The sequence below is a fragment of the Ferrimicrobium acidiphilum DSM 19497 genome, from assembly GCF_000949255.1.
GTDB lineage: Bacteria > Actinomycetota > Acidimicrobiia > Acidimicrobiales > Acidimicrobiaceae > Ferrimicrobium > Ferrimicrobium acidiphilum.
This window is the reverse complement of the sequence record NZ_JXUW01000009.1, coordinates 1-94,914: the sequence shown is the minus strand read 5'-3', so window position 1 is coordinate 94,914 and position 94,914 is coordinate 1. Positions and strand designations below refer to the sequence as shown.

The following is a 94,914-nucleotide window of genomic DNA, read 5'->3' as shown; positions in this document are numbered from 1 at the left end:
ATAGCGGGCAAGATCGACCGTTGGTGCGACAACCTCTGGGACATCGTCTAAAGGCATAGGGGTTGACTCAAGCGAGGACCGTGCCGCAATCTCGACGAAGTCAGCCTTGAACGTATGCATGACAAGGGCTCGGCTGAGCCCAGCCGCGATAGCCGCTTTGGACAGTCTCCTCGCAAGTAAGAGCACGCCAACCATTTCGGAGATACCCTTGCTCTCTCCATAGAGCCGGGTAGCCCCAGCGAGGAACTCCTCGTGGTCCCTACTGAACGCTCCGCTCTTCTTTGCCTGGTCAAGGGGTACCGACCGAGGGAACGCTCCAGGCTTTCTGGTGAAGGCCTCAAGGTAATGATCCAGTACGAGAATAGAGTCTCCTCGATGAGTGAGACGTCCATGTGTCGCCACCTGCTTGTCTCGATAGGAGATGCTCACCTCATTAGCCGAGAGGGCTATCTGGACGCTTCTGCCAATGAGCGAGACCGGAACCGAGTAGAACGCCTGTCTCACACATACTCTGGACTTGGCATCGACCTTGGCAAAGAGGATCTTTGCTGAGCCAAAGGACTCTGCCATGAGTGGTTTTAGAGCCTTACGCTCCTCTAGGAACGCCGCCTCAACCGTCTCTTTGCGATAGGCGACATGTCTGCTGGCATCATCGGCGTCTACGCGCTGGTGGAGCTTGTCGTTGATCTCAGCCAAGGTTGCGCCCTTTGGCATGGGAACCATGTAGCGGCGCCTGGCCCGCTTAACCTCACCCTCAATGCCTCCCTTCTCATGGGCACCCTTGATGCCTGGGGTGCAATAGGAGGCGCCAAAGCCATAGTGGGAACGAAAGGCGGTGAAGCGCTCGTTCTCCATACGGTCTCTCCCGATGAGCACCTTGGTAACCGCGGAGGTGAGATTGTCATAGCGGATCTCTGTTGGTATCCCGCCAAAGGCCTCAAATGCCTTCTCGTGGCCGTCTAGGAAACACTCCTGGGACTCTCCCATGTAGATCTGATGGAAGGCCTTCGCCGACGCCGAGAGGCGCATAGCGAACATCTTGGCTCTGAGCTTCTCGCCACTTACAATCACCCAGACGTCACCGAAGTCCACCTCGGCGGTTCTGCCGGGTACGTGTACCTGGGGTATCATCGCGGTGGCTGCTGGCTCGATGATCTCAGCTTCTAAGTTCGCGCACCATCACCCGCACCGCAGACACCGAGACATCGGCACCGCACTCATCGACGAGCCGCTGCCAGATCCTCGTTGCGGTGTGTCGCTGCTTCTTTGGGACCTTTAGGTCCTCTGTTAACCACGCACGTATCGTCGACTCGTAGGGTCCAAGCTTTGGACGCATCTTGATAGTCGACTTGCGTTCTGGTGGGATAGCGCTGGCAAGTGCCCGGCGCACCTCTCGTCGATGGACTTTGAACTCCTTGGCCGTCGCCCGAATCGACAGACCCTCTTTACTAACGGCATTCTGCGATACTCTGATAGAGCTCCACTCTCAACATCCTTTTCTGACTTCTTGAAACAATTCTCATGCTTCAAGCCTACGAACCGTGGTGTTGAGGGTGGGGCCAGATTGGTCAAGCGTGGTGGGGCCAGATTAGTCAAGCGTTTCCAGCCCGACCCGAAAGTTGCAGATCGATGTGAAGTTGAACGCTGTGCACTTCACCAATGGATCACCAGGTTGACATCTGTTAGCTACCTAACTATAATTGTATGGTGGCTAACGGAATAACGGACCCTCAACACGAGTCAGCCGGGGCATGGGCGAAGAAGTATCACCTTGCGTCGCGAACGGTGATGGAATCCATTCTGCGCCCCCACGATCTCGGCCCAACGCAATGGTACGTGCTGTACCACCTGGCAATGGTGGGCGAGACCTCGCAGCGTGACCTGGCCGGCCCGCTCCAGGTCCAACGCGCAACTCTCACCGGCGTGGTCTCTGCCTTGGTCCGTAAAGGGCTGGTCGTGCAGGTGCCGAGCAGCACCGATCAGCGACAGAAGATGCTGAGGCTTACTCCGGCCGGCGCGGCGTTGTGGCGGGAGTTGCCCGACCCGATAGCCCTGATCCTGGACACCGCGTTCGACGGCATCGCAGCGTCTGACCTGGAAACCACCGCCCACGTGCTCCGCACCGCCACCGGCAAGCTCCAGGAACTCCTTTCGAAAGGGACACCATCATGACCATCCTCATCACTGGCGCTACCGGACTGGTCGGCAGCCGCCTCATTCCCCGCCTCGTTGACGAGGGGTACGACTGCCGCGCTCTCGTGCGACCCGGTAGGCCCCTCCCCGAAGGCGTCTCGACGGTCGCTGGCGACCTCCTGGATCCGTCCACACTGCCGGAGGCCGTGGCTGGGATCTCCGCCGTGATCCACCTCGCCGCCGTTCTACGGAACCCAGACCCGGAGCAGATTCGGCGAGCCAACGTCGACGGCACCAAGAACCTCATCGCGGCGGTCCAGGCTCATGCCCACAAGGCAAGAATCATCATGGCCAGTACCAACCTCGTCTACGACGAAGATCTGCCGTGGCCAGCACGCGAAGGCGATCCTGCCAAGCCGACCCGGCCCTACCCGGCCAGCAAGATCGCCGCCGAGCAGGAACTTCGCGACAGTGGCCTGAATTGGATCGTCCTGCGTTTCGCTTTCGTCTACGGCGACGGCGACGGCCATCTGCAATCAGCGCCCGGACTCCTGGGGTCATGGGGCTGGCATCCCGCCGCCACGATGAGTCTGATCCACCATCGCGACATCGCCACTGCCACGCAACTCGCTCTCACCGGAACACTGGATCGGCGGATCGTTAACCTCACGGACGATGCTCCCACCTCGGTCTACGAGATCGCTCGGATCGTCGGCACCGACTACCCCACATCAGCTCAGCCGCTCGAGAACCCCTGGAACGGGCACGTCGACGGAACCCTCGCCAGAAGCCTCGGCTTCACTCCCATGGTGCGCAGCATCTACCAAGCCGCCGACGAAGGGGCTCTCTAGAGCGGCTGATAACCCGAAGGTTGTTAGTTCAAATCCAACCCCCACCACCACGGTCCAGGCCGGTGCGAAAGCACCGGCCTTTTTGCTGCCCCCACGAGAATCCCAAAATCTGAACGAGTAGACAGTCGTCATAGCTTATGCGTGGGTTGAGGGGACTTCGGATTCCCTCGGACATATGATCGAGGAGCAACGTTACCAGACTGGGCAAGGGCTAGTCGACGGTCAGCGGCAGCGATGCGATGCGATGCGACGATGTCGAAGTTGTTGTTATCTGGAATGTAGGCCTTGGCAGAGTGCGATCGGGCACTCATCGTGAGCGCCAACTTAAAAGTAACGCACCGGCCTGGCGGTGAGCCGTCCACCGAGGACGGCAACGTTCACAAGGTTCGGATGCGCAGGTGCAGTCGTTGCACCGAACACTCGCCGGAGAGTCGAGGTATCGACCGCCAATGGACTACGCCATCAGCCGACATTCCGTATACCACTACCCGCGAGCCATTGTAAGGATCGGCAGTGATCGTCGAGGAGCTCGGCACCAGTTTGCCCGTGCTCCTCACCGCATCATGGATGAGTCGTCTGTTCGTGTTGACGGTGCCTGGCAGGCTCTAGTTGGAAGGTGCAGTGTTCGACATCGAAATGACCAGCTAGGCAGACGCCAAGATCATCCAAAACTTTCGCCGCTCCACCACCATCAAAAACGCTATCCTCGATCACTACATGAGCTGACAGCACTGGATTGCCGCTGGTGATCGTCCAAACGTGAAGATCGTGCACCGCCAACACTCCTGAGGTCGAACGAATATGATCCCGAACTTTTGCAACATCGATGTCCTTAGGCGTCGCCTCAAGAAGTACATCCACAGTATCGCGCAGTAGATTCAGAGTCCTCGGCAAAATCAGGGCTCCAATCAGCAATGAAGCGAGGGCGTCAGCTCGCTGGAAACCGGTCGCAGCGATTAGGACGGCAGCGATTAGGACGGCGATCGCACCTAGCAGATCAGAGAGCACCTCCAAGAAAGCCCCGCGTACGTTCAGACTGTCGCGATGAGCTGGCCGAAGAATCGCCAAACTAAGGCCATTTCCAATAAGTGCGACAACCCCGAACAATGCCATGATCCCCGCTGTCGCCATAGTTGGGTGAAACAGCTGGAAGATCGACTCGACGATAATGAAAACCCCTACCCCCAGCAAGAGAACCGCATTAACTACAGCTGCAAATATCTCTGCTCGCTGATACCCAAAGCTACGAGCATCACTCGATGGACGGCGAGCAAACCATATCCCGAGCAGCGACAGGCCTATGCCGGCTACATCGGTCGCGAGGTGGCCAGCATCGGCGAAGAGTGCGAGCGAGCGACCGAGCAGTCCACCAATGATCTCGGCGACCATGATGACAACCGTAATGCAGAGCACCAGCGTGAGCTTGCCGTGTTGGCGATCCCCGGCAGTTGTAAAAATATCGTGATGATCATGTGCCAAGAACTCACACTCCCATCAACAGTGAGCCGTTGAAAACTGGCGATTCGACCAGCGCGCTAGCCAGCAAGCCATCATTCAACGGCATGACTAAGCCTCGCCTTGATGGCAAACTCCTCTTCGCACCTACAATCCTGCCCACACTAAAACCGTCAACTGCCCCTATCCCACCAGTTTACCGAAGCAGTCACATCACCTGAGCTAGACTTCTCGCAGACCCCGGTTAATCGTGGCTGGATTAGTCGACATCTGACCCATCCATGTCTCGTGAAACCAACATTATCCGCAAAAAGGGCATTGGGAACTCCGGGATTCACCTATTTTGACCAACAGCGAGGAGGATCGTCAACGCGAACGTTGATGCCGATCACGTCTGTCTAACTGCATGATACCTGTTGCCAGCCCATCAATGGCCGCATACCATGTCGTGAAATTGCCATTATTCCTAGCTCGACTCAAGCGATGACAGTGTCATCGACGCAGATCGGGCGACTCCGCGAGTAGCCAGGCCTACATACCACCGACTACCAAGTCTCCGGCAGTTCTAGGCCATCGTTGCATACCACAAGGAAGTAGTGCCAGATACCTGAACAGCAAAGGTCATCAATTCGGGCGCCTCCGCTAACCTACCAAGACGGCAGTGACATCCTCCCCACCCTTACGGACGGGGCTTCCTAGGCTGCTCATGCAGCTTCGGCTGGTTGACGCTTCACTGGGTCTGGGTGCTTGTTAGCGTGCGATGTCCCTCCACGTCCTTAGATCACACCTAGAACAACGTAGGCTCGTGTATGTGGGGTTGATGGCGATGATTTCTACTGGGGTTATGGCATTGGGGTTATGGTATTGATAGCTTTGTCAGTGAGCCGTCTGTGGAACATACCCCAGCTCTGTTCGAGGATAGACCTGTTGAGTCCGGACTTCTGAGCAACGTTCTTGCATGGGTTCTTGAGCGTGTCCTTGGCCGAACGGATCATGTTCTTGACCCCCAAATCCTCTAGGGCAATCAGGTCGTGGTCCACTCGATCCAGTCTTTGCGTCGATCGGTCTCCTTTGCTGATAGCTAGCTATAGCTAGCTTTGTAGCATTACGACGGTTGGAGCCTTTGGTCTGTCTAGCTAGTTTGCGTTGTAGTCGCCTCTTAGGTTGGCGCTCTCGGTTGGTGAGTAGTTTCAGTTGAGAGTCTGACAGACTTGACTTTGGGATGTAATCGAGGTCGCTCTACCCCGCCCTTACAGACGGGGCTTCGCGCTCCGGTTTGGTCACAACAGATCCACCCAGAGAGCAAGCGTTGCTCACTACCCAGGCAGATGACGATAGCAAGAAGCTCGGAGCCCTACGAGAGTAGCTCGGTTACCTCTGACTGCTCGCCAAGGAGTTCATCCCTAGTAGTGTCGATGGCCGACTGCGCAGCTTGTGTGTGTACGAGGCCGGTAACAACCTCCCAAGAGCTCCCGGTCGACCGAATCGGGAAACCGAACTGCAGGCCCTCGGGCACGCCATACTCACCACGGGATACCACGCCGACTGAGGTCCAGTCGCCGGCCGGGGTTGGTGTCGCGATCGAGCGAACTGTGTCAATAACAGCATTAGCAGCGGAGGCGGCAGACGAGGCGCCACGAGCCTCGATAATCGCTGCTCCTCGTTTCTGTACGGTGGTGATGAACTCACCGTTGAGCCAGTCATGATCGTCGATCACCTTTGGAACCTCAACACCATCGATCTCAGCATGGTAGAAGTCCGGGAACTGGGTTGCTGAGTGGTTCCCCCAGATCGCCATCTTGGTAACTGAAGTCACCGGCCTATTCGCCTTACGTGCCAACTGTGTCATCGCACGATTTTGGTCGAGACGCATCATCGAAAACCAACGATCCGCAGGTACATCCTTGCCGTTCTCTCTAGCGATTAGGCAGTTGGTGTTGCAGGGATTACCGACCACCAAGACGCGGACATCATTGGCGGCAGCGGACGCAATGGCCTCGCCCTGTGGCTTAAAAATCCCGCCGTTAATGCCCAGTAGATCGCGACGCTCCATTCCCTGCTTACGCGGTACTGACCCTATCAGAAGTGCCCAATTGACGCCATCGAAACCAACCTTGAGGTCACTGGTCGTAACCACGTTGACCAAATTCGGAAAGGCACAATCATCTAGTTCCATCACCACGCCTTCAAGTGCCCGCATCGCTGGATCGATCTCTATCAACCGTAATTCGACGGGCACATCGGCCCCAAAAACATCACCTGCAGCTAGTCGAAACAATAACGAATAGCTAATCTGTCCTGCAGCACCAGTAACTGCCACCTTGACCGGAGTCGTCATCTATCTATTTCCTTTCTCATTGAACTCAATTCACTTCGCGCCGCCGACGGTTCTACTCACCACCGCCAGCACTCCACTGTCAACGGGAGCTATTGTGATAGCCACCCAGCTAAAGCAGCTAGATTCGCTCCGCGATCGCATGCCCGAACTCTGAACACGAGACCTCGGTCGCCCCCTCCATCAGGCGGGCAAAGTCATAGGTAACTATTTTGGCCGAGATTGTCTCCTCGAGCGCTCGAGTAATATCATCCGCTACATCTTGGAGCCCAAGATACTCGAACATCATCACCCCGGAAAGAATCACCGATCCCGGATTCACCTTGTCCTGTCCTGCGTACTTGGGTGCAGTGCCGTGGGTCGCCTCAAAGACGCCATGTCCAGTGACATAGTTGATATTGCCACCTGGCGCGATTCCGATACCACCAACTTGAGCTGCAAGTGCATCGGAGAGGTAATCACCATTGAGGTTCATAGTTGCGATGACGTCAAACTCATCCGCACGCGTGAGCACCTGCTGGAGCGCGTTATCGGCGATAGCATCCTTCACAAGCAGCCGATCACCAGGGTTGCCACCGCAGTCGTCCCAACTAACAGCTCGGTCAGCGAACTCCTCCTTTACGAGTTCATAACCCCATGCACGAAAGGCTCCTTCTGTGAACTTCTGGATATTACCCTTGTGCACCAAGGTGACACTGCGGCGATCGTGCTCGAGCGCGTAGTTAATTGCAGCACGAATTAGCCGTTGCGAACCAGTTTTAGAGATTGGCTTGATGCCAATTCCTGAGTCTTCCCGAATGTCCCAACCAAAGCTGTCGTGTAGGAATTCACGAAGCTTGGCGACCTCTGGCGTGCCCTCCGCCACCTCAAGGCCCGCATATACGTCCTCAGTATTCTCACGGAAAATAACCATATCAACCAGTTCAGGGTGACGAACCGGCGACGGTACTCCCTTGAACCAGCGAACCGGTCGCAAGCACACGTACAGATCCATGATCTGGCGAATCGCCACATTGAGCGATCGGATTCCACCGCCAACAGGCGTAGTAAGCGGGCCTTTGATACCTACGCGGTACTCGCGAAACGCCTCGATGGTCGCCTCTGGCAGCCACTCCCCAGTCTCCCGATACGCCTTCTCGCCAGCGAGCACCTCCATCCAGGAGACACGCTGGCCGTGCTTGGCAAGAGCGGTGTCAAAGACATGTTGTGCAGCCGGCCAGATATCCACTCCGGTACCATCACCCTCGATATAGGGCAACGCGACGTCAACAGGAACTACTAGTTTACCCTGATCATCGAGGGTCAGTTTTTCAGCCATGAGCCAAGTCTACTCACGAGTGCTCACGAGCTTCCAATCAGCCAAGCTGGCCATCGTGATCGGCTGTGCCCACAACAGCGAGTGCCTCGAAGAGTGATGGACAAAGGCTCTCGAACTGCTCGATAGCAGTTAAGCCAAGCGAGCCGCTGACACATGGACCACAATTACCATGAACGTCCGGCGACTAGATGAAGTGGCTAGCCATCTACCGATCGTCGCAGACGCCAAAGGTTGACATCATCGAGTTCATCGGCACTCGGAAAGAGCGATGGATCAGCCAGTGCGGCCACCAAGGCACTAATATCCTCAACTGAATCGCTGAGCTCGGCGGCAAAACGCTCCGCTCTCGCTCGCACCTCTGCCAAGGTGATCCCAAAGACCGAGGCCATCACAGAACGAGCTGGGTCTTCATCTAGATATTGGTTCATCCCCTCGATCCAGCTGGTGCTCCCAAATACCATGGGGCCGATCTGGGCCATCGCAAGCTCCACCAGCGCCTGCACCACCGCCATCGTCGTCTGCAGCTCAGCGACGTTCGCCACCTGTGCAGGACTGGTCGACTGCTGGAGCATGGCGGTGGGATCAAAATTGGTGAGGAAGTTAGGATCAGACATCGCTCCTTCAGCGAAACTCTCCATCATTCGGGTCGTGTCTGCCTTTAGGTCAAGTAGATACAGCCGTAGTTCAGTGTCGTACCGATCCTCAATCACTGGTTGGGCCATAACCCTCGCAACGATGAGTTCTCGCATACACCAATAGAGCGCAACCTCATCAAGAGGAATACTGATGGCAGCTGCGACCTTTTGTAGGTTGTTCACCACGACACCAAGCTCTCCGCGAGGTGAGAGTGGCAAGAGGAGGTCCTGGGTCCCAAGCGCAGACAGCGCATAATGTCCGACTAGCGATCCAACCTGGGCGTTCGAGAACATTGGACCGAGCGAGGCCGACAGCGAGGCTGCCAGCGAGGCAAAGTCGGTATCGGATCCAAGTGCCACATCCATAGCTCCTGGTTGCGACATCGGAGGAACACTACCTGAAAGCGCAGAGGCCAACAGATCGAGATAGGGTTTGAAGCCGTCCAAAAATCGCTCAGCGATGTCAACCGGTCTCTCGACAACGAGATGTTCGGTTGAAGCTGCCAAAGTCGAGATAAACCCTACCGTCTCTAGGTGTCGACTGGCGAGATCGAAGAGCGACTCTACTCTTGTGCGATCGGTCATGGCAGGAAGTTCGTTAGCCCCATCTGAGCCCAGGGCCAGCCCCATAAATTGCCGCCTCAAACCCTGTGGATCAATGTTCGCCGATCCGATCGCCTTCATGATGTCATCCATCATGAACTGAAACGGATTGATTGGCTCATCAGAATCAGCCACCACTACCTCCACAAAATTGACAGCATCGTCTCTAAGTGTAGCCGAGTAAGACGAGACGAGAAGTTTCTCCCAGAGGATCCACTCCCGTAATGAAGCTCTACAGCCTGCGAAACTGAACTACTCCTCTAATCAGCTGAGACCCAGCTTAAAACCTCTAGTGAATGCAGCCAGTTAGCACCGATTGTTCGAGCATGTGGCCTATCCTTTTAGTGATACAAGCAGCTGAAAAATAGGATTTGATTAGGAGGTGAAGAACAGATGGAGACCCCGAGCCCGTCACTGCCGTGGCAAGAGAAGACGACAAGTCGCTGGCTCGAGTTAACTGAGTCCCCGATCGTGTTCGACGCTGCCTATGATTTCCTTGGTCGCCAAGATGCGGGGGGTATCGTCGTGTTCTCCGGAACTGTCCGTACCTACTCCTATGAGATGGAGCATGTGTCTGCGATTCGCTACGAAGCCTATCTTGACCTAGTTGCTGAGCGATTCTCTGAGATAGCAACCACTATCGAGGAGACCTTCGAGGAGATTCGTTCTATCGTTCTCATTCATCGTGTCGGCGAAGTGCCAGTCGGTGCATCCAGTGTCCTGGTTGGCTGTAGCGCCGGACACAGGGACGCTGCCTTCGCCGCCAGCCGTTACGGCATCGACACCATCAAGGTAGCCGTCCCGATCTGGAAACAGGAGATCGGTACATCCGGTGCACAATGGTCTTCGACCGCCACTCCAATGCAAGATATTGCGTCCCCAATGAAAGGTTCCAATGACTGAGCTTTTATACGTATTGATCCCGATCGCCTTCGTGGTGATCGTTGGTATCCTTGGCTCGCTACACCGAGTCAAGCCGGTTTCGATCGATGACGGCGTTCGTTCCTTCGACAGCATGCGTCATGCCTTGGACAAGCGCTACAGGTCCGAATCTTCCTCTGGCACTCGGTCATCACACTCCTAGATGGCGCTCATCACTCTCGACATTGGAGCTGCCTTCACCCGCATTCAAGTCGCCTCCGAACCGATTCTGACCGTAGCATCCGAAGCCGCTTATGATCTAGATCATAAATCGGTAAAAGTGATTGGAGCAAAGGCACCCGAAGAGGTACTCCGAAGTGGATCAAAGACCAAACTAGTCAAGATCATGCGTCAGGGAGCTCCGGCAGACCCAGAGGCGGTCAGTGGGTTTTTAAAGCAGGCGTTGCGCTCCGTTGGCGTACGCTCGTTCGCTCGGAGTGAAGTGCTCTTTGCGGCCACTACTCACGCCTCGCAACTGGACACCGCATCGCTTAAGCGATGTATAGAGGGGCTCAACGCGAAACCAGTCATCCCACTCGAAACGCCGATAGCGGCAACGGCTGGCATCGATGAAGACGTGCTCGGCGAGGTAGGGACTATGACCGTCGTCCTAGGCGAGTCGTTGATAGAAGCCGGAATCGTCTCTTTTGGTAAGCTCGCAGCCCGAGCCACGAGTGCCACCGGAGTGAGCAGTTTTCGCAACGCAATCCGCGAATCCGTCAAAACAACATGTGATCTCGTCATCTCAGATGAGGTGGCAAACGATATTCTCACTCAGTTGATTGACTTCCAGCGGACCCATAGCGGAGCTCAAGCCAAGATCTGGGGTAGAAGCCTGGCTAATGGAGAGAGTGAGAGCGGCGTGATCGCCGAAGACACCATCTACGCCGCCATACTGCCGAGCCTCGACCTAGTCACCCAAACCGTTATCAACTGCATAGCTCAAGCGCCAAACCAACTCGTGACCGATGTGGCTGATCGCGGAGTCTGGCTCCTAGGCGGTGGCGCTCACTTGTCTGGCCTGGCAGGTGAACTCGAACGACGGCTCGGAGTCGAGGTGCACACCATACCGGATCCCGAGCTCGCAGTGATACGAGGACTCTCCGTCATCCACGCAAGCAATCCATCCAAAATCTACTGGTAAGGATCGCGTTCGAGATCGACGAAGAGCTGCCGGATCTGCGCATCACGGTCATCACGCAGCGCCTCAACGGCGGCATCGATCTCCTCGGATTCAAAGGCTACCGATATCACCAAAGCACGTCGTCGCAGATAGACATTCTTCGACGATAGGGCACTAAGAACCAATGGCACAGCTCTTGGGTCTCCGATTGCACCCAGACTGGCCAGCGCCGACTCGCGCACCAAAGGCTCATCGTGTCCCTCTGCCAGCTCGATCAACCTTGGCACGAGTGCTCGATCCTCCAGCTCTCCTGCAACGTAGGCACCGAACTCGACGACGAGCCAAGAGGAGTCGCTCATACATCGCTCGGCGAGTTCAGAGTTGCGTCGCTCGCTCGGGATCGCGGCCACTGCGGCTATACCCACCCGTAGATCGGGATCGGCGAGTGCGAGCTCCAACATATCCCCATCGGGGCCAAACCGACTCTGGTAGGCGCGATGACCTTGCGCAAGAAGCTCAGAGGGCATCTCCTTCAACAACGCCCGCAGCTCCTCACGGCTACCGCTGAGAAGTATGGAAAGCTCATTAAACACGCCGCGCACCAGCAATAGTAAACAGGGCGACTGCAGTCGCGGCACTAACGTTTAGCGACGCGACCGATGCTGCCATCGGTATCTTGGCTAGAAGATCGCATCGCTGACGAGTCAATCGGGCTAGTCCATCACCCTCAGCCCCAACGACCAATGCGATTGCCTCGGTGAGGAGGTTGCAATCCGCGAGCGCTACCTCTGCCTCAGCCGCGAGTCCCACCGTCCAAACCGACTGCCTCTGCAGCGTCGCCAGGGCGGCAGGAATGCCGGCTACGACAGCGAAGTCAAGGTACTCAAGTGCACCTGAGGCAACCTTAGTAACCGCCGGAGTAACTAGAGCACCTCGACGTTCAGGTAGGATAACGCCTCCGACACCGGCGGCGGCGGCGCTACGGAGTATCGCCCCAAGATTCTGTGGATCCTGAACTCGGTCAAGCACAAGCAGCACCACTTCAGGTGCTATGAGGTCCTCTAGCGAACGCGAACGTAGCGGCTCCGCAATCGCAAGCACTCCTTGAGGCTGAAACGAAGAGGAACGCTCTCGAAAAGCACTCTCGCTGACCCTGAGTAACCTAACCCCAGCAGCTGCAGCAGCTTCGTCGATCTCCTCATCCAAGGCGTCTCGCATGCACCAGACCTCATGTACCTCGCGTCGCCCAACCCGGAGCAGCTCGAGCACCGCCCGCCGACCCTCCACCTGGCCGCCACCAACACTACGTTCGCTCATATGATCGACGCCACCGCAAAGGTCGCGATTCCAAGGCCCGCCCCAAGTGATCCCAATCCCTCAGCTCGCTTGGCCTTTACAAGCACAGGCGCCTGCATATGAGTCTGTAGCGCACACCCGAGCCTGTCGAGCGATGAGCCAAGCCGAGGGTGCTCGGCGATAATCGTCGCGTCTACCGAGTGCACACGATAACCCCTCGCCCTCACTGCCTGGGCACACTCCGCAAGAAGAAGCATCGAGTCTGCGTCCTTCAACTCTGGATCTGTGTCTGGGAAAATATCTCCGATACCACCTATGCCGGCCGCACCCAAGATTGCATCAGCGACCGCATGAGCCAGGCAGTCTCCATCGGAGTGACCGATCAATCCGGGAGGCCCGAAATGCTCACCAGCCAACACTAAATCGCCACCGTCGTCGAGGCGAAACGGGTGAATGTCAAATCCTAGCCCTACACGCGGGAGGCGTAGACGTTCAAGATCAGCACGCCAGGTTACCTTGGAAGCGAGCTCTTCACCCGGGACGATCGTGACCGGATAGCCAAGTTGCTCAGCTATCGCCGCCTCATCGGTCGCCTCTTTCCTCGAGTTGATGATCTCAGCTAGCAGCTCGTACTGGAAACCTTGAGGGGTCTGCACGCGAACGATCTTGTTCCGATCCAGCGTCTCTCGCACCATGCGATCCTCAACAACCTTGAGGGTATCAACTGACTCAAGAGCGGGAATAACCGCAAGACATCCGCGTGCGAGTGCGGCCACCACGCGTTCAAAAAGCGCTTGGGACGCATACGGCCGCGCGGCATCGTGGACAAGCACGTAATCGAATCGGTCACCAAGTGCCCGGAAGGCGTTGGCTACAGACTCTGTTCTTGTGTCTCCACCAACGGTATAGGCGAGCTCTGAGTTCGAAGACGGAAGCTCGATCCCAGCTGGCAGGGCAACAACGATGCGATTCGAAATCGACTTCGCCCGCTCAATCGCAGCCTCCAAGAGGGTAATCCCACCAACTCGCTCAAATTGCTTTGGACCACCAAACCGCTGTCCGGATCCCGCAGCAACGATCAGGGTTCCAACAGCCAATCACTTCTCCGTTACGCGAGCGCCTTGTCGAGTCGCCCCTCAGCATCTTCAGGAGTGACCGACAGCGCAAAGGTGAGCTCAGACACCAAGATCTGCCGCGCCTTGGCTAGCATCCGCCGTTCACCAGCCGAGAGACCCTTGTCGTTGTCGCGAATCGTCAGGTTCCGAACCACCTCAGCAACCTGATAGATATCACCTGACTTCAACTTTTCAACATGATTCTTATACCGTCTCGACCAGTTGGTCGGCATCCGCGCGTCCTTTTTGCCAAGTACAGCGAAGACCTCTTCGACCTCCTCGTCGTTGATAACGTCACGTAGGCCAACCTCTTCGGCTAGGTCCACAGGCACTCGAACTGTCAAATCCCCGTAGGCAATCTTCAGGACGAAATACTCTTTCTCTTCACCAAAATCCTCCCGGCGCTCTCGATCTTCTATGATCGCAGCACCATGGTGGGGATAGACGACCTTGTCGCCGACTTCAAATGACAATGAAACCGCCTTCCAGGAAGGACACACAGTAAGGATTAACTGATCTTTTCTACTAGTATACCAGCTCGAGGACTGGGGGTGGATGTGCTCGTATGGGCCCAAGCAGGCGATGAGGAAAACGTACTCTCTCTCGTCCGACAACACCCGGTTTTTTCGCACTTCTCAGAGCAGTTCTGGACTCCCCACTTCATCAGACACAACCTGATGCTCTATCGACGTGGTGAACTCCTGTACGAGATCGACAAAGTTGCCGATGCATGCTACCTGATCTGCTCAGGACGCGTTGGCCTCCTCGCGGGAGGGACATGGGGACGGCCAACGATGTTCGCTATTAAGTCAAGGGGTAATGTTGTTGGAGATCTAAGCCTGTTCGATAACGCTCCACGCACCTCGACCGCACGAGCGTTGGAGCCATCCCTCGCCCTGACCCTACCCTACGACGTCGTGCGTGCCAACCTCACCGACAACCCAGCAATAGCATGTAGGATTCTGAGCGCCTATGCAACTCGAATACGCGCTAGCGACCAGCGACTCATCGAGGCACTCAACCTCGACCTCATCAACAGACTCGCGCGTCTGCTCCTGGAGATAGCGCAAGGGTTGACGGAGTTCGAGCTCGACGTCACCCAGGAGGAGATCGCTAGCCTCGTCGGAGCATCACGCGAGCGAACCAACAAGGCCTTGGCTACGCTTCAACGTTCCGGCGCCCTAACGATCCATCGCCATCGCGTATATCGCATCCTCGACGCAGAGAAACTAGCCAATTTAGCGCTCCAATGGAGCGACGATAGGGCTCCCACCGAGCGACTCTCTGATCAGTCGGGCCCAGTCGGGCCCGATCTCGTCCAGAGCAGCTAACTCCTGTTCAGATGCCAAGCGAATGGCAGCCACAGATCGGTATCGATCAAGAAGTGCAGCCACAGCAGGTGCAGGAATTCTAGAGATACTGCTAAGCAACCGAGACCCGCGCGATGACAAGGCGACCGATGACAGGTCGCCATGATCGACACTCACAGAGCGGAGCGGCTCACAGATCGCCTGTCGCGCTACCCAACTCGCAAACGTACGTAAGTCAGTCACATCGTCGGTCGATAGAGACCCCAGCGAATCGCGAACAGCCTCGATCTCGATGGGATCACTGTAGCCAAGAAAGTCGAAGATCAGCGAGTCAAAGCGCTCCTCAAAATCGAGCGAGATCTCCGCAGATTGCAGGGCGAGCAGCCGTCCATCGGTACCAAGTTCGAGCAGGTAGCCCTCTATCTCAGCACCGATTCGGCGAACCATCTCTCCGCGCTGCAGTGCAAAAAGAACGTCTCGAAAGGTGACTTGATCAGCGAGTTCTAGTGGGGCGAGACTCGAGAGTACCGACTCGAAGCGTTCTCGATACCGTTCCAAAGTAGAGAGCGCCTGACTAGCTCGCGAAAGGACCGCTGGGATCGGTTGTAGGGTCTGCTTGTTGTTGCGGTAATAGACCGAGATCACCGAGAGCTCCTCGGAGACCGCCACCACCACCGCATCCACGCTAGAGGCGACGCGCTCGGCAGTGCGATGGCGAGTACCCGTCTCTGTAGTCACCAGTCGAGGATCTGGAACCAGATGAACGTTCGCGCGAACTATCCTGGTGCCATTGGCTGAGAGGATAATTGCGCCATCCATCTTCGCGAGCTCAAAGAGCTTTTGTGGCGAGAATGCGGCTTCAATAAGGAATCCACCGGTACAGATCTCGAGAACCTCTGCGGCATCACCAAGTACAACCAATGCACCGGTCCGTGCTAGCAGTATGCGATCGAGGCCTGCACGCAACAGCGTCCCAGGGGCTACCTTCGCTAATGCCGTCTGTTGGAAATCAGTCGTCGACGCGCTCATCTGGCTACAAGCCTACCACCTGTAGGCGATCCGGCTTATAGAGTCCGAGCTCCTCAAGCACCTCACGGAGGTAGGGCCGGGTCCTCGGCGTGATGATCTCCTTGGCAGCCACTGGCAATGTCTGTGTGAGTGCGCGTATCGCCTCGTCCGGGATCAACTCCCCAAGGAGCCCGATCTCCGCACAGGCGACCAACGGACGCGTCAACGGAACTGAGCGTCGTGAACTCACTAAAGCAATGGCCAGTGCCAGATCAACTCGCGGATCAACGACCACGCCTCCACTCGGTACCGCCACTAAGACCTCCCGATCAGAGAGGTCAAGGTCACAGTGTTTGTCAATCACCGATAGCAGATAACGAACCCGGTCGGTCTCAATTCCTCGTGAAAGAAGTCGACCCTTCGACTTCGGCCCCACGAGCGCATTCACCTCCACAATCTGCGCGAGACGACCGACTCGTACGCCAGCCCAGGCACGTCCAACCTCGGGCGTGTCATCGAGGCGATTACTCTCCTCGATCATCCGGACGCCATGGGTCTCGAGCGCAAAGCGACGTACTCCATCACTAGGGCCAAACCGATTTTTCCGGACCATAACTCGCCTAATACCCGGTGCACCAGTGGTCTCGAGCATCAGTGAAGCGTCAACCATATGTTCCACATATCGCGGCCCCAAAAGATCGCCATCCTTTGTCACCTGTCCAATCACTACGACAACTATCTCGCGCAGCTTGGCGAGCCTGACCACCGCATCGACGAACTCCTTCATCGGTGTCACGCCTATGGCCAGGGCCTGAAGCGAATCGACTATTACAAACCTCGCCTCTGTCGCCTCGATAGCTGCAAGCGCCTCATCACTATCACGAGTAGCGAGCACAAGCAGGCGGTCGAAGGATCCTGCGAGCCTTTCCGCACGCTCTGCAAGCTGCAAGCTCGTCTCCTCTGCCGAGATATATAGACTCGGAGTCGACTCCATGATTCCGGCGGACATGCCGAGTATCAGTGAGGACTTACCCACACCGGGCTCACCAGAGACGAGCACAACAGAACCGAGAACGAAGCCGTCACCAAGGAGATCGTCAAAACCTCCGATGCCGGATGTGAGTCGTCGCTCGCGCCTGCGTTCAACCTTAAAGAGCGGAACTGGCTGCTGGTATGCAGAACCGCGTGATGACGTCTTAACCTCTTCTGCTATCAGACCCCACTGGCCACAGCTTGAACACTGTCCCATCCAGGTGAGATGCTGCTCGCCACAACCGGAGCATTGAAACTTCTGCTTCATCTACTCCGGTCTAGGACGAGGCTCTGACACTTACACACCGCAGCCTCAAACGCCTACTCAGTCGGCGCTTGAGGACTCCGCTAGCTCCATTGGAGTTGGATCGACACCCTCGATAACGCGGAACACCACGTCCTCTCCATCGAGATCGACAACCACCATCTCGCCAGCGTGAAACTCCTTGTTGAGCAGCCGCTCAGAGAGTGGATCCTCGATCAATCGCTGTAGAGTGCGACGCAAAGGGCGTGCCCCAAGTTCCCGATCGTAACCAACCTTAGCGAGATGAGCTCTCACCGACTCAGTCAGCTCAATGCCGATACCCTTCGTCTCCAGTTGCTTCTGAATTCGCTTAAACAACAGATCGACGATCTTCTCCACCTCTGGCTGCGTGAGCTCATGGAATACGATGACCTCATCGATGCGATTCAAAAACTCGGGCTTAAAGTGTGTCTTGAGCGCCTCATTCAACTTGATTCGCATCTTCTCATGGTTAACAGCATCCGTACTTCTAGAGAAACCAACCTGACTCTTATGAAGATCAGCACTCCCAAGGTTGGAGGTCATGATCAAGATCGTGTTCTTGAAGTCCACCGCCCTACCTTGCGCATCCGTAAGTCTGCCATCCTCAAGAATCTGGAGCAATGTATTGAAAATATCCGGATGTGCCTTCTCAATCTCATCAAAGAGGACGACAGAAAATGGCTTCCTGCGCACCGCCTCTGTTAGCTGACCACCCTCGTCGTATCCGACATACCCAGGAGGGGAGCCAACAAGACGCGCAACCGTGTGCTTCTCCATATACTCACTCATGTCGAGCTGAATGAGGGCATCTGGATCACCGAATAAAAACTCCGCCAGCGTCTTGGCTAACTCGGTCTTTCCGACTCCGGTCGGGCCTAGGAAGATAAACGACCCAGAGGGGCGTCGTGGATCCTTAAGGCCAGCATGTGTGCGGCGAATCGATCTCGAGAGCGCAGATATGGCCTCCTGTTGACCGACGATACGGCGATGGAGCTCATCCTCCATCCGCAGCAGTTTCGCCGTCTCCTCCTCGGTGAGTCGATTGACCGGAATGCCCGTCCACATCGCCAGAACCTCGGCTATGACCTCTTCATCTACGACACCGTAGCGCTCCTTGCCCTCCTCTTTCCAGGAGGCCTCCAACTCGCTCTTGCGCTGCGCGAGCTCACCTTCTCTGGTAGAGAGTCGCTTGGCTTCGTCAAAGTTCTGCCGCGCGAGCGCCGAATCTTTATCCTTACGCGTGCGCACGAGATCATCGTCGATCTTGCGCAGCTCCGGCGGTGAGGTGACGCGCTTGATTCGCAACCGACTACCAGCCTCATCGATAAGGTCAATGGCCTTGTCAGGGAGGAAACGATCAGAGATATATCGGTCCGCCATGTTTGCCGCCGCCACCAGGGCCTCATCCGTGATAGTCACGTTGTGGTGGGTCTCATAGCGCTCACGCAGACCCTTTAGGATCTCGAAAGTATCCTCGATCGAAGGCTCACCAACCGTGATCGGCTGGAACCGGCGCTCTAGAGCTGCATCCTTCTCGAAATGCTTACGATATTCATCAATCGTCGTGGCTCCGATCGTCTGCAACTCCCCACGAGCCAACATTGGCTTCAAAATGGAGGCGGCATCGATCGCACCTTCGGCAGCCCCAGCACCAACCAACGTATGAATCTCGTCGATAAAGAGGACGATATTCTCCTTGGTTCGCACCTCTTTAAGCACCTTCTTCAAGCGTTCCTCAAAGTCTCCGCGGTAGCGACTACCGGCGACGAGTGCCCCAAGATCAAGAGTGTAGATCTGCTTACCTCTTAGTGTGTCAGGAACGTCACCTTGGACGATCTTCTCGGCAAGCCCCTCAACAATGGCGGATTTGCCAACTCCAGGCTCACCAATCAACACTGGGTTGTTCTTCTGGCGCCGCGATAGTACCTGCATCATTCGTTCGATCTCACGATCGCGTCCGACCACCGGATCGAGCTTGTGCTCGCGGGCCATCTGCGTAAGGTTCCGCCCGAACTGGTCTAGTACCGCCGAGCCTCCGGATTGCTCTTGACCAGTAGATGGGCCAACTCCGGCGCCAGCAGGCTGCTTCCCTTCGTAGGTGGTAAGAATCTGCATGACCTGCGAACGGACTCTGGTCAGATCGATTCCGAGGTTCATGAGAACCTTCGATCCAGTCCCTTCGCCCTCTCGCACCAGACCGAGAAGCATGTGCTCGGTTCCGATGTAGTTATGCCCTAGCTGTAGCGCTTCGCGCAACGAGTACTCGAGCACCTTTTTCGCGCTAACCGTAAAGGCCGGTGAGTTAGGGGTCGGGCCAGACGAAGGCTCCGCAAGCTTCACAACCTCTTCACGCAATCCTTCTAGCGTGACGCCAAGCGACTCCAGCGCCTTGGCGGCGATTCCATCACCTTCGTGCACCAGACCAAGCAATATGTGCTCAGTCCCGATGTAGTTATGGTGGAGAAGCTTGGCCTCCTCTTGAGCGAGTACCAATACTCGGCGAGCACGATCCGTAAAACGTTCGAACAAGTTAACTGCCTCCTCATCGAGATTCCCTGCCGGAGTCACCCGGCAACACAACCTCGATCTATATTCCCATCAGTCTAGTCAACACCAATGACGAGCTTTCCATGCCCGCCAAGATCATGAAGGTTTCAGCAGTCTCCTTTGACTGACAGCTCATCGCCAACACTATCCAACCAACCTACCTCACCACAATCCCCTGACGATTTACGCCCCACAAGTTGACAGCACCGCCGCTCATCTCCTGTCTCGTGCACTCGCGCCCTATTTGTCACAGCTGCTTGTCTCATTCCTGACTGCTATCGTCTCCCTGAAGGGCAAACACAACCACGAATTTATCCAATCCTGAATTATGCCATTTACCAGCCCATCGGTCATCTATTGGCGACCGGCATTGTGCTTACATCCCCAGAGCCTCTAGGGTAGAGGTCGGTGGAATACGAAATCAGTCTAACAGAGTCCTGGATGAGCCGATCCTTAGTCCTTCTCGAGGAACAGCTACGCGAGGTCGCCACGACAGGCGACCCGATGATCAGCGAAGCGGCAACCCATCTAATAGCAGCGGGCGGGAAACGGGTTCGTCCGATGATCTCCTTCGCCGTTGCTCATGCCCTTGGATGGTCTCCCGAGAAGATAGCATCGTTCTCCGACTCCGCAATGGTGCAAGGCGCAGTAGCTGTAGAGCTAGTCCATCTCGCATCGTTATACCACGATGATGTCATGGACGAGGCGAGCGAACGCCGAGGCGTCCCGAGCGTCAACCTGAAGTTCGGCAACTTGATCGCCATCGTGACAGGAGACTTTCTACTCGCCAAGGCTGCTGGTATCTCAGCGCGACTGAGCCAAGAGATCGCGACGCTATTAGCTGATACCCTTGCTCGCATGTGCGAGGGCCAAATCCTTGAGGTGGCCGCCGCTCATCGACTCGATCGCAACCGAGCAGAATACCTCGCCGCCATCTCCGGTAAGACCGCATCCCTCATGGCTGCATCTGCTCGCATTCCAGCGCTGATTGCGGGCCTCGGCGACGACGAGGTGACCATGTTCACGGAGATAGGCGAATCGATCGGGATGGTTTTTCAAATTCGAGATGACATCATGGACATCTTTGCACCGAAGGAGGTTCTGAAAAAAGAGCCTGGCCAGGATCTCGTCGAGGGCATCTACACATTGCCAGTCATACTCCTCCTCGCGGACCCAACCGCTGGGAAGACGCTATCCCAACTGCTCCCGCACGCCAGTACATCGAGGAACCTTCGCCAGATCGCAGAGCTCCTCCGTAGCTCTGGAGCTCTGGGAGAGTCACTTGCTGCAATGGAACAGTACCGAGACCGGGTTACCAAGCTAGTTGCCCAACTCGATCACTACGATTTCAGCTGGGTGATCAATCTCCTCGCGCAGCTCATAGACTCCGCCCACGTGGCGGTCGGTCAAGGAACTGGATTTTTGCGGCTCGCCACCTGAGAGGCCATTAGTTCCATCTCTGGCCGGGTAGTAAGCTACAGCGACTCTGGCCGAAGCGCAGGAAACGCAATGACCTCCTTGATGTGAGGTGCATCTGTCAAGAGAATCACCAGACGGTCGACACCGATACCGAGTCCACCTGTGGGCGGCATACCATGCTCAAGTGCACGGAGAAAGTCCTCATCGAGCACCATCGCCTCCTCGTCACCCTGCAATCGTGCCTGCGCCTGCTGATAAAAGCGCCTTCGTTGTTCGTCGGGGTCGTTTAACTCCGAATACGCGGTGCCGATCTCCCGTCCGAGTATCACCAGGTCGAACTGCTCAACACGACCAGGCTTGGATGGATCACGGTGATCGCGAGCCAACGGGGAGACCTCCTTTGGGAAGTCGAGCACGAAAGTTGGCTGCACAAGAGCAGACTCGACTAGGGCCTCATAGAGCGAAAACAGGACACGGCCAGGGCCATCACCGGTCTCGACCTTGACACCATGCTCGGCTGCGAGATCAGCGAGACGTTGACGACCGTGCTCAAGTAGCACCGGTTGCCCAAGCGTCTCAGACACCAGCTCCTCCATGGTCGCCCGCCTATATGGTGGCGCAAGGTCGATGATCTGACCTTGGCAGGATACCTGGAGAGAGGCCCGAGCTGCGAGCGCAGCATGTGAAATCAGCGTCTCGGTGAGCTCAATCATCCCGTAGACGTCGGTGTAGGCCTGATATACCTCCAACATGCTGAACTCCGGATTATGGCGAGGGGACAGTCCTTCATTACGGAAATCACGTCCCAACTCAAACACGCGCTCAAAACCGCCAACCACGAGACGCTTTAGGTAGAGTTCCGGTGCTATCCGCAGGAAAAAGTCAGTATCGAGCGCATTGTGGTGGGTCACGAAAGGCTTCGCAATCGCGCCCGATGCGATCGGCTGCAAAATGGGGGTCTCGACCTCCATGAAGCCACGATCACCAAGGTCGCTGCGCAGTTGCGCCACGATTCGAGACCTTAGCTTTAACCTCTCGCGCACCTCAGGATTCGCCCAAAGATCGACGTAACGCTGCCTGTATCGAGTATCGGGATCGCTGATTCCCCGCCACTTATCACCAAAGTTGCGTCGCGCATGCGCTAGGAGTTGCCACGAGACAACCTCTATCGACAACTCGCCGCTTCTCGAGGTCATCACCTCACCGTTCACGCTGATCCAATCACCAAGAACGCGCTGATGTACAAAACGATCGAAGTCGGCTGCTGTCTCACGCCTCAACAGCAGTTGGATTTTCCCACTTGAGTCAACCAGATCGCCAAAGGCCAACCTCCCCTGTCGACGAAAGCGCATTAGCCGCCCGGCGACGGTCACCTCTCGCCCGCTTCTCGTATCCGCCGGCAGGTCTCCAAAAGACTCGACCAACGAACCGACAGCCTCTACCCCGACAACCTCATAAGGTATAGCCTCGTCAGCAAACGCCTCGGTCTCATGCTCCATCGAGCTACCCTCCTTCGCTAATCCGAGTCGCCAGATGACGGTTCCGCTCCCACGTGAGTCTAAGACCATGAAGCGTTAACCATGGCTCGACCTCGGTGATGGCGGGTATGAAGGGGGCCAAAAGCTCTGCCAGCCCGCCGGTCCCGATCACGGTAGCCGCCCCGATGATCTCCTCGGTATCAGCCACGATCTGGGCCACCTGACCTCTGACACCATAGAGTACACCAGCCTGGATCGACTCTACCGTTGTCTTGCCTATCACCGATCGCGGCGCTACTAGTTCAACCTTTCTCAACGCCGCCGCCCGTGACACCAGCGCATCCAATGAGACGATCACTCCAGGGCAGATCGCGCCGCCGAGATAGTCTCCGTCGGCGGTGATCACGTCAAAGGTGGTAGCGGTACCAAGGTCGACGATGATTGTCGCGCCTTGGTAGAGGTCGTGTGCACCCACGGCGTCGGCCAGCCGATCAGGTCCGACCTCGTTCGGGTTGTCGTAGAGCACTCTCAAACCAAGGTCAAGTCCACGACCAAGAACCAAGGGTTCGACCCCTAACCAGCGGCGTGACAGATCGATCATTGCTTGAGTCGCACTGGGTGCAGAGGAGGAGATGATGACGCCGACCATCTGTTCGGACAACGATAGGCCACAAACATCGACAAACTGGCGCAGGAGCAGATAGATCTCATCCGACGTTCGATCGACCCTGGTGGCCAACCTGAGGTGCTCTAGAAGTCCATCTTCGGCACGACGTCCTAGCTCAGGGCGGCTCAACTCATAAAATCCAAATACGGTGTCCGTGTTCCCAATATCAACAGCGAGCAACAGCTCTCCCATAATCGCTCCTTCCTGCGGAGTTCAGCATCAGCCAGCGTTGGTCGGCTGCGCTCCCATATCGTTAAGCAACCGGCTCGTTCATACCCAGCGACTACCGACGGTATCAAAATCGGCAACCTTGACCACCTCGTCGGGATAACCGCCGACATAGCCAAACTTCATCGCCAAATCAACATCAACCTCAGCGAGTGGAACGAGGACAAAAGCGCGCTCAGCCACTCGGGGGTGAGGAAGAGTCAGCTCGGTACTCTTAATCGAAAGACCAGAAATCGCCAGAATATCGATATCCAGTGTACGTGGGCCAAAACGCACCTGTCGTTCACGCCCATAAGCAGCCTCGATACGATGAATCAACGCAAGTAACGCGAATGGCGATCGGTGCCACTGAAATGCCATAACTGCGTTGAGATAGTCTGGCTGATTCGGCGGCCCTCCGACTGGAACGGTCCTATAGAGAGACGAGACTAATTGTTCTCCTCCCAAAAGCTCAAGCGCGCCCTCCATCTGGCGTTGAGGTTCGACAAGATTTGCCCCCAGCCCGAGGTATACCTTCAACTCTGCGCCGCCGCACTATCATCACGGAGTTGGGTCGCCAGCGTCACGGTCACGCCATCGCAGATCAACTCGAGCGGAGGCTTGCACTTTGTCACCGAGACCTCGATTGTATCAACCCGGGTACAGTCAGCATCGCGAACGATACCGTCGATGATCCGTTCAGCCAACGTCTCGAGCAACCTAGGAGCGGGCATCAGTGCTGTCGGGATCACCCGATCGATCACCGCATAGTCAAAAGTCGCCCCGAGATAATCTCGTTGACCGCGCTCAATGTCAAGGATCAAGCGGATGCCTATCACAATCGGCTGAGGGGTCGATCGCTCGGCCTCAGTCAGCCCGACGTGAGTCATGAGTTCGATGCGCGCTATCTCGATTACGTCACTCACTAAGATCCCTCCGTCATCTTCATAGCCTCAACGAGTCGAAGATACTCAATCACAGGGGAGACCTCGTGCACACGCACTACCGAGGCGCCATGGGTCAACGCCCAGATATTCGCCGCAAGGCTTTGTTCCTCGCGCTCGATCGGTGCAGCCATCTGTTGAAGTCGCGTAAGGCTAGCTAAAAACGACTTGCGAGAGACTCCCACCAGAATTGGGGTGCCAAGATCGAGAAAGCGAGTTAGGTTGCGGAGTAGGGCTAGGTTGTGATCGACGGTCTTGCCGAAGCCAATGCCCGGATCAAGATAGAGCTCTCGAACTCCAAATTTTTCTGCCTGGATGCGACAGCCTTGGAGAAAACGATAGACCTCTTCGACGACATCGGCGTAGTGAGGTGACTGCTGCATCGTCTCTGGAACACCTTGAGCATGCATAGCTACCCAGCCAGCTCCAAACTCAGCTGCAGTCGCACCAAGCGATGCGCTGACATCGTTAACGATGGTCGCGCCGGCTCGAAGTGCTGTCTTTGCAACACGCTCTTTACGGGTATCGATCGAGACCACACCATCCTCGGCCAACGCCTCCACCACAGGCAAGATACGGCGTAGCTCTTCAGTTTCGGACACCTCTTGCGCCCCTGGCCTGGTCGACTCACCGCCAACGTCGACGATACCAGCACCTTGCGCGAAGAGATCACGGCCATGACGGATAGCGTCTTGAGTGTCAACATAGCGCCCACCGTCAGAGAATGAATCGGGGGTCACATTGAGGATGCCCATGACCACCGGTCGCATTATCTGATTGGATCCCATCGCGTCGCTCATCACGGATTCCCGGAGTCAGAGCCCGAAAGAACAACCCGAGTGGTTACCTGAGCACCAGGTTTGCCTACCCCGCGCATCGACATACACATATGCTCCGCCACCACACACACACGCACGTCCTTGGCTCCAGTTATGGCGGCAACGTCAGCGGCAATATCGCGTGTCATCCGTTCTTGCAGCTGCAGACGGCGGGCGTGACGCTCGATGACATGCACAAGCGCCGAGAGCCCCACCACATAGTCCACGGGCTGGTAGTCGACGCTCACTACACCAAAAAATGGTAGCAGGTGATGTTCGCACAAGGAGTAGAAGGCCACTTCATCGATGCTGACCAAACCGCTTCGCTCCAGCTCAAAGCGCACCGCGGATGGCTCGGGCTCGCTCATGCCCTGTGTCGCCGCTTCGAGGAACGTGATCCACCGATCCGGCGTACGCGAATACACCTCGTCTCCAAAGCGAGTATCGTTGCGCTCCCCAAGATAGGTGAGCAACGTCTCAACCGCTGTTACAGCTTCATCGCGACTCGTCACTAGAGCGTCTCTCGATATCTTGCAATGTATGAGAGATTCCGATATTTCTCGGCAACATCGAGACCATAACCGACGACAAACTCCCGAGGAATGGAGAATCCGACATAGTCCGGCGTTACCAATTCCCGCTGCTCGCCCTCCTTTAGCAACAACGTGCATACCTTCAAGGTTCGAGGGTTACGCGAACGCAGGTTGTGGAGTAGATAGCGAAGGGTGAGACCACTTTCAATTATGTCCTCGACCAAGATGACATCTCGATCTACAAGATCGATATCAAGATCCTTGATAATCCTCACCACACCTGAGGTCTTCGTCGCATCTCCATACGATGAAACCGCCATGAAATCGACACTGACCGGAAGGTTGATCTCCCTTGCAAGATCGGTCATGAATACAAAGGCTCCCTTGAGCACCCCAATCAGGAGGGGAGAGAGTCCCTGATAGTCCTGGGTTATGGTCTTACCAAGCTCCGCGACTCGCTCAGCGATCCGCTCGGCACTAACCACCACCTCGCCGAGATGCCCGTCCTCGTCACGCCAACCCATACTTTGAACCTCTCTCTGCGAGTCCACCCACGCGATCCATCTTAGAACAGCCACATCCTCGACACTCTCAGAGACGAAGCTTCAACACTTCAACATCCTGCCAGGCGGTTGCCGACACACTCATTCCGACCTCTCCTCACCGGAACTAGCGGTCTACCTTGGTGCCTCATCCAAGGATGAGGCACCAAGGCGCCATCCCTTCGGACTTGGCGGACCAGGCTCAAGTAACCGTCCACGTAGGCGCGACTATATGGGTTCAACAACCAAAGTAGACCTGCTAACGACGTCTCCCTGTTACCTGCTAAAGCTGCAACAGACGGTTTCCGTCACGATCGACAAATACAAGCCCATCATGGACTCTTCGGACAGTTATTGCATGCACGATCTGGTGAGCTGGTCTTTGGCCGATAGCAACTTGACGGATCTGCTCGAGATGATCGCCATTCAACCTCAGTCCTAGTCCAGCCGTGATCAAGGAATTCAGTCTGTGTCGCGCGAGTACAGGAGGTAGGTCTTCGAGTCCCTGTGGTAACTGACTCAAAACCGCTGAAATCGCCTCGGCATACTCCTGGGAATTAGCCGCCGTGCGCGCCAGAATTGGAACTACATCACGTTGGAGGATATCGGCCGCCAGTGGAAGTAACTCTGCACGCACGCGATTGCGCACGAATCGCGGATCCCCATTGCTGGGATCATCAAAGATCCATACTCCTGCGGCCTCACACAAAAGTCGGGTCTCACTTCGACGCAGACGTAGGATTGGGTGCCTCCTCCCCGGCTGCATGGCGCCGACTCCGACGAGTCCAGCACCGCGCAGTAGGTTCGCGATCACGGTCTCTGCTTGGTCGTCCATAGTATGGGCAGTAGCGGCTCCTCCAAGAATGGCTAACCTTGCCTGGCGGGCTCGATCTTCAAGATTGCCGCCGGCCTCTACGTCTACGCGACACTCCAAGAGCCCGATTCCGAATGGCGCCAACGCATCAGCAATCATTCTGCCCTCGGTGTTAGAGTCCGAGCGGAGTCCATGGTCTACGTGGACACCAAGCACTTGCTGACCATTTGCCCATGCCAGCAGCGCTAGACCCATGGAGTCGGCACCTCCAGAGATTCCGATGCGCACTGGCCCAGACCCCCACAGATCGAGATCAGAGCGAGCCAGAAGTTCGCGAAGGGACGCGCCTCGAGTTTTCAGCTCTCTCTCTAGCTCCTCCCGGCGCACGCTAACGAGCCTACTCGTTACATCCTCCCCACCCCTACGGACGGGGCTTCCTAGGCTGCTCATGCAGCTTCGGCTGGTTGACGCTTCACTGGGTCTGGGTGCTTGTTAGCGTGCGATGTCCCTCCACGTCCTTAGATCACACCTAGAACAACGTAGGCTCGTGTATGTGGGGTTGATGGCGATGATTTCTACTGGGGTTATGGCATTGGGGTTATGGTATTGATAGCTTTGTCAGTGAGCCGTCTGTGGAACATACCCCAGCTCTGTTCGAGGATAGACCTGTTGAGTCCGGACTTCTGAGCAACGTTCTTGCCTGGGTTCTCAACCGTGCCCGTGGCCGAACGGATCATGTTCTTGACCCCCAAATCCTCTAGGGCAATCAGGTCGTGGTCCACTCGATCCAGTCTTTGCGTCGATCGGTCTCCTTTGCTGATAGCTAGCTATAGCTAGCTTTGTAGCATTACGACGGTTGGAGCCTTTGGTCTGTCTAGCTAGTTTGCGTTGTAGTCGCCTCTTAGGTTGGCGCTCTCGGTTGGTGAGTAGTTTCATATCGAGAAACTTGTCCTTGGACGTAGCCACCGTATGAGTGACACCCATGTCCAGGCCGACTATCTCGCCGGTAGGCTCGCGTTCAATCTGTGGAGCTGGACGGGTGAAGCTCACACCATCGTCCGGCGCGATCTTTGGTAACTCATGCGGACAACGCTGTTTCTATATCACGCCACTCACGGGTGACGCGGAACTTAACCCACCCACACTTAGGGATGAACACCTGGCCCCACTTGCGGTTGAGCCGTCGAACGGACAGATCCCGTATTACAAAGCCTTCATTGATACCGGCTTTGGGCCATGTTGGTCTGCCAAAGTGATCCGGTCGTTTCCACCAGTTTTGAAATGCTTGATTTAGGTCTCGAAGAGCCTGTTGTTGAATTGTGGACGAGCCTTCTTTGAGCCAAGTTAGCTTACGAACTTTGGCGAGTTCTAGCATCTTGAGAATGGGTGGTGATCCTCTGTGATCGTCGGCGTCTCCATGAGTTGCGTTGTTCAAGTGCTAGATTCCAGACATAGCGAGCATCGGAGCAGTGACGCACGAGAACGGATAACTCCTGTTCTTGTGGATAAAGTCGCTCGCGAATGCTCATAGTATTGGTTGAGAGTCTGACAGACTTGACTTTGGGATGTAATCGAGGTCGCTCTATCCAGCCCTTACAGACGGGGCTTTGCGCTCCGGTTTGGTCATCACCTCAGGCCTCGCTTACCACTGGGTCGCCCAGCTAACGACGCCGCATGAGTTGCAACGCCGTTACCGTTGCAACTCATGCGGCGGACCCAGCGACCGGGATCAGTCAGCTCGTTCGTCGTTGGCAATCCATTCGGCGAAGCAAAAACGCGCCTGGGTGCGTCGCCATCCTCAGCGGCAATAGCCTCGAAAAAGTGGAGCCCTAGCGAGTATTGGCTCCTTTTGGAGGCAATACCAGTAAGTTGGGCGACTATTTTCGCGACGCCAGTTGTCTGTCTCCGCTCGTCTATCGTACGCTCGAACTCGTCCCGATGAGGGATGATCTCTCTCGAAACCTGACGCATCACCCACTCGGCATGCCCCTCAGCCACCGTCATGATCGTTGTGGCCTCTCGAGCGACTGAGCGCAATCGTTCAGGCAAAAACAGGGTTGTAACATCAACAGATTGGCTCGAGCTAAGGCCGCGAAGCCTAGCGAAGACCTCGCCGAGGAGATCGATAGGAGAGATTGTTGAGGCGGTGAACAGCTGGGTCATAAGGGCCAAGAGGCGCTCGCGAAACCAGCCAACGGCGTGAAACTGTGCCCGGTGAGTGAGTTCGTGTACCAACACCCAAAGTGCCACTTCATCGGCGTCAAGCTGAGCTCGATGAGCGAAGTGATCGATATTCTCATCGACCATCCAGATGGCGGGCGACGAGATAGCGAACGCCGGATCGTACTGGCCCAAAACCTTGCCAGCGAAGCTGCCGAGCAACCCCCCGAGGGCGACAGCGTTGAGTTCAGCCATGCCTGCGGAACCCGGCCGATTGGGCGGCGTCAACCGCTCTATCAAGGCCGCATAGGAATCTATGTTATGTTCCGCCCATCCCCGTCTATCTACACCCTCAATTGCAAACGATGGCAGATCAAGTTCAAGACCAGTAAGATCCTCGACGACCCTAGAAGCCTTCTCGGCGAGCGCTGTGTAATCACGAACACCAACACCGCTTGACTGATGAATGAGAAGCCTTGCGGTCCCTACCGCAAACCCACGAGCGATGATTTGGGCCATTCATAACCTCCTAAGTGGAAGCCTAGGCTATTTTTTTGCGTCCTCGTGTCCGCGGAACCATGAGCGGCTCATGCAGATAACAATACTTCCCTTTGTTGTAGATCGAGAGCGCGGTACCGCAATCGGGTTCCTTGCATACACGACCCTTGTCAAAAGTTCGGGCAGGTCGCCCCGTTCCAGAAGAATCCGGAACGTTCACTAATTCATCCCCTCCGTATGGCATGTAACCTGTAACGGATCAAAGATTGGAACTATTCCGATGCTTGATTGGGTGTAAGTCCCTCTTCCTCTTCGATGAGCATGGCAAGCTTTCGCATCAGGCTCTCTGGAACCTGTTCTTTCGAGTGAGAGACGATCACTGCTCGAAGCTCAGCCTCGAACTCGAAGGCCTCTAGGCATGACCCACAATGATCGAGGTGCTGGCGAACCCGCTCGCGCCGATCATCAGTGAGCTCGCTGTCGAGAAACTCGTAGAGTTGGGTAATTACCTTACGGCACTCGTCCGACTCGAACTCATTATCGATTGTTCTCAAAGCATCCATATCCTCGATGATCCTTACGACCAGTTACCCTCTTCAAGATTACCACTGACTGCGGCCTTCTGAAGTTCTAACTCAAGCAACGCTCTTTGCATCGCTCTTCTTCCCCGATGGAGTCGACTCATCACCGTCCCGAGCGGCACATCCATGATCTCAGCGATCTCCTTATAGGAGAATCCTTCGATATCCGAGAGCACCACAGCGAGACGAAACTGCTCAGGTAGCGAATCGATCGCTGCCTTGACATCGGTATCGGTAATCCTGTCGAGCACCTCCTCCTCAGCGCTGCGACCAGCCTGAACCGCCTCAAGTCCCCCGAGTCGCCGATAGAGATATAGATCCTCGACATCCTCGAGATTACTCTCATCCGGACGCCGCTTTTTAGCGCGATAGATATTGATATAGGTGTTAGTAAGAATACGATATAGCCAAGCCTTCAAGTTGGTTCCGGCTTGGAAGGAGTCGTACCCACGATAGGCCTTCAAGAAAGTCTCTTGGACGAGGTCTTCAGCATCCGCAGCATTGTGAGTCATTCTCAACGCCGCTGAATATAGGTTTTCGGTATATTGCATCGCATCCGATGAAAAGTTCTTCTTATCCGCCACACTCAGTCCCATCGTTCGCCGAACACGCTAGCACTCGGCTACATCGCTGCGTCGGAACATGACAAGTCCGACCGTCTTCATCTCTCAGATAGCTAGACATATGCTGCTAGCGTGGAGCCCGAGAGGGGATTCGAACCCCTGACCTGCTCATTACGAGTGAGCTGCTCTACCGACTGAGCTACCCGGGCCTAATGTTTGTCTTCGAGTAGCTTAGCTAACCAGCACGCAGAATCAGCTCAGCCAACACCAGCTGCACAGGAAGATGACGGCTCAACGACAATGACGCACGAGTAGCGCGACGCAACCAATCAGCGTTCTCAGGATGAGCTGCGATCAGAATCTCTAATCCGCACTGGATAACCTCTTCTGCGTCACCTGTGTTGCCAAGATCCTCTGGTGTCAGCCGATGTACCAACTCCATGCACCAGCGCGCATCGTCTCGCACGAGTTCGGGAAGATCCTGAAAGGTTGAGAGATAGCGTTCGGCATCGGTGAGGCGTGCGAAAAGCGACACTCGATCAAGCCGTCGCCGCGTCCAGCGAACCAGGGCTGCGGTGGCATGAACATTGGCCTCTCGAAAACGCTCCTCGATCTCATCATCGCTCGGAGCCTCTAGCTCGACCGTGAAACATCGTGACGCAACCGGCGAAAGCTCCGCCCCAATCAGTGCAGCCGACAGGAGCCACTTGGTGGCAGTAGGAGGCTCCTCCAGAGCCTTCAGGATTACTGGAAAGGTGAGCCTCAAAGTATCGATATCTGGGATTATCACCACCCGATAGCGCGCCTGGACTGGCGCTAGACTGGCGAACCGGACCACGCGACGTAACTCCTCGACCGCCACAGCCTTGCCGCGTTCTCCCTGTGCCCACAACACATCAGGGTGCTCACCATCTGCTACCTCTCGGCACGCCCAACAGTGGCCACATCCCCCACAACCTCCCAGCAACGCCTGAGCGATCGCACCCAATAGTTCATCGGCTCCACACCCTCGCGGTCCCTTCAATAGGTAGCTGGAGGAGTCGGCATCGAGCGCAGCTTCGATTCGTCCGACTGTCAGCGGTCGAAACTGGCGAAACTCAGCTAACGTCCTCACTCGATGATCCCCGCCGCGGTCAGCACATCCAGAAGTCGCAGAACAACCTCCTCCTCAGACCCCTCGCCTGAGACCGTAGTCCATCCAAAACGGTGGGAGAAACTCAAGTAACGTGAACGACGCACCTGCCAGCCTGCTAGCCCCGTGCTCTCAAAACGATCCGAGGCCTCAAGCTCTGCCAAGGGAAGTTCGCGGTCAAGGATGATCGTCAACTCAGGCGTGCGAAAAACTGGCAGCGAGCATAGCTCAGCAACCACCTCATCGCCTAGTTCAGCTCCTTGATAGACCAGGGTAGAAGGGGTATAACGATCCAGCAGAACAAGCTCCCCATGAGCCAAGGCGGGCTCGATCACCTCGTCGAGATGACGCGCACGCCCAGCCAAGAAGAGGAAGATCTCTGTCCACGGGTCTAGATGAGAGGCAAGCACCATGGTCCTGATCGCCTCACCCAAGGCGTCCCCACCGGGTTCGCGCGACACCAGCACCGATCTTCCTCGCTGTCTTAGCAGGTGTGCAAGCTGTTCTACCTGGGTTGATTTTCCCACTCGATCGGGACCCTCTAGCACGACAAGAGCGCCTCGTCGATACCTATCCACGGTCGTTGTTAAGTTTCGCCTTGCGCTCATTGAGTAGATCCAGTGCCTGTTCAAGTGTCACCTCGGTCGGCTCAACGCCACGCGGCAGCGAAGCGTTAACTTGCCCGTCGGTCACGTATGGACCAAACCGACCGGAGCGCAACACTACCTTGGCGCCACCCTCTGGGTCGACTCCCAACTCGACTGAACTAGCCCTTCGGGCCCCCCTACGCTTAGGCTCCTTAAACCTCTCGATCGCCTCCTCTAGGCTGATCGTAAAGATCTCCTCGGGCTTGTCAAGTGAACGAGTCTCACGGCCACGCGTCATGTAAGGTCCAAACCGGCCGTTTTGTGCAAAAATCTCCTGACCAGTCTCTGGATCTGTGCCCACCGATCTCGGAAGCGACAAAAGCGCCTCAGCCTCCTCTAGGGTAACCGACTCCACGGTCATGGAGGGAAACAGCGAAGCACGCTTCAACTCCTTGCTATCACCCTCTCCGAGCTGTACATAGCCACCGTACCGGCCCAGTCGCGCGAACACCGCCGTGCCGTCTATCTCACCAAGAGGTCGCTCCTTGACCTCGGATGCAGATAGAAATGCCAACGCACTCTCGACTGAGAGTTCATCAGGTGTCACCGAGTCCGGCAAGCTCGCAGTCTTATCGTCGAGCTGCACGTATGGGCCATACCGTCCCACTCGCACCACAACCTCGCGGCCATCGTCAGTCTCGCCGATTGGAATCGTGTTCACCATACGAGCGTCAATCTCACCCAGCTGTACCAGCACCTCCTCTTTAAGGCCATTGTCTTCATCGCCAAAATAGAAATGTCGTAGGTAGGGAATAGCCTCGCGCTCACCGGATGCGATCGCATCTAACTCGTCTTCGAGTTGCGCGGTGAAGTCATAGTTGACCAGGTGAGCAAAATAGCGCTCCATGAGCTGGACGACAGCAAAGGCCACGAAGCTCGGGACGAGAGCCTGCCCCTTCTTCCAGGCGTAGCCGCGGTCGAGTAGTGTCGAGATAATGCTCGCGTAGGTAGATGGACGACCAATTCCACGCTCCTCGAGCGCCTTCACCAACGTCGCCTCGGTATAACGCGCGGGTGGATTGGTGACATGGTCGACCACCTCGATGCCACGCTCCTCGAGTGCCTGACCCGCCACCACCTGCGGCAACTCCTGGGTATCTTCGTTCTCTTCAACGTTCTCTTGGTAGATCCGGAAGAAACCAGGGGAGGTGATCACCCTACCGGAGCTGGCAAAGGTCACTCTGTCGCCGGAGCTAAGTCTCTGCTCAGCAAGGTCCAGATCACTCGTCACTGGAGCATCGATCGTCACCGAAACGACCACGCCGAGGACATCAGCCATCTGTGATGCAAGCGTCCGCCTCCAGATGAGTTCATAGAGCCGCAGTTCATCACCGCTCAACTGCCCACCGAGCTCGTCAGGCGACCGCCATTCATCACCCGAGGGTCGAATAGCCTCATGAGCCTCTTGAGCATTCTTAATTTTGGATCGATAGACCCTTGGGCTAGTAGGGAGTTCACTGGCTCCAAAACGAGCGCTGATAACCCTACGTGCCTCAGTCAACGCCTCCCCCGACAAGATCACCGAATCGGTTCGCATGTAGGTGATAAACCCACGTTCATACAGACGTTGAGCAACGCTCATCGTCCGCGACGATGAAAAACGTAATCGACGCCCAGCCTCCTGCTGAAGGGTAGACGTCATGAACGGCGCGCTCGGAGACCGGCGATACGGCTTCTCCTCGACACGTGTTACCCGAAAATCTGCACCAGCAAGAGCGGCAACCAGCAAGGTAGCATCGCCATGGCCAAGCGCGACTACTCCCTGTTGGGTAGCCGCTGGGGCGAGTCCGCCAGTCGGCAAAAAGTCTCTGCCTTGAGCTACTCGCCGTCCATCGATATGGGTCAACCGAGCACGAAACTCCCGGTCTTCGTCGGTAGCCGTCAACGTCGCCTCAAGATCGGCGAAGCTAGACGAACAAAACTGCATTCGCTCACGCTCCCGCTCTACGAGGAGTCGAGCTGCGGGTGATTGAACGCGCCCCGCTGACAGCTTTGGCATCACCTTCTTCCAGAGTACCGGAGAGACCTCATAGCCATAGAGTCGATCGAGAATGCGGCGTGCCTCCTGTGCATTGACGAGATGCTGATCGAGGGTGCGAGGGGATGCGAGCGCCTGGGCGATGGCGGCGTCGGTAATCTCATGGAACACCATGCGATGGATCGGGATCGACGGTCGCAGCACCTCGAGAAGATGCCAGGCAATCGATTCACCTTCGCGGTCCTCGTCTGTCGCGAGATAGAGTTCATCCGCGTCTTTGAGTAGGGCCTTGAGCTTCTTTACTTGCTCCTTCTTCTCATTTGGAATGATATAGAGTGGGGCAAAGTTATCATCTACGTTTACGCCGAGACGAGACCATGGCTGCGACTTAGCTGAGGCAGGGATGTCCTTTGCTGATCGAGGAAGATCACGTATGTGTCCCACTGAAGACTCGACGACGTAGCCATCGCCAAGGAAGCGAGCGATAGTTCGCGCCTTGGTCGGAGATTCAACAATGACTAACGGTTTTGGCATGCACCACGCTCTCTCTAAGGCCGGTGGTCCACATCATTTCGTGTTCAACGGCAAGAACTCGTATAAGGGATTGATCATAGTGAGATGATCATCCTCCCCTACCATGGCCCTTCCATGCTTCTGCTCAAACCTGATTTAGGAGCAGTGGCCGTTCGACCGGCTGCCGACACCAGCATCAAGGCGCCGCTGACCCTCTCCAAGTCATGTTGCCGTCGATGACGCGTACTGATAGGGCTCATAGGAGTAGAAGTTACCCGGATCTAGGACAGTGTTCGCCTCCGGAGCGTTAGGGCAAGCATGGCTAGCAAGTCCGTTGACGTAACTGGAGGTCATATAGCGACTTCTCTTCAACATCAATGAAATCCAGAGCACCCGTTGGTGTCTGCGCTCGCTGCTGGATCAGGATAGAGGTGCTTGTTGTACGTTACAGATATGGGCCCAGATCGGTTGGATCCAGGTATCTGCTCATCCAGAACCGGAGCAGAGAATCGCCATGGTTACCGAGTTTATTAGCGTCTCTCCTCGAGATAGCGTGGCGCCAGTGAAGAGCCAATTCGGCCTCTTGTCAATCTTGAATCGCTCTAGAAGGAGTGATCCAGATGAGGTACGGTCGGTGGAAGCGATGGAAGCGACCGTCTGGGGACCGAATATTCTCAGTTAACATCGCTACTCAACTGCGGCTAGCTTATGGTCGACGATGCCATGGCGGCCTATGCTGAAGATTACCGGTGGGACGAGACTACGGTAATCTTGTCCTTCTCGACATTATGGAGGCAAGGTGACATCCGATCGCATGCTGGTCGTTGGCCGTGGAGGCATCGACGCAGAGTTGGTCACCCAGATGGCGACGCAAGGCCATCGAGTGGCGACTCCCGATCAAGCGACGCGTTCGTTCTGCGGGCTCGTCTACCACCTAAACGTTACCACCGCTACGCGCCTGAGTTCTTACGCAAAAACCTTTAAGCCACTTCCAGCCACGTACGCCTCCAGCAACACCACCGTGGGGCCAACCAACAGATGTGGAGTTCACAGCTTTGCTTGCATGCTCACGACCCTCGCGTGTACAACCAGAAAGGTTGTTAACCAGTACGTACCTGAAACCACCGCGCTCGGCTGGCCAGACGAGAGCGCTACCGTCTCAGTCATGGAGAAGTCATTGTCCGTCCCAAAAGCCGACCTGAAGCAATCGACTCTCGCTCTCGACAACTCAATCGAATCTGTCGCTCTTCCGTGTACAACCACGACGAGGTTCATGAGGCGAAAACTTCCTATTAGAGAGGGTAATTGGGGCACCACACCGACAGCTCCTGCTGAATACACCAGGCTGGAGCAGGCCATCAAAGGAGGTCAGCCATGAACGCAACCATCGTCGGCATCGGCGAGGTGGTGAAAGGTCAACCCGCTGACCACCAGAGTTCTCCTGTGGCTGCACTCGAACAGGAGTTAGGCCGGTGCTCCGTGTTCGTCGCATCTACTAGCGGCAATCACGAAGGTCCGTTTACCAAGCAAGGGAGACCGTCTTGATGAGTTCGATCCTCCATCGCCCTAAAGTTTTACACCCCGATTCTCACCTAGTCGAGGTAATGCCCGCAATGCGACCGTCGGTTAAAACACATATGCACACAGAGCTACTCCCCCAATATGGGGCATCGAACATACAGAGTAGTGACCTGACAGTTTCACTGGCCAAAGCGCTCCTGCGCCATGGGGGTAAGGCGACCTCTTTGGCAATCGGTGGAGTCGACGGCGCGCTCATCGTCGCAATGCTCGCCTCTATGCCGAGATGAGCGGGTCGGTGGAGGGCGTATTCTTTGACCTGGACAAGACGGTAATCGCCCGTGCATCGATGCTGGCGCTGGGAACCAGGTTCTTCCAGGAGGGTCTCATCACCCGCAGAACGGTCGCACGGAGTCTCTACGCCCAGACCGTATATAAGTATTTGGGCGCAAACGAGCGTCGGCTCAAGCGGCTGGAGAACGCCGTACTCAACCTCACCCAGGGTTGGGAGCAATCCATGGTGCTTCGGGTAGTTACCGAGGCCCTGGGAGAAATTATCACGCCGCTGATCTACCGTGAGGCGATGGATCTCATCGATCTTCACCACCTTGCAGGGCGTAAAGTCTTTCTAGTATCAGCTTCGCCCGAGGAGGTAGTTGGACCAATGGCCTCCTTCCTCGGTGTCGATGGATACATTGGTTCACGTTCGCGAGTCGACGAGGACGGCAAGTACACCGGGGAGTTGATGTTCTACGCCTATGGTCCATACAAGGTCGAGGCGATCGCTACGCTGGCGGCTGACGAGGGGATAGACCTATCGAGCTCCTACGCCTACTCAGACTCCTATACCGATGTCCCAATGCTGGAGATGGTCGGGCATCCAATTGCCGTCAATCCTGATCGAGTGCTCACGAAGGTCGCAAAGGAACGTGGCTGGGAGATTCTAGAGTTCAGCGAGACAACGAAGGTCTCACGCCCCTATCTGGTTCGGACACTTCGCAACGTTGCTCTTTTGGTGGCCGTCCTAGCAGGAGGCTCAGCCCCCTTCGTAGGTCGCTCGCTCTTACGGCGTAGAAGGGATCATCAGCCATCGTAAGCGATGGAGCTTTGACCAACTCTTCCCCGTCTATGTTGCCTCCGACCTCGGAGAACGCCAAATCATTCACATATCAAGTCAGGCTCAAACATGTAGTGTCGACGAGCGTCTGCCGGCCGACCACCACAAGTCGTGTCACCACAACTAAAACAAGTAGCTGCTAACCAAGCCTCGGTTAGATCGCACCCAAAGCGAGAGTGTGCAAGAGCAGATCTAGCAGAGCAAAAACGATCTCTTCACCAGCAACTGACGGTGTCTGTACCGACACATCGACTATTAGCCAAAGGTCGTAATCGCCGCAGCACCCACATATCGCCTGACGACAGCCAGCATCGAACACCAGAGCCGGGTCAAACGGAGGCGTAGCTGTCGATCTAAGATCTTGCGCTAGGCGAGAGTCTCACGCACCTTTTTCGCAGCTACTGCCACGAGCGCACCGACGATAGCCAGGAAAATAAGTTTCTTCATTCCTTCACTATAAACCTTGCAGCCCCAGAAACGATCGCATCATCCGGTCAGCAGATCACGAGCACCGATGTCTGCGGACGGATGTCGCAGCTTCGACATTGCACGAGACTCAATTTGGCGGATCCGTTCCCGAGTGAGGTGAAAGTACTCGCCCACCTCTTCGAGGGTGCGAGGCTCACCGCGATCGAGACCATACCGCAACTTCAAGATATCTCGCTCGCGCTGATCGAGAGGGGAGAGAAGACGAGCAATCTCAGAGGGGAGCATCGCCTCTGCGACCGCCTCGAAAGGGGACGACGCCGAACGGTCCTCAACAACATCGCCGAGCTCTGCATCACCATCCTCACGGAGAGGTTCAGACAGCGACACCGGATCTCCGCGAAACTTCAACGATTCTATCAGCTTGTCGTAGGGAAGATCTACCTCTTTGGCGAGCTCATTAACTGTCGGAGTCCGGCCGAGCTTCAACTCAAGTCGCATTTGAGCGCGTTGCACTCGGGCCAAAGAATCGCCTGCATGGACCGGCAGGCGAATCGTCCGACCGGTATTGGCGATGCCACGGTTAATGGCCTGTCGAATCCACCATGTGGCGTATGTTGAGAACTTGAACCCCTTGCGCCAATCGAATTTTTCAACAGCATGGATCAACCCCATGTTGCCTTCTTGAATCAAATCCAGCAGAGGGAGTCCCGAGGCCTGATACCGTTTGGCAATTGAAACCACGAGCCGCAAATTTCCCTGGATAAAGGCCTGCTTTGCAGATTCGCCGCGTCGCACGATGATGAGAAGCTCGCGACGGCGCTCAGCAGTCAGGTTCTGATGGCTAAGTTCTAGTCGGGCTTCGTTGGCATCCTCCATCTCGCGACCGAGCCGACTTTCGTCATCCTTCGAGAGAAGTGAATGCGTCCCGATATCCCCGAGATACAGACGGATGAGATCCTCATCATCACGTTCTTGTCGTTCCCTGCTCACAGCTGGTAGGTCTCCCTCCGCCCGCTCGGTGCCTGGGCGTCACGCGCGCATCGAAAGACCAAAACTGGATTCGATTCCACATTGAAAACTCTACCGAACGCCGTCACAATCCAAGCCATTACGCCAAAACTGCCGATAAATTTGATCCCTGTTTCCACCACTGCATATCTCCGTGCAGCTGCCTTGCAGTGAAAGCGAGATTACGGTTGCCCCAGCCCGGATCGGCCGCTAGAGCGGCTAATACCTCGACGAGCCCATCTAGCTGCTCAGATGCCGACTTTGACCGGAACGAATCCACGAAACCAGCGGCCCTCAAAGGCGTTGCAAGTAGTTCTGGGCGTGGATTGGGGGCGACGCTCAAAAGTTGCCCAACGGCAACACCAAGCCAGCGAGAGAACTCAATAGCTACGAGTTGACGCTCGGCCGCTACAAGGCGCCTCGCCAACACCATACATCCTTCAGCAACACAGCCAATGACGTCGCATGCATCCTCGAGTTTCAAAGGCTGCTGGTAGCCCCCGATCCACTCAGGGAGCCTACGATGCTCCATGGCTCACTGTGATCCCATGCTTATAGGCATACGTCTGTCTTTCCCAAAAGCCTTCGAGGAGAGCCGCACCCCTAATGGACTTTGACGACGTTTGTATTCACTTACACGAATGAGGTTCTCTATGCGTGTAGCTATGCCAGCATCAATGCCTCTCGCGACCAGTTGAGCTACTGATTGGTCGCGATCGATAAGAGATGTAAGTATCGCATCCAAAACAGGATAGTCAGGCAGACTGTCCGTGTCGAGCTGATCGGGACGCAACTCCGCGCTCGGTGGCTTGGACAGGATCGCGGGTGGTATCACCGTTCGTTTCTGATTGAGACGCTTCGCTACTGCATAGACCTGCGTCTTATAGAGATCCTTGATCACAGCGAAACCTCCAGCAGTATCTCCATAGAGGGTTGAGTAGCCTACCGCAAGTTCGGACTTGTTGCCGGTTGTCAGCACCAAGCGCCCAGTCGAGTTTGAAAGCGCCATCATGAGGATGCCTCGAATGCGACTCTGGAGATTCTCGTCCACCACCCCCTCCACTGCGATCTCCTCTGCCAAGATCTCCGTCAGTGCGCTATGGGCAGCCTCTATGGGCAGAGTCACGAGTCGAGCCCCAAGGTTGTGGGCTAGGTCTGTGGCATCGGTAAGCGAGCCTGATGAGGAGTAGCGAGAGGGCAAGGCGACGAGATCGACTGCCGATGGGCCAAGCGCCTCAACCGCCAATGCAGCCACAAGAGCAGAGTCGATCCCCCCTGATACTGCGACCAGCACCCCAGGGGCACGATTCTTGCGTACATAGTCACGGGTTCCAAGAACAATCGCTGCAATCACCTCATCGGGATCAAACCCACGAACTGGAGGGTCGATAGGAGCACACGATGACTCTCTTACCGGATTAACACCTCCCGGACGCTGGAGGTTCAAAACGGTGCGTTCCCAGGGACCGATAGCAACTCGCAACTCACCCCTGGGGTCAAGGAGGCGCTTGCGATAGCGAGCCTCCTCTCCCATAAAGTCGACCACTAAAAGATCCTCGACAAAACGCTTCGCACGTGACTGGACGTTGCCGGAGGCGCCGACGAAGAACGAACCTCCATCGAAGACCAGCTCATCCTGGCCACCAACGAGGTTGCAGTACAAGATCGCCACCGACTCATCCGACGCGCGAACCTCCATCAGCTGTTCTCTTGCCGCTTGACGTCCCATCTCATATGGGGAGGCATTTGCAACAAGTACGACCTCTGCGCCCATCGCCGCCGCCTGCGAAATTGCACCCTGGGGTGACCAAGCGTCCTCACAGATGGCGAGGCCTACGGCCACTCCATTGACCTCGAGGAGGTGGGGTTGCGCCGACCCTGGACGAAAGTAGCGACACTCATCAAAGACGGTATAGTTGGGCAAGATCTGTTTGTCATAGATCATCTGCACCTGGTGATCAAAGAGCACCGCTATCGAGTTGTGCAGATCATCGCCACGGCGCACGAACCCCACCACGACGACGATGTCATCTGCCACCATCGTTGCGATCTTTCTGAGCGCCACGAGGTTGTCCTCAATGAACTGGGGCTGTAAAAGGAGATCCTCTGGAGGGTAACCGGTTAGAGCCAATTCAGGAAAGAGCAGGATATCAACCCCGAGCTGACGTGCCTCTTCGATCACGGAATAACAGCGGTCAGCGTTCTGTTCGATAGCTCCGACACTAACATTGACCTGTGCGCAGGCAAGCTTGAGAGGACTCACATAGTTATGGTAGCCCCAGAGTTCGACACCCAGAACCCTGCCATCGAAGTAAACGAGCTTGTCAAAACGTACCCTGGCTCAATAACCGCGGTTAAAGGCGTGAGTTTCTCCATTCCTCGAGGCGGCATCTATGGGCTTCTAGGCCCCAACGGAGCAGGTAAAACCACTACCTTTGGAATGATCACCACCAGGGTCATTCCCACCTCGGGAACAGTCACGATCAACGGCATCGATGTGGTCGCTCGGCCGGCGGCCGCCAAGAGTCTTCTAGGCGTCGTCCCCCAGTCCAACACCCTAGATCGATCGCTAAGTGTACGCGAGAATCTCACGTTTCACGGTCGCTACTTCGGCATGACCACCAAGGTGGCGCGCACCAAGACTGATCAGTTACTCGAGCAATTCCGGCTCCGAGAACGAGCCAATGCACCCGTCGGCGCACTCTCCGGTGGCATGGCACAGCGGCTTATGGTAGCCCGTGCAGTGATGCATAGTCCGACCATCTTGGTGCTCGACGAGCCGACTACCGGGCTCGATCCACAGAGCAGACTGGCACTTTGGCAGATTCTACGCGACCTAAATGCTGCTGGCCAGACGATCCTGCTCTCGACCCATTACATGGACGAGGCAGATGAACTCTGCGAAGCGATCGCCATTATGGATCACGGACAGATCCTTGCTCTTGACACCCCTGAAGCGCTCAAGCGCTCTTACGCCAAACAGGCGCAGATCTCGCTTGACCTCCAGGGTGCTGACCAAGGTCTAGTGGAGGTCCTGACCAAATCATTGCCAGGCACCACGATAGGTTTTGTCGGTTCAAAGCTCACCATCTCGACTGCTGACCCCACAGACCTCTTGCCCATGCTTGTAAAGGAGCTGGTAGCCATGGAGATCAGCTACCGCAATCTATCGGTAAAACAAGGGTCACTAGAGAGCGTATTTCTAGCCCTGACAGGAAGGGATTTGCGCGAATGAGTCCGACCGTATCCAAACCAACCGTCGTTCGCTCGCACTACGCAAAAACCATCTGGTCACTGGTCATGCGAGATCTTCGAGTACTCATCTCCCGCTGGGTGATGTTCTTGGTTCGGGTAATATCTCAGCCGATCCTGATCGTCTTTGTGCTTGCCTACGTGTTTCCCAAGATTGGGCAAGGGGTCGGCGGGAACGCGGCCGCCGAGGCTCAATTCTCGACCTTGCTCGTGGCTGGTGTTGTTGGCATATCCATCATCACCCAGGGTATCCAAGCCGTCGCGCTCCCGTTGGTCCAGGAGTTCTCCTTCACTCGTGAGATCGAGGATAGGGTGCTAGCTCCGGTTCCAATATGGGGAGTCGCCACCGCAAAAATCATCTCAGGAGCTCTCCAGGCGCTCATAGCGGCATTGGTAGTGTTTGCCGTATCGATCTTTATTCCAGCCACCTCCGTCCACCTGTCGGTTAACTGGCCACTGGTTTTGGCCATCATCCCAATCGCCGCAGTGCTCTCGGGGGCACTAGGGCTCGCCATAGGTACAATCGTTCCCCCCACCCAAGTCGCCTTCATTTTCGCAATAATTCTGTTGCCTATGACCTTTCTAGGTGCCGTGTACTACCCATGGACAAGCCTCGGCGCTATCCCCTGGCTCAAATGGGCTGTTCTCATCAATCCACTGATATATATCAACGAGGGTCTCAGAGCTGGACTCACGACAGGCATTCAGCATATGAACCTTTTTGGGGTATATGCAGGCCTGCTCGGCTTCTTGCTTTTTCTCCTCCTGATCGGCATCCGAGGCTTCAAAAAGCGAGTGATTAGCTGATCATTATCGAGCTAGCATCAACCGACTAGCGGGCTGTTCGCCCAGCGACATTTCAGCATTTTATCAGTATTTTTAGCCAGAATATAGCTAACATGTCTCTTAGTTAACTTGAGGAGACAGTAGAGACGATGATAGAGGCGCGCGGTCTTACTAAGACCTACGAGGGTACGCTTGCAGTCGATCACCTCGACTTTCAGGTGGTCGAGGGTCGAGTGACCGGCTTCCTCGGTCCAAACGGGGCTGGTAAGTCGACGACGATGCGGATGATTATGGGGCTGGACCGTCCCAACGAAGGATCGGTGCTCATCAACGGGCAGAGATTCTCAGAGCTAAAGAACCCGCTTCGCAGTGTTGGCGCACTCCTTGAGGCCAAGGCATATCACCCAGGTCGAACTGCCAGGAATCACCTATTGGCTCTGGCCGCAACCAACCATATCCCAAAGCAACGTGTCGACGAGGTGCTCGACCTTGTCGGGCTGACCTCGGTGGCAGATCGACGAGCTGGGACCTTCTCGCTCGGCATGGGGCAGCGACTAGGTATCGCCGCGGCGCTACTAGGCGATGCACCACTTTTGCTCTTCGACGAGCCGGTCAATGGTCTTGATCCAGAGGGCATCCTCTGGATCCGGCATCTGCTGCGAGGTTTGGCAGCCGAGGGCCGAGGCATCTTCGTCTCTAGCCACCTTATGAGCGAGATGGCGCTCACCGCTGATCACGTGGTCGTCATCGGCCGGGGCAAGCTGGTTGCTGATACCGATATGGCCAACTTCATCGATGCAAACTCTGGCAAGACGACGCTGGTTCGCACCCCCCAACGATCCGACCTTCAAGCGCTACTCACCCAACACAACGCCACCATGACCTTCGTAGAACCCGACGGACTCCAGGTGACCGGGCTCGAAACCGCTGCTATCGGTGAGATCGCCTTCTCCGCGGGGATAGTACTCCATGAGCTTGCTAGTGTCTCTGCAAGCCTAGAGGATGCCTTCATGAGCCTTATGCAAGATGACGTTGAGTTTCAGTCCCACACCACGGTTCGCTTAGAAGGGGAACGCGCATGAGCATCGCTACAACCACCGATCGCCGACAAAGTTTTGGAGACCTCCTCTCCTCGGAGTGGATCAAGATTCGTTCGGTGCGCTCCACCGTCTTCACCCTCCTCGTCACCGCAGTCCTTACGATTGGCATCTCATCGCTCGGTGCTTTCGCAATCGCGGCTAACTGGAACCATGCCGGCCCAGGGCAACGTCTTGCCTTTGACCCCACCTCGCGCAGCCTCTCTGGTGTCCTGCTTGGCCAGTTGGCACTCGGAGTGCTCGGGATCCTGGTCTTTACTGCTGAGGTAGCCACCGGAACGATCAGCGCGACGTTTACAGCGGCATCATCTCGCTCAAAGGTGCTTGTTGCCAAGATCGTTATGTTCGCTATCGTGGCGATTATCGTCGCAGAGATAGTTAGCTTTGCAAGCTTCTTCGTCGGCCAAGCCATTCTTTCAGGCACAACCCCGACCGCATCGCTCGGCGGCACTAACGTGTTGCGTGCGGTAGCAGGCACCGGTCTTTACATGGCGCTGCTCGCCCTCTTCGCCCTCGGGCTTGGCGTGATCGTTCGACATACGGCTGGTGCCATCACCACCTTTGTAGCCCTAGTCCTCGTACTGCCACTTCTGGTGACGGCGCTACCAACGTCATTATCCAACGACATCAATAAGTTTCTTCCGTTCACGATCGGACGAACCCTGATGAGCGTCCATTCCCAACCCAATACCTTCAGCGCATGGGCAGGGTTAGCCATCCTCGCAATCTATACCGTGATCATCTTCCTAATCGCCAACTGGCGGCTCACCAGCCGTGACGCCTAATCGACCGAGCGATCTGCTGGTTATATCCATCGTCTAACCGCGGCCAAGACGAAGAGGCCTGCGGTCGTCTTGCTGGACCCGAGGCCGTGGGTAGCCAGGAGCACGACGCTGCCCACAAATGACGCACCAACAAGCTCGACATCTGATACCTGGCACGACCAATCGAAATCGGTGAACCTCCCTGCCCTTATAGACGGGGCTTCTGGCCCTCCTGTCAGAGCGGAAGAAGCCCACCAGCCGGGGCAGATCCAGGCAAAACCGAAGCGCTAACCGGTGGCTGAATCTGCACCGGCGTCCCCCAACTCGGGAAGGTCAACAGCCACTGGGTTCGGTAACGCACTCGGTGGCCCGAGACGATAGCTGTAATATCGAGACCACGCACGAATGGACCCCCGACGTAGACCGTATAGCCCAACCTATCTATACCGGCGAGTGCCTGCATGAGAGTCGCACGACCATGATGATGCTCTATGGCAAGCAGCTGCCCCTGGGAGAGCGATCCCGCAAACCCCAGGCAGGTCGTCCCATTTATGACTTGCGAGGCGACAGCGTGAACCTGCCCAATCAACTTGATCACTCCAACCACCGCGACAACCTTGCCAATCACCTGTTGACCAAAGCCAACCCTGTACCAGTGGCCGGCTATCAGGCTCCAAGCCTGGCCATTCACGATCCTGGAAGCACCGTAGCCTGACTCAACACCGGCGTTCGCTCCAATCGTAGCCACCTCGCCGTCGCGATCGATCGGATCCCAGGCGGCGTAGACCGTCAACCTACGATCGACACCTGATGTTAGTTCGCTCACTGCGATCGACATCCGCACCGGTGTCGTCGCAAACGCGGCCAACGCAGTTGTCAATGCAGGTGGAGGTACCGTATTCATAGGCACTTTCACTGCGGTCTCCTTCGTTGATGAAGACCTCCGATGGTTAGTAGGACCAGCACACGATGCCATCACTACCCCGAAAACACCAGCTAAACCGAACATAACACCTCGCCGCAGGAGGTGCAGGGCTGCCATCGTATCTAATATCTCCTCGCTCAGTCCTTTTCCCAGCCTGACTTCATGGCCGCTGCTGGGTGCGGCTTCAACTAGTAGTGTAACCCACGGAGGTGGTCGCCATGGGGAAGAGCGAGGTGATACTGGCGGCGGGAGGTGTCATCTGTCGACTTAACGATGAACACGCATACGAAGTCTTGCTAGTGCATCGCCCTCGTTACGACGATTGGTCCTGGCCGAAGGGAAAGTGTGAACCAGGTGAAAGTCTGGCAGATTGCGCGATTCGGGAGGTAGAGGAGGAGACTGGTATACGAACAGAAGTTGGACCTGTCCTCTGTGTTCTTACCTATCTCGATCAGTCCAGGCGTACCAAAACAGTTACCTATTTTACACTTACAATCGTCGCAATCAGCGAACATCAACCTGACGACGAGATCGACAGGCTTGCGTGGGTGAGGTTACAAGATGTAGATCAATGGCTTACCAACAGCGACGACGCCCAGGTAACTACAGCGCTCGTGGCCCATCTAAAGGGACACTCTTGAGGTGAACTAATCGATACATACGGCAACACTACGCTTTTGTCACCCTTTCTGCTGCACAATCGCTAACCAAACTCCAGAGGCTGTAGACACAAAAATCGCTAACAGATCACCAGCCAATGTGAACTCGACATTAACTGTCAAAGGTCCACCGATCCAACTCTGTCACTTCACCCATAGAGTGACTGTGTGGATCCAAGTAAAATACATGAGGATAAGCGGCGGTTTGTGCTGCACGTCGTCGAAGAGCGTCGGATCAAATTCATTCAACTATGGTTCACCGACGTCCTAGGCATTCCTAAATCATTTCAAATCACTCCAGCAGAGTTGGCGAACGCACTCGACGAGGGGATGATCTTCGACGGATCGGCTATCGATGGCTTCTCACGTATTCAAGAGAGCGACGTGATAGCACGACCTGACCCAGATAGCTTCACCATTCTGCCAAATCAGCCACATGTCGCAAGGATGTTTTGCGACATCGTCAACTTAGATGGCACCCCCTTTGATGGCTGTCCACGCAACGTCTTGAAACGCACACTAGAACGTACACGCGCACTCGGTCTTACCTTTTTTGTCTCCCCAGAGATAGAGTACTTCTACCTCGACCCAACGACCACCAAGCCGTTAGATGAGGGCTCCTACTTCGATCTATCACTGAGTGACACCGGTTCAGAGATCCGCAAGGAGACGGTGTTCGCGCTCGAAGAGACTGGGATCGCTGTCAAATACTCCCACCACGAGGACGGCCCGTCCCAGCACGAAATCGATCTGCGCGCCACCGATGCTCTGGCTATGGCCGACAATATCATCACCGCTCGCCTCATTATTTCACGCACTGCGGCGAATGCCGGCGTGCTCGCCACCTTCATGCCAAAACCTCTTGCAGGAGTACAGGGCTCAGGAATGCACCTTCATATGGCCCTTTTCGATGAGGATGAAAATATATTCGCCGACCCCGCCTCGGCTGATGGCCTCAGCAAGAGAGCACATCACTTCATCGCCGGACTCCTCGCCCATGCCGGCGAAATTACCGCAGTAACCAACCAGTGGGTGAACTCGTACAAACGCTTGGTCCCAGGATACGAAGCTCCAGCCCACATCGCCTGGGCGCATCACAATCGTTCGGCACTGGTGCGAGTCCCAGTTGCCCCATCGACGCGCGAAGAGAACTACCAGGTTGAATACCGCGCCCCAGATCCAGCCTGCAACCCCTACCTCGCTTTTTCGGTGATCTTGGCAGCCGGCCTCGACGGCCTCACCAAGGAACTCGACCTCCCTCGCGAGACCAACGAGAACCTCTTCACGTTGCCAGACTCGAAAAGAGATGCGCTCGACATCATCCCACTCCCAAGCAGTCTTGAAGAGGCCCTTCTTCGGATGGAGGAGTCAACTTTGGTGCGTGAAGCTCTTGGGGATCACGTTACTGAATGGTTCATCCGCAACAAACACGCAGAATGGGATCGTTACAATACTCGGATCTCACAGTACGAACTCGGGCGCTATTTGAGGGTGTTGTAGTTGACAACAGTCGCTGTTTACTCTCCAAAAAACGTAGGCAGAGTCATAGATTTCTATGACGACACCGGCTACGAATTCTTGACTATCGACTCGGAGGAGACTACCCTCCCCAGCCAGGTCACAGGGGTTATCGTCGATGCGACCACCGACTTCGAGCAAGCTGTGACGCTGTGCCGAGGAATTCGCAAACATCGGGACAGCGGCGTCGTGTTGTTGCTCCTCATTGAGCGGCACCAGGTGAAAGAGCTGGCGTTACGCGAAGGAGTGATAGACGATTTTGCTGTCTCACCCTTTGACCGGACAGAGCTTGCGGTGCGCCTCCAACATCTGCTGGCACGACATGGGCAACCAGAAGAACACAGCAGAATTGCGATCGGTCCACTGATGTTAGACACCGATACCTATCAGGCGACTCTCGCCGGGACTCCGATGGACCTCACATACATGGAGTACGAACTCCTAAAATTCCTCGCCAGTCACCCAGGAAAGGTCTTCTCAAGGGAGACCCTACTCTCGCGTGTGTGGGGTTACGAGTACTACGGCGGAGCTCGCACCGTAGACGTCCATATCCGCCGACTTCGCGCCAAACTGGGCGAGGCTTACGACTCCCTCATCCAAACAGTGCGCTCGGTTGGCTACAAATTCGGACTCCCCAGCGAGCTGCTGGACGATTCCGAGGAGCAAGCAGACTCGCAGACGATCGTATAGCGCTAGCTATTCGCTAAGAGAACGATGATCCACAACCGCAGGTTCGGGTTGCGTTCGGATTGGTGATATGAAAACCAGCCTCGCTCAGCGAATCACTGTAATCGAGTGTCGCCCCTTTGATCAGCTCAGCCGACGCCGAATCCACCACGACCCTCACGTCACCGTAGGTAGCCGAGATGTCATCATCGGCGATCTCGCTGTCGAAGAACATGTCATAGCTATACCCGGAGCAGCCGCCCGGAGCCACCGCCACTCGGAGAAACAGCGTCTCCGCACCCTCCTCCTCCGAGAGTAAAGCAGCGACCTTCGCCACTGCACGATCGCTCAAGGTGATCACCGATGGGCGCTTGCCAATTTTCACTGATGTCATTGCCATAACTGCTCCTTCAAAATATTCTCTTGTCTACCAGTATAGCGTGAAGCTTTCAGCCCGTTCGGGGGTGACAGACGACCTAACGCACTACCACAACAGGCAGCCCACAGGGCTGACTATTCGGCCTCTTCCATCCTATTCACCGCAGGCGAAGTAGGCTAGATGCATGGTTTCAGACGCTACTCCATCCACGCTGCAGGCAAGGTTACGAGCCGTAGTCGAGGGATTGGCCGACCCAGAGCTTGGTTTGACCTTTGGCGAACTCGGAATGGTCAAGAAGGTAGACGTCTCAAAGCGGCAGATCTCTGTACTAATCGCCTTGACTACGCCTGGTTGCCCACTAAAGAACCAAATCAGATCTAGTCTGCTCGATGCTATTGACGAGGTGGATCGTCATGGTCGCGAACTCACAGTGTCCTTCACCACGCTAACCAAAGATGAGAAGGAGCGAGCCTTGCAGCTTGCTCGCAAAGGTGCTCAAGATGCCAGCACGACACCACCGGAACTCGAAGGAACCCAACTCATCGCCTTCTCGTCAGGGAAGGGCGGGGTAGGTAAATCATCACTCGCGATCGCCGTCGCCGAGAATATCGCGAAGCGAGGTTATCGCGTAGGAGTACTAGATGCAGATATCTGGGGGTTCTCGCAACCACAACTTCTCTCGGCAACCGACCAACGCCTAAGCGCCGATGGAGATCCCCAGAACTTTCAGATCAAGCCCTACCTAAAATCGATCGGGGCAGGATCGCTCGCCGTTGTCTCGATGGGCATGATGGTAGAACAGGCAGAATCGGCGATCATGTGGAGAGGCCTCATGTTATCGAGAGCACTACAGCACTTCGTCGAGGATGTGGCATGGGACAACCCCGACTACCTCATCATCGACTTGCCTCCGGGTACCGGCGATATCCCAATGACGCTCGCCCGCCTACTGCCAGCGACGAAGGTGGCTCTTGTAACCACGCCCTCCCCTCTCGCCAGTCACGTCGCCGAGCGTGCCGCATCCTTCGCGATCAAGGCGAATCTCACCCTCCTCGGCGTTATCGAGAACATGAGTTTCATTGAATGCCCGCACGGGGAGACTCTGACCCCATTCGGTAGTGGCGGTGGAGCCGCAATCGCTAACAGGTACCAGCTCCCACTCCTCGGGAGCATCCCTCTTGCTCCAACCATTTCAGAGTTGTCGGCAGTAGTCGATCTCACCTCGATGATCCTGCAGGAGATGGGCCGACAAGAGCATGACTTGCTACAGTGCACCGCTCACCTCTGGGATGCTGTGACAAACGTGTAACAAGGCTCATCTACGACACAACTTTCACGCCCAAGGTCAATCGATCCATGGTGTCATTGCGAAGACCGTCACTTGCCTCCCCATGGCGTGCACCTCCACCTTCGGAAACGTAACCAGAACACTTGATCGAGCGCAAGTGATCGTCCACCGTCTCCCGCTACATCCCATAATCACCAAAGAACATAGCTCAAGGGTTATCGCCAACACCGCAGCAACTAACCAAGTTGAGAACGCCAAACCTAAATCGCTTGCGAACCAATAGTAGTTTTTGAGTTAGAAGCCGAGCAATGCAGCGCGCTTGAGGATGACAGTTAGTCCATCGACTAGCTGGTTGACATAGAGAGCGAAGCCAAGGATCTGTCTGCTACCAGCGGAGTTGTTGTCACACCGGCGTCTACATCACCAAAGGCGAAACAGCCAACCGGGTCTAGCGATAGTTTAACTTCGGATCCACGATCAAGACGATCTGGCCCAAAAACACCGACGAGCCGATGTCCGTTGGCGACCTCTATAACGTGGTCATAACCACGACCTCGGAAGGCTACGTCACATACTGTACCGCTTAGTTCATTGGTCGCGCGCTGATGATCATCGACTGTCGCTGGTGTCAATGTAGCGGCTGCCGTTCTGATCAACACGTGTACATTGGCACTTGGCTTATTCCTGTCCAAGTTGCCTGCCCTCGCCTTAATTCTGGTATCACCAACTCGGACCACAACGGTCTCATCCCCGATCCACGATTCGATACAGCCTGGGAGTTCACCCGCCAGCCCGGTGAACCGCGCGACAAACGGGGTCTCGGGTGCGGTATAGAGAGCCTCGGGAGTGGAATACTGGACAAGTTTTCCCGCATGTAGCACACCGATCTTGTCTGCGAGCGCGAACGCCTCCGACTGATCGTGGGTTATGTAGACTGCCGTTGATCCGCACTCCCTTGTCAAACTCGCGATCTCGACCCTTAAGCGTTCACGGAGGTCTGCATCGAGGTTTGATAGAGGCTCGTCAAAAAGTAGCAGTCCCGGCTTGGCCACCAATGCCCGTGCAAGAGCCACCCGCTGCTGTTCACCACCGGAGAGGTCGTTTGGGTACTGCTCTGCATGGGTTGCAAGGCCGACGCGGTCAAGCATCTCTAGCGCCTTACGTCGTCGCTCACTAGCTCCCATTTTGAGCCGCCGCAGGGCAAACGCCACGTTCTCGACCGCCTTCATGTGCGGCCATAACGCGTAATCCTGGAACACCATCGCCAGATCGCGCTCCTCTGGGGGTAGATGTTTACCACCACCGGCTACCGTCTTGCCGTCAAAGGCGATCTCACCGCTGTCGAGGGTCTCGATACCGGCGATCAAGCGAATCAGGGTCGACTTCCCACTGCCAGATGGCCCCAGCAGCACAACAAACTCGCCCGATCTTGCCTGGAAACGAACCTGGTCAAGAGCGAGCTTACCCGACACGTAGCTCTTTGAAACTCCGTCAATCCTTAGACTCGGCGCTGTGCCTCCGGCTAATCCCATTTATCACTCCTTACAGTACATTTGCGCCCAACCGTCTCCAACCCTTAGGAGCAAGGAAACGGAACAGGATCGAAATGACGATGATCATGCCAAGATCGATCAAGAGGGCAACGATTGACAGCGCAGTTCCTTGTGAGATATTTGACTTCCCTAGTACCTGTAGTATCGCAACCGCAACCGGCTGGGTACCCGGGGGTGCCAACAACTCTGAAGCTGGTAACTCCAAGAAAGTAGCCGCAAAGGTGAGTAACCAAGCCCATAGCAGGCTAGGGCCGAGGAGTGGCACCGCACAACGCCACCATGATTGGGCAAGACCAGAACCGTGAACCCTTCCAGCGTCCAAAAGAGAGCCCCGGACTTGAGACATCGGTCCTGCGAGAACTCGTGTAGTCGAAGGGAGTGCGCCTGCTAAATAGGCCATAATCAGAACGAGAACAGTGCCATAGATGTCGATACCCAGGCCCGAAAGTATTGGTAGGTTATATGCGAAAATATAGCCCGCTGCCAACACAAGACCAGGCAAGGCTATGGCTGCTAACACAGTCACGTCAAGTAGCCTGTCGATAAAAGTCGTTCCTCGCTTAGAGAGGCGACGTGCGATCACAGCACCAAGGAAGAGCGCCAAGAAGCCGTTCAGCACGGCGAGTTTGAACGAGAATCCGATTGATCCGCCGAGCCCGGATACGCTGAAGAGCCCACGGTAAGCGCTCAAAGTGAAGTTGTGAAGCGACAGGGTTGCGAACGGCTTGAGCATCGAGGAGACCAATGCCCCGATAATCGGAACCCCAAGAGCCACGAAAAAGATGACCACCAAGACACCGAGCACCATAACGTGACCACGGCGAGTGAGTCGAGATCGACCCGCAATCCGCATCCTACCGCCGAGAACGGCGTACGAACGACTCTTCAAAAATCGCTTCTGCAACATCAGCGCCACAGCAACCGCCGCCACCAACATGCACCCGATCACCGCCGCCACACCGAAGTTCGCCGGATATGACGATAGAGCGACATAGAGGTTGTAGGTAGCTATCGGGAAATGCGCGTTAGGTGCAATCACCGCTGCAGTACCGAAGTCGGCGATAGACTCGGCAAACACGACAATGAGACCGGCAAAAATAGACGGGAGCACCATCGGAATCACCACCCGAAGCGTGCTGAGTCTCCCTCCGCCGTGCACCCGGGCTGCATCCTCAAAGCTTGATCCGAGCGCTGAAATGGATCCAGCGACCGCAAAGTAGGCAAACGGTATCCCTTTGATTGCCAGGATCAAAGTGTAGCCAGCTGGGCCAAAGAAGATCTTGGTGTAGCTCGCACTATATAAGCCAAGCGAGGCCAACAGCCCACCCTGGCCCAGCATTACCTGCCAACCAACTGCGATGATGTAGCTCGGCACTAACAAAATCGTCCAGATCGAGATAGACCAGACCCTACGACCGGAGACGTTGGTCCGCTGCAGTAGCCAGGCCAACACGATAGCAAAGGTCACTGCCAGGAGTGCGGCTAAAACACCGACCACCAGCGAGTCAGCCATCCCTTGCAGCGTGACTCCGGTGAGTGCCTGCTGAAAAGCTGAGATCGTAAACCAGGAACTCCCCTGACCGAACAAGCGCGGCGAGATCGCCAGGATCAAGAAACATGCCGTCGGCACCAGGAGGACGACTACTAGGACAACCCAGAAGATCGGCCAACCCAAGAACTCAGCGAGTCGACCCAACCACCGAGTTAGCACCGAACCTGATCGTTCGTGATGCTTACTGTCGACAGGTCGCTCCAGAAGCGCTACCACAAGCAACTACCTACTGAACAATGTTGCTGGTAAACCAAGCATTGATGCTGGCTTCGCGAGAACCCCACACGATCGGATTCGGGTAATCGGTTGGAATAGCCTTTAAGTTGGGGACCTGAGAGTGAGGCTTGGTGCCCTTTACGATGGGGTAAAAGAGCGAGTCGCCCTGTGGGTCACCACTGAGCATCAATGCTTGACCCTTGGGGCTGTAGACGAAGTCAGCGAACCTCTTCGCCTCGGCGATCTCGGTCTTCGATGCCTTCCCATCGATGCCAATAACCCCAGGGAGGAGGGCGGACTTATCAGGATAGGCGAGCTTGAGACTCGGAGAGGACATCGCGAATCCGATCCCGGCAGAGTTTTGCACCAACGCGACCTTGATCGCGCCGGTCAGCAGAGCGTTGAGAGTCACTTTGTTCGTCGGATATACGTGGAGCCCATTGGCAGCCAGCTTCTTGAAATAAGCCTCGCCTTTGGCGACGCCACCCTGCTGGCTCATGACCGAGGCGACTGCAGTATAGGTAGGGCCAGATATCGCTGGATTGTTCATTCCAATAGCACCCTTCCACTGCGAGGTAAGCAAGCTGCTCCAGGAGGTAGGAGGGCTCTTCACAACCTTGGAGTTATAGACAAAGGCAGCAGCAGTTGTTAACCCGGTGGGGATATAACTCTGGTCAGCAGGAACCAAAGACTTGCCGAGAGAAGTCAGGCTCCCAGTATTGGGCTCGAAGCCACGCAACAGATAATGTTGCTGATCTAACGCAGCATAGGCATCCGAACCATCAGTCCAGAGCACGCCCCATTGTGGATTCTGAGCCTCTGCCGAGATCTTGGCCAAGAGGGTACCTGTAGAGTGGTTTACCATCTCAGTCGGGATTCCGGTAGCCTGTTGGAAACCTTTAGCGACTACCGGTGCATAGCCTTCAGCACCATAGACAACAAGTGGAACCACTGGAGTCTTCGATGCGCTGGTTTTTGACGGTGAGGCAGAACTTGATCCGCATGCGGCGAGTACGCCAGCCGCTCCAGTTAGGGCGAGGGCTATCTGCAAACTACGGTGTAACCGAGAACGTTTCATCATGGGTTTCAAGCTATTGAGCCAAAGTGAATAGATTCACCCAGTTACCTAGACGTTCAAGGAACAAAGGGTAAACATTGTATACGTATCGTCCCCAACGAAAAAACAATGCTCCACAGAAGAGATCCGAGCGTCCCGACCTGCACTGGGTCACACCAAAACACCTCCACAGATCCTCCTCTAAGCGGCTCAGTCAAACGAGCTTCCATGAGGTCATCACGCACAGCTGTTTACTTCTCAAACTCCTAAGTTCACTAACAATGTTGGTGTGGATGCGGAGATTCAGGTGCCCCCAGTTCTCTGTGAGAGTCGATTGATATAGATCTATTTTTTCAGAGGTCAGTCGACGAAATTACGTGCCTGGCCGCGATCGCCCTTGAAATCGAGAACAGAGGCGGCACTCTTCACCGCAAGGAGCAATTTGGAATCACGACAAGCATCACAGAGGGACTGGCCCGGCAATATTCATCTGAATAGTAGAGATGTGCTCTAGCGTTGTCAACCTTCTAGCGACACATTCTTCGGCTGCCAGCTCAGTACGAGGAGACGAACTCTGAGTAGCTCCAGGTCAAGAAAGTTAGGCAATCTGGAGATACCGCAGATCGAGATAATTGGCCGACAGTGGTAAACATCGGCTTTCGTCTCTTGCTATAGCCAAGGCAAAAAGCAAACTCCAAGCACGCGGTGGGCTACTACCACCTCATTTAACCTGGCTCGGACGAGTGGGTAACGCCTCCCCGTGGGCCAAAACCGTCGCCGATGCATGCTCATACTCGAGCGATCCCGGTAGGGCAACAGCGACAGAGCCGTCGACGTTTCGATAGAATCTCGGCTGAATCCGTTCAACACTAGTCAACGAACGAGCGCCTCCCATCAGATGGTCAACAGTGTCAAACGAGGCGAGAAACTCAAGATTCTTGACGGTTGGGAGCACCAACTCGAAATAACCCCGGCGATACTGGTCAAGCGCATCCAAAGGAGTCACCCATACTTGGCCAACGATCTCGGAACGATCGGGCGTTGCGCGCTGTTGGCTTGGAACTGACGCCAGAAAGAAACGGGTATCGAACCTTCTCGGCGCCCCCTCCGGTGTAACCCAGTGCGCTACGTAAGCAAGTGCACCTACATCTAGATGCAGGTCGAGAGTCTCGACAATCTCAGTGAACGTGCACTGCCCTGCCACAAGACTCTGACGGCAATCTCGAAGCTTTTCATCGAGATCGTCAACTAGCTGACCGGAGTCTTTAGACACAAGGAGAATCCCTGCCTCTTCGAAGGCTTCACGAAGAGCGGCGATATAAAAGCTAAGCGCATCAGGAGTGCCAAGCCGCTCGTCCGCCTCAGCGGCGGACAGGCCGAAGCATCGCGCGATCAGACCAGGTTGAGCATCACTTGGATCTACCGAACCTCCAGGGAAAACGTGCGCACCTCCTGCAAAGGCAAGATCCTTATTCCGCCTCAACAACAGAACCTCAAAGGCTCTATCAGCCTCACGAACTAGCATCACTGTTGAGGCGAAGCGCACTTGTGAAGTACTCATATGGTCGGGAAGGCGGGATTTGAACCCGCGACCTCAGCGTCCCGAACGCTGCGCGCTGCCAAGCTGCGCTACTTCCCGTCAGCTACCAGTGTAGAGGCTTCTCGGACCTCATAGCTACTGTCAAGCGGTTGATAGGAGTTGTCCAGAAAAAGGTTACCATCGAGCACCGTCTCGACCGCGTTAGCTACCATCAGCGAGTTCAAGGGTTTGACCAGATAACCATCGGCTCCAGAGCGCTTAGCTGTGAAGACATCAGCCCTTCGGTCGAGAAGCAGAATGATGCGAGTCTGTTCCAGTCTTCCGGCGTCGGCCTCGAGCCGAAGATCGATACATACAGCAATACCGCCCATCGATCCAATCTGCGAATCCAGCAGCACGACATCCGGCTGGATCTCCGCCGCTGCCGCTCGAACGGCCCTTCCTTCGGAGACAGCGTAGAGCGTATGCTCATCAGCGTCAAGCGTGGAGGCGAGCTCCTCTTCGAGCTCGGGCGAATCAGTGACAAGAAGAATGGCTGCCATAGATGATTATCCTACTCTGCCTCCCGGAATGGAACCAAAGCGCACCGCTGCATCATCTCGGCGACCTCATTGAGCACGGTAAGGTTCGACACATCACTGGCCAGGTCCTCTAACAGATACCACCCCTGCAGGGATAGCCCGCTTCCCCATTCGTCGATCACCGCCTGTTCGCGTGCACGCATTCGCACAAGGCGCTCCAGATCATCACGCGCTTGTGGCGGTGCATTAACGTCGCGTGGATCCAGGACGTAGGTCGGCGTCATTCGATTGATCAACACGCTATCGACCTCGTGTCCGATACCTTTGAGTAACTCCACCATGCGACTCCCCGATGCCAGCGCATCTGGAGCTGGTGAGGAGACCAGGAGATAGCTGGTGGTCTCGGAGGCTAGCAACTCACTCGTCATGAGCGCCCGTTGGCGAAAACCATCCTCTATACCCGAAAACGCCTGGAAGAAGTTCATGGTATCGTTTACGACATCCGCTCCTACCACGTTAGCAATCTGTTTCACTAGGCCACGGGTCGCCATTGCGATTGGCCGAAGATAGATTGGAGGTGGTTTGAGCATGAACTTGAATACGCGATTATCCAAGAACCCGGCGAGGCGACTTGGCGCATGCAGAAAATCAATCGCCGCCTGAGCCGGCGGAGTGTCAACGACGATGGTGTCAAAGCGCTGACTCTCTCTCAGCTCCCAGAGGCGCTCAAAAGCCATATACTCCTGGGTGCCCGATAGTCGGGTAACCAAATTGCGGTAGACAGGGTTATCAACGATCTCCTGCTCCTGGGCCTTCGAAGAAGAGTAACGTGCGATCATAGCATCGAAGGTCTGTTTGGGGTCGAGCATCGCCACCCAGTAGTTAGGCATCTCCTCGCTCGCCAGCACTGGCTCATTGCCGACTTGATCGAGACCCAGAGCGGACGCGAGGCGACGGGCAGGATCGATCGTCAAGACACAGACCTTACGTCCGTTTTTCGCGAGCAATAGCCCAGCTGCAGCTGCGCTCGTTGTCTTGCCGACGCCTCCTGGTCCAATGCAGACGATCGTCTCCTTGGTGCCTATAGCATCGAGGAGATCCATTAGCGGATCCCCCACTCGTCCACCTGATCGAATAGGGCAAGGGCCGCTCTGGTGGGCTGAGTGGCGTCGTTGACATAGGGAAGCTCAAAAGTTGGGACTGGGAGAAGGTCACGAACCGTCTTTGCCTGTTGGCTCGCGAAAGTGGAACGCGCAGCTAGATAATAGTTTGCTCGATCCTCAGCCGATCCTTGCACCAGGTCATCGCGTCGGTCTACCATAGCTGGCATACGATTCACCACGCAAGATAGCACATTAGTCGCCAACAGCGTCCTCAGATGGGTATACACCTCGCTCGTCTCCTGCACCGGAGTCTCCTCGGGCAGTGTGACCAAAACGACACCGGTCAACTCCTGATCACGCAGTAGGGCGATCACATCAGCGCTCTGCGAAGCGATTGGCCCATCAGCTGCGATCGCGCTAAGACCGTCAGGTGATGAGAGTAACGAGAGTAGATGCCCCGAAGCTGGTGCGTCCACCAACACAAGATCGTAGATGCCAGAGTTCACGAGCTGTTTAATCTTGCCCAATACAAGAAGGTCGCGAATTCCCGGGATCGCGGTCGAGACCGCGTCGATGACGCCCGACTTCAATAGCCGCTGGGCTAGCGGACCAAAACCATGCGTCTCGAGATACTCGAGCATGACGGCGTCAGGGAGTAGGATGACCTGTTCAATCCCGTCTGATTCCCCTCCAAACTCGTCAAAGAGGACCAGCAACGGTTTGAGTCCCCCAGCTTGAGCGATCAGGGCGATCAAACGAGCGACACTCGATTTGCCCACGCCACCCTTCCCGGTCACGAGCACCAGTCGCGGATCTCCTACCAGCTCTGAGAGTATGATGCGAGCCTTCGATGTCTGCACCCTTCTCACCCTAGGCGCGATGGGAGTCAAAAATGAACAGTCGCACAGCTTGACTTTTCCATCACTGAGCTTCTATGCTGATCGGAACAGCCGCAAACAACGGCGGTTCGCTATCCATGGGGGGAAACATGACAGGCGAAAACTGGAGGGATCTGGCTGCATGTCGAGGTTGGGGGTTGAATCTCTTCTTCCCACCCGATGAGCCAAGGGGCGAGTCACCTGGAGAGCGTCGGCTTCGTGAAAACCAGGCCAAACGCGTCTGCCGTGGCTGCCCAGTTCAACAAGATTGTCTGAACTGGGCCCTTACCAAGGGTGAATCTCGTGGTATCTGGGGTGGCCGCAATGAGCTTGAGCGCAAAGCTATGGTTCGCGCACGTCGTCACATCCGGGTGGTGGTCTAGCGAGCCTCTCGCTCGATCTGTGTCTCCATGACCAGCATCGGCACGCCGATGCCTACCCGAGTCGCACTCCAAAGCGTGCGTGCCGTGACCTCGCATCAAAAAGTCGAGATGAACGGATCCCAAGCACACGAGTGTTGTCTCGTGTGATGACCAACCGAGACTATACAACCGATGAGCTAGGATCTCGGTATGCCTGAGACAACTCCGTCCCCTGTTCCTCCCGCGAACAGTCATCGGGATCGGGGAGGACTGGCGAACAGCGCCTTCAGGCTCGTCATCGGGAAGCCGCTGCGTTCGACTGAGATGAAATCCGAGGAGATCTCCACGTTTTCCGGGTTGCCCGCGCTGTCTCTCGATGCCCTCACCTCGGTCGCCTACGGCCCCGAGGCGATTATGGTGGTTCTCGCGACGGCGGGTCTGGGAGCCCTACACCTGGTCCTTCCAATCACGATCGCCATCGTGGTCTTACTCGCCATCCTCGTCATCTCCTATCGCCAAGTCATAGAGGGATACCCCGAGGGTGGAGGTTGTTATGCGGTATCCAAGGCAAATCTCGGTCGCGGAATCTCCTTGCTCGCTGGAGCCTCCTTAATCGTCGACTACACGCTCACCGTGGCGGTCTCGGTGTCTGCGGGAGTAGAGGCACTAGTCTCCGCATTCCCGACACTTTCTTCCTTGACGGTTCCGCTCTGCATAGCGATTCTGCTCGTCGTCACCTTGCTCAACCTCCGAGGTCTCGGCGATGCAGCTCGCGCATTCTTCCTACCAACAGCGGTCTTCGTTCTTGGTCTCTTTCTCGTTATCATCTTTGGCCTCGTTCACCCACTCGCCCCACATGCCCACGCACAAGGAGTGTCGTTAGTCACGTCACACCCCATCGAGACGATCTCGATACTGCTCATTCTGAAGGCCTTCTCCTCTGGCTGCAGCGCGCTCACGGGAGTGGAGGCGATTGCGAATGGAGTCCCGACCTTCCGCCAACCTCGAGTACGCCACGCTAAGCGTACAGAGCTTCTTCTTGGAGTAATTCTTGGAGTAATGCTGATAGGTCTAGCAATTCTTGCTGGACATTTTCATATCGGCCCGAGGACGAACAACACCGTACTCAACCAGATTATGGTCATCGCTATCGGTCACGGGGTCCTCTACTACATCATCGCCCTCGCCGTCGTCCTCGAACTCGCACTCGCCGCCAATACGTCTTTTGGGGGGCTACCTCTCCTTGCGGGGCTTCTCGCCCAAGATGGCTACCTCCCCCACTTCTTCGCTCTGCGAAGCGACCGCATGGTGCTCGCCAGAGGGATCATCGTTCTAGCGATACTATCTGCACTACTTCTCATTGGGGTCAACGGCAACACCAATACCCTGATTCCGATGTTTGCTATCGGGGTCTTCACCGGCTTCACGCTTGCCCAAACCGGGATGGTGATCCACTGGTCTCGTGCTAAGCCATCGCGGTGGCAAGTAAGGGCGGCGCTCAACGGGGTTGGAGCAGTTCTGACCGCCCTTGCTACCATCATCTTCATCGCGACCAAGTTCTTTGGAGGTGCCTGGATCGTCGTTGTTGTGGTTCCCCTCCTCATCCTGCTATTCCTGCGGATCCACTCCTACTATCAGCGTGTTCAAGGTGTTCTTGGGCTCGATACCAAACCGATAGTGGGCCAAGACGAGTCACTGTTGGTGGTGATTCCTGTAACTAACATCTCCCGTCTAACGGCTACCGCCCTCAGCACAGCCAAAGAGCTCGCACAAACCCAGATCGCTATCCGTGTCGTGCTTCCCGACCAGCACGCGGTGGCGACAGAGCTACAACAACAGTGGAACGATTGGGATCCTGGAGTCGAACTCGAACTGATCAACACTGATTACCAATCGATTACCGAACCGGTAAGAGACTTCATAGCCAACAAGCTGCTCGACTACGACCGGATCATCCTCTTGATACCAGTGCTTGAGCCACACAAATTACGCCATCGGCTGCTTCACAACCAGCTCAATCTGGTGCTGAGTTCGGCCTTTAACTTCGAACCACGAGTCGTCATTGCACGAGTCGTACTCGTCGTGGACGATCTCGCAGGAGACCGAGAGCAGATAGCTGGTGCTCCGGGCTCGGCTGGATCGACAGAACCATTCGTACATGAGCAATAGAGCCGCTGCCCAGCCACCTCTACCGCTCCTCCATCCGGTCGGCACCTATGATAACCAACCCAGAGACGATGCGGTTAGGGCTTCGACTCACCAACCTAGGTGGCCTAGTCCTCAGGATCGAGTGGTTGTATCTAGACGGTCTCGGTAGGTCATCCACGCATAGAGTAAGACCAAGAAGATGAGCACCGTGAGGACATGGACGCTGGTGCACCAGAGACAGATAGCTCCAATTTCGACAATCTCAGCGTAGACCAGGTAGAGAATGAACCCCACTCCCCCGAGAGCGACCAGCAGACGAAGCATCTCAAAACCGGCACTCGTCTTCGCCCTTGGCCACCAGGCGAGGATCGAGACGACAACGTAATAGGCGAGACCAAGGACAGCGACTGGGATCCCAAAGATCACCGACTGCGGTGAGGTGGTGACCTCCTGGCAGTTGATCGTTGAGTTGTTTGGACATAACAAGGCAACCTTGGTGTCATAGTGGGCAATGGTCAGATAGATCGCAACACCAAGCGCACCGAGTGCCAGCAGACGAACGAGCCAGATCACCCACGCGGGGTAACCGGCTACAACTTCTTCTGGAGTCCCTGAATGAGTGACGTCTTGCATACAGATCCTGGTTTGTTATGCGTCAGCACACACACGGCGGCGGTGATCTCGTTGACTGTGCCTCCAATCGACTTTGCCACAGGCGAAGTCGGGTCCGAAAGCGTAGCGGCGATGGTTTGCCAGTTCAAGCCGGCGAGTACCTGCGGCGAGTAGCTGGCCCCATCTATCACGAACTTGTTTGCAAAGTCTACAAACGGAATTGAACCACTGTCCTGGGTATTTGGGACGTACGGAGGTACGTCATAGAGGTTAAGGAGATCATTCTCCTTAGTGGTCAAGGTCTGCAGGGGGGCATGGGTTCGGGTCTCGATCTCGCGAGTCACCAGCGAGAGGTAAGGCGAGCTATAGCTTGCGTGTAGGAACGAGAAGGTATTGGTGTTGGGGTAGACATCCGTGCTGCTCGACTCCATCAGCTCCAACCCATTGAAACTTCCAAACTTCGAGAGTGCGCCTACCAGCGCCCATCGTTCGGCTGCACAGTAAGGGCAAAACTCCGCTCCTACATAGAGAAGCTCCGGTTTGCCATTCAATGTAAGCGGCTTACCCCCCTTTATAACCTGCGGGGCAGCTACAAGCGCTGGATCGACACCGACAGTCTTTAACACACTCTCTGGAATGTTGGTCGCCCTAGCAAGCACGTTCTTTGGCACAGCAGAGCCTAGCGCCGCCGATGTAGGCGTCGATGCCGACTGGTTCGACTTACGAGTCACCAGGAAGGTCACGACGATAGCGATGATCACAACCACCACAAGCCCGACCGCCAACGGTCCTCGGCTTCGTTTGGTAGTGTTAGTTGGCATAGAGTGCTCCTAGAGGGGGTCAGCGTTACAACTGACTAGTTAGCCTACTTGGTTTCTCGTTCCCTCAACGATCATCGGCTCGCGAGCTGGTCTCTCAAACTTCTCATGAAGAGTGCGAAACCCACCGTGATCGTGCTAGCCCATCAAGGCTTAGCCAAGCCGATGAGCCCTTCTGTCAAACACGCTTGCTACTAGCTCATAAGGGTGACCAACCTCCCATGCCACAAGATCTGCCCTACAGCCCGGGTCCAATCTGCCACGATCGCTGAGCCCGAGTGCCTCAGCCGCACGACGGGTGATACCCGCAAAAGCCTCGACCGGGCGCAGTCCGTAGAGGGTTACAGACAGATAGGCCGCAAGCAACAAGCTGGCCGTTGGAGAGGTGCCTGGATTGAGATCGGTCGCGACCGCCATCGGCACTTGGTTATCTCTCAGGCCCATAATCGGCGGGATACTCGTGAGACTCTTATGCAGGTAGGCGAACGGGAGCAGCACCGCCACCGTCCCAGACCCGCGAGCAGTCGCCAAAGCAGCGCTTGAAAGGTGTTCGATATGATCGATTGAACGCGCACCAAAGCTGAGCGCGAGCTCTCCTCCCCCAGCGGCACCAAACTGATCGACATGAGCACGGATCGGTAGGCCAAGCTCGCTGGCGCGCTCGAGGTAGGGGGTAACGATCGAGGCAGAGAAGCCCTCCGGATCGATGAAGCAGTCCACCATGTCGATAAGACCCTCGGCTGCCAACGTCGGCATCACCTCCTTGGTCAATAGCGCGATGTAGTCGGCTGGCCGAGATGCATAGGCCGTCGGCAGCGCATGAGCACCCAGAAATGAGGTTATAACCTCGATGCCTCGATACCCCGAGAGCGAGCGAGCAATCTCAAGAAGACGACGCTCGCCCTCCATCGAGAGACCATAACCCGACTTCACCTCCACCGTCGTCACCCCATGGTCTGCCATCTGATCTATACGGCTACGAGCGAGCGTGGCCAACGACGCTCGCGATGCCTGGTTCGTGGCGTTCACAGTCGCCAGGATCCCGCCCGACTCAAACCGATCACGACTCGGATCGTCTGGATCACGCTGGGCCAATAGATCGCCCAAGCGATCACCGGCATAGATCAGATGGGTGTGACAGTCGATGAGTCCTGGGGTGACGAGCATCGACTCCATGTCAAGCAGCTCAAGCCGTTGAGTGAGATGCTGACCCTGGGCTCGTGGACCAGCAAAAACAATCCTGTCGTCTCTGACGTGCACCAGTCCGTCAGCGATAAAGCGAAGTGCGCCACTGGCATCCACGTCAGCGAGTGAGCAGTTCCCGAATAGGAGCTCGCTCATCTAGTCTCGCACCGAAGGAAGGTTGAGCCCACGGAGCTTGGCCTCTTCAAGGGCCTCTGGATAGCCAGCATCGGCATGGCGCATCACGCCGGTGCCAGGATCATTGAAAAGCACCCGAGCGAGTCGGCGATCCGCCTCTGGGGAACCGTCACACACGATAACCTGCCCGGCATGTTGAGAGTACCCCATCCCTACACCACCGCCATGGTGGAGAGATACCCATGTAGCTCCCCCAGCAACGTTGAGCATGGCGTTTAGCAACGGCCAATCAGACACTGCATCGGAACCATCACGCATCGACTCGGTCTCGCGATTCGGACTAGCTACCGAACCAGTATCGAGGTGATCACGACCTATAACAATCGGTGCTCTCAGCTCTCCGCTCGCCACCATCTCGTTAAATGCACGTCCCACTCGAGCTCGATCGCGCAACCCCAACCAACAGATTCGTGCAGGTAGCCCCTGAAACTTGATACGCTTCCTCGCCATATCGAGCCAGTGGTGGAGGTGGGGATCGTCGTCGACAAGCTCCTTTACTTTGGCATCTGTCGCGTAGATATCCTCTGGGTCGCCAGAGAGTGCTACCCATCGAAACGGTCCGTAACCGCGACAGAAGAGCGGACGGATATAGCTGGGCACGAATCCAGGGATCTCAAAGGCTCGCTCCACGCCGGCTTCATAGGCGCCTTGACGAATATTGTTTCCATAGTCAAAGGCGATCGCACCACGGTCGGCCATCGCGAGCATCGCTTGAACATGGCGCCCCATCGACTGTTTTGCATCCGCGACCAGCCGAGCAGGATCGCTTGCTTGACGCCACGCATCGAGCCTGTAACCTGCGGGGAGATATCCTCGTAGAGGATCATGTGCGCTCGTCTGGTCGGTCACCAGATCAGGAATGATGTTCCGGCTCACCATCTCCTCGATAACCTCGGCTGCGTTGCCTAGCAAGCCAATCGAGGTGGGATGGCCCGATTGTTTCGCCTGCTCGAGCAGCCTCATCGCCTCCTCAAGTGAGAGTGCTCGATGTTCGAGATATCCAGTCTGAATTCGTAGCTCGATACGGCTCGGGTCACACTCGATGGCAAGCATCGAGAAGCCGGCCATCGTCGCCGCTAAAGGCTGTGCGCCCCCCATTCCGCCAAGGCCGGCGGTCAAAATCCAACGCCCAAACGGATCACCGCCAAAGTGTGTCTGGGCAGCGGCGACAAAGGTCTCGTAGGTTCCTTGCACAATACCTTGTGAACCGATATAGATCCAACTTCCCGCTGTCATCTGACCAAACATCATCAGGCCCTTGGCGTCTAGTTCGTCGAAGTGCTCCCAGGTTGCCCAGTGCGGAACCAGATTCGAGTTGGCGATAAGCACCCTTGGAGCATCTGGATGCGTCGGGAAGACTCCTACCGGCCTTCCACTCTGAACCAGCAACGTCTCGTCATCCGCCAGCTTGCGCAACGTTGCGAGAATCCGATCGAAAGACTCCCAATCCCTGGCTGCACGCCCTATTCCTCCGTAGACCACCAGATCTTCTGGATGTTCTGCAACCTCGATATCTAGGTTGTTTTGGATCATTCGGTACGGGGCCTCGGTCAGCCAACTCCGGCAGCTGAGCTCGGTCCCTCTCGGGGCCCTGATCGACCGGCTCTCATCATGACGATTACCCACTCTTACTCCTTTTGCCATCGTGCAACGATCGCTGCGAGCTCCGCTCCCAGTGATCGACGCTCCTCATCGATATCGGTCGCGACTACTTTCCCAGCGACCCAGACCATCGAGACCGCTGATCGTGTCGCGAAACGAACCGCCTCGAAGGGATCGACGCCGGCTACTCCTAGCTCCTGGAGATCTATCGCCACCATATCGGCAAGTGCGCCGACCTCGAGCCTTCCGACATCGCTAAATCCGATCGAGTTATGGCCAGCCAGCACCGACCAGAGCGCGGCGGTACTTACCGATGATCGCTTCAGGGTGCGCAGTCGCTCGTGCGCGTCCAAGCGAGATGCCTCCAAGAACGGGTCTATGCGGGTGTGTTGATCGCTACCGAGGGTCACACGCGCACCTGCCTTGAGCAGCCTCGCACCTGGAGACAGTCCGTCAGCGAGATCCTCCTCTGTGGTGGGGCAGGCACAGGTTACCGCCTCTGTGCGCACCAACAAAGCCATCTCATCGTCGTCGAGCTGATTGAGGTGAACAAGGTTCGCATTATGGTCGAGCACCCCTCGCTCCTCGAGAAGCTGGAGAGGACGTTGGCCGTAATACGCGACTAGGTCCACCACCTCCTGGGGCTGTTCCATAAGATGGAGGTGCCAGGGATCAGCAGGAGCCCCCCTCACCACCAGCTCAAGTTCGTCGATCGAGACCGCGCGCAGCGAGTGTACGCCGCGGAGGACATGGACGGTCTCAGAGTCTACGAGCCTGTCAATCCGCTCTAGATAGCCATCTGGATCCTGATCGCCGAAACGGCGCTGCGCGCCTTCAAGCGGTCGATAACCATCACGATCAAGGCCGCCATGGAGATAGCAGACGTCGATAAGTCCAAGGCGGATCCCCGCCAGCTTGGCCGCCTCGATAAGGGCTATCCCCATGGCATTAGAGTCTGCATAGGCGATACCGTGACGGTCGTGGTGAAGATAGTGGAACTCTCCAACGCTCGTGAATCCAGCGAGCAACATCTCACGAAAGACTAGGGTAGCGAACTCAAAATAGCGCTCTGGATTCAGGGTGTCAGCAAACGCATACATCGCCTCTCGCCACGCCCAAAAATCGCCAGCCTGCCCAGTCTGTCCGCGCAGGCCCCTATGGAATGCGTGACTATGGCAGTTCGCATAACCGGGCGTCAAAAGATCGACACGATAGTCAGCTCCTTCTGGTCCCTTGCTCTCTACTCCGACGATTCGATCCGCCTCAACACTCACCATCACCCCAGGGAGGAGGTCGGTCGGTGTAACCAGCGCCCATTGTGCATAGATCTTCACGATGCCAATCCTCGTATAACGCTGATGAGCGCATCAACACCTGCAACCATATCCTCTCGGTTCGCTCTCTCGGCGGGTGAATGCGACACGCCGGTTGGATTCCTGACAAAGAGCATCGCCGTCGGAATACCGTGGCTCGCCAGGATTCCAGCGTCATGCCCCGCCCCGGTACTTATAACAGGTGGGTTCTCCAACAACGACCCCAGGCTCTCATTTAACGACGCAGAGAATGCGGTCATCGAAGTGAGAGATTCGTTGACGAGCCTCCCTCCAAGCCCTTCGGCCAGCGTGGCGATATCAGTTGCGAGGTGGGCAAGACGGTCAGGGCTATCGGCTCTTGCATCGATCCAGAGACGGACCGTCGCCGCGATCGCATTCACGGCATTTGGCTCAACCACAATCTTCCCACAGGTCGCGATGGCATCACGAGCAATCGCGAGCTCGCCAAGCTCAAGTACAAAGCGAGCTGCCCTCTGCAGTGGGTCATCGCGCTCGTCTAACCTGGTGGTTCCCGCGTGGTTGGGCGTACCGGTCAAGGTGGTCGACCAACGCCCATGTGGCCATATAAAGCTCGCCAGTCCGATCGGGGCATCTAAATCGATGAGCTGGTGGCCCTGTTCTATATGGAGTTCAATGAAGCTTCCAATGCGCGAAAGCGCACGATCGTCACGCCCAAGACTCGTCGGATCTACTCCCGTGGCGCTGACGACGTCTACAAAGGGGGTCCCGTCGTAGTCGATCAGCTGGCTGAGACGTTCGTAGGTGGTCTCGCCAGTCAAGACTCGTGATCCCAGGCACGCAACCCCAAAGCGAGCCCCCTCCTCGTCGATGAAGTTAGCCACACCAACCGCACTTCGTGGCTGAAAGCCGTCACCGATCAGTTCCGCTATTGCCGATAGTGCCGATAGCACTCCAAGCGGACCATCGTAAGCCCCGCCTGATGGCACCGAATCGAGATGCGATCCAAGTACTAGGTTATGTTCAGGATCGCTGTCTGGATCCCCCCACCAAGCCCACTGATTGTTAGCGGCATCAACACCGACCTCGAGCCCTAGCTCCTCCGCAGTTTGTGCAAAGAATGCACGAAGTTGGAGATCTGTCTCGGTGTAGGCAAATCTGTTGTAACCTCCGGTTGCCTGGTCGCGACCAATCTCCGCGATTTGGATCAAGAGCTGGTCGAGACGTTTCGATGCGTTCATTCCTGCCTTTCAAGATCTCATAGGTAATGGTAGGTTCTCACGCGCTTACCAAAGGCCCCCATCGGTGGCTCTATGAGCGAGGGGTCGGTATCAGCGATAGCCTCCACGACGACCGACAGCATGAAGACTTCAGCGACGTGCATATCGTCGAGTTGGCAATACTAACTTCGGGGCTCAATAGGTCGTTCTGAACGGCCTCTTGAGCCCGCCCTTACAGGCTGGGCTTGCGCTCCCGTTCGATCAAAGCGAGCCTGAGCCCCCTCGTGCCAAAATTGCAAGCTCTCCAACCGGGCCGAGGTCGGCGCCGAACTAGCCAAGGACACAGCTATTCAATTGCGCACGGAGCGTCGCGGCGCAGCAACGTTGTTACGACTGTGGTGAGCGAAGCTGTAATCGACAAGATCCACTGCGGTCGATTCGAATGCCAGCTCGAGGAGAACGAAAACCACATTCTCGAACTTTTGCAAGATCCACTCCTGGATGAAGATGGCTCCAGACAACGATAATGTCATCTACGCCATCGCTGTAGTGGCGCGCGCTGGCTCGATCGAGCGCATCTTGTCATCGGCTGGCACCGCGTAAAACTCAGTTAGAACCACACCGGGATCGAGCTGGATCCCAGACGGCGGCTGATCATCGCACACCACCACGGGCTTGTAGAGAAGTCAAGAGTCGGCAGATTCGTCTCCGGAAACCGTAATAATGGGGTTTAATCGAGGCAGAGCCGCCAACGAGATGACCGCTCCGAGCAGACAGGCTACTCCGAACAACAGAATGCCTGCACCTGGTCCAGCAAGCGTGACCAAGATGGCATACCCGGTCACCCCCAGAATACCGCCGAGCCGTCCTGCCGCTTGAGACAGTCCTTGACTGGTAGCACGAATCTCCGGAGCCGCGTACTCGGATGGCGAGATGACCGTCGTCTTGTCGGGGCCCGCAGCCCCAAAAAAGTAGCCAGCAGCCAGAAGCAACCCGATGATGAGTGGTGAGAGATGGATGTTGTACAACAAGGCAAAGCCAAGTAGGCACAGGGGAACAGCTCTGCCAAGAAATCCAGTGACCTGGAGCCTTCGCCTACTCACGCGATCGATCAGCAGCACGGCAACCAATGACGCGGGAATGGTGACGACTTTGACCAGGACTGCGTCTAATGCACCAGAGCTCGCTGACGTCTCGAGAATCGTAACGAGAAGGAGTGGGAGTACCAACCCAACACCCTGATCAGTCAGCTGATAGAGGAGGGTGGCCAGCGCCTGCGCACCAAGGCGTTCATGCTTGAGTGCGACAGTGGCTCTCCTTCTGAGCTGCCTCAGAGTCAACGGAGTCAGCTCAGACCAACTCGGAGCCTCGATCAGTCGACTTCGGAACAGAAGGAGCGGGAGTGCAAGCAACACAGATGAACCCAATAGGACTCGCCAACCTAGAGCTCCCACATCAGCAAGGACCATCCCTCCAACGCCGTAGGCAGCCAAGGTTCCAAAATTTGCACCAAACAGAATCCACGCCATCGAACGCCCCTTGTTGCTTGATCCATTGTTATTCGATGTGGCCGCATCGGTGACAAACGGGAAAACCACCGCAAAGTCGATGCCGACCGCAACGCCAGTTGCCAGTCGTGCAACCGCCAGGAGAGCGAAATCTGGTGAAAACGCGGCCATAACTGCGGAAGCCATAAACAGGAGGACGTCCCATAGGATGATGGCGCGACGACCAATACGATCCGCAAGAAAGCCAGCTGTGAGCGACCCGATGAGCATTCCCAACAACGTAACCGTCCCCAGTGAAGCGACTACGCCAGAGGAGAGGTGCCACTGGGTCCGAATCGGTGCAAGCGCGACAGAGATGACGGCAAGGTCGTAGCTTCCAAGAACGATACCGGCACCGGCGATAGGTATGGCCCTCGAAGCTCTAGTCGCAGATCGCTTCCACATTAACATCAGCCTAAGCGTGCTAACTACAAGCCGCTGAACAAATCGCGTGTCTGCCACCGTTGCTCCCGAGTGACTTTGAGTGCGTATGTCACTCGCGTCCGCTCCGAAATACATATACATCTATATGCACCTCTTTTGTCTTCGCTCTCCAGCAGCCTTTGTGTGTTCTTCCCTATCCACAGGGACAGAACTAGGGCGAATCGATGGTTGACCACCTCCCACGTCCAACTTGGGTTGTCGTGGTTTGCTTGGGGTCTCAGCCGTTGAGCACTAGCCTTGGTATCCAATTGGATATTCCGGCTTTCCATTTGCGCGTAGGAACCTCTCATCAAGGATCTTCTTCACTTCCCTATAGGGAGTGAACCGGTTGATCTCGCGATCTTTGATCCTGTTGAGTAGGTTCATGGCAGCTACGTAATCTACATCGCCCTGCCAGTTACAATCCCAATAGGGATTGCGACAGTGAAACGGAAGGTCTCTACAGAATTTGTACGAAGTATTCATCAGTTAACATCCAAAACGTTAACTTCCGGCCGGCTAAGGATTCTCTTTCATCTCCTCCTCACTTGGTCGGTTGATCCAGACCTCGGTGTTGAGGGTGGGCGGGTCGGAATCTTGTTTACAAAGCGTTCGGGGTGGTTTTGATAGGCGCCTTTGAGAACCTCGGCTCTTCGTTCGGTGATCGCTTCGGCGTATCCCTCATGGACATCAGCTGGGGTCATGAGTGCAATGCCTGAATGGTGGTGTTCGTACTGGTACCAGCTGCAGATCTCTAGCCGACATGGCAGCCGTGCCGATCATCGACTAGCGTTCAGACCATGAATATTAACGATAAACTCGCCAGCCTCGGTATCGAACTCGCGCCTGCCCCAGCGGCGAAGGGTTCCTATGTTCCCACCCTCGTCGTGGACTCCTTCGTCTTCGTATCTGGCATGTTGCCACTCGTAGGCGATACGATCCCAGTAACCGGTATCGTCGGGGCTACGGTGAGCCCAGAGGAGGCACAGGCCGCCGCCCGCCAATGCATGATCAACATGTTCTCGCGGCTAGCCACTGACCTCGGAAGCCTCGACAAGATCGCTCAGTGGGTAAAACTCACCGGTTTCGTCGCCAGTACACCAGAGTTCACCGCTCAACCCACGGTCATGAATGCCGCCTCCGACCTTGTCGTTGAGGTCTTCGGAGAACAGGGAAAACACACGAGATCAGCCGTAGGTGTCAGCTCCTTGCCGCTTGGAACCCCGGTCGAGATCGAGGCAATTCTTCGCCTCAAGGCCTAGCGGTTCGCCAATTGACGCGAAGCAGAGACGAAGCAAGAAACACGGGCGGCTCGCCCGCAGTGTCCTGCGTGGTACTCTAACGCCAGCTACGAGCGGTCGCCTTCGATGTAGTCGCCCACAAGTCCGCCTAACACAACGATGATCTCTGCGACTAAACCAATCCTAGAGCTGGCACCAACCTAGAAACCGGCCCACGCTGGTTCAATGTTAAAACAGGCGACAAAGACCCCAAGCTTGAGCGGATTGACCAGCATGGTCAACTGAGGGGCGCAACCAACGTACGGACCTCCTAGTAACGGTTCGAGAGAGGCTATCGGGTTCCCACGAACGCTCCTGAGCAATTCGCTGTCGGGGCGCTGGCACTGGTCATGTATCCTTGAACTGCTATACCGTTCGTAATCTTTGATACGCTAGTGACGGAACACACCAATCGAGAGGAGAGAATACGTGCTCAACCAGGGGCTAAAGCGACAAAGCCTGACCGATCTGCTGCCCGAAAGTCTGGTCACTGACTTGGTCCTAATCGGGGTATTTGCGATAGCGATTGGCATCTTTGCCCAGATCAGCATCCCTCTTCCCTTCACTCCGGTGCCGATCACCGGCCAGACGTTTGCGGTGCTCCTGGGGGGTGCAGCGCTTGGATTACGACGAGGGACACTTGGTAGCCTTCTCTACGTCGGCCTCGGTCTCGTCGGGGTGCCTTGGTTTGCGGGAGCCACTGGCGGCCTTAAGATGGCGACTAACCCCTCGTTTGGCTACCTGATCGGATTTATCGCCGCCTCAGCGCTCGTTGGCTACCTCGCCGAGACCGGTCTCGATCGCAAAATCGGTCGCACTGTACTCCTGATGATTGTTGGCAACGTGATCATCTACGGATTTGGAATGGCGTTTCTCATGATCAACCTCCACGTTGGGTTGAGCCAAGGACTTGCGCTCGGGGTTACCCCGTTCTTGCTCGGCGACCTAGTCAAGCTACTCCTAGCGGCTGGCCTCCTGCCAGGGGCCTGGTATGTCCGGCACCGCATTACCCAAGATCGCGCAGCCTGAGCTGGGTAGAGTCGAGATAGCCGCTCTCGAAACGCCCAGGCTCTATGCGACTACAAGCGGTCAATAGCTTCGCATAGCCATCGCCGGGAAGCGTTCGAAAGCCAAGCGTTGTCAGGTGGTCGGTTGGCCACTGACCATCAATGAGTTGGTATCCAAGTTCGCGAACCACATTGACCAGGGCGAAGAAGGCGAGCTTGGAGGCGTTTGGAACCTGGTGAACCATCGATTCACCCACAAAAATTCCACCTACACCAACTCCAAAGAGGCCACCGACCAGCTCGTCGCCGACACCACGAACCTCGACAGAGTGCAAAAGGCCTCGATCGTTAAGTGCAGCATAGAACTCGATCATCGATGCATCGATCCAACCGCCATCGCGCACCACCTCGGCACACATCCTGACCATCGCCATCGGATCGATGTCGATACCAACGCGATATCTACGCACGAGTTGGAGGGTGCTCTTCGGACAACGCAACGGCCAGGCTCCAAGCACTACGACAGCACGCGTCTCCGGGTAGAACCAGCCGTAACCATCGGCTAGTGGCATCGGGAAGATCCCAAGCCCATAGAGTCGTTCAGCCTCGTCTGGGTCAAGAGAGGAACTGAAGGCTACCAATTCCTCAATCGTCACGCAACTACCTCCGTGATTGCTGGTGGTAGCTGATAGCCTAGATCAACATGAGTACTCACCCAATGTCTGCTCGTATCGAAGAGCTGGAGAAGCGGCGAAACGAGGCCTATCACGCTGGCACCGAGGCCGCGGTCGCCAAACAGCATGGACAGGGGAAGATGACCGCGCGCGAGCGCGTCGACTATCTGCTTGACGAGGGTTCGTTTGAGGAGTTGGATCTCCTTGCGCGCCACCGGGCACACGGGATGGGTCTGGACGAGCGTCGACCCTACACCGATGGGGTTATTACAGGTTTCGGGACGATCCACGGTCGGCGCGTCTGTCTATTTGCTCAGGATTTCACCGTCTTCGGTGGAGCTCTTGGTGAGGTCTTTGCCGAAAAGATCCACAAAGTCATGGACCTGGCCGCCTCGGTCGGGGTACCTATGATTGGTCTCAACGATGGAGCAGGTGCCCGAATCCAAGAAGGCGTTGTCTCGTTGCACTCCTACGGCGGTATTTTCCGACGTAACGTTGCCTCTTCTGGTGTGATCCCACAGATTAGTGTGGTTCTCGGCCCTTGTGCTGGTGGAGCGGTCTACTCGCCAGCCATGACCGACTTCATCTTTATGGTGGAGGAGACGTCACACATGTTCATCACCGGACCAGACGTAGTCAAGACGGTTACAGGAGAAGAGGTATCGCTAGAGGAGCTCGGTGGTGCGATGAGCCACGCTACTAAGTCAGGCGTCGCCTCATTTGTCTTAAGTGATGAGAAGGCATGTCTCGATGAGGTCAAGTACCTCCTCGATTTTCTTCCCTCCAATAATATGGAGTCACCACCTGCGATCGAACCCTCAGATGACCCGGATCGAATGAATGAGGAGTTACGCACGATCGTTCCTCCAAACTCCAACCAGCCCTACGAGATGCGCGACGTTATTCGAGAGGTCCTCGATCACGGCGAGTACATGGAGTACTTCTCACACTGGGCGCGCAACGTCACCTGTGGATTCGGGCGAATGAATGGCAAGGTAGTCGGAGTCGTCGGCAACCAACCTTCGGTGCTCGCTGGTGTCCTCGATATAGACTCCTCTGAAAAGGCGGCACGTTTCGTTCGGACCTGTGATGCCTTTAACATACCAATCCTGACCTTCGTGGACGTTCCAGGTTTCCTCCCAGGGGTCGACCAGGAGTACGGAGGAATAATTCGCCACGGAGCCAAGCTCCTCTATGCCTACTCAGAGGCGACCGTTCCAAGGATTCAGATCATTACTCGAAAGGCCTACGGCGGTGCTTACGTTGTGATGAACTCTAAGTCAATCGGCGCAGATCTTGCCTACGCCTGGCCCTCGGCCGAGCTGGCTGTAATGGGTCCCCAGGGTGCAGTCGAGGTTATTCACCGTCGCGAGCTGGCAGCAGCCGCCGATCCGATCGCAAAACGGCGAGAGCTGATCGATCAGTACACCGAACGATACGCCAATCCCTACATCGCCGCTGAACGCGGCTACGTTGACGACGTCATCGACCCAGCCGAGACCCGGCGAACCCTTATACAGGCGCTTGGCATGCTCGAGACCAAGCGCGAGGAGCTACCGCGGCGCAAGCACGGAAATATCCCACTATGAGTGAACTCACCAGCGAAGAGGAGTTGGCGCTGGTTGCCGCGACCGCCATGGCGGTATACGCCGCGCGCCGGACGCCAGAAGTGGCGCCAATCGTGCAGGATCCGACTACCTGGCGGTTTCAGAATCGTTGGTGGGCAACAGGTCCTCTCGCCTCGCGCGCTCGACCAACGCTAAGGCGCTAGCACAAGCACTGCACTCAAGGTTTATCAAATTGGTCGCTGCGGAGCGACAATTACCCGACCGAGGCCGGGGAGTTCAAGGTTATCGGAGGCTTGTTTGAGCGCGCTCTTTGCGGTGATCAGAATCTCTGCGGGCTCGATGCCGTGACTTGGATAACTTGCAACCCCGGCACAGACCTTAGCGATAGGCGAATCCCCTTCACGGGCGTGAGCGATCTGAATCCGCTCTGCGACCCATGCAGCGCCGTCTTCATCGGTGTCATCGAGAAGGAGTGCAAAGCTTCGTGCACCAACTCGGCAGGCTACATCGGCAGTTCTAATCGTCTCAGAGATCACCCCCACGAAGGCAACGATCGCAGCATCGGCGGCCTCAGTGGTTACCCCCGGCTTCATCACCAATTTCAATAACACAATGCTGAGCGGCCACAAGCGCCGGCGCGCCGTCGCCACCTTCGTACTGAGGAGACCAGAGAAGAAGATCTCATTCATCAGACCGGTCAAAGGGTCGGTAATGGGGTCGGCCGCCGCCTCCGCCGCCACCTCGACCAGATCCACATTCTGATCGTCATTGATGGCCTCGACAGTGACTAGGGCATCGGCTGAAGCCTCCCCATTTTCATCGGGTTTGCGTCGACGCGCCGTTGCTCCTAGTCCTAAGAGCACGGCGACAAAGGCTACGCTAGCCCCTATCACACCATCTTGTGCGTGTCCTGAACGCATGCCAACGGCACTCACCGCCACACCCCCCAGTCCCACGACGATTGCAAAAAACCCACGCAGCCTCATGCGACATGCTTCGGCGTAAAACCGTCAGATCTGTACTAACTTTCAGGACTGTGACAGATTTCGTTGCGCCGCAACGACATCCACCAACTGAGCCATGATCTGTGTGATCTGATAATGCTTCGGTGTGAAAACGCGCTGTACTCCCAAGGCGATCAGCTGGCCTATATCGTCTTCAGGAATGATGCCCCCTACTATGACCGGCACGCTTACTCCTCGTGACCGCAACTCCGCGAAGAGTGCATCTACTAGTTCTAGATGGGATCCAGACAGGATCGAGAGTCCAATCAGATCAACGTCCTCATCTCGAGCTACACTAGCGATCTCAGTGGGAGTCTGTCTGATTCCCTGGTAGATGACCTCGAAACCCGCGTCACGAGCGGCTACCGCGATCTGCTCCGCACCATTGGAGTGACCGTCAAGGCCGGGCTTGGCGACCAAGAGTCGTGCAGGTCCGCCGGGAAGTCTACGCAAACGCTCGGCCAACGCATCCATCTGACCCTCGCGCACACCAGCGCCTCCTTGGATTCCAGTGGGCGCTCTAAACTCACCAAAAGCCTCTCGCATGGTGTCTGCCCAATCCTGGGTGGTGCCACCCGCCTTGGCTAAAGCGAGGGTCGCAGGGATCACGTTGTCATCGCTCCTCGCCACCCTAAGGAGGTTACGCTTTGCCAACTCCACCGCAACCGAGTCACGACTCCGCTTAAACTCTACGAACTCTTCAATGAGGCGAGCGATCTCAGAGGCGTCGGCACTCAAATGAGACTTCGTGCCTGTGTCCAGCAGGAGGGAGTCGTTGGAAGAGCCAGTTTGCTCATGGTAGAGATTGACCCCAACGACCGGCTGAATACCGGTCTCGATCGCGTGGGCACGTTCGGTCTGAGCATGCACCAGTGCCGCCTTCATCTCATCGATCTGGGCAAAGACTCCACCGGCGGCAACGATGCGATTGAGTTCACTCCTAGCCTGGTCAACGATCTCATCGGTCAATCCCTCCATCACGTGGGAGCCCTCAAAAATATCTGGATACTCCAATAGATCGGTCTCGTATGCGAGAATCTGCTGAGCTCTTAGCGACCACTGTTGATCGACCGGTCTCGGTAGACCGATCGCCTCGTTCCATGCGGGAAGCTGGAGCGCTCTCGCGCGCGCATCTCGGGAGAGCGTCACTCCTAAGGCCTCAAGCATGATCCGATAGACGTTGTTCTCCGGCTGCGACTCGGTGAGGCCAAGGGAATTCACCTGCACACCAAAGCGAAACCTACGAAGTTTTGGATCTTCCACCCCGTAGCGGGTCCGAGTCAGTTCGTCCCACAAAGCGACGAATGCACGCATCTTGGCGATCTCTTCGATCAATCGAATCCCTGAGTTCACAAAAAAGGACATCCGACCAACTACTTTGGCGAGGCCATCAGAGTCAAGTCGTCCTCCATCACGCACAGCATCGAGGATGCCGACCGCAGTCGCAAGTGCATAGGCAACCTCCTGCACTGGCGTCGCCCCGGCCTCTTGGAGGTGATAGCTGCAGATATTGATCGGATTCCACTTGGGTACATGCACGACCGAGAACTCAATTAGGTCAACGGTAAGCCGCCTCGATGCCTCCGGCGTAAAGATAAAGGTGCCGCGAGAGAGGTACTCCTTCACGATGTCATTCTGCGTCGTACCGCTAAGACGATCGTAAGGGATACCGGTCTCGTCTGCGAGCGCCAAGTAAAGGCTAAAGAGCCAGGTCGCTGTGGCATTGATCGTCATCGACGTGTTCATGGCATCAAGAGCGATTCCATCAAAGAGCTGATGGAGATGACCGAGATGAGCTATCGGTACCCCAACCTTGCCAACCTCACCAGCGCTCCGAGGATCGTCAGGGTCGAGACCAAGCTGTGTTGGTAGATCGAAGGCCACCGACAGCCCTGTCTGTCCATTCGCCATATTCGCTCGGAAAAGCTGATTCGACGCCGAAGCCGAGGAGTGGCCCGCATAGGTACGCATAACCCATGGTGGATCAGGTCTATCAAGGTGTGGACCCACGCTGTATCCTCTCATTTAATCTACCCATAGTCATAGAACCCACGACCAGACTTGCGTCCCAAATGACCAGCTTCACGCATCCGGCGAAGCGTAGGGGCGGCCAACATGGCTGGATCACCGGTCTCCTCATAAAGGCGTTCAAGGATGGCGACTGCGACGTCGAGTCCAACGAGGTCGAGCAAGGCAAGCGGTCCCATAGGGTAGTTGCAGCCGAGCATCATCGCCCTATCGATGTCCTCCTTCGCCGCGACTCCACGCTCGAGGAGCCGAACTGCGGTGTTCAAATAAGGAAACAGGAGCGCGTTGACCACAAACCCGGCCTCATCGTTGACGATCACCGGCTCCTTGCCAAGAGTCTTGACAAAGCTCACACCCGTCTCTAACACTTCAGGGTCGACGACGAGTGAGCGGACTACCTCCACCAGCGGAAGTCTGCTCACCGGATTGAAGAAATGGAGTCCGAGAACCAACTCTGGCCGCTTGGTGCTCGCAGCTAGCGCCATCACTGGGAGGGTCGAGGTATTGGTTGCTATCAACGCACCCTCGATGAGAATATGATCGAGCTGTCCAAATAGGTGTTTCTTAACCTCGATGTCCTCGATGACCGACTCTATGACCAGGTGACGATCGTAGAGCTCCTCGATCTCGGTGGTATATCGAACCAATGACGTCGCTGTATCGTAGCGCTCATCGTCAATCTCATTGCGCGTCAGTCGCCTTCGAAGCTGTCTCTCCAGTGCTACCTTAACAGAACGAGATGCCGCCTCTGAGCGAGTACGAACTATGACGTCATACTCGGCCAAGACACACGCCTCGACGATACCGGAGGCCATCGTCCCCCCACCAACTACACCTACGCGAGAAACCTGCACACACCAAGCGTACAGGTTTTCAACCTCACCGATGACCGCAGTCAACCACGGTCCCAATACTGGCTAGGCTTGGGACAACATGAAGACTACACACTATGGCACAATTGCTCTCGTCGGCGGAGACGAATTCGGCCCCTTCTGTACCTTCGACGAAGAGATTCTTACCAGAGTCCACGCTCGACGCGTCAGCCTGTTTCCAACAGCAGCGGCCTTTGAAAGACCTGACCGAGCGATTGAAAACGGAACCACCTATCTGCGATCTCTTGGCGTGGAGGTCGATGTCATCGAGATCTATAGCCGGTCCAACGCCCTCGATGAGAAGCTGGCGGCAAAACTTACCGAAGCCGAGGTTCTCTATTGTATTGGGGGGTCGCCGCTCCATCTCCGGTCAGCGCTTACAGCTACACCAACCCTAAAGGCACTCAGACAGGCCTGGGCGCAGGGAACAACCTTGATAGCATCCTCAGCTTCGGCGATGGTGCTCGGTGACCCTATGATCGACCCGCGTGGTGGCGCTCTCACCATCGGCCTTGGTGTAATCCCTAACCTAGCGATTCTCCCTCACGCCGACCAACGCTCGCTGTCGATCCGCGATCGCACCATACATCTGGTTCACGCACCAACGGTGATGGTCGAGATCGACGCCCAAACCGCGCTGGTCTACGATCACGACCGCAAGATCCAAGTGCTCGGTCAAGGCAGCGTCGGAGCCTTCCAAAATGGGGAACCCGCTGAACTATCGATCGTCAGCGACTTATTGGATAGACGTACGTTAGAAGTAGGCTAATCCCTCGAATGCCGCTCAACCAAGCACGTATTGTGCTAAGTCGGAGCCTACTGCTTCCTCCATGGCGCAGTGGGTCATAGACGCCAACACCCGCAAACCAAATTCGGACCCAAGAGCTGAAGGACGTACAGATAGCAGATCCAGTACCCGCTCTCGGTGTTTACCTCGCCTCAGAACCCAGATAGCCGATACGGCGACGATCAAGCCACTCCGCAGTGCACGCCTGTATTATCTAAGAAGCCGATGGGACTTCGGGTTCTAGTCTGCAATTTCGGCACTTATACCCACTTGCCAAGGTGGGTTTGGGGATCTTCAGAAACTAGCGGTAATCCGGTACCAAGATCGACCAGGAATCGGCAAGTTGTTGAGCGCATCTGAGGTGATTGGCCAGATTGGGGCCGTCATTTGGAGAGTTCCAAGCTACACAACCCGTGAACGGGCAAGAGGGGACAAGGGGTTCTCCCTGGCGTCTTACTTATTGGGTTAGTTGGTTCGGGTTACGAACCAAGTGCGCTAGAGATATGCGTTGTCACCGGGGTAACCGTAGCTAGCAGTGACCAGTCGGGCTTACCAGCGCTCTAATCTATGAGTTTGCAAAGTTGGTCATCCCAAAGGCGGTGCGCTTGATCCGCTTAATGAGGTTGTTCATCGACTCTGTCGGTCCATTGGTCGCAAAGGAGCTGTGCCCTATTGTCTCTATTGGGCCAGGATCTCATCATGCCAGCCACGCAAGGTTCTCCCAAGTAGCTGGACCTCGGGAGGTCGTTGGTTGTCGGTGAAGTCACTGATAAGCGCATCCCTAGGTCTCAGTATCAGTATGTGCGCGGATTGAAAAATAATTCAATGAGGGCGAGAAGGCTGAGATGTTGAGATGGCTACCTACGATGAGACGGTGGAGAACAAAACAACCCAAGAGGTGATGGTCCCACCCAAAGCAACGAGACGGGTACTCTCCCCGAGTTATAAGGCGAGGATCTTAAAAGAGTACGACTCCTGTCCCCAGGGACAAAAGGGTGAGCTCTTGCGACGAGAGGGACTCTTCTCGTCTCAGATTACCGAGTGGAGGCGGGTGATTGACCAACAGAGTGCAAAGGCACTCTCGCGAAAACGTGGACCAAAGACCAATCCAGAGAGAGCTCGGCTAAGAGAACTCGAACGTGAGAATGAGAGACTTCGCCTGGAGCTGGCTAAATCACGAAAGGTAATTGAAGTCCAGGGAAAATTATCGGCACTGCTAGAAGAGCTCTCGCAAGGGAGTGCCGAGGATCTACGAGAGCCAACGCCGCCATTGTCAAAGGAGTAGATGAACTAAGGGAGACCATTGGTTTAGAGAATGCCTGCGATTGTCTTGGTATTGCGCGTTCAAGCTATTACTACCTGGTAGATCCCCCGGTGAGAGAACCAAAGCCAAGAAAGCCGAGCCCAAGGCGTCTAAGTGATGCCGAGCGCGCCCACATCTTGGAGGTGTGTCACTCGGAACGTTTCTGTGACTCCTCGGTCCGCGAGATCTATGCCACGCTTCTCGATGAGGGTATCTATCTCGCCTCAGTGGCCACCATCTATCGAATCTTGGCCGAGGCTGGTGAGACACGAGAGCGACGACGCCAAGCAACACATCCCACCCGGGTAAAGCCAGAGCTCCTAGCGACGGGACCAGGCCAGGTTTGGAGTTGGGACATAAGCAAGCTCAAGGGTCCCTCCAAGGGGATCTACTGGCAGCTCTATGTGATCTTAGACATCTACTCTCGATCAATCATGGGTTGGAGGATCGAAGATCACGAGAGTGCTGAGCTCGCCAGAGAGCTCATGGATGAGGCGATCACCAAAGAAGGCGTAGATCCGAACCAGTTGACGATTCATGCCGATAATGGAGCCTCGATGGCTTCACACAGCGTTGCGGAGTTCCTTGCCACCCTCGGGGTGAGAAAGAGCCACTCACGTCCCCATACATCTAATGACAACCCCTACTCAGAAGCCCAGTTCAAAACCTTGAAGTACCGAGGGGACTTCCCTGAACGCTTTGAAACCATCGAAGAGGCGAGGATCTTCTTTGCAAAGTTCTTCAGCTGGTACCAGTACGAACACCACCATTCAGGCATTGCACTCATGACCCCAGCTGATGTCCATGAGGGATACGCCGAAGCGATTACCGAACGAAGAGCTGAGGTTCTCAAAGGCGCCTATCAAAACCACCCCGAACGCTTTGTAAACAAGATTCCGACCCCACCCACCCTCAACACCGAGGTCTGGATCAACCGACCAAGTGAAGAGGAGATGAAAGAGAGTCCTTAGCCGGCCGGAAGTTAACGTTTTGGATATTAAACTGATGAGTACTTCGTACATATTCTGTAGAGACCTTCCGCATCGAGGTGGTCTCTGGCAAGTTCCTAAGTCACGATAGGTGTAGAACTCTCGTAAGGACTCCTTGGCTCGCCATGCGGTAGCTACCTCGTTGTCTGGATCTCCAGCCTCAAGGAAGCGAGTAAGTTTATCGTTGGCACCCTCGGTGAGCTTCTCCTTGGCCATATTAAGGAGTCGCCGGATGCGATAGAGTGGATCCCCACCTCTGCCTCTGTGACCAAGGATGTTCTGTTGTACTCGTCTCCTCGTCTCATCAAGGCGAGTGTTGGCGATTCTAATGACGTGAAATGAATCGGCGTCTAACTACCAGACAAGCAACATCCTGTCATTTGCATGTCGATCCAGTTGCATCGAGCCAACGCAATTCACTCAGTTGAGTATCCGCTCAACCTGCATAATCCACGGGAGCCTTAGGCAACAGCCGTATCGACAGTGCGCCAACCGGCCTTCGGTCGCGCCAAGAGACAGCGACATCAATCCCTTGCAATCCAGGGGATCGTAACAGCTCCTGCCCCTCCTCGGGCAACTCGTCCACCAGAACCAGCTTCGTCAGTCGTGCCCTAGGTGCATTTGGTCGCTGTTCATTAAACAGGAGTCCAAATATATTCAGGATCTCATGTACGTTTGCAACTATTGTGTCAGTGAGTTCGCCACTAGCCTTTGACTCCTCGATCACTCCTGCGGGAATCAGCGACAGCCGCGCTCCACAATAGAGCGCAAAGGAGAAATCCACCTGGATCAGAGACCGTAGGACGTCATTTTGATCACAGTAGAGGCCGGCAAGATAGAACTCAGGAAGCGGGCTTCCCTTGCGGTAGCGGTCCGCCAGCAGGGGTGCATCCATCAGATTCGAAAGTACAGACTCGAGTTCATCCAAGCTCGGCAGAAGAAGACGCGAAGACGCTTCGATGATCATAGCTCGTCACTACTGTCACTGATTGATACGAGGTGCAGTTCACCTAGCGCGGTCGACAGCCGGAAGACCTCACTCGTCGTCCCGGTTGGCACTCGAAGACGCCCGAAGAGGAACATTGGCAAGCCAGAGCGCAGACTGGGGTCGGCCTCGATTACCATCCTCTTGGCTACTCCACCAATGACATTCACCACTTCGGCGATTGCATCCGTGATCTCCAGATCGGTCAGGTTATCACGTTTGCCAATCATGTTCGCGGTGAGAAGTTCCAAGGTCACGAACTCTGCCACCAGCCCCAACTGCAATGATAACCGATCACCAACCAGGCCGACCCATGCGCCAGGCAGGTTAGCTGGGATACCCTCGTCATGAATCTCAGGCTCACCGACCAACGAAGGCAAGATCCCTCCTTCGAGTGAGTGAATACCGTCAAGCAAGGCACTCGACCACTGCGTCATCTGCATTGTCACCGGACTCCGACTGCATCTAGGGCATCGCGGAAATTATCGGGAGTAAATGGCTTGGAGATCAGGAACGAGGCCCCTGATTCACGGGCGAGGCGAACCATGTCAGGAGTTCCTTCAGATGTAACAAAGCCAAACGGAACCTGCTCACCTTGAGAACGAAGCTCGCGTAAAAATTCGAGCCCGTTCATCTCCGGCATGTTCCAGTCCGAGAGCACTAGGTCTACCACCGACTCGCTCAAGCGCTGCAGCGCCTCCACCCCATCCTGGGCCTCGATAAACTCGGCGTCATCAAAACCAGCTTGACGCAACTGGCGCATCACGATGAGTCGCATTGCACGCGAATCGTCGACCACCAAGATCCTCATTCCACAACCTCCAGAGTCGGCCCCCATCCGGCCATATCGGCAGCTAATTAAGGGGGCTTAAGGTTCTTGCCTAGTTTCGCGGAGTCGACGCAAACTCATCCGCGACTTGGGGCGTGGAACGATAAGTTGACCTGCAGGCGCGGATTCATCTGCCTCGTGACCCTGGACCATCAGTCGGCTCAACCGCTCGACGATACGCATTCGATGACTCCGCGAGAGAAGCGATGCCGCCTGACTATCACCGAGCTCCATGGAGAGAATCAGCAACCGGTGCTCGTTCACATGGTGGTCCTGCTCAGCGACTGTTGGTGGCATCATCAGCCGAGCACGATGGAGCTGATCGACAAGCAACGCATAGACACCACCGCTCAGAGGATAGTGAGCCGCCTCCCCAAGCAGAACTCGATGAAATCGGTCATCGAGCAGGATGAACTCATCTGGGTTCTCATGTTCAACCCCAGCAACCATCTGCTCGTTAAGCTCTCGCAACATAGAGAACACGACTGCATTTGGAGTTTTGGCGAGACGAGTCGCCGCAGCTGCCTCCAGACTCGCGATCATCTCAGAGACCTCCGGCAGCTCTCCAAAATCGATGAGGCGCACGCGATACCCCTTGCGTGGAACTGACTCTAGCCACCCCTCTACCTCAAGACGCGCCAACGCTTCGCGAACCGGTGTTCTAGATGCACCGACCAGATCAGCAATATCGCGATCCAGCAGAAAGCTTCCCGGCTCGATCGCGAGTGATACGATCGCCGAACGAATACTCACATAGGCGCTGTGAGACAACGGCACGGTATTGGACTTGACCACGGCTGCTAACAGATACCTCCCTCAAACAGTATGGCCAAGTTTGTCTGAAATTACCAATATGGACCGCTAGGAGCCCATATGAAAGTGGGTTGCGTTAAGGCAGCTCCTCGCGACTAGCCAACAAAGCGGAGAATATGAGACTCAGTGGCCACCACCTTCTCAAAGCGTCTACCTATGTCTGGCAATGACTCAGCTGCAGCCATGACAACGACACTCCCTGGATTAAGATGCTCTACCAGCTGCCCGGCTACGCGCCTCTTGACCTCAGGGGAGAAATAGATTAGGATGTTGCGCAAAAAGACGAGGTCGAAGGTTCCCAACACTTGCCAAGGTTTCGCCAAGTTCATCTGTCTCGCCGCAACCAAGGCGGCAAGTTCAGGTCGCACTTTATAACCATTGCGTTCAGGCACCAGGAAACGTCCCAGGAGAGGACGTGGAAGCCCTCGCTCCACTTCGAGCTCGGAGTACCAACCAAGACGCGTCCGCTGAACCATGCGAAACGACACATCGGTGGCGAGTATGTTTGCTGTTCTAGCCAGTGACGGGAATCGGTCAATGAGTAGCATTGCAACCGAGTACGCCTCCTGCCCGGAGGCAGCGGCACCCGACCAGACTCGAAGTGCTCTCCCTTGGCGTTCCTCAAAGAGACGGGGAATCACCCTAGTGCGCACAAGATCAAATGTCGCAGGCTCCCTAAAAAAGGAGGTCTCTGATGTTACCATTGCATCGATCACCGCCTGTATGAGAAGCGGATCACGATCCCCGACGAGTTGACAAACCAGCTCATCAAGGCTGTCGACCCCGAAACGAATCAGCAGAGGGCTCAGGCGGTGCTCCACAAGGTAGCTACGCCCATCCCCGAGTTGAAGGGCGATCTCCGAATTGAGAAACCCTGCAAGGCGATTATAGGTAGCCAGAGTTACCGACACAAGGGCACCTACACCCTTACCGCTCGCTGCGACAGCAGTCGAATTCTGGCACCGATCCTGTCAGGGGGCCCGACCAGTCGTGCCAACCCCTGGTCGACGACAGATCCAGGCATCCCCCAGACCGCTGAACTCCTGCGATCCTGTGCATATACACCACCGCCATTCGCGACGATCGTGCCTGCACCTACGAGACCATCTGAACCCATACCAGAGAGGATGACGGCAATCGGCCGACGAGCAGTCATGGCCGCCGAGGCAAAGAGGATGTCGGCAGAGGGCTTGCATGAGTTCACCGGAGGGAGATCCGAGTACCCAAGCAGCATTCGACCTTCGCGACTTCGCACTTCAATGTGAGTACCACTAGGGGCGAATCGAACGGAGCCAGCGGTGAGAGCCTCGCCATCTATACCGATGGCAACATCGGCTGCGAGCATCGTCGCCAGCTGCTCAACCAGCAGACCCAGGAAGTGCGCTGGTATATGTTGGACGACCACGATGGGAACCTCGATTCGTCCTACGGCGGTTAGAAACTCGCGAAGCGCCGGCGGCCCACCTGTGGAGGCTGCGACCACGATGATCTCTGGAGCCTCCGGAATCTGGGTCTCATGGTGTTCGATCACCGAGGTTGATGAACTAGTTAAGGACACAAAGACGCGTAGTCGCACGAGACTCCTCACCCGCGCGATAAGTAGTCGTCGAGTCTCATCTTCAACCCGAAATGAAGCCGGTTTGGCTACGTGGTCGGTCGCCCCCGCCAACATCGACGCCACAGTGGTCCGACTCCCCAGCTCTGTGAGCGCCGAGAACATAATAACGGGCACCGTTGCATCGATGGCTCGTATCTGGCGCAGCGTCTCGATACCATCGAGTTCGGGCATCTCGACGTCGAGTATGATCACATCCGGCTTTAGCCGTTGGAAGAGATCTACGCACCTCGCACCATTCTCCGCCTGTCCCACAAGCTCAAGATCGTGTTCATGGGCGATCCAGGAGGCGACACGAGTGCGAATCACATTCGAATCGTCGGCGATCAGAATCCTCGCCACTATGCAGCACATCCAGCCTGCGCAACCCGCTCTGCATCAAACACCAGCGTAATAAGGTCGCCCTGATGGATCACCGCCGTCGTCAACCTTCGTAGCCGCGGAGGGATAGTCTCTGGCGGCGGTAGGAGCTCATCGCTTGAGGGTTGGATCACATCCCCAATCGCGTCGACGAGGAAGGCTAGCGGCTGGCCATCTCGCTCCAACACCAAGATCATCGGTGACTCACTCACCTCATAACCTGGATCCAGCAATGACGCGCGCAAGTCCAAGACGGTGAGAATCTGGCCTCGGAGGTTGAGAAGGCCGGCAACGGTGTTCGGTGCCAGCGGTATGGGTGTGAGCCTTTGGCACGACAGTACTTCTAGAACGCTCAGCACCGATACCGCGCACCTATACTCGCCGATGAAGAGGGTACAAAACTGTTCAGACTCGCTCATGTCTACCTCCAAGCTCGGTCATCAACACCTCGGCGAGCGAGACGGAGCGCACAATCCTGCCAGCGATAATCGTTGATCCCTGGGTCATCGAAGCGATTGTAGTAATGTCGACGATCTCGCGAATAGCGACGACTCGATCCGATACCCCAAAGCTCGGCACGAGAAACCTAATCGGTCCACTATCGGGGAGATCTCGCGTACCCCCGAAGAGCTCAGAGACGGTGAGTAGCTTTACCACCGTATCTCGGTACTGAACCACCGGTTGGTCATCCAGATATTCAAGCGCGTAACTATCTATCTCTTCGATGCGCTCGATCTCGTAGACCGGTACAGCTATAAGACCAGCGATACCAGCATCGACGAGTAGGGCGAGCTCCTCTTCGATGACCTCGTCTGCGACGCCAGATAGCACGGTGACGGCCACCTCTTCAAGCGAGAGTGCTGCACGACTTGCAATCCCAGCCACGTCCAAAATCATCGCGACATCTCCATTACCAAGGATGGTGGCGCCAGCATAGATCCCGATAGCTCCGATGAATCCATCGAGTGGCTTCACTACGATCTCCTGGGTGTCGACTACACGATCGACAATCAATCCAAACTCTCGACCGCTTAGCTGCACAACCACGATAGTGATGAGCTGTAGGGCGTAGTTAGGTATCGCCTCCCTAAGACCGAGGAGCGATGCGAGATCAACCACCGGTAGCAGCTGACCGTTGCGTCGAAGGAAGAGGGTCTCGCCCACAAAGGCAAGCTCGTCAGCCATCGACTCACGCTCTAGTCGGAGAAGTTCAACCACCGATAGCTGGGGCAAGGCGAAGCGCTGATTTGCGACCAAGAGCATGAGAGACGGTATGATCGCAAGCGTCAGAGGGATCCTCAACACGACAGTAGTGCCTTCCCCCGACACAGAGTTCAACTCGATCGTCCCGCTCACCTGCTCTACGTTGTTCCTTACAACGTCCATGCCGACTCCTCGACCCGAGACATTGGTAACCTCCTCCGAGGTCGAGAATCCGGGGAGAAATATCAGCTCGCTGCGTTCACGGTCGGACATACTCGACAGTGCCTCCGCCGATACCAGACCGAGGCGAAGAGCGCGCTCACCGACGGCGGATGGGTCTATACCGGCACCATCGTCAGTGATGGTAATGATCACAGATCCACCTTCATGTCGAGCCGCAACTCCGATATAACCGGTAGCGTCCTTGCCGGCCAGCGCACGATTCTCAGAGGACTCGATGCCATGATCGACCGAGTTACGCAGCAAGTGCACCAAGGGGTCTCTTATCGCCTCAAGAATTCCACGATCGAGCTCGGTGTCTCCTCCGGTGGTGACAAGCCGGACCTGCTTGTGCAGCGACCGCGCCAGATCTCTCACCAGTCGAGGGAGCTTGACAAAAAGCGACTCCATCGGCTGCATTCTCGTCTGCATCACCTGTTCTTGTAGTTCGGTCGTGATCAGGTTCAATCGCTGGACAGTAGCTGAGAGATCGGCATCCTGTAGCGCACCATCGATCTGTAGAGTTCGGTTGCGGACCAACACTAGTTCACCAACTAGGTTGACCAGTCGATCCAAGAGCTCAACATCTACCCTGATCGCCTGATCCAAAAGGTTGACATGCGACGAGATCGGGGTAGAGCTCTCAAGAGTCTCAAGAGGAGGAGTGGGTTCGACCGTCGGGGTGAAGACGACGATGTTCGGAGCGAGCTGCACCTCGGAAGGTCGCGAAGATGGCTCCATGGGTGAACGTGCATCACTACCACCCTCTAGGTAGGATCTTGTCGCCTGCAGCGCCTCGCAGAGATCGTTCTCCTCCTCGTCGCCATCGCCACCGGTTAACTCAACTTGGGCTAGGTAGCGACGGAGCCCATCGATAAGGTCTAGCAGGAGCTGTGTCTCGGAGTCACCCAGGAGCTGTGGAGCATCACGAAGCACCGCGAGCAGGCTCTCCCCTTCGTGAGCTAGCTGCGAAAGATGTTCAAGATCGAAGAAGCCACAGGCTCCCTTGATGGAGTGAAGCGTTCGAAAGGTAGCCGCGAGCACCTCATGGTTGTCAGCTCCAAGATCGAGCCCGACAAGATCGTTTTCAGTACGATCCAAATTCTCGAAGGATTCGATCAGGAACTCGCGTAGCTCGCCGCCTAGCTCGTCGCGAGACATTTAGGCCTTCCTTTCTACTCGCTTTAGCTTCGGCGCGCTAGCGGTAAGCCTTTAAGTCAACGTTTGTTGAAGGTAACCAGATCGTGATGGGTTATGCCACTCAAACGGCTCATCCAACCACTCACATGGTTCAACATTTGCTAAGTATTTTTGGCAACTACCTGGTAGTAATGATCGGCACCATGATAAGATAGCCAAAGCAGTGATGGAAATGGGGTGCATCTTCCTAGTGAAGGGGCGCTCAAGCAGACGCCTTCGGGCGCAAGGAGGCGCGGTGCTGGTATTAACCAGAAAGGCCAGTCAGAGTATCGTGATCGGCAACGACATCGTCATCACGATCTTAGATGTGCATCGCGATCAAGTGCGTGTTGGCATCGAAGCTCCCCGGGATGTCGATGTCCATCGCCAGGAGATATTCGATGCCCTCCAGGCATCCAACCGTGATGCCGCTCAGTCAGCTGAGAAGCTCGCGCCGCCTAACAACAAGGACGACTAGTCGCTTCTTGTGTCAACGGCATCATCGGCGGCGACAACCCTGGATGCATCAAGCAAAGGAACCTCCACCTCTTGGTGCATGCTATAGGCCTGGTTCGTCTGTAGGATTTGCGCACTCCGCCAGTTGGTAACGTTGATCACCAACGGTGCTTGAGTGTTAACCGTCGGTAGACCACCATCTGCATCGAGGGTAGCGACCAACATGACGATCACCTCATCGGCGTCCTTGATCCCGAGGAGGGACTGATGAAAGTCGTCAATGTCAACTGTCATCTCGATACCCAACTCACTCGGTTGCGCGATCACGAAGCTCGGACCACCCTCCTGACTCGAACGAAGACCAATGTAAGGACCGTACTCTGGTCCGAGAGCCCCCAATATGAAGCTATGGTGCCCCTCAAAACCTGGAAGCCCAATCGGGAAACTCAGTGGCAGGCTCAACACCCGTTCGGTTTGGGTTGACTCCTCGGTTACTTGACTCATCGATCCTCCTATATGACAAAATGACGGCTAGATGAACTACTTGCTTGATAGACGGCGCGGAACACTAGAGATAGTGAGCCAACGTGGGTTGATTCAACTGCGATGTCGCATAGAGCGCCACCTGGTAATTGTTGAGCTCCTGCTGATATTGGGTAGCGAGCTTTGCGGTATTGACGTTCTGGATCGAGCCGACTTCATTCGTGGCCTGTGTTACAGCTCCGGTCACTTGATTGCTCATCACCTGAAACTGAGCATCGTTTACTCCAGCCTGAGCCGCTTGGTTCTCAAGCGTGCTCAACTGTTGTTGCACTGCCTTCAAATCAGTTCCCGCTGCTGTCTTGATGTTTCCGCTTTTTAGATCGCTTATCGCCTGGTTGATCGCGCCAAATATCCCGCCACCACCACTCGAACTAGCCCCGAACGGGTTGGTAATGCTGGTTGGGAGCTCAACGTTAGGCGCAGCGGCGACAGTCGGCTGCTGTGTGTTACCGATGTAGGAGACTGCACCGGTGCTAGATGTACTGTAAGCAAGAGGACTACCTGATGTTCCAGCAAAGATCGCTTGCCCGAGATAGGTGGTGTTAGCTACTCCGAGCAACGACTGCTCTAGTCCCTGCAGCTGGCTCGCAATGCCGTTGGCATTGCTTTGGGTTACACCAGGCCCACCAGCCTGAACGAGCACGCTAGAAATCTTTTGAACTACGCTGACGGCTTGGGTCATTGAGGCGTTTGCTAAAGATGCGACCGTCTGCCCGTCGGTAATGTTCTTGGCATACTGTTTGTATGAAGACAGTGAGGCGTTGACGTTGATGAGGTTCGCAACTCCAACCGGATCGTTGGATGGTTGAGAGATATTGTTGCCCGATGTCAGCTTCTGCTCTACCTGCGCCAGTTGAGACTGGTACTGGTTAAGTGATGTCGTCATCAGGTTTGCGAGACTCATTTGCGAAGGTATAACTGACATAATAATTCTGACCTACACATTCTGTATGAGTGATTGAAGCGTAGCGGCCACCGTGGAGATGACCTTGGCTGAGGCTTGGTACATTTGCTGGTAGTTGACTAGATTCACCATCTGAGTATTGATCGACACACCGGATACTGCTTGTGATGCGCTATATGCCTGGTTATAGATATTTGTGGCGCTAGCAGTGAGTGAACTTGCGCTCTGTACCGCTAGGCCCACACTTGATACCGAGGACGCCCATCCTGCGATCGCCCCGTTGGTGGCGGTCTGCTGATTAGCGATCGCCTGAGCGTTCGAGCCGCTACCAGGACTATATGGCTTGGACGACGCTGCTATTAGTTGCGGATTGTTAGCTACGGTAGGGTTCACCGAGATTGTTGCCGCGTTGATCGTCGTCCCACTCGAAGGGACAAATAACGGGTCTCCCGATGTAGTTGTGGCGCTAGCTCCATTGGCTAGCTGATTGTTCACCTGATTGGCAAGTGTGGTCGAAAGCGAGTTTAGATACTCACCAAAAGTCGGTAGTTTGGAGTTCATCATGGTCAGCGTTGCGCCCAGCTCCCCGCCCGTGACTGGGACGCGAGTACCGGAGGCTGTTAAGGTTACGCTTGCTTGTGTTGAGGTAGATGATGAGATTGGGTTGTTCGATGGAGTGAACGCGATCTGTGAAACATGCCCACCTTGAACCAGGGCCACTCCGCCAACCAATAACGTTGTTTGACCAGAGTTGCCCGATATTGGTGTTACCCCGAGCTCGCTCGCCAACTGATCTACTATCTGGTTTTGCTGATCGATAAGGGTGTTTGAGGCTCCTGGAGTGCTCGATGAGCTCGCTATCTGTGTATTGATAGCTGCAACCTGGTTGAGCTGAGAGTTAATGGTTTGAGTAAGTGTGGCCGCACTGCTTGATGCTTGGTTATAGACCGATGTTAGATTTTGAGCAGCCTGGTTGATGGTGGTGGCGACATTTTTAGCTGACGCAACAACCTGGTCATAACTCGCAGCCTGAGTCGGAGTGCTGGAGAGAGCCGAAAAATTGTTGTACATCGTGTTGAGCTGTTCTGATATACCGCTCGAACTCGGCTCATTAAACGACGCCTGAGCGCTCGCAAGCAAGGACTGCAATTGATTGGCATACGCCTTGCCTGCACTAGCCGACAAGGTGAGTTGGCGACCAAAGCTGTTCGTACTTTGTACAACTGCTGACGTAACACCATCCCCAATAGGGCTGTTCGGGGTTTGTTGGTTGCTAAAAATTGTGGTCTCTTTGAGATACCCAGCGGTATTGGCGTTAGCTACGTTCTGGCTAACCGTATCGAGGCCGGTCTGAGCCGAGTTCAGTCCCGACAGGGCAATGGAGAGTGAACCGCCGCTCATGCGAGGTGACCCACCGACTCAGGCTTCAGCATCTCGATATCGCCATCGCCACGGTATAGACCGATGTCTAGGCCTAGGTCGCGCATGAGGTCGGCGACTACCATTGAACGCCAGAAACAACCGACCATGATAACGTTGGCCTTGGTCAGCAGTTGCTGATAACGACTGGTGTAGCTGCCAGGTTCCAACTGTGCCGACTGCACCTCCTCGACAAGAATACCAATTCGCTCATTGAGGGCCACTGCTCGCAGGGCGAGCTCCTCATCATCGTTGCGGGTCATCATGTCGCTCATCGCGCTTAGCTCATGATCGAGCTGATCGAGTAGCTCTTCGATGCGGCTCACCTTGATTACGTGATCATCCATGGAGAAACCATCGGCACCGATGCGTGCAACCTAAGCTCTGGTTTTTGAGTAAGTCAACAACCTGACCATCGGCCGCGATCCCTCCATGAACATCGGATACCGCGAGCCCAAGGCATCAGGCGCCATGTCGCGCAGATAGCTTCGCGTGATGGGATCAGAGGTTGGACTCATGAACAGCTTGCTAGCGTGATTGTTGATAATCGAGTTAGCCGACCGGCCATACCGGCTCTCGAGCTGGGCGAGATCCTGAACAATCGAGATCAACCGCACCCCCTGCCCGACACCGATAGCCGCCAATCGATCCAGGTTTGGAATAGGTGCAAGGTTAGCGAGCTCATCCAAACAGAGCAGCAGTGGATGTTCACGCCTACTCTCGAGCGCTGCAGCAACGATCCGCGACAGAAGGAGGGAGAATAGAAGCGAGAGGAACTCCTGTTCAGCTGCGCTGGCAACCAAAAAGGTGGAGCTGGATTCGCCCTCTAGCAGCTCGGCTACTCGGATCGTAGGCAGCTCGTTACCCCCGTGTGCGAGTGGTGCAAGCAGCCCACGAGCGGTCAGAAGCACCGAATCACGCTGTCGATCCTCCATCGCACAGATTGCAAGCACAGCCTCAGCAAGGCGATGTGCGCCATGTGTGTTCAGGCTCCGGTAGAGCTCACCTGGGTCATCTATCCAGCCAAGCATCGGTGCACCCGTTAGTTGGGAGGCACGTAGCACCCCAGCCACGATTGGCTCAGCCAACTGATACCAAAACTGAGTATCACCACTAGTCACACCAAAGGAGGGTTGGGCTAGCACCAGCGCGTGTGCGATAGCGGCCGCCTGACGGTCATCGACCGCCTCACAGGTCGGATCCCAGCGATGCGTCGCCAGTCTCTGGTCGCCGATGATGACAAGGCGACCCCGACGTTCGCGGGCCTGGAGCACCTCGGCGGCGAGCAGATCTGTCTTAACCGACGTCGCCACCAGCGATCCGGTAAACGAGCACAGGTTCGGAAGCACTACCCTGGTCGTCTTGCCGCTTCTGGTCGGCCCGACCACGAGCAATGAGTGGGCTCTATTGACATTCATGTGGATAAACTCGCCCTTTCATAGGGTAACTTCAAGTCAATCGGTCCACAAGCTAGCATCACCAGTGCGAGGGTAGCCTTGGCGGAGTGAAACCCATACGAGCGGGCAATGATGGAGCGAACTTTGGTGTTGAGTCCCTCGACCCTTCCATTGGATACCCCAAGTCTGATGGAGGCAAGTATCCCGTCTCGATGAGTTCGGATGGTCTTTGAGAGTCGGATGAAACTCGATAGTCGTGAGCGTGAGGCTCGCTTGCACCAGTGATCGAGCATCTCATTCACCTCGTCGATCTCGAGGTCACCAGCAAAGATCGCCCGTAAGGACTCCTTCATCTCATAAGCTCGCCATAGGGCTCCCCCTCGTTGTTTGATGGCTAAGAGGGCTAGTCCTTGACGCTTGGTTAGGGTTCCTGGATTCTTCAACAGTGCCCACCGTGCCCCGGCGAACTTACGGGCAAAGGTAGGAGAGGGAAGCTTTCTCATCTCCCGCCAGAGATCCTTGCGTACCTCCTCTAGGGCCTCGGTTCCCAACTTAACCACATGAAATGGATCGAGACAGATTTGGACGTTAGGTGCCTTCTCGCGGAAGGCCTTGGCAAAGGCTGGACCGAGATCCATGGTGGCTGCTTTGATCTTGGCAATCCGTTCTTCACCCAGGTCATCGAAGAATTCATCTAGGCTCTTGGCACTTTTCCCCTCTGCCCCGTAGACGATCTTGCCCGTCTCGTGATTNGTGACAAGCGTTAAGTAGTTGTGGTGTTTGCGATA

102 protein-coding genes, 2 tRNA genes and 1 pseudogene are annotated in these 94,914 nt (G+C 55.9%); 29 read left to right on the top strand and 76 right to left on the bottom strand.

Translation table 11 applies throughout. The annotated features are described in order from the left end of the window. Positions 1 to 1,131, bottom strand: a 1,131-nt coding sequence (istA, locus tag FEAC_RS06330; RefSeq protein ID WP_052565842.1) for an IS21 family transposase, incomplete at its 3' end; no start/stop codon positions are given. 25 nt (positions 1,132 to 1,156) lie between these two features. Then, on the bottom strand, positions 1,157 to 1,390 hold the full coding sequence (locus FEAC_RS06325; RefSeq protein WP_052565840.1) for a hypothetical protein: 234 nt from the start codon (positions 1,388 to 1,390) through the stop codon (positions 1,157 to 1,159). Positions 1,391 to 1,704: 314 nt separating this feature from the next. On the opposite strand from FEAC_RS06325, the gene FEAC_RS06320 reads away from it, so the two are divergent. Further along, positions 1,705 to 2,172: a MarR family winged helix-turn-helix transcriptional regulator gene (locus FEAC_RS06320; RefSeq protein WP_035390987.1), complete on the top strand. Its 468-nt coding sequence runs from the start codon at positions 1,705 to 1,707 to the stop codon at positions 2,170 to 2,172. Next, entirely contained in the window at positions 2,169 to 2,984 is an 816-nt protein-coding gene (locus FEAC_RS06315) for an NAD-dependent epimerase/dehydratase family protein (RefSeq protein WP_035390989.1), read from the top strand. The genes FEAC_RS06320 and FEAC_RS06315 overlap by 4 nt, the downstream gene beginning before the upstream one ends. 128 nt (positions 2,985 to 3,112) lie before the next feature. On the opposite strand, the gene FEAC_RS15135 is transcribed toward FEAC_RS06315, so the two are convergent. The 5 genes from FEAC_RS15135 to FEAC_RS06290 form a co-directional block, all read right to left on the bottom strand. After that, the gene (locus tag FEAC_RS15135; protein WP_152623110.1) at positions 3,113 to 3,295 is read right to left on the bottom strand and encodes a hypothetical protein; all 183 of its coding nucleotides are present in this window, start codon (positions 3,293 to 3,295) and stop codon (positions 3,113 to 3,115) included. 250 nt (positions 3,296 to 3,545) lie between these two features. Then, entirely contained in the window at positions 3,546 to 4,463 is a 918-nt protein-coding gene (locus FEAC_RS06310) for a cation diffusion facilitator family transporter (protein WP_052565838.1), read from the bottom strand. Between the two features lie 1,330 nt (positions 4,464 to 5,793). Continuing rightward, the gene (locus FEAC_RS06300; RefSeq protein WP_035390992.1) at positions 5,794 to 6,777 is read right to left on the bottom strand and encodes a malate dehydrogenase; all 984 of its coding nucleotides are present in this window, start codon (positions 6,775 to 6,777) and stop codon (positions 5,794 to 5,796) included. A 118-nt stretch (positions 6,778 to 6,895) separates the two neighbouring features. Continuing rightward, the gene (icd, locus tag FEAC_RS06295; RefSeq protein ID WP_035390994.1) at positions 6,896 to 8,092 is read right to left on the bottom strand and encodes an isocitrate dehydrogenase (NADP(+)); all 1,197 of its coding nucleotides are present in this window, start codon (positions 8,090 to 8,092) and stop codon (positions 6,896 to 6,898) included. Positions 8,093 to 8,289: 197 nt separating this feature from the next. Next, a complete protein-coding gene (locus FEAC_RS06290; protein WP_052565834.1) occupies positions 8,290 to 9,465 on the bottom strand; it encodes a zinc-dependent metalloprotease in 1,176 nt (391 codons plus the stop codon). Positions 9,466 to 9,723: 258 nt separating this feature from the next. Between FEAC_RS06290 and FEAC_RS06285 the strand changes: the two genes are divergently transcribed. The 3 genes from FEAC_RS06285 to FEAC_RS06275 are packed head-to-tail and all read left to right on the top strand — an operon-like array spanning position 9,724 to position 11,395. Further along, on the top strand, positions 9,724 to 10,233 hold the full coding sequence (locus FEAC_RS06285; RefSeq protein WP_052565832.1) for a molybdenum cofactor biosynthesis protein MoaE: 510 nt from the start codon (positions 9,724 to 9,726) through the stop codon (positions 10,231 to 10,233). After that, positions 10,226 to 10,414, top strand: coding sequence for a hypothetical protein (locus FEAC_RS06280; RefSeq protein WP_035390998.1), 189 nt, complete (start codon positions 10,226 to 10,228; stop codon positions 10,412 to 10,414). The genes FEAC_RS06285 and FEAC_RS06280 overlap by 8 nt, the downstream gene beginning before the upstream one ends. Next, entirely contained in the window at positions 10,415 to 11,395 is a 981-nt protein-coding gene (locus tag FEAC_RS06275) for a rod shape-determining protein (protein WP_035391000.1), read from the top strand. Here the strand turns inward: FEAC_RS06275 and FEAC_RS06270 are convergent. The 4 genes from FEAC_RS06270 to FEAC_RS06255 are packed head-to-tail and all read right to left on the bottom strand — an operon-like array spanning position 11,386 to position 14,258. Continuing rightward, positions 11,386 to 11,967: a HEAT repeat domain-containing protein gene (locus FEAC_RS06270; protein ID WP_035391002.1), complete on the bottom strand. Its 582-nt coding sequence runs from the start codon at positions 11,965 to 11,967 to the stop codon at positions 11,386 to 11,388. The genes FEAC_RS06275 and FEAC_RS06270 overlap by 10 nt on opposite strands. Next, positions 11,960 to 12,691 (bottom strand): 23S rRNA (guanosine(2251)-2'-O)-methyltransferase RlmB, encoded by a 732-nt coding sequence (rlmB, locus tag FEAC_RS06265; RefSeq protein WP_052565830.1) that lies wholly within the window; start codon positions 12,689 to 12,691, stop codon positions 11,960 to 11,962. Before rlmB ends, FEAC_RS06270 begins: the two co-directional genes overlap by 8 nt. Then, the gene (gene ispF / locus FEAC_RS06260; RefSeq protein ID WP_035391004.1) at positions 12,688 to 13,767 is read right to left on the bottom strand and encodes a 2-C-methyl-D-erythritol 2,4-cyclodiphosphate synthase; all 1,080 of its coding nucleotides are present in this window, start codon (positions 13,765 to 13,767) and stop codon (positions 12,688 to 12,690) included. Before ispF ends, rlmB begins: the two co-directional genes overlap by 4 nt. A gap of 11 nt (positions 13,768 to 13,778) precedes the next feature. Continuing rightward, the gene (locus FEAC_RS06255) at positions 13,779 to 14,258 is read right to left on the bottom strand and encodes a CarD family transcriptional regulator (RefSeq protein ID WP_035391006.1); all 480 of its coding nucleotides are present in this window, start codon (positions 14,256 to 14,258) and stop codon (positions 13,779 to 13,781) included. Positions 14,259 to 14,336: 78 nt separating this feature from the next. On the opposite strand from FEAC_RS06255, the gene FEAC_RS06250 reads away from it, so the two are divergent. Next, positions 14,337 to 15,116, top strand: a complete 780-nt coding sequence (locus tag FEAC_RS06250) for a Crp/Fnr family transcriptional regulator (protein ID WP_035391007.1) — start codon at positions 14,337 to 14,339, stop codon at positions 15,114 to 15,116. Here FEAC_RS06250 and disA read toward each other — a convergent pair. The 3 genes from disA to FEAC_RS06235 all read right to left on the bottom strand — a co-directional run bounded on the left by disA (position 15,024) and on the right by FEAC_RS06235 (position 19,950). Then, positions 15,024 to 16,124, bottom strand: a complete 1,101-nt coding sequence (gene disA, locus FEAC_RS06245; RefSeq protein ID WP_035391009.1) for a DNA integrity scanning diadenylate cyclase DisA — start codon at positions 16,122 to 16,124, stop codon at positions 15,024 to 15,026. The genes FEAC_RS06250 and disA overlap by 93 nt on opposite strands. 4 nt (positions 16,125 to 16,128) lie before the next feature. Then, a complete protein-coding gene (locus tag FEAC_RS06240) occupies positions 16,129 to 17,352 on the bottom strand; it encodes an ATPase domain-containing protein (RefSeq protein ID WP_236684613.1) in 1,224 nt (407 codons plus the stop codon). A 108-nt stretch (positions 17,353 to 17,460) separates the two neighbouring features. After that, complete coding sequence (locus FEAC_RS06235) at positions 17,461 to 19,950, bottom strand: AAA family ATPase (RefSeq protein ID WP_035391020.1); 2,490 nt, start codon at positions 19,948 to 19,950, stop codon at positions 17,461 to 17,463. Between the two features lie 459 nt (positions 19,951 to 20,409). Between FEAC_RS06235 and FEAC_RS06230 the strand changes: the two genes are divergently transcribed. After that, positions 20,410 to 21,408 carry a polyprenyl synthetase family protein gene (locus FEAC_RS06230; protein WP_052565826.1) on the top strand — a complete coding sequence of 333 codons (999 nt, stop codon included), beginning with the start codon at positions 20,410 to 20,412 and terminating at the stop codon, positions 21,406 to 21,408. Between the two features lie 35 nt (positions 21,409 to 21,443). On the opposite strand, the gene lysS is transcribed toward FEAC_RS06230, so the two are convergent. The 19 genes from lysS to FEAC_RS15505 all read right to left on the bottom strand — a co-directional run bounded on the left by lysS (position 21,444) and on the right by FEAC_RS15505 (position 35,837). Continuing rightward, entirely contained in the window at positions 21,444 to 22,886 is a 1,443-nt protein-coding gene (lysS, locus tag FEAC_RS06225; protein ID WP_052565824.1) for a lysine--tRNA ligase, read from the bottom strand. Between the two features lie 4 nt (positions 22,887 to 22,890). Beyond that, positions 22,891 to 23,724, bottom strand: coding sequence for a type III pantothenate kinase (locus FEAC_RS06220; RefSeq protein ID WP_052565822.1), 834 nt, complete (start codon positions 23,722 to 23,724; stop codon positions 22,891 to 22,893). Positions 23,725 to 23,802: 78 nt separating this feature from the next. Continuing rightward, on the bottom strand, positions 23,803 to 24,279 hold the full coding sequence (gene folK, locus FEAC_RS06215) for a 2-amino-4-hydroxy-6-hydroxymethyldihydropteridine diphosphokinase (protein ID WP_052565820.1): 477 nt from the start codon (positions 24,277 to 24,279) through the stop codon (positions 23,803 to 23,805). After that, positions 24,276 to 24,665: a dihydroneopterin aldolase gene (locus FEAC_RS06210; RefSeq protein WP_035391013.1), complete on the bottom strand. Its 390-nt coding sequence runs from the start codon at positions 24,663 to 24,665 to the stop codon at positions 24,276 to 24,278. The genes folK and FEAC_RS06210 overlap by 4 nt, the downstream gene beginning before the upstream one ends. Continuing rightward, positions 24,665 to 25,471: a dihydropteroate synthase gene (gene folP, locus FEAC_RS06205; protein WP_035391014.1), complete on the bottom strand. Its 807-nt coding sequence runs from the start codon at positions 25,469 to 25,471 to the stop codon at positions 24,665 to 24,667. Before folP ends, FEAC_RS06210 begins: the two co-directional genes overlap by 1 nt. A gap of 11 nt (positions 25,472 to 25,482) precedes the next feature. After that, positions 25,483 to 26,013 carry a GTP cyclohydrolase I gene (folE, locus tag FEAC_RS06200; protein WP_035391025.1) on the bottom strand — a complete coding sequence of 177 codons (531 nt, stop codon included), beginning with the start codon at positions 26,011 to 26,013 and terminating at the stop codon, positions 25,483 to 25,485. Beyond that, positions 26,013 to 26,558, bottom strand: coding sequence for a hypoxanthine phosphoribosyltransferase (gene hpt, locus FEAC_RS06195; protein ID WP_035391015.1), 546 nt, complete (start codon positions 26,556 to 26,558; stop codon positions 26,013 to 26,015). The genes folE and hpt overlap by 1 nt, the downstream gene beginning before the upstream one ends. 301 nt (positions 26,559 to 26,859) lie before the next feature. Further along, the gene (tilS, locus tag FEAC_RS06190) at positions 26,860 to 27,777 is read right to left on the bottom strand and encodes a tRNA lysidine(34) synthetase TilS (RefSeq protein WP_052565818.1); all 918 of its coding nucleotides are present in this window, start codon (positions 27,775 to 27,777) and stop codon (positions 26,860 to 26,862) included. Between the two features lie 321 nt (positions 27,778 to 28,098). Beyond that, on the bottom strand, positions 28,099 to 28,440 hold the full coding sequence (locus FEAC_RS15130; RefSeq protein WP_152623108.1) for a hypothetical protein: 342 nt from the start codon (positions 28,438 to 28,440) through the stop codon (positions 28,099 to 28,101). 28 nt (positions 28,441 to 28,468) lie between these two features. Further along, a complete protein-coding gene (locus FEAC_RS15755; protein WP_162484325.1) occupies positions 28,469 to 28,825 on the bottom strand; it encodes a hypothetical protein in 357 nt (118 codons plus the stop codon). After that, positions 28,740 to 28,919, bottom strand: a complete 180-nt coding sequence (locus tag FEAC_RS16585) for a helix-turn-helix domain-containing protein (RefSeq protein WP_082055623.1) — start codon at positions 28,917 to 28,919, stop codon at positions 28,740 to 28,742. The genes FEAC_RS15755 and FEAC_RS16585 overlap by 86 nt, the downstream gene beginning before the upstream one ends. 97 nt (positions 28,920 to 29,016) lie before the next feature. Then, a complete protein-coding gene (locus FEAC_RS06175; RefSeq protein ID WP_035390027.1) occupies positions 29,017 to 30,069 on the bottom strand; it encodes a zinc-dependent metalloprotease in 1,053 nt (350 codons plus the stop codon). 251 nt (positions 30,070 to 30,320) lie between these two features. Then, a complete protein-coding gene (gene rsrA / locus FEAC_RS06170; protein WP_160290343.1) occupies positions 30,321 to 30,602 on the bottom strand; it encodes a mycothiol system anti-sigma-R factor in 282 nt (93 codons plus the stop codon). Between the two features lie 23 nt (positions 30,603 to 30,625). After that, positions 30,626 to 31,180, bottom strand: a complete 555-nt coding sequence (locus tag FEAC_RS06165; protein ID WP_081901136.1) for a sigma-70 family RNA polymerase sigma factor — start codon at positions 31,178 to 31,180, stop codon at positions 30,626 to 30,628. Between the two features lie 145 nt (positions 31,181 to 31,325). Beyond that, positions 31,326 to 31,401 (bottom strand) — tRNA-Thr (locus tag FEAC_RS06160). A 26-nt stretch (positions 31,402 to 31,427) separates the two neighbouring features. Further along, entirely contained in the window at positions 31,428 to 32,306 is an 879-nt protein-coding gene (locus FEAC_RS06155) for a hypothetical protein (RefSeq protein ID WP_052565811.1), read from the bottom strand. Further along, entirely contained in the window at positions 32,303 to 32,932 is a 630-nt protein-coding gene (gene tmk, locus FEAC_RS06150) for a dTMP kinase (RefSeq protein ID WP_081901134.1), read from the bottom strand. Before tmk ends, FEAC_RS06155 begins: the two co-directional genes overlap by 4 nt. Further along, positions 32,895 to 35,483, bottom strand: a complete 2,589-nt coding sequence (gene topA, locus FEAC_RS06145; protein ID WP_035390023.1) for a type I DNA topoisomerase — start codon at positions 35,481 to 35,483, stop codon at positions 32,895 to 32,897. Before topA ends, tmk begins: the two co-directional genes overlap by 38 nt. 201 nt (positions 35,484 to 35,684) lie before the next feature. Then, complete coding sequence (locus FEAC_RS15505; RefSeq protein WP_160290341.1) at positions 35,685 to 35,837, bottom strand: hypothetical protein; 153 nt, start codon at positions 35,835 to 35,837, stop codon at positions 35,685 to 35,687. 424 nt (positions 35,838 to 36,261) lie between these two features. On the opposite strand from FEAC_RS15505, the gene FEAC_RS06140 reads away from it, so the two are divergent. The 4 genes from FEAC_RS06140 to FEAC_RS06130 are packed head-to-tail and all read left to right on the top strand — an operon-like array spanning position 36,262 to position 38,076. Next, complete coding sequence (locus FEAC_RS06140; RefSeq protein WP_035390021.1) at positions 36,262 to 36,840, top strand: hypothetical protein; 579 nt, start codon at positions 36,262 to 36,264, stop codon at positions 36,838 to 36,840. Continuing rightward, complete coding sequence (locus FEAC_RS15500) at positions 36,837 to 37,007, top strand: hypothetical protein (RefSeq protein WP_156099284.1); 171 nt, start codon at positions 36,837 to 36,839, stop codon at positions 37,005 to 37,007. Before FEAC_RS06140 ends, FEAC_RS15500 begins: the two co-directional genes overlap by 4 nt. Further along, positions 37,007 to 37,270, top strand: coding sequence for a hypothetical protein (locus FEAC_RS06135; protein ID WP_035390019.1), 264 nt, complete (start codon positions 37,007 to 37,009; stop codon positions 37,268 to 37,270). Before FEAC_RS15500 ends, FEAC_RS06135 begins: the two co-directional genes overlap by 1 nt. A gap of 8 nt (positions 37,271 to 37,278) precedes the next feature. Continuing rightward, entirely contained in the window at positions 37,279 to 38,076 is a 798-nt protein-coding gene (locus tag FEAC_RS06130) for an HAD family hydrolase (protein ID WP_052565807.1), read from the top strand. A 507-nt stretch (positions 38,077 to 38,583) separates the two neighbouring features. On the opposite strand, the gene FEAC_RS06125 is transcribed toward FEAC_RS06130, so the two are convergent. From FEAC_RS06125 to FEAC_RS06115, 3 genes are all read right to left on the bottom strand, one after another. Then, complete coding sequence (locus FEAC_RS06125; protein WP_035390015.1) at positions 38,584 to 39,516, bottom strand: sigma-70 family RNA polymerase sigma factor; 933 nt, start codon at positions 39,514 to 39,516, stop codon at positions 38,584 to 38,586. Between the two features lie 118 nt (positions 39,517 to 39,634). Then, entirely contained in the window at positions 39,635 to 40,066 is a 432-nt protein-coding gene (locus FEAC_RS06120; RefSeq protein ID WP_035390013.1) for a hypothetical protein, read from the bottom strand. Between the two features lie 3 nt (positions 40,067 to 40,069). Beyond that, positions 40,070 to 41,797, bottom strand: coding sequence for an NAD+ synthase (locus tag FEAC_RS06115; RefSeq protein WP_035390011.1), 1,728 nt, complete (start codon positions 41,795 to 41,797; stop codon positions 40,070 to 40,072). A 6-nt stretch (positions 41,798 to 41,803) separates the two neighbouring features. On the opposite strand from FEAC_RS06115, the gene FEAC_RS06110 reads away from it, so the two are divergent. The 4 genes from FEAC_RS06110 to FEAC_RS06095 all read left to right on the top strand — a co-directional run bounded on the left by FEAC_RS06110 (position 41,804) and on the right by FEAC_RS06095 (position 45,454). Next, the gene (locus FEAC_RS06110) at positions 41,804 to 42,769 is read left to right on the top strand and encodes an ABC transporter ATP-binding protein (protein ID WP_052565805.1); all 966 of its coding nucleotides are present in this window, start codon (positions 41,804 to 41,806) and stop codon (positions 42,767 to 42,769) included. After that, positions 42,766 to 43,593 carry an ABC transporter permease gene (locus FEAC_RS06105; protein ID WP_035390009.1) on the top strand — a complete coding sequence of 276 codons (828 nt, stop codon included), beginning with the start codon at positions 42,766 to 42,768 and terminating at the stop codon, positions 43,591 to 43,593. The genes FEAC_RS06110 and FEAC_RS06105 overlap by 4 nt, the downstream gene beginning before the upstream one ends. Positions 43,594 to 43,721: 128 nt before the next feature. Further along, positions 43,722 to 44,654: an ATP-binding cassette domain-containing protein gene (locus FEAC_RS06100; protein ID WP_035390008.1), complete on the top strand. Its 933-nt coding sequence runs from the start codon at positions 43,722 to 43,724 to the stop codon at positions 44,652 to 44,654. After that, entirely contained in the window at positions 44,651 to 45,454 is an 804-nt protein-coding gene (locus tag FEAC_RS06095) for an ABC transporter permease (protein WP_035390006.1), read from the top strand. Before FEAC_RS06100 ends, FEAC_RS06095 begins: the two co-directional genes overlap by 4 nt. A 214-nt stretch (positions 45,455 to 45,668) precedes the next feature. Here the strand turns inward: FEAC_RS06095 and FEAC_RS06090 are convergent, their stop codons facing one another. After that, positions 45,669 to 46,349 (bottom strand): hypothetical protein, encoded by a 681-nt coding sequence (locus FEAC_RS06090; protein WP_152623107.1) that lies wholly within the window; start codon positions 46,347 to 46,349, stop codon positions 45,669 to 45,671. A gap of 227 nt (positions 46,350 to 46,576) precedes the next feature. Between FEAC_RS06090 and FEAC_RS06085 the strand changes: the two genes are divergently transcribed. From FEAC_RS06085 to FEAC_RS16170, 3 genes are all read left to right on the top strand, one after another. After that, complete coding sequence (locus FEAC_RS06085; protein ID WP_052565803.1) at positions 46,577 to 46,999, top strand: NUDIX hydrolase; 423 nt, start codon at positions 46,577 to 46,579, stop codon at positions 46,997 to 46,999. A 186-nt stretch (positions 47,000 to 47,185) separates the two neighbouring features. Then, positions 47,186 to 48,517, top strand: a complete 1,332-nt coding sequence (locus FEAC_RS06080; protein WP_236684611.1) for a glutamine synthetase family protein — start codon at positions 47,186 to 47,188, stop codon at positions 48,515 to 48,517. Next, positions 48,518 to 49,225 carry a response regulator transcription factor gene (locus FEAC_RS16170; protein WP_052565801.1) on the top strand — a complete coding sequence of 236 codons (708 nt, stop codon included), beginning with the start codon at positions 48,518 to 48,520 and terminating at the stop codon, positions 49,223 to 49,225. Between the two features lie 13 nt (positions 49,226 to 49,238). Here FEAC_RS16170 and FEAC_RS06070 read toward each other — a convergent pair whose 3' ends face one another. Beyond that, positions 49,239 to 49,601, bottom strand: a complete 363-nt coding sequence (locus FEAC_RS06070) for a HesB/IscA family protein (protein ID WP_081901132.1) — start codon at positions 49,599 to 49,601, stop codon at positions 49,239 to 49,241. Positions 49,602 to 49,764: 163 nt separating this feature from the next. On the opposite strand from FEAC_RS06070, the gene FEAC_RS06065 reads away from it, so the two are divergent. Continuing rightward, positions 49,765 to 50,889, top strand: coding sequence for a P-loop NTPase (locus FEAC_RS06065; protein WP_052565799.1), 1,125 nt, complete (start codon positions 49,765 to 49,767; stop codon positions 50,887 to 50,889). Positions 50,890 to 51,212: 323 nt separating this feature from the next. On the opposite strand, the gene FEAC_RS15495 is transcribed toward FEAC_RS06065, so the two are convergent. From FEAC_RS15495 to FEAC_RS06025, 8 genes are all read right to left on the bottom strand, one after another. Then, entirely contained in the window at positions 51,213 to 52,400 is a 1,188-nt protein-coding gene (locus FEAC_RS15495; RefSeq protein WP_052565797.1) for an ABC transporter ATP-binding protein, read from the bottom strand. 10 nt (positions 52,401 to 52,410) lie between these two features. Further along, on the bottom strand, positions 52,411 to 54,132 hold the full coding sequence (locus FEAC_RS06050; RefSeq protein ID WP_156099283.1) for an ABC transporter permease: 1,722 nt from the start codon (positions 54,130 to 54,132) through the stop codon (positions 52,411 to 52,413). A gap of 67 nt (positions 54,133 to 54,199) precedes the next feature. Further along, entirely contained in the window at positions 54,200 to 55,270 is a 1,071-nt protein-coding gene (locus tag FEAC_RS06045; RefSeq protein WP_035389996.1) for an ABC transporter substrate-binding protein, read from the bottom strand. 697 nt (positions 55,271 to 55,967) lie between these two features. Further along, entirely contained in the window at positions 55,968 to 56,807 is an 840-nt protein-coding gene (locus FEAC_RS06040; protein WP_052565794.1) for an NUDIX hydrolase, read from the bottom strand. 1 nt (position 56,808) lies between these two features. Then, positions 56,809 to 56,885: transfer RNA gene (locus tag FEAC_RS06035), tRNA-Pro, on the bottom strand. After that, positions 56,876 to 57,328 carry a response regulator transcription factor gene (locus FEAC_RS14635; RefSeq protein WP_081901130.1) on the bottom strand — a complete coding sequence of 151 codons (453 nt, stop codon included), beginning with the start codon at positions 57,326 to 57,328 and terminating at the stop codon, positions 56,876 to 56,878. Before FEAC_RS14635 ends, FEAC_RS06035 begins: the two co-directional genes overlap by 10 nt. Before the next feature lie 11 nt (positions 57,329 to 57,339). After that, complete coding sequence (locus FEAC_RS06030) at positions 57,340 to 58,410, bottom strand: ArsA family ATPase (RefSeq protein WP_052565792.1); 1,071 nt, start codon at positions 58,408 to 58,410, stop codon at positions 57,340 to 57,342. Continuing rightward, positions 58,410 to 59,270: an ArsA-related P-loop ATPase gene (locus tag FEAC_RS06025; RefSeq protein WP_052565790.1), complete on the bottom strand. Its 861-nt coding sequence runs from the start codon at positions 59,268 to 59,270 to the stop codon at positions 58,410 to 58,412. Before FEAC_RS06025 ends, FEAC_RS06030 begins: the two co-directional genes overlap by 1 nt. Positions 59,271 to 59,344: 74 nt before the next feature. On the opposite strand from FEAC_RS06025, the gene FEAC_RS14630 reads away from it, so the two are divergent. Both FEAC_RS14630 and FEAC_RS06015 read left to right on the top strand, forming a co-directional pair. Further along, positions 59,345 to 59,671: a WhiB family transcriptional regulator gene (locus FEAC_RS14630; RefSeq protein WP_201773859.1), complete on the top strand. Its 327-nt coding sequence runs from the start codon at positions 59,345 to 59,347 to the stop codon at positions 59,669 to 59,671. 189 nt (positions 59,672 to 59,860) lie between these two features. Then, positions 59,861 to 61,819: an APC family permease gene (locus tag FEAC_RS06015; RefSeq protein ID WP_052565787.1), complete on the top strand. Its 1,959-nt coding sequence runs from the start codon at positions 59,861 to 59,863 to the stop codon at positions 61,817 to 61,819. Between the two features lie 111 nt (positions 61,820 to 61,930). On the opposite strand, the gene FEAC_RS06010 is transcribed toward FEAC_RS06015, so the two are convergent. The 10 genes from FEAC_RS06010 to FEAC_RS05970 form a co-directional block, all read right to left on the bottom strand. Then, a complete protein-coding gene (locus FEAC_RS06010; RefSeq protein WP_081901129.1) occupies positions 61,931 to 62,431 on the bottom strand; it encodes a vitamin K epoxide reductase family protein in 501 nt (166 codons plus the stop codon). Then, positions 62,389 to 63,231: a DUF929 family protein gene (locus tag FEAC_RS06005; protein ID WP_052565785.1), complete on the bottom strand. Its 843-nt coding sequence runs from the start codon at positions 63,229 to 63,231 to the stop codon at positions 62,389 to 62,391. The genes FEAC_RS06010 and FEAC_RS06005 overlap by 43 nt, the downstream gene beginning before the upstream one ends. A gap of 150 nt (positions 63,232 to 63,381) precedes the next feature. After that, positions 63,382 to 64,569 (bottom strand): imidazolonepropionase, encoded by a 1,188-nt coding sequence (gene hutI / locus FEAC_RS06000; protein WP_035389993.1) that lies wholly within the window; start codon positions 64,567 to 64,569, stop codon positions 63,382 to 63,384. Continuing rightward, complete coding sequence (gene hutU / locus FEAC_RS05995) at positions 64,570 to 66,252, bottom strand: urocanate hydratase (protein ID WP_035389991.1); 1,683 nt, start codon at positions 66,250 to 66,252, stop codon at positions 64,570 to 64,572. Continuing rightward, positions 66,237 to 67,544 carry a formimidoylglutamate deiminase gene (locus FEAC_RS05990; protein WP_052565783.1) on the bottom strand — a complete coding sequence of 436 codons (1,308 nt, stop codon included), beginning with the start codon at positions 67,542 to 67,544 and terminating at the stop codon, positions 66,237 to 66,239. The genes hutU and FEAC_RS05990 overlap by 16 nt, the downstream gene beginning before the upstream one ends. Next, on the bottom strand, positions 67,541 to 68,743 hold the full coding sequence (locus FEAC_RS05985) for an allantoate amidohydrolase (protein WP_052565781.1): 1,203 nt from the start codon (positions 68,741 to 68,743) through the stop codon (positions 67,541 to 67,543). The genes FEAC_RS05990 and FEAC_RS05985 overlap by 4 nt, the downstream gene beginning before the upstream one ends. 17 nt (positions 68,744 to 68,760) lie before the next feature. Further along, on the bottom strand, positions 68,761 to 68,886 hold the full coding sequence (locus FEAC_RS16070; RefSeq protein ID WP_269078253.1) for a hypothetical protein: 126 nt from the start codon (positions 68,884 to 68,886) through the stop codon (positions 68,761 to 68,763). A gap of 186 nt (positions 68,887 to 69,072) precedes the next feature. Next, a complete protein-coding gene (locus FEAC_RS05980; protein WP_035389989.1) occupies positions 69,073 to 69,255 on the bottom strand; it encodes a hypothetical protein in 183 nt (60 codons plus the stop codon). 153 nt (positions 69,256 to 69,408) lie between these two features. Beyond that, on the bottom strand, positions 69,409 to 70,674 hold the full coding sequence (locus FEAC_RS05975) for an MFS transporter (RefSeq protein WP_160290340.1): 1,266 nt from the start codon (positions 70,672 to 70,674) through the stop codon (positions 69,409 to 69,411). A 270-nt stretch (positions 70,675 to 70,944) separates the two neighbouring features. After that, positions 70,945 to 71,178, bottom strand: a complete 234-nt coding sequence (locus FEAC_RS05970) for a hypothetical protein (RefSeq protein WP_035389985.1) — start codon at positions 71,176 to 71,178, stop codon at positions 70,945 to 70,947. A 314-nt stretch (positions 71,179 to 71,492) separates the two neighbouring features. On the opposite strand from FEAC_RS05970, the gene FEAC_RS05965 reads away from it, so the two are divergent. Both FEAC_RS05965 and FEAC_RS05960 read left to right on the top strand, forming a co-directional pair. After that, complete coding sequence (locus tag FEAC_RS05965; RefSeq protein WP_035389983.1) at positions 71,493 to 71,954, top strand: RidA family protein; 462 nt, start codon at positions 71,493 to 71,495, stop codon at positions 71,952 to 71,954. A 447-nt stretch (positions 71,955 to 72,401) separates the two neighbouring features. After that, positions 72,402 to 73,001 (top strand): biotin transporter BioY, encoded by a 600-nt coding sequence (locus tag FEAC_RS05960; protein WP_035389981.1) that lies wholly within the window; start codon positions 72,402 to 72,404, stop codon positions 72,999 to 73,001. On the opposite strand, the gene FEAC_RS05955 is transcribed toward FEAC_RS05960, so the two are convergent. Further along, positions 72,979 to 73,635 carry a GNAT family protein gene (locus tag FEAC_RS05955; protein WP_052565779.1) on the bottom strand — a complete coding sequence of 219 codons (657 nt, stop codon included), beginning with the start codon at positions 73,633 to 73,635 and terminating at the stop codon, positions 72,979 to 72,981. The genes FEAC_RS05960 and FEAC_RS05955 overlap by 23 nt on opposite strands. 47 nt (positions 73,636 to 73,682) lie before the next feature. On the opposite strand from FEAC_RS05955, the gene FEAC_RS05950 reads away from it, so the two are divergent. Next, positions 73,683 to 75,242, top strand: coding sequence for an acyl-CoA carboxylase subunit beta (locus FEAC_RS05950; RefSeq protein WP_035389979.1), 1,560 nt, complete (start codon positions 73,683 to 73,685; stop codon positions 75,240 to 75,242). Beyond that, positions 75,239 to 75,424, top strand: coding sequence for a hypothetical protein (locus tag FEAC_RS05945; protein ID WP_035389977.1), 186 nt, complete (start codon positions 75,239 to 75,241; stop codon positions 75,422 to 75,424). Before FEAC_RS05950 ends, FEAC_RS05945 begins: the two co-directional genes overlap by 4 nt. 24 nt (positions 75,425 to 75,448) lie before the next feature. On the opposite strand, the gene FEAC_RS05940 is transcribed toward FEAC_RS05945, so the two are convergent. Genes FEAC_RS05940 through FEAC_RS05930 form a run of 3 tightly spaced genes read right to left on the bottom strand, consistent with a single transcriptional unit; the run spans position 75,449 to position 79,107 of the window. Then, the gene (locus FEAC_RS05940) at positions 75,449 to 76,207 is read right to left on the bottom strand and encodes a GGDEF domain-containing protein (RefSeq protein ID WP_035389975.1); all 759 of its coding nucleotides are present in this window, start codon (positions 76,205 to 76,207) and stop codon (positions 75,449 to 75,451) included. A 42-nt stretch (positions 76,208 to 76,249) separates the two neighbouring features. Then, positions 76,250 to 78,250 carry a protein meaA gene (locus tag FEAC_RS05935; protein ID WP_052565777.1) on the bottom strand — a complete coding sequence of 667 codons (2,001 nt, stop codon included), beginning with the start codon at positions 78,248 to 78,250 and terminating at the stop codon, positions 76,250 to 76,252. A gap of 5 nt (positions 78,251 to 78,255) precedes the next feature. Next, on the bottom strand, positions 78,256 to 79,107 hold the full coding sequence (locus FEAC_RS05930; RefSeq protein ID WP_035390028.1) for a 3-hydroxyacyl-CoA dehydrogenase family protein: 852 nt from the start codon (positions 79,105 to 79,107) through the stop codon (positions 78,256 to 78,258). A gap of 79 nt (positions 79,108 to 79,186) precedes the next feature. On the opposite strand from FEAC_RS05930, the gene FEAC_RS05925 reads away from it, so the two are divergent. Further along, positions 79,187 to 79,894, top strand: a complete 708-nt coding sequence (locus FEAC_RS05925) for a Type 1 glutamine amidotransferase-like domain-containing protein (protein ID WP_035389970.1) — start codon at positions 79,187 to 79,189, stop codon at positions 79,892 to 79,894. A 583-nt stretch (positions 79,895 to 80,477) separates the two neighbouring features. On the opposite strand, the gene FEAC_RS16350 is transcribed toward FEAC_RS05925, so the two are convergent. Beyond that, positions 80,478 to 80,585 (bottom strand): transposase, encoded by a 108-nt coding sequence (locus tag FEAC_RS16350; RefSeq protein WP_419195361.1) that lies wholly within the window; start codon positions 80,583 to 80,585, stop codon positions 80,478 to 80,480. A gap of 180 nt (positions 80,586 to 80,765) precedes the next feature. Between FEAC_RS16350 and FEAC_RS15800 the strand changes: the two genes are divergently transcribed. Beyond that, positions 80,766 to 81,197, top strand: a complete 432-nt coding sequence (locus tag FEAC_RS15800; protein ID WP_052565774.1) for a hypothetical protein — start codon at positions 80,766 to 80,768, stop codon at positions 81,195 to 81,197. Continuing rightward, positions 81,182 to 82,186 carry an IS3 family transposase gene (locus FEAC_RS05915; RefSeq protein WP_052565772.1) on the top strand — a complete coding sequence of 335 codons (1,005 nt, stop codon included), beginning with the start codon at positions 81,182 to 81,184 and terminating at the stop codon, positions 82,184 to 82,186. The genes FEAC_RS15800 and FEAC_RS05915 overlap by 16 nt, the downstream gene beginning before the upstream one ends. Before the next feature lie 159 nt (positions 82,187 to 82,345). On the opposite strand, the pseudogene FEAC_RS15110 reads toward FEAC_RS05915, so the two are convergent. The 9 genes and pseudogenes from FEAC_RS15110 to FEAC_RS05875 all read right to left on the bottom strand — a co-directional run. Further along, a pseudogene (locus tag FEAC_RS15110) lies at positions 82,346 to 82,549 on the bottom strand (transposase); the annotation flags it as partial. A gap of 91 nt (positions 82,550 to 82,640) precedes the next feature. After that, positions 82,641 to 83,171: a hypothetical protein gene (locus FEAC_RS05910; RefSeq protein ID WP_035390483.1), complete on the bottom strand. Its 531-nt coding sequence runs from the start codon at positions 83,169 to 83,171 to the stop codon at positions 82,641 to 82,643. Beyond that, a complete protein-coding gene (locus FEAC_RS05905) occupies positions 83,168 to 83,632 on the bottom strand; it encodes a chemotaxis protein CheX (protein ID WP_035390481.1) in 465 nt (154 codons plus the stop codon). Before FEAC_RS05905 ends, FEAC_RS05910 begins: the two co-directional genes overlap by 4 nt. 2 nt (positions 83,633 to 83,634) lie before the next feature. Further along, positions 83,635 to 84,000 carry a response regulator gene (locus tag FEAC_RS05900; protein WP_035390479.1) on the bottom strand — a complete coding sequence of 122 codons (366 nt, stop codon included), beginning with the start codon at positions 83,998 to 84,000 and terminating at the stop codon, positions 83,635 to 83,637. 57 nt (positions 84,001 to 84,057) lie between these two features. Beyond that, positions 84,058 to 84,813, bottom strand: coding sequence for a GntR family transcriptional regulator (locus tag FEAC_RS05895; RefSeq protein WP_035390477.1), 756 nt, complete (start codon positions 84,811 to 84,813; stop codon positions 84,058 to 84,060). 113 nt (positions 84,814 to 84,926) lie between these two features. Further along, positions 84,927 to 85,742, bottom strand: a complete 816-nt coding sequence (locus FEAC_RS05890; RefSeq protein WP_052565771.1) for a CheR family methyltransferase — start codon at positions 85,740 to 85,742, stop codon at positions 84,927 to 84,929. Between the two features lie 8 nt (positions 85,743 to 85,750). Beyond that, positions 85,751 to 86,800: a chemotaxis protein CheB gene (locus FEAC_RS05885; RefSeq protein ID WP_035390474.1), complete on the bottom strand. Its 1,050-nt coding sequence runs from the start codon at positions 86,798 to 86,800 to the stop codon at positions 85,751 to 85,753. Beyond that, positions 86,788 to 87,225, bottom strand: a complete 438-nt coding sequence (locus FEAC_RS05880) for a chemotaxis protein CheW (RefSeq protein WP_035390472.1) — start codon at positions 87,223 to 87,225, stop codon at positions 86,788 to 86,790. The genes FEAC_RS05885 and FEAC_RS05880 overlap by 13 nt, the downstream gene beginning before the upstream one ends. Beyond that, positions 87,212 to 89,389: a chemotaxis protein CheA gene (locus tag FEAC_RS05875; RefSeq protein ID WP_052565768.1), complete on the bottom strand. Its 2,178-nt coding sequence runs from the start codon at positions 89,387 to 89,389 to the stop codon at positions 87,212 to 87,214. Before FEAC_RS05875 ends, FEAC_RS05880 begins: the two co-directional genes overlap by 14 nt. 274 nt (positions 89,390 to 89,663) lie before the next feature. Between FEAC_RS05875 and csrA the strand changes: the two genes are divergently transcribed. Beyond that, a complete protein-coding gene (csrA, locus tag FEAC_RS05870; RefSeq protein ID WP_035390471.1) occupies positions 89,664 to 89,885 on the top strand; it encodes a carbon storage regulator CsrA in 222 nt (73 codons plus the stop codon). On the opposite strand, the gene FEAC_RS05865 is transcribed toward csrA, so the two are convergent. The 6 genes from FEAC_RS05865 to FEAC_RS05840 all read right to left on the bottom strand — a co-directional run. Beyond that, positions 89,882 to 90,367: a flagellar assembly protein FliW gene (locus FEAC_RS05865; RefSeq protein ID WP_035390469.1), complete on the bottom strand. Its 486-nt coding sequence runs from the start codon at positions 90,365 to 90,367 to the stop codon at positions 89,882 to 89,884. The two genes, csrA and FEAC_RS05865, sit on opposite strands and share 4 nt — an antisense overlap. A 64-nt stretch (positions 90,368 to 90,431) precedes the next feature. After that, positions 90,432 to 91,310, bottom strand: a complete 879-nt coding sequence (locus FEAC_RS05860; RefSeq protein WP_169741669.1) for a flagellin N-terminal helical domain-containing protein — start codon at positions 91,308 to 91,310, stop codon at positions 90,432 to 90,434. Between the two features lie 33 nt (positions 91,311 to 91,343). Then, positions 91,344 to 92,711, bottom strand: coding sequence for a flagellar hook-associated protein FlgK (flgK, locus tag FEAC_RS05855; RefSeq protein WP_035390465.1), 1,368 nt, complete (start codon positions 92,709 to 92,711; stop codon positions 91,344 to 91,346). Further along, positions 92,708 to 93,076 (bottom strand): hypothetical protein, encoded by a 369-nt coding sequence (locus FEAC_RS05850; RefSeq protein ID WP_035390464.1) that lies wholly within the window; start codon positions 93,074 to 93,076, stop codon positions 92,708 to 92,710. Before FEAC_RS05850 ends, flgK begins: the two co-directional genes overlap by 4 nt. Before the next feature lie 30 nt (positions 93,077 to 93,106). Continuing rightward, a complete protein-coding gene (locus FEAC_RS05845) occupies positions 93,107 to 94,147 on the bottom strand; it encodes a type IV secretory system conjugative DNA transfer family protein (RefSeq protein WP_052565766.1) in 1,041 nt (346 codons plus the stop codon). Further along, positions 94,144 to 94,914 (bottom strand): transposase (locus FEAC_RS05840; RefSeq protein WP_082055620.1); only part of this gene is annotated, 771 nt, incomplete at its 5' end. The genes FEAC_RS05840 and FEAC_RS05845, both read right to left, overlap by 4 nt.

Bases quoted from the DNA above. Each gene is read 5' to 3' on its own strand.
- FEAC_RS05885 (WP_035390474.1), bottom strand. From the start codon at position 86,800: ATGTGCTGCATAGTGGCGAGGATTCTGATCGCCGACGATTCGAATGTG.
- FEAC_RS15500 (WP_156099284.1), top strand. From the start codon at position 36,837: ATGAACGCAACCATCGTCGGCATCGGCGAGGTGGTGAAAGGTCAACCC.
- FEAC_RS05985 (WP_052565781.1), bottom strand. From the start codon at position 68,743: ATGAACGCATCGAAACGTCTCGACCAGCTCTTGATCCAAATCGCGGAG.
- topA (WP_035390023.1), bottom strand. From the start codon at position 35,483: ATGCCAAAACCGTTAGTCATTGTTGAATCTCCGACCAAGGCGCGAACT.
- FEAC_RS06040 (WP_052565794.1), bottom strand. From the start codon at position 56,807: ATGAGTACTTCACAAGTGCGCTTCGCCTCAACAGTGATGCTAGTTCGT.
- FEAC_RS06105 (WP_035390009.1), top strand. From the start codon at position 42,766: ATGAGTCCGACCGTATCCAAACCAACCGTCGTTCGCTCGCACTACGCA.
- FEAC_RS05950 (WP_035389979.1), top strand. From the start codon at position 73,683: ATGAGTACTCACCCAATGTCTGCTCGTATCGAAGAGCTGGAGAAGCGG.
- FEAC_RS06230 (WP_052565826.1), top strand. From the start codon at position 20,410: ATGAGCCGATCCTTAGTCCTTCTCGAGGAACAGCTACGCGAGGTCGCC.
- hutI (WP_035389993.1), bottom strand. From the start codon at position 64,569: ATGAGCGAGCTCCTATTCGGGAACTGCTCACTCGCTGACGTGGATGCC.
- lysS (WP_052565824.1), bottom strand. From the start codon at position 22,886: ATGGAGCATGAGACCGAGGCGTTTGCTGACGAGGCTATACCTTATGAG.
- FEAC_RS16070 (WP_269078253.1), bottom strand. From the start codon at position 68,886: ATGCACGTCGCTGAAGTCTTCATGCTGTCGGTCGTCGTGGAGGCTATC.
- FEAC_RS05860 (WP_169741669.1), bottom strand. From the start codon at position 91,310: ATGAGTCTCGCAAACCTGATGACGACATCACTTAACCAGTACCAGTCT.
- FEAC_RS05965 (WP_035389983.1), top strand. From the start codon at position 71,493: ATGAATATTAACGATAAACTCGCCAGCCTCGGTATCGAACTCGCGCCT.
- hutU (WP_035389991.1), bottom strand. From the start codon at position 66,252: ATGGCAAAAGGAGTAAGAGTGGGTAATCGTCATGATGAGAGCCGGTCG.
- tmk (WP_081901134.1), bottom strand. From the start codon at position 32,932: ATGAGCGCAAGGCGAAACTTAACAACGACCGTGGATAGGTATCGACGA.
- FEAC_RS05935 (WP_052565777.1), bottom strand. From the start codon at position 78,250: ATGAGAGGATACAGCGTGGGTCCACACCTTGATAGACCTGATCCACCA.
- FEAC_RS16585 (WP_082055623.1), bottom strand. From the start codon at position 28,919: ATGAGCATTCGCGAGCGACTTTATCCACAAGAACAGGAGTTATCCGTT.
- FEAC_RS06100 (WP_035390008.1), top strand. From the start codon at position 43,722: ATGATAGAGGCGCGCGGTCTTACTAAGACCTACGAGGGTACGCTTGCA.
- FEAC_RS06275 (WP_035391000.1), top strand. From the start codon at position 10,415: ATGGCGCTCATCACTCTCGACATTGGAGCTGCCTTCACCCGCATTCAA.
- icd (WP_035390994.1), bottom strand. From the start codon at position 8,092: ATGGCTGAAAAACTGACCCTCGATGATCAGGGTAAACTAGTAGTTCCT.
- FEAC_RS06070 (WP_081901132.1), bottom strand. From the start codon at position 49,601: ATGGCAATGACATCAGTGAAAATTGGCAAGCGCCCATCGGTGATCACC.
- FEAC_RS05900 (WP_035390479.1), bottom strand. From the start codon at position 84,000: ATGAGGATCTTGGTGGTCGACGATTCGCGTGCAATGCGACTCATCGTG.
- FEAC_RS06030 (WP_052565792.1), bottom strand. From the start codon at position 58,410: ATGGATCTCCTCGATGCTATAGGCACCAAGGAGACGATCGTCTGCATT.
- FEAC_RS06095 (WP_035390006.1), top strand. From the start codon at position 44,651: ATGAGCATCGCTACAACCACCGATCGCCGACAAAGTTTTGGAGACCTC.
- FEAC_RS05980 (WP_035389989.1), bottom strand. From the start codon at position 69,255: ATGACATTATCGTTGTCTGGAGCCATCTTCATCCAGGAGTGGATCTTG.
- FEAC_RS15505 (WP_160290341.1), bottom strand. From the start codon at position 35,837: ATGTTGAAGAGAAGTCGCTATATGACCTCCAGTTACGTCAACGGACTT.
- FEAC_RS06315 (WP_035390989.1), top strand. From the start codon at position 2,169: ATGACCATCCTCATCACTGGCGCTACCGGACTGGTCGGCAGCCGCCTC.
- FEAC_RS06010 (WP_081901129.1), bottom strand. From the start codon at position 62,431: ATGCAAGACGTCACTCATTCAGGGACTCCAGAAGAAGTTGTAGCCGGT.
- FEAC_RS15800 (WP_052565774.1), top strand. From the start codon at position 80,766: ATGGCTACCTACGATGAGACGGTGGAGAACAAAACAACCCAAGAGGTG.
- FEAC_RS06110 (WP_052565805.1), top strand. From the start codon at position 41,804: ATGGTAGCCCCAGAGTTCGACACCCAGAACCCTGCCATCGAAGTAAAC.
- FEAC_RS06065 (WP_052565799.1), top strand. From the start codon at position 49,765: ATGGTTTCAGACGCTACTCCATCCACGCTGCAGGCAAGGTTACGAGCC.
- FEAC_RS05865 (WP_035390469.1), bottom strand. From the start codon at position 90,367: ATGAGTCAAGTAACCGAGGAGTCAACCCAAACCGAACGGGTGTTGAGC.
- FEAC_RS06220 (WP_052565822.1), bottom strand. From the start codon at position 23,724: ATGGGAGAGCTGTTGCTCGCTGTTGATATTGGGAACACGGACACCGTA.
- disA (WP_035391009.1), bottom strand. From the start codon at position 16,124: ATGAGCGCGTCGACGACTGATTTCCAACAGACGGCATTAGCGAAGGTA.
- FEAC_RS05875 (WP_052565768.1), bottom strand. From the start codon at position 89,389: ATGTCTCGCGACGAGCTAGGCGGCGAGCTACGCGAGTTCCTGATCGAA.
- FEAC_RS15135 (WP_152623110.1), bottom strand. From the start codon at position 3,295: ATGAGTGCCCGATCGCACTCTGCCAAGGCCTACATTCCAGATAACAAC.
- FEAC_RS06280 (WP_035390998.1), top strand. From the start codon at position 10,226: ATGACTGAGCTTTTATACGTATTGATCCCGATCGCCTTCGTGGTGATC.
- FEAC_RS05905 (WP_035390481.1), bottom strand. From the start codon at position 83,632: ATGCAGATGACGCAGTGGTCGAGTGCCTTGCTTGACGGTATTCACTCA.
- FEAC_RS06320 (WP_035390987.1), top strand. From the start codon at position 1,705: ATGGTGGCTAACGGAATAACGGACCCTCAACACGAGTCAGCCGGGGCA.
- hpt (WP_035391015.1), bottom strand. From the start codon at position 26,558: ATGGGTTGGCGTGACGAGGACGGGCATCTCGGCGAGGTGGTGGTTAGT.
- FEAC_RS14635 (WP_081901130.1), bottom strand. From the start codon at position 57,328: ATGGCAGCCATTCTTCTTGTCACTGATTCGCCCGAGCTCGAAGAGGAG.
- FEAC_RS06285 (WP_052565832.1), top strand. From the start codon at position 9,724: ATGGAGACCCCGAGCCCGTCACTGCCGTGGCAAGAGAAGACGACAAGT.
- FEAC_RS05845 (WP_052565766.1), bottom strand. From the start codon at position 94,147: ATGAATGTCAATAGAGCCCACTCATTGCTCGTGGTCGGGCCGACCAGA.
- FEAC_RS05850 (WP_035390464.1), bottom strand. From the start codon at position 93,076: ATGGATGATCACGTAATCAAGGTGAGCCGCATCGAAGAGCTACTCGAT.
- FEAC_RS05910 (WP_035390483.1), bottom strand. From the start codon at position 83,171: ATGATCATCGAAGCGTCTTCGCGTCTTCTTCTGCCGAGCTTGGATGAA.
- FEAC_RS06135 (WP_035390019.1), top strand. From the start codon at position 37,007: ATGAGTTCGATCCTCCATCGCCCTAAAGTTTTACACCCCGATTCTCAC.
- rlmB (WP_052565830.1), bottom strand. From the start codon at position 12,691: ATGAGCGAACGTAGTGTTGGTGGCGGCCAGGTGGAGGGTCGGCGGGCG.
- FEAC_RS05880 (WP_035390472.1), bottom strand. From the start codon at position 87,225: ATGAGCGAGTCTGAACAGTTTTGTACCCTCTTCATCGGCGAGTATAGG.
- FEAC_RS06175 (WP_035390027.1), bottom strand. From the start codon at position 30,069: ATGGCCCAAATCATCGCTCGTGGGTTTGCGGTAGGGACCGCAAGGCTT.
- FEAC_RS06300 (WP_035390992.1), bottom strand. From the start codon at position 6,777: ATGACGACTCCGGTCAAGGTGGCAGTTACTGGTGCTGCAGGACAGATT.
- FEAC_RS05925 (WP_035389970.1), top strand. From the start codon at position 79,187: ATGAAGACTACACACTATGGCACAATTGCTCTCGTCGGCGGAGACGAA.
- FEAC_RS15495 (WP_052565797.1), bottom strand. From the start codon at position 52,400: ATGGGATTAGCCGGAGGCACAGCGCCGAGTCTAAGGATTGACGGAGTT.
- folP (WP_035391014.1), bottom strand. From the start codon at position 25,471: ATGGGATCCAATCAGATAATGCGACCGGTGGTCATGGGCATCCTCAAT.
- FEAC_RS06120 (WP_035390013.1), bottom strand. From the start codon at position 40,066: ATGGAGCATCGTAGGCTCCCTGAGTGGATCGGGGGCTACCAGCAGCCT.
- FEAC_RS05975 (WP_160290340.1), bottom strand. From the start codon at position 70,674: ATGTGGAAGCGATCTGCGACTAGAGCTTCGAGGGCCATACCTATCGCC.
- FEAC_RS06015 (WP_052565787.1), top strand. From the start codon at position 59,861: ATGCCTGAGACAACTCCGTCCCCTGTTCCTCCCGCGAACAGTCATCGG.
- FEAC_RS05945 (WP_035389977.1), top strand. From the start codon at position 75,239: ATGAGTGAACTCACCAGCGAAGAGGAGTTGGCGCTGGTTGCCGCGACC.
- FEAC_RS06045 (WP_035389996.1), bottom strand. From the start codon at position 55,270: ATGATGAAACGTTCTCGGTTACACCGTAGTTTGCAGATAGCCCTCGCC.
- FEAC_RS06240 (WP_236684613.1), bottom strand. From the start codon at position 17,352: ATGGGACAGTGTTCAAGCTGTGGCCAGTGGGGTCTGATAGCAGAAGAG.
- FEAC_RS05940 (WP_035389975.1), bottom strand. From the start codon at position 76,207: ATGAGGCTGCGTGGGTTTTTTGCAATCGTCGTGGGACTGGGGGGTGTG.
- FEAC_RS06165 (WP_081901136.1), bottom strand. From the start codon at position 31,180: ATGCAATATACCGAAAACCTATATTCAGCGGCGTTGAGAATGACTCAC.
- flgK (WP_035390465.1), bottom strand. From the start codon at position 92,711: ATGAGCGGCGGTTCACTCTCCATTGCCCTGTCGGGACTGAACTCGGCT.
- FEAC_RS05970 (WP_035389985.1), bottom strand. From the start codon at position 71,178: ATGAATACTTCGTACAAATTCTGTAGAGACCTTCCGTTTCACTGTCGC.
- FEAC_RS06005 (WP_052565785.1), bottom strand. From the start codon at position 63,231: ATGCCAACTAACACTACCAAACGAAGCCGAGGACCGTTGGCGGTCGGG.
- FEAC_RS06085 (WP_052565803.1), top strand. From the start codon at position 46,577: ATGGGGAAGAGCGAGGTGATACTGGCGGCGGGAGGTGTCATCTGTCGA.
- FEAC_RS14630 (WP_201773859.1), top strand. From the start codon at position 59,345: ATGCTGATCGGAACAGCCGCAAACAACGGCGGTTCGCTATCCATGGGG.